This window comes from Sphingomonas aurea (genome assembly GCF_030678875.1).
Lineage (GTDB): Bacteria > Pseudomonadota > Alphaproteobacteria > Sphingomonadales > Sphingomonadaceae > Sphingomonas > Sphingomonas aurea.
In genome coordinates this window covers 1-110328 of sequence record NZ_JAUUDS010000007.1, presented here as the reverse complement: position 1 = coordinate 110328, position 110328 = coordinate 1, and the positions used below count along the sequence as shown (strand labels likewise).

Below are 110328 nucleotides of genomic sequence, written 5' to 3'. Positions count from 1 at the left end.
GGTCGAGCTGTCGGACGGCCGCATCGTCGCCGACAGTAGCCCGGCATGAGCGGCTGGTCGCTCGCCTGGCGGCTGGCCCGGCGCGAGCTGGACGGGCGATTCCGCGGCCTGCGCCTGCTGCTCGCCTGCCTGATCCTCGGCGTCGGTGCGCTCGCCGCGATCGGCAGCCTGACCGACGCGATCGGGCGCGAGCTGGCGTCGCGCGGTGCGGTGATCCTGGGCGGCGACGTCGAGTTCGGTGCCTCGCAGCGCAGCGCCACGCTGGCCGAGCGCGCCGCTCTTGCCCGGCTCGGTACCGTGTCCGCGACGGTCCGGATGCAGTCGAGCGCGATCGGCGGCACCGCCGCTCAGCCGATCGTCGTGCCGATCGAACTGAAGGGCGTCGACGCCACCTACCCGCTCTATGGCCAGCTGCGCCTCGCCGACGGGCGATCCGCCCGCGCGCCCGATCCGGACGGCGTGTTCATCGTTCCCGCGCTCGCCGACCGGCTCGGCGTTCGCCCCGGCGGCACGCTCCGCCTTGGCGGCGCACGCTTCACCGTGCGCGGCATCATTGCCGACGAGCCGGACCGGCTGGGCGAGGGCTTCACCCTCGGCCCCGTTGCGATCGTCTCCATGGCGGGAATCGACCGCACCGGTCTGGTCCAGCCCGGCAGCCTCTACGAGAGCAAGTACCGCGTCCGCCTGTCGCCGCGCGCCAGTCCCGACACCGCCGTCAACCGCTTCCGCACCGCCTTCCCGACCGCCGGGTGGGAGACGCGCACCCGTGATCGCGCCGCGCCCGGGGCCGCGCGGCTGGTCGACCGGATGGGGGAGTTCCTGCTGCTGATCGGCCTGTCGGCGCTGGTCATCGCCGGCATCGGCGTCGGCGGCGGCGTGTCGTCCTACCTCGCCGCGCGCCGCCGCAGCATCGCCATGCTGAAGGTGATGGGCGCGACCGCCGACCTGATCCGTCGCGTCTACCTCCTTCAGGTCGGTGTGGTCGCCGGCGTCGGCATCGCCGCCGGGCTGGCCGTCGGCATCGCCGCGGTGCCGCTGCTGCTGTGGCTCGCCAGCGACGCGCTGCCGGTCGCGCCCGGCTTCGCGATCGAGCCGGTGCCACTGGCGCTCGCGGCTGCGCATGGCTTGCTGATCGCGCTCGCCTTCGCCCTGCCGCCGCTGATCGCCGCCGGCCATATTCCTGCGGCGGGGCTGCTGCGCGGGACGGTGCAGGCGGTGCCGGTGTCGCGTTGGCGCCTGCTGCCGCCGTCGCTCGCCGCACTCGCCCTGTCGGTGGCGCTGGCGCTCGGCAGCAGCACGCGGCCGGCGCTCGCCGCCGGCTTCCTCGCGGCGGTGGCGGGCGTGCTGGCGCTGCTGACCGGTTTCGGCTGGCTGGTCCGCCGCCTCGCCGCCGCCCTGCCCCGCCCACGCCGGCCGCTGCTGCGCCTCGCCATCGCCGGGCTGCACCGGCCCGGCGCGCAGACCGTTGCGCTCGTCGTCGCACTCGGGCTGGGGCTTACGCTGTTCGTCCTGCTCGCCGCGATCCGCACCGCGATCGACGCCAATATCCAGCGCACCGTTCCCGCCAGGGCGCCCGCGCTCTTCGCACTCGACGTACCCCCGCCCCGCGAGGCCGAGTTCCGCCGCACCGTCGCTGCCGTCGCACCGGCCGCCCGGATCGCCACCGTCCCGGCGATGCGCGGCACCATCACCGGCTATGCCACCATCCGCGTCGCCGACCTGAAGTCCATACCGGAGGGCGCCTGGGCGCTGCGCGGCGAGCGCGGCCTCACCTATTCGGCGACGGTGCCGGAGGGTAGCGAGGTCGTTGCCGGCCGCTGGTGGCCGCGCGACTATAGGGGGCCGCCGCTGGTGTCGGTCGACGAGCGCCTCGCCCGCGTGCTCGACCTGAAGCTGGGCGACCCGCTGACGATCAGCCTGCTGGGCGTCGAGCGCACCGCGCGCATCGCCTCGTTCCGACGGATCAACTGGGACACGCTGGGATTCAACTTCGTCCTCGTCTTCTCCCCCAACGCGATCGAGGACGCACCCCACAACCTCGTCGCGACGATCGACCTGCCGCCCGGCCGCGAGGCGCGCGTCGTCCGCGCGCTGCTCGCCCCCTTCCCCTCGGTATCGGTGATCGAGGTGCGCGGCGTGCTGGCGCAGGTGCGCGGGCTGGTGACGCAGATGGCCGCCGCCATCTCCGCCGCCGCCGCGGTCGCGGTGCTCGCCGGCATCGCCGTGCTGGTCGGCGCGATCGCCGCCGCGCGCGAGGTTCGAACCTATGACGGCGTCATCCTGCGCACCCTCGGCGCGACGCGCGCGCAGGTGCTGGGCAGCCAGGCGATCGAATTCGCGCTCCTCGCGCTCGCCGTCTCGGTGCTGGCGCTCGGCGTCGGACTGGGCGGGGCGTGGTACGTCGTGACGCAGGTTTTCAGCTTCCAGTGGCTGCCCGACTGGACCGCGGTCGGCCTGACGCTGGCGGTCGGCGCAGCGATCACGATGATCCTCGGTCTCGCCGGCGCGTGGCCCGTCCTGGGAGCCCGCCCGGCGGCGGCACTACGGACCGTCTGACGAACAATTCACTTGATACAATATAACATGATCGATAGGCGCACTCCGTTCAGGGTTCAGGAGTATCGACATGATCCGGTTTTCGATGGGCGTCGCGCTGGTCGCGCTCGCCACCGCGACGGCGGCACAGGCGCAGGATCGGGCGGCTCCCGCTCCCGCGGCTCAGCCGCCCGAGATCATCGTCACCGGCATCATCGACCAGACCGAGCAGGACGTGCTGCAGGGCACATCCGTCCTGTCCGGCGAGCAGCTGGCGCGTGACCTGCGCCCGACCATCGGCGAGACGCTGGCCCGCCTGCCCGGCGTGTCGGCCACCTCGTTCGGACCCAGCGCCTCGCGCCCGATCCTGCGCGGCTTCCAGGGCGAGCGCATCCGCGTCCTGACCGACGGCATCGGCTCGATCGACGTATCGAACACCAGCGTCGACCACGCGGTCATCATCGACCCGCTGCTCGCCGAGCGGGTCGAGGTGCTGCGCGGCCCCTCCGCCCTCCTGTTCGGCTCGTCGGCGGTCGGCGGCGTGGTCAATGTCATTGACACCCGCATCCCCCGCCGCATGCCCGCCAACGGCTATCGCTTCGACGCCATCGCCAATTACGGCTCGGCCGCCAACGAGCGGTCTGGCTCGGCGGCGGGCGATGTCGCGGTCGGCCAGCACCTGGTCCTCCACGCCGACGGGTCGTACCTGAAGACCGACGACCTGAAGATCGGCGGCTATGCCCTGTCGCCGGCGCAGCGCGCCGCCGCGCTCAGCCAGGTCGGCCTGCCGCAGAATACCGACGAGCCGATCGACTTCGCCGCCTCCGCCGCGATCCGCGATCGCCTGCCCAATAGCGCGAGCGAAACCTGGACCGCGGGCGTCGGTGCGACGATCATCACCGAGGGCGGCCAGCTCGGCATCTCCTATGGCCATTATGACAGCCTCTACGGCGTCCCCGTCCGCTACGCGACCGAGGTCGGGCAGGAGCAGGAGGCGCCGCGGCTCAGCGTGGTGCAGAACCGCTACGACCTGCGCGGCGAGGTGGACGTCGGCGGCCCGGTGATCGACAGCATCCGCATCCGCCTGGGCCATGCGGACTATCGCCATTTCGAGCTGGAGGAGGACGGCTCGGTCGGCACCGCCTTCTACAATAACGGCACCGAGGGCCGGTTCGAGATCCTCCAGGCGAACCGCGGCGGCTGGAAGGGCGCGAGCGGCGTCCAGTACCTCAACCGCCAGTTCGACGTGGTCGGGGACGAGGCATTCCTGCCCGCCAACGAGACCAACCAGACCGGCCTCTTCACCCTGCAGCAATATGACGCCGGCGCGTTCAAGCTGGCGGGCGGTGCCCGCTACGAGTGGAGCAGCCTCGCCGCCCGCCCCCTGCCCGGCCAGTCGCAGTTCTTCGCCGGCCAGCGCGATTTCGGCGCCTTCTCCGCCTCGCTCGGCGCCTCCTACGCGCTCACCGATGCGATCCGCATCGGCCTGAACGGCTCGCGGACCGAGCGCGCGCCGTCCGGCGAGGAACTGTTCGCCAACGGCCCGCACGCCGGCACCCAGGCCTATGAGCTGGGCAACGCGAACTTCGGGCTGGAGAAGAGCTGGGGGCTGGAGGCGACCTTCCACGCGCACAGCGACCGGTTCGACTTCGACGCCTCGGCCTATTACAACTGGTTCTCCAACTATATCTCGGAAAACCAGGTCGCGTCCTCGGTGTGCGAGGCACGCGCGGCGGGTGCGGTCGAACTGCCCTGCTTCCAGTACCAGCAAGCGGATGCGCGCTATTATGGCGTCGAGGCGGACCTGACCGCGCATCTGTTCACGCTCGGCACGACGCGGCTGAACGCCGACCTGCTCGGCGACTATGTCCGCGCGACGATCGTCGACCAGGGTCCGGTTCCGCGTATCCCGCCGATGCGCGTGCTCGGCGGGCTGGAAGCGCAGAACGACGCCTTCACCGCCCGCGCCGAGGTCGAGCATTTGTTCGAGCAGGACCGCATCACCGCGTTCGAGACGCCGACCCGCGACTATACGGTCGTCAACGCCAGCGTCTCGCTCAAGCCGTTCGGGCGCGACAGCAAGACGTCGCTGCTGCTGTCGGCCAACAACATCTTCGACGTGAACGTCCGCCGCCATGCCAGCTTCCTCAAAGACTTCGCCCCGCTGGCCGGCCGCGATCTCCGTGCGACCCTGCGGGTGGGCTTGTAAATCCTCCCCTGCAAGGGGAGGGGGACCGCCGCAAAGCGGTGGTGGAGGGGTGTCCCCGGCGGTGAGGACATGCACCGTCGCCAGCGGCGACACCCCTCCGTCATGGCTGTGCCATGCCACCTCCCCTTGCAGGGGAGGATTCGGACAGCCCCGCTCACTCCCGCCGGTGTGTTACAACATGACTTTACGCGCAGGCGCGCTACGATGACGCGGGTCTCGGCAGGCGGGGATTGATGGACGAGGCTTGGTTACCCCTGGGGTTCGGCGTGGCGGCGAGTGCGGCGACGCTACTCGGCGGCGCGATCGCGTTGCGCTTCCACCAGCGTATCTCGCTGGTGCTGGGGCTGGCGGCGGGGATCGTGCTGGGCGTGGCGCTGATCGACCTCATTCCGGAGGCGCTGTCGCTCGCCGCCGGCCTCTATCCGCCACGCATCATCCTGGCCTGCGTCGCGACGGGGTTCGCCGCCTATATGCTGCTCGACCGCGGCCTGGCCGCCTTCGGCCGAACCGCCGCGCCGTGGCGCGACCATCTGGGCCCGGCCAGCCTGACGCTGCACAGCTTCCTCGACGGCATGGGCATCGGCCTCGCCTTCCAGATGTCGCCGGAGATCGGCTGGGTCTTGGCGCTCGCCGTGCTGACCCATGACCTTGCCGACGGCATCAACACCGTCAGCCTGTCGCTGACCGGCAGCCGACCCGGCCTCGCCCGCCGCTGGCTGGTGGTGAACGGGCTGGCACCGCTCGCCGGCGTCATCGTCGGACTGGTGGTGCAGGTGCCCGACGCGATGCTGGCGCCGCTGCTCGGTGGCTTCGCCGGCGTGTTCCTGTTCATCGGCGGCTGCGAGCTGGTGCCGCGCAGCCGGGTGCGCGATCCCCGCCTGCGGGCGACGGTGGCGACGGTTGGGGGAATGGTGCTGATGCTGATCGTGACGCAGTGGGCGCACTAGACACCGCCCGGCACAGGCGCACCCCGAGTGCCGCGTGATCCCGCTCGCCGCGTTCGCCGCGTTCGCCCATCCCGTTGCTGATGGCCAATACATGCTGTGCCGCCAAGGCATTGTCGATCGGCAGAGGCGGGACCTGTGAACAGCGCGTCGACGGGCAGGGTCCCGGCGAAGAAGTTCCCCAAAGATCCCGCAACTGCCCAAGAGGCCCTGCAGCCTCGCCGGACCAAACTCGATATGTTGCGGTCCGCGCGAACGGCAGGTGGTGCGCCCTATCTCCTCACGCCACCGCGTGCATCGGCGTCGCCAGCATCGTCGTTGCCGCACCGGCATCGACCGGGCGGCTGAACAGATAGCCCTGGATCGTCCCACACCCCTGCGCGCGCAATGCCGCCAGCTGCTCCTCGGTTTCCACGCCCTCGGCAGTGGTGTCGGTCTTCAGCGCGGCGGCCAGGTCGATGATCGCCTGGACGATGGCGGCGGCGCTCTTGTCCTCGGCGACGGGGATCACGAACGAGCGGTCGATCTTGATCTTGTCGAACGGGAAGCTCCGCAGATAGCTGAGCGAGGAATAGCCGGTGCCGAAATCGTCCAGCGCGATCCGCACGCCCATCGCGCGCAGCCGATGGAGCAGCGCCACCACCGGCCCCTCGCCGTCCAGGAACACGCTCTCGGTGATCTCCACCTCCAGCCGGCGCGGCTCCAGCCCGCTTGCCGCCAGCGCCTGCAGCACGACCGACTGGAAGCCGGGGCTGCGGAACTGGAGGGCCGACACGTTCACCGCGATGCGGACATGCTCTGGCCAGCGGATCGCGGTGCGGCACGCCTCGCGCATCACCCACTCGCCGATCGGCACGATCAGGCCGGTTTCCTCGGCGACCGGGATGAACTCGGTCGGCGACAGCCAGCCGCGGGTCGGGTGCTGCCAGCGGAGCAGCGCCTCGAAACCGCCGATCCGGTCCGCCTTCAGGTCGAAGATCGGCTGGAAGGCGAGCGTGAACTGGCCCTGTGCCACCGCTTCGCGCAGGTCCAGCTCCAGCTCGCGCCGCTGGCGCGCCGCCTCGTCCAGCGCCTGCTCGAAGAAGCGCAGCACGCCGCGTCCGTCGGTCTTGGCACGGTACAGCGCCAATCCGGCACTCTTCAGCAGCATGTCGGCGCTCGCCCCATCACCCGGGCCGACCGCGATGCCGATGCTGACCCCGATCGTGATGGGATGCTCCTCCACCACCAGCGGCATCGCCAGCCGGTCGAGGATCGCCTGCGCCAGCGCGCGCGGCCGGTCGGGTGCGGGCTCGGCCAGCACGATTGCGAACTCGTCCGCGCTCAGCCGGGCGATATAGCCGTCAGGCGCCATCGCCGGCAGCAGGTTGCCGACCTGACGCAGCAGCCCGTCGCCGATGTCATGGCCCAGCGTGTCGTTCACCGCCTTGAACCGGTCGAGGTCCAGGCACAGCACGACGACGCCGCCGTTCCGCCCCGCGGTGCGGGCAGAGCGCGCGATCAGCTGGTCCAGCGTCTCGCGCAGCGACACACGGTTGGGCAGGCCGGTCAGCGTGTCGTTGAACGCCAGGTCGGCGATGCGGTGCTCGCGCTCCGCGATGCCGGTCGCCATGCGGTTGAAGCTGGCCGCCAGCCGACCGATCTCGTCGCGGCCGACTACCTCGACCTCGGCATGCGCGCCCTCTTCCAGCAGCCGCGCCGCCTTGTCGAGCGCGGCGATCGGCCGGGCGATGCTGCGCGCCAGCCGGCCGCTGCCGACCATGACCAGCATCAGGCCGATCAGGCCGGCACCGCCGATGCCCAGCTCCAGCGGCCGGTACGGCGCGAGCGCCGCGGCATAGGGATAACGGATCAGCAGCGCCGCCTGCGCGCGCGCGCCGATCCCGGCCAGCGGCTTGGCCAGCGCCAGCGCGTCGCCGCTCGGCAGTTCCAGCGGTGCCGGACGACGGGCGACGGGCGCCTCGTCGACCAACCGGTCCAGCGCGGGATCGGGCGGCACGCTGCCGTCGAGCGAGGTCCAGCGGCCGTCGTCGGTCCGTCGCAGCATCGTCGCGATTAGCGGGATCGCCGACAGCCGTTCCAGGTTGCGCATCTCCGCCCCGTCCAGCGGCACCGCCAGGACGATCCAGCCGATCTCGGTCGGAGCCAGGATCGGCGACAGCACCAGCCGATGGACATGCCCCGCCACCACCACCACCGCGTCGCTGCGGCCGGCCGGCATCGCGAAGGGCGCGGCGGCGGCGGCCTTGGCCAGCGGTCCGGTCGCGCCGACCACCTTGCCATCCAGGTCGACCATCATCGCGGTCGGCACGCCGGCGCGCATGCGCAGGCTGTCGAGCGCGGAGGCGATCGTCGATGCGTCGCCGGACGCCACCGCACTGCGGAACCCGAAGTCGCGCGCGACCACGTCGGCGGCCCCCTTCAACGACGCCTCGCGCAGCGCCCAGAGGCGGTCGTACACCGTCCCGCTCGCCGCCAGTTCGGCGGTCACCGAGGCGCGGGCATTGCCGGCGATCACCAGATGCGCGACGCCGGCGACGCCGATCAGCGCCACCGCGAACAGCGCCGCATACAGCGTCGCCAGCCGGGTGCGCAGCGAATGGAACCGGGGCGAGCCGAAGCGCAGTGGACGCGCGGTCAGGAGGCGCATGTCAGCGGTGCAGCGACAGGGTGGTCGACAGCCCGGTGGCGGCGACCTGGGTCGGCTGCGACAGGCTGTTGCCGGCGGCGCGGATCGACGGATGCCATACGCGCAGCGTGGCGCCTCCCGCGGGCACCCCCGCGAAGGTCACCCGGCCAGCCGCATCGGTCTGCGCGGCAAAGGGCGTCGCGGTGACGAAGACGAACCCGCTCATCGAATCATGGATGTTGCAACCGAGCGCCACCACGCCAGGCTGATCGAAGGTGACGCTGCGCGTATCTTCCCGGCCATAGAGTTTCAGGTCGAACTTCTTGGGCTTGGAAAAGGAGTAGACGTGGTGGCGCACCTTGTCGCGGTTGGGGAAGGCGACGGTGGCGCCGACCGGCACGATCGCGACATGGGGCTGGAACTGGATGTCACGCTGCTCGACCGTGTAGGTGCCGTTCGGGTTCGGCGCGGCGGCGCCCGGCACCTCCAGCGTCACTACCGCACCCGGCAGCGGCGCACCGTCGACCCCGCGGACGGTAACGGACACGGGGGCCGCCGCCGCCATGGCGGGCAGACATGCGGCGAACAGGACAGCAGGACGGATCATGGCGCCAGCGATAGCCGCTGCGGCTTGCCGCACCGTAAACGCTTGTTTCACACAGTATAAACCATTGTCTCCATATCGGAGATACCATGCATTCGCTTGTACTTAGGATCGTCGCCGGCAGTGCTTTGGCCAGCCTGTGCGCTGCCGCACCGACCCTCGCCGCAGAGGGTCGTGCGGGCGGCAAGCTGCTGCTGACCGATGGCATCACCACGGTCGAGGGCTCGGCGGGTGGCGGCATCGCCAGCTGGGCGGTCATCGCCGGGCAGGAAACCAATGCCGGCGTCGGTGGCGCCGCCAGCGCCACGCTGATCGCGCTGCCCGACTTCACCCTGACCAGCCTGGGCGGCGCGATCGGTATTCGCGACCGGATCGAGCTGTCCTATGCCCGCCAGCGGTTCGACACGCGCGATGCCGGCGCGGCGCTGGGGCTTGGGAAGGGGTTTACCTTCGGCCAGCAGGTGTTCGGTGCGAAGTTGCGGCTGGTCGGCGACGCGGTGTGGGACCAGGACCGCTGGCTGCCGCAGATCAGCGTCGGCGTGCAGCACCGCCGCACGACGCAGGGCGCGGTGATCGCCGCGGTCGGCGGCCGTCACGATCGCGGCACCGACGTCTATGCCAGCGCGACCAAGCTGATCCTGTCGCGCGGACTGCTGCTGAACGGCACCGTCCGCCTGACCAAGGCCAACCAGTGGGGGCTGCTCGGCTTCGGCGGCGACCGCCGGGATCGCCACACCGCGCAGTTCGAAGGCTCGGCGGCGCTGCTGCTCAGCCCGCGACTGGCGATCGGCGGCGAGTATCGGACCAAGCCCGACAATCTCGGCTTCGCGGCAGAGAATGACGCGGTCGACCTGTTCGCCGCCTGGGCGCTGCACCGCCACCTCACCCTGACCGCCGCCTATGCCGATCTCGGCGCCATCGCCACCGTCCGCGGCCAGCGCGGGTTGTTCGTCCAACTGCGCTCCGCCTTCTAGCTTCTAGGGTCTGCCCATGCTCCTCCTCGCCCTCGCGCTCGCCCTTCAGACCCCGCCCGGCGAGGAGCCGGTCGATCCCTATCCGCAGTCCAACGCCAATGCCGGCGCGACGCCGGTCGCCGGCGATCGGTTGTGGCAGGCGTTCGGAGAAGCTCCGGGGGTCGCGCGCATCGTCGATCGGCTCGTCGCACTCAACGTCGCCGACCCGCGGATCAGCGACATCTTCAAGGGGCAGGACCTCGTCCGCCTGCGCCGCACGCTGAAGGAGCAGTTCTGCTACATCCTGGGCGGCGGCTGCACCTACACCGGCCGCGACATGAAGGCCGCGCACAAGGACATGGGCCTGCAGGCCGCCGACATGGGCGCGCTGGTCGAGAACCTCCAGGCGGCGATGCGCGCCGAGCACGTCCCCTTTGCCGCGCAGAACCGCCTGCTCGCCAAGCTCGCTCCGATGAAGCGGGAGGTGGTCACCCGGTAAGCCCGGCCCGGCCTAGCTGACAAAAAGTTCACGAACCATCGCTAATGCTAGTGACTCGCAGGAACGAGATCGCTAGGGAGCCCCCGACAACGAGTTTCGGGGGACGAAGAGTGCGCGTGTTTTCTATCTTGCTGGGCGGTGTCGCGATGCTGGGATACCCGGCGCTCGCCGCTGCCGAAGCGCCGGCCGATGGCGCGACGGATCAGGAGATCGTCGTCGTCGGCAAAAGCTATGGGCGAGAGGTCGGCAAGACGGTCACGCCGCTGAAGGACGTGCCCAACACCGTCACGGTCATCGATCGCGAGCAGATCGAGGCGCAGAACCTCTTCACCCTGGAAGACGCGCTGACCGCGACCAACGGCGTCACCGTCAACGGCGTCGGCAGCGAGGATCCGTCGTTCCTGTCGCGCGGCTTCGCGATCAACAACTACCTGATCGACGGGGTGCCGACCCTATCGCTCGGCTTTCCGTCCAACGTCCCGGACCTGTTCTTCTACGAGCGGCTGGAGGTGCTGCGCGGCCCGGCCGGGCTGTTCAGCGGCACCGGCAACCCGGCGGGCAGCATCAACCTGGTCCGCAAGCGCCCGCTTGATGCGGCTAAGATGCAGGCGAGTGCCGGTTACGGCAGCTACGACAATATCCGGCTGGAGCTGGACGTCTCGACGCCCCTGGGCACCGCCGGGGGCCTGCGCGCCGGCGTGATGGCGCAGGATCAGGACCAGTTCTTCGATGTCGGCCATCGCAACCGGCTGGATGCCTTCGTCGTCGGCTCGCTGCGGATCGGCGAGCGCACCACGCTGACCGCAGGGGTCAATTACGACCGGTTCCGCCCGGCCATCCAGTCGGGCCTGCCGGGTCTGCGCGGCGGCGCGGACGGTAGCGACGGGCAGCTGCTCGACGTCCGCCGCTCGACCTATCTCGGCGCCGACTGGAACCGCTTCGATGCGGAGACCTGGTCGGGCTTCGTCGAGCTGGCACACCGCGTGTCGGACCGCTGGACGCTGCGCGCGACCGGCCTCTACACCGATGTGAACCGGATCGACGTCTACTCCTATATCGGCGCGCAGCCGGTCACCCCGGCGAGCGGCGTCACCAACCACATCGCCTATCGCGGCGACAGCAAGCAGCAGAGCCGCTCGTTCGACATGAACGCGATCGGCAGCTTCCCGCTGTTCGGCCGCGACCAGACGCTGATCCTGGGTGCGGACTATCAGGCGACGTCGGGCAGTTCATACTTCACCCGCCTGTCCAACTATGCGCGGATCGACGTCTATAACCCCGTGTCGCCGGCCGAGCCGCCGCTGGACCCGTACGGCCCGCTGCCCTTCTACCCGGTGCAGGGCTCGGGCGCCGACTGTTCGCGCGCGACTGTCACCACCGCCACCTGCGTGCGCCAGGTCTATGGCGCCTCGTCCACCGATGTCGAGCAGTACGGCATCTACGGCCAGATGCGGCTCAGCCCGATCGCCGGGCTGACCCTGATCGGCGGCGGGCGGCTGACCTGGTACGATACCGACACGCAGACGCTGCTGCCGGTCCGCGGCATCCGCACCGGCTACACGATCGAGAACCGCTTCACCCCCTATGCCGGCATCGTCTGGGACGTGACACCGGCCCTCAACCTCTATGCCAGCTACGCCGACAGCTTCACGCCCCAGGCACAGCCGGTCGGCCGCCAGCGCGCCGATGGCGACGGCATCGATCCGATGGTCGGCGACCAGTACGAAGCCGGCAGCAAGCTGTCGCTGATGAACGACCGGCTGCTGCTGGCGCTCGCCGCATACCAGATCACCCAGAAGAACCGGCTGTTCAACGACCCCGTCGACACCACCCTCTACTACCAGCTCGGCAAGGTCCGCGCCCGCGGTATCGAAGCGGAGGTGACCGGCGAGATCCTGCCCGGCTGGCGGGTCAACGGCGGCTATACCTATACCAAGACCAAGCTACTCGAGGACATCAACCCTGCGGTCGAGGGGCGCTCGCTCGTCCCCGTCACGCCGGAACACATGGCCAAGGCCTTCACCAACTACGCCCCTGCCGGCGGGGTGCTGGCGGGCGCGAGCATCGGCGGCGGGCTGACCTGGTTCGGCCCGACCTTTGGCGGCACCCCGTCATCCGTCAATGCGGCGGGCGTGCGGACGCTGTCGACGATCGTGCGCCAGGGCAGCTATGCGGTGCTCGACATGCGTGCGGGCTACAAGTTCAACGACCGGCTGGGCGTGTCGGTCAACGTCAACAACGTGCTCGACCGCACCTATTACGCGCGCATCTTCTCGACCGCGCGCGGCAATTACTATGGCAGCCCGCGGACGGTGTTCGCGACGCTGCGGTACAGCTTCCAGTGACCGGCACCCGGGCAGAGCGCGCGGCGAACGCCGCGTGGCGGCGGCGCACCGACATGGTGCTGCGCGTCGTCGCGGCGGTGCCGCTCGGCTATGCCGTCGGCTCGGCCTGGGCGATGGCGCTCGCCCGGCTGCTGCCCGGTGACCGGGCCGAGGCGACGGTGGCGGCGACGCTCGTCGCCTTCGTCATCTGCGCGGTGGCCGCCATGTGGTCGTTCTTCGCGCGCAGCGGCTGGCGTGCGGTCTGGACGCTCGCCCTGATCGGCGGGGTCGCGGCGGCGATCACCTGGGCCTCGATCCTGAGTGGAGGGCGCCTGTCATGAGCAAGAGCCTGCGCCAGTCCCAGTCGTTCCTCCACACCTGGTCGGGGATGCTGCTGGGCTGGATCCTGTTCCTAGTCTTCGTCACCGGCACCATCGCCTTCTGGCGCGAGGGGATGAACCGCTGGATGCGCCCGGAACTGGCGCGGGTCGAGCAGCCGATGCAGGTGCTGGCGGCCACCCAGCGCTTCCTGGCGCGCAAGGCGCCCGACGCGCAGAGCTGGTTCATCACCATGCCCAGCGAACGGTCGCCCGGCGCGCAGACCTTCTGGATCCCGGCCGAAAAGAAGGGTGAGGCGCCGCGCGGTCGACGCGGCCGGCGCGGGCGCGGCGACACTCAGGCGCTGATCGGCGCCGACGGGCAGGTTTCGACCGCGCGCGAGACTCGCGGCGGCGACTTCTTCTACCGCTTCCACTTCGACCTCCACTACATGCCGGTGATCTGGGCGCGCTGGCTGGTCGGTGTCGCCGCGATGATGATGCTGGTCGCGATCCTGTCGGGCATCGTCACCCACAAGAAGATCTTCCGCGATTTCTTCACGCTGCGCCGGCACAAGGGGCAGCGTTCGTGGCTCGACGGGCACAACGCCAGCGCGGTGCTGGCGCTGCCCTTCCACTTGATGATGACCTATACCGGCCTCGTCACGCTGATGGCGCTGCTGATGCCCTGGGCGGTCGTCGCCAACTATACCGACCAGACGAAGGTCGCCGCGCACCTGTTCCCCACCGCGGGCGAGGTGACCCGCGCGAACCGCCCTGCCCCGCTGGTCCCCCTCACCCGCGTCGTCGCCGATGCGGAAGGCCGGCTGGGCGGACCGATCGGCTATATCGAGGTCAGCGATCCTGGCGACGCCGCCGCGCGCATCACGCTGGGCCAGAGCCCCGCCTCGACCCTGTCGGCCCGCTCGCCGCGCCTCGCCTATGACGGTGTCTCGGGCCGGCTGATCTGGCGTGCGCCCGATCCCGGCGCCGCCAGTGCCACTGCGGGCGTCATGGTCGGCCTTCACGCCGGGCGCTTCGCCGATACCGGGCTGCGCTGGATCTATTTCCTCTGCGGCGTCGCCGGCACGCTGATGGTCGCGAGCGGACTGGTGCTGTGGACGGTCAAGCGGCGCGAGAAACTGCCCGATCCCGCCCGCCCGCATCTCGGCTTCCGCATCGTCGACGGGCTGAACGTCGCGGTGATCGGCGGCTTCCCGTTTGGCATCGCCGCCTTTCTCTGGGCGAACCGGCTGCTGCCGGTCGGCTTGAAAGGTCGGGCGGAGTGGGAGGTGCACTGCCTCTTCATCGTCTGGGCGCTCGCCTTTGCGGTAACGCTGCTCGCGTCGCGCCGGGTGGCGTGGACCACGCTGCTCGCCGGCACCGGCGCGCTGCTGATCGGCCTGCCGGTCTATAACGCGCTGGCGACCCGGCACGGCCTCCTCACCTCGCTCGTCACCGGCGATTTCATGCTGGCCGGGATCGACACCGGGCTGCTCGTCTTCGGCCTCGGCTTCCTCTTGGTCGCGCGCCGCACCGCGCGCCACCGCGCCGCCATCCGCCCGGCCCGCCGGACCCGGGTCGCGAGCGCCGTCGCCGAGCCTGTGCTGGAGCCTGCAGAGTGACCCTCCTCGCCCTGCTGCTGGCGGTCGCCGCCCTCGCACTCCTCGCGCTCGCCACCGACGAGCATCACCGCCACCGCTTCGGCCACCGCCCTGCCCCGCGCACGGTTCGGCGGCTGCGCGGCATCGCCTGGGTGCTGCTCGCCGCCAGTTTCCCGGCCGCGATCGCTGCGCGCGGCTGGGTGTTCGGGCCGGTGGTCTGGACCGGTCTGGTCATGCTTGCCGCCGGGCTCGTCTTCCTCGCCCTCCACCTGATCCCCGCCCGCCACGCGAGCGGCAAAGGAGCCACCCGATGACCAAGCCCTTTCTGACCGCGCTGCTCCTCGTCCTGCCCGTCGCCGCACAGGCGCACGAGGTCTGGATCGAGCGCGACGGCAACGGCCCCGCACGCATCTATCTGGGCGAGCCGGCCGAGGTACCACCGCCCGGCGGCGATCCGGAGTTCGCCAAGCTGAAGGCGCCGATCATCCTCGGTCGCAGCGGCAAGGCGCCCGCCCGCCCCGTCCTGATCCGCCGGGCCGGCTATCTCGAAGCCGCCGTCCCCGTCGGCGACGTCCACGCCTGGGACGACCGCGTCTTCGCGCCCTGGGGCCCGGCCGGCAAGCAGGAGACGGTCGTCTACTACGCCCGCGCCGGCCGCACGACCGCAGCCACCCGCCTGCCGTTCGAGATCGCGCCCGAGGCGCCCGACGCCAGCCGCTTCGTCCTTCGGCGCGACGGCCGCCCCGTGCCGAACGCCGCCGTCACCCTCGTCACCCCCGCCCGCCGCGAGGTGAAGCTGACGACGGACGACCGGGGCGCGTTCGACGTGCCGACGCCGGACAAGGGCCGCTATCTCCTCACCGCCGCCCGGCAGGACGGCCCCGCGACCATCGCCGGCAATCCCGTCGCGGTGGTCCACCGGATCACCACTACGACGTTCGTGGCCCCGTAAACGTCCCGGCATGACCTGACGGCCACCAACTGGCCGTCGGTCTCACCGCCGTGTACGCCCCGTCCGATGACCGAACCGCACCGCCGCCGCCTGCCCCGCGAGCTTGCCGGCCTCGCCACGCTCGCGCTGGCGGCGATCGTCGTCCTCTGCCTCGGCGCCCTCGTCGACCGCATGCCCTTCGCCGCCGACCGGGCGATCATGACCGGGCTGCGCGCCTGGGGTGGTCCGCCGTGGCTGCCGCAGGTCGCGGTGAACCTGACCGCACTCGGCGGCGGCACGGTACTCACGCTGGTGGTCGCGCTGGTCGCCGGCTTCCTGCTGGTCCAGCGGCTGTGGCTGACCGCGACCATGCTGCTGCTGGCGACCGCATCGGGCGGCTATGCGGTGGACCTCGTCAAACAGTTCGTCGGGCGGGCCCGGCCGACACTGGTCGACCATCTGGTGCCGGTGTCGAGCGCCAGCTTCCCGTCCGGCCACGCCGCCTCCAGCGCGGTCGTCTACCTGACGCTCGCCGCGCTCGCCGCGCAGGTGGTGCGGCAGCGGCGGGCCCGCCGCTACCTGTTCGCCGCCGCCGTGTTCCTGACCGGCGCGGTCGGGTCGAGCCGCGTCTATCTCGGCGTCCACTGGCCGTCCGACGTGCTCGCCGGCTGGAGCTTCGGCACGCTCTGGGCGCTCGGCTGGTGGTGGGCCACCGCCTTTACCCGCGCCGCGATCGGTGGCGAGCGGGGTTAGCCCCGCTCGGCCAGCGTCCGCTCCCACGCCAGCGCGTCGCGCACGATCGTCTCCAGGTCGTCGCGTGCCGGCCGCCACGGCAGCGCCGCCAGGATCGCGCCGTTGTCGGCGATCAGCTCGGCCGGATCGCCCGCGCGCCGCCCCTCCAGCCGCCGCTCGATCGTCATGTTGGTCACGCGGTCGACCGCGTCGAGCACCTCGCTGACCGAGAATCCGCGCCCATAACCGGCGTTCAGCGTGTGGCTCCGCCCCGGCTCGGCGCGCAGCAGGTCGAGCGCCGCGACATGCGCCGCTGCCAGGTCCGAGACGTGGATATAGTCGCGCACCCCCGTCCCGTCGCGCGTCGGGAAGTCGGTGCCGAACACCGAGACATGGCTCCGCCGCCCGGTCGCCGCCTCGACCGCCACCTTGATGAGGTGCGTCGCCCCCGCGGTCGACTGGCCCGACCGACCCTGCGGATCGGCCCCCGCGACGTTGAAATAGCGCAGCGCCGCATAGTTGATCGGGTGCGCCGCCGCGACGTCGCGCAGCATCGCCTCGGTCATCAGCTTCGACATGCCGTACGGATTGATCGGCACGGTCGGGTCGCCCTCCGCCACCGGCACCCGCTCGGGCGTGCCATAGGTCGCGGCGGTCGAGGAGAAGATGAAGTGCGTCACCCCCTCCACCACCGCACTCTCGATCAGCGATCGCGAAGCTGCGGTGTTGTTGCGGTAATATTTGAGCGGAACGCTGACCGACTCCGGCACCACCACCGATCCGGCGAAGTGCATGATCGCGTCGACATGATGCCCCCGAATCGCCGCACGCACCCGCCCCTCGTCGGCCACATCGCATTCGACCAACGTCGCGCGCCCGTCGACCGCCCAGTCGAACCCGGTGACGAGATTGTCGACCACGACGACCTCGTGCCCCGCGTCGAGCAGCGCCAGCACCGCGTGGCTGCCGATATAGCCCGCCCCGCCCGTCACCATCACCGCCATGTCGCCGCCTCCGTTTGCAGCCGCCCTAGCCGCTTCCTACATCTGGGCAAAGGAGATCGACTTCATGACCGACTATTTAACCCTGGCCGGTGGCTGTTTCTGGTGCACCGAGGCGGTGTTCAAGGACGTGATCGGCGTCGAGAGCGTCGAGAGCGGCTATATCGGCGGCCACACCGAGGATCCCACCTATCGCGAGGTATGCAGCGGCGGCACCGGCCATGCCGAGGCGATCCGCGTCGGCTTCGATCCCGAACAGGTTTCGCTCGGCGACATCCTCGACATCTTCTTCGCGACCCATGATCCGACCCAGCTGAACCGCCAGGGCAATGACGTCGGCACCCAGTACCGCTCGGCGATCTTCCCGGCGACGGTGATGCAGGAGGAACAGGCCAATCAGGCGATCGCCCGCGCCCAGGCCGACCTCGACCAGCCGATCGTCACCACGATAGAGCAGGCCGACAACTGGTATCCGGCCGAGGATTACCACCAGGATTACTGGGAAACCTCGGGCCGCTCGAACCCCTATTGCATGGCGGTGATCCCGCCCAAGCTCCAGAAGCTGCGCAAGAGCTTCGCTGCCCGCGCGAAGTCGGTCGCCGCCTGATCCAAGCTCCTCCCCGCCGTGCGGGGAGGAACCCTTGGCCGCCGGGCCGGAGCGAGAGGCGCGTCGGCAGGCGAGGCGATGATGGTGGCAGTACCGGCCGCCGAATGGCTCGTCGACGCCACGCGCACGGGCCTGACACGATCGACCTGGATGATCTTCGGCCACCGCGCGATGCTGCGCGTGGGTCTAGATCAAGGGGCGCGTCACCGGAGCCGCAAGCACGACCATCGTCGACGTTTCGCCTACGCCCGGAATGCCCTGCAACACCTTCGATACGAAGTCGGCGAGCGCGGCGACGTCGGACAGCCAGATGCGCAGCAGGTAATCGTAGCTGCCGGTAACCAGCAGGCATTCGGTGATCTCCGGACGCTGCCGCACCGCATCGACAAATTGCGCATGGCCGTCCGGATGGTGCCGGTCGAGCCTGACCGAGACCATCACGCAGACCGTCAGTCCCAGAGCGGCTGAATCGAGGCGGGCAGCATAGCCCTCGATCACGCCCGCCTTTTCCAGCTCGCGGATTCGCCGACCACAGGGAGTCGGTGAAAGCCCGACGCGCTCGGCGACGTCCACCGTGGACAGGCGTCCCTCCACCGAGAGCACGCCAAGGATCCGCCGGTCGATCGCGTCGAGTCTGGGCATCGCAGAAAACTCCAAGAAACGATGATCGTGTGGCCGATTACGCTACCGTTAGTGCATTTCCTGCCGGAGAAAGATCGGAAATCGCGCATTGATGGGGGTATATGATGCCCCAGACGATGGGGATACTCGTGATGCAGGCCAGTAAGCTACCAGTCGCAGCGGCGGTCGCCTCGCTCGTCTCGCTTCAGATCGGCGCCGCGGTCGCCAAAACGATCTTCCCCTTGGTGGGGCCGGAGGGCGTGGCCGCGCTGCGCATTGGTATCGCGGCGATGCTGCTGACGGCGATGTTCCAGCCATGGACCCTGCGCTTGACCGCCTCGGACTGGCCCGGCCTGCTGCTCTACGGAGTCATGATCGGCGCGATGAACCTGCTGATCTATCGGGCCTTCGCGTACATTCCCGTCGGCATAGCGATATCGATCGAGGTGCTGGGCCCGCTCGCGGTCGCCATGATTACATCGCGCCGTGTCTTGGATCTGCTCTGGATCGGCTTTGCGGCGCTGGGGCTGGCATTGCTGCCGCTCGGCTCGGCGGCGGACGGGCTCGATCCACGCGGCGTCGCCTTCGCGCTTGCCGCCGCCCTGTGCTGGGGCCTCTACGTCGCTGTCGGGAGCAGGGTGGCCGGGCACGGTAATCGGGGTGTCGCGGTCGGCATGGTGATCGCGTCACTCGTCGTCCTGCCGTTCGGTATCGGTCATGCGGGGGCGGCGCTGCTCGAACCGCGTGTGCTGGCGTTCGGCCTGGTAGTGGCGGCGCTGTCGAGCGCGATGCCGTTCCTGCTCGACCTGTTCGCACTCCGGCATCTGCCACGCAGCGTCTTCGGTGTGCTGATGAGCGCGTCGCCAGCCGTCAGCGCGGTAGCCGGCATCATCATTCTTCACGAGCGGCTGAGCGTCACCCAATGGAGCGGCATTGCGGCAATCACCCTTGCCTGCGTCGGCACGACGACGCGCTCCGCGCGTGAGGCGCGACGTGCTGCGCTGGACGCCATTTAGTCCTGATAACGAGAACCCGGTGGCATTGGCTGAAGCACCGGAGGTCTGTGAATTGGCCCTTCCCGGAACATGCGCCCGACTGCATTTTCCAAACCGCGTGTCGGGCGCGGGGAGCCGAACGCCGCTTTCCTCTCCTCCGCGTGACGGCTCAGGCATCAGGCCAGCCAGCACCCCGTTTCGACCTAACGCGCTGCCGCCCGTTGCAACCGGTCGTTGATCGCGGCACCGACTCCCTCGTTCGGCACTGGAGCTACCGCAATTCCTGCTGCGCCGGAGGCATCCGCTCGGTGGAGCGCATCGAACAGCCGCGCCGCCGCTTCGTTCAGGTCGCCCGCCGCCGACAATGTATCATCGCCCGCGACCGCTCCGAAACCGATCAGCCACTCGTAACCGGCCCGCGCCGTCGCCTCCAGCCGCAGCGGCTTGGCCGGCGCGTAGTGGAGCGCCAGCTGCCCCGGCGCGACGATGCGGCCGTCCGCATCGACCGGCCCGGCCGCGCCGACCACCGCCGCCACCGCCTCCGCCGTCACCGGCCCCGGCCGCAGCACCTGCCGCCCCCGCACGATCGTCGATTCCACCCCCGCAGCACAGGGACCGTCGTCGATCACCAGCCCCGCCGCCGCGTCCAGGCTGGCGACGACATGCTCCGCCCGCGTCGGGCTCAATCCATTGCTGCGGTTGGCCGACGGCGCCGCCAGCGCCTGCCCGCTCGCGGCGATCAGCGCGCGCATCGCTCGCCCCGCCGGCACCCGGATCGCGATCGTATCGAGCCCCGCCGTCACCAGCGACGCCACGGGTGCTTCCGCGCGCAGCGGCAGCACCAGCGTCAGCGGCCCCGGCCAGAACGCCGTCGCCAGTGCGCGCGCCTCTGCGTCGAACACCGCCAGCGCCTCGGCCGCCGCCAGATCGCCGACATGGACGATCAGCGGGTTGAAGCCAGGCCGCCCCTTGGCCGCATAGATCCGCGCCACCGCCGCCGCATCGGCCGCGTCCGCGGCGAGGCCGTATACCGTCTCGGTCGGCACCGCGACGATACCGCCGGCACGAATCACCGCCGCTGCCTCTTCGATGGCGGCCGTGCCGTAGGGTCGAACGATAGGATTTGGCGCGCTCATGCGCTTGTGCCTATACCAGCCAAAATCCCGGAGAGAACCGTGCCTTTCACGCCCCCCGTCGCCGAGCAGCGCTTCGTCCTTGACCATGTTGTGCGCCTGGCCGATCTCGCCGCCACCGAGCGCTTCGCCGCCGCGAGCGAGGATGTCGTCGACGCGGTGCTGGAGGGCGTCGGCCAGTTTGCCGCCGGCGAATGGGCACCTCTGGCGCGGATCGGCGACACGGTCGGCGCGAAGTGGAGCCCGGACGGCGTCCATATGCCGGACGGCTACCGCCAGGCCTATCACGCCTATGTCGAGGGAGGCTGGGGCACGATCGGCGCGCCGGAGGACTGGGGTGGGCAGGGCCTGCCCTTCGCGCTCCAGACCGCGGTGCTCGACACGCTCGGCACCGCCAACATGGGCTTTGCGCTCTGCCCGACGCTGACGGTCGGCGCGATCGAGGCGCTCCAGCATCACGGCTCGCCGGAACAGCAGGCCGCATACCTGCCCCGTCTCGCCACCGGCGAATGGACCGGCACGATGAACCTGACCGAGCCGCAGGCGGGCAGCGACGTCGGCGCGCTGCGCGCCACCGCCACCCCGCTTGGTGACGGGAAATGGTCGATCAGGGGCACCAAGATCTTCATCTCGTTCGGCGACCACGACATGGCGCCCAACATCGTCCACCTCGTCCTCGCCCGCACGCCCGACGCGCCGGCCGGCACGCGCGGCATCTCGTTGTTCCTCGTACCCAAATATCGCCTGACCGATGCCGGCGAGCCCGGCATCTTCAACGATGTCCGCGTCGTGTCGATCGAACACAAGATGGGCCTCCACGCCTCCCCCACCTGCGTCCTGTCGTTCGGCGACCATGGCGATTGCGTCGGCGAGCTGATCGGGCCGGAGCATGGCGGCATACGCGCGATGTTCACGATGATGAACAACGCCCGCCTCAATGTCGGCCTGCAGGGCGTGCAGGTTGCGGAGGGCGCGACGCAAGGCGCGATCGCCTATGCGCTCGACCGCGTCCAGTCCGCCCGCGCCGGTGCCGCATCGCGTGACTCGGTGGCGATCGCCGAACATCCCGACGTCCGCCGCATGCTGATCCGGATGAAGGCGCAGACCCAGGCCGCCCGCGCGCTGGTCTACTACGCCGCCGGGCAGGTCGACCGCGCCGCGCTGGGCGACGCCGCCGCGCGCGACCGGCTGGAACTGGTCACTCCGCTCGCCAAGGCACACGGCACCGATCTGGGCAACGAGGTCGCCAGCCTCGGCATCCAGGTCCATGGCGGCATGGGCTATGTCGAGGAGACCGGCGCCGCCCAGTATTTCCGCGATGCCCGCATCACCCCGATCTACGAAGGCACCAACGGTATTCAGGCCGCCGATCTGGTCGGCCGCAAGCTGGGCCTGTCGGGCGGTACTGCTTTCGCGAGCCTTATTGCCGACCTGCGCGCCGAGGCCCAGCACCCCGCCCTGATCCGCCTGATCGGGGCGTGCGAAGCGGTCGGCACCCATCTGGCGAGCGCGAGCCACGACGATCGGCTGGCGGGCAGCTATCCCTTCCTGACGATGCTCTCGGTCGCGACCTGCGGCTGGCTGATGGAACGCCAGTCCCGCGCCGCCGCCGGCGAGGACGACTTCGCGCAGATGAAGCGCACGACGACCCGCTTCTACCTCGACCAGATCGTCCCCGAGGCGCTGGGGCTGGAGGCGGCGGCGATGGCCCCCGCGGACGTGCTGTACCAGGTGCCCGCCGCGGTGCTGGCGGCGTAGGTCACTTCCTCCCCTTCCCGCAAGGAAGGGGAGACGGCTCGCCACCCCGCGCCCGGCCCGCTAGTAACCTGCCATGTTCGACCTCGACGCCTACCTCGCCCGCATCGACCTGCCCGCCCGTCCGACGCTCGACGCGGCCGGGCTGGCCCGCCTGCAGCGCGCCCACCGTCTTGCCATTCCGTTCGAGAATCTCGACGTCATGCTCGGTCGCGCCATCGCGATCGACAGCGCGTCGGTCTTCGCCAAGCTCGTCACCGCACGGCGCGGCGGCTATTGTTTCGAGCAGAACCGGCTGTTCGGCGACGCGCTCGCCACCCTCGGCTTCGTCGCCCGGCCGATCCTCGCCCGTGTCTGGCTGGGTATCGACCGCGAGGCGGGGCCGGTACCGCCACTCACCCACACGTTCAGCCTGGTGGCGGTCGCTGGGCGCGAGTGGGTCGCCGACGCGGGCTTCGGCGGCACCTATGCCCCCGTCCTGCCGCTGGAGGACGGTGCCGAGGCGGAGGCGCCCGACGGCGCGCGGTTCCGCCTGACCCGCCATGATCGCGATGGCTGGCTGCTCGAACGCCACGGCGCGGCTGCCAGCACCGATGGCCGCGGTGCCGGTCCTGGCTGGCAGGCGCAGTTCAGTTTCACGCTGGACCGGGTGGCCGACGCAGACCTTGCGCTGGGCAACCACTGGTCGTCGACCGCCCCCGGCACCCGCTTCACCACGCTGCGGATCGTCAGTATCGTCCTGCCGCACGGTTTCGCCGCGCTCACCGACACGCAGTATCGCCGCATCGCCGCCGATCAGGAGACGGCGGGTACGATCACCGACCCGCGCGTCTACCGCATGCGATTGAGCCTGATGTTCGGGATCACCCTGTCGACCGAAGAGGTCGCGGCGCTGGAATTGTTCTGAGAGTTGCCTCCGTCATGCCGGGCTCATCCCGGCATGACGAAAGTTCTATACCCGCTCACGGTCCAGCAGCTCGTCCCACTCCAGCCCGAGCAGGTCGACCGCCTCGACGATCCGCGGCCAGTGCACCGTGCGAAACGTCTCGCGCTCTGCCGCGCGCAGCCGCTCGGCAGCGCCGGGCAGCACGAACATGCCGATTCCGCGCCGCACCTCGACATGGCCATCGTCCTGGAAACCCTGATAGGCCTTGGCCACCGTCAGCGGATTGGCGCCGTGTTCGGCGGCAAAGGCGCGAACCGAGGGCAGCTGGTCGCCCGGACGATAGTCACCGCGCAGGATGCCCGCGGTGATCGCGCGGCGCAGGCGCAGATATACGGGGCTATCCTCGTTGCTCAGGGCTGTCATGGTGCCTTAATACAGCAGTCGCGACGGAAGTCGACTCACCAGTGACAAACGATTTTGGCCATATCGGGACGCGGCCGTTCCTCCAGCGGTCGCCCCGGCGTACCGATGAAGACGAACCCGACGATGCGCTCGCCAGGCCGCCCCAATCCGTCGCGCACCGCGTCGCTGAACGCCGGCCAGCCGGTCAGCCAGCCGCCTGCGAACCCCAGCGCGCCTGCCGCATGGAGCAGGTTCATGCACGCTGCGCCCGCAGACATCTCCTGCTCGAACAGCGGGATATGGCTGTCGGGGCGTGGGCTCGACAGCACCACGACCAGCGTGGGCGCCTGTCGCGCGAATTGGTCGAGCGACGCGATCTCGGTCGCCGACGCGCCCGGCCGCTCGGCGCGATAGGCATCCAGGATCAGCGCCGACAGCCGGTCGCGGTCGTCGACCACCACGAACCGCCACGGCGCCAGCTTGCCGTGATCCGGCGTCCGCGCCGCCAGCTCCAGCATCTGCGCCAGTGTCGCCGCGTCAGGGCCGGGTGCGACCAGATCGCGCGGCTTGCCCGAGCGGCGGGTGGCGAGAAAGGCGGCGGGGCTGGACAGGTCGTTGAACATGCAGCGCCCTTACCGTCATGACCGAAACTTTACACCCGCCCCGTTGCCGCTACGGTCGCGCGCAACGATATTTCGGAGAGTGGCGTAACGATGGCGACAGTGAGTGAGGGCGGGGCCGCCCCGATCCGCGGCGGCGTGCCCGCACATGCGAAGATGTTTCTCGGCCATCCCCGCGGCCTGTTCATGCTGTTCTTCGTGGAGATGTGGGAGCGCTTCTCGTTCTACGGCATGCGCGCCATCCTGGTGCTCTATCTGACCAAGCATTTCCTGCTGGGCGAGCAGCCCGCCTATGCCACCTACGGCGCCTACACCTCGCTGGTCTACATCACCCCGATCATCGGCGGCTATCTGGCCGACAAATATCTCGGCGCACGCAAGGCGGTGTTCGCGGGCGCGATCTTCATCACCCTCGGCCACCTGCTGCTGGCGCTGGTCGAAGGGCCGCAAGGCGTGCAGGGCGCGACGCTCAGCGGCTTCCACGCCGGGCTCGGCCTCATCATCATCGGCACCGGATTTCTGAAGGGCAATATATCGGTGCTGGTCGGCGGACTCTACCCGCGCGACGACCTGCGCCGCGACGGTGCGTTCTCGATCTTCTACATGGGGATCAACACCGGCGCGTTCGTCGGCCCGCTGATCGTCGGCGCGCTGGGCGAGACGGTCGGCTGGGCCTGGGGCTTCGGCGCGGCCGGCATCGGCATGGCGCTGGGGCTGGTCGTCTTCACCCTGTTCCAACGCGAGCTGCACGGCGTTGGCGAGCCTCCGGCGCCCGCTCGCCTCACTGCGCGCACGAACCTGGGCGTATCGACCGAGTGGCTGATCTACCTGGGCGCAACCGCCGCAGTGCTGGTGTCGTGGTGGCTGGTCGGCAACCAGGGGGTGGTCGGCACCATGCTGATCGTCGCGTCGGTGGTAACGATCGGCTATATCCTGATGACCAGCTTTCGTGACCTGGGGCGTGAGGATCGCCACCGTATCTTCGCTGCCCTGTTCCTTATCGCGCTGTGCCCGCTGTTCTGGGCACTGTTCGAACAGACCGGGTCGTCGCTGAACATCTATACCGACCAGCGGGTCGATCGCTCGCTGTTCGGCCTGGCAATTCCGGCATCGGTCTTCCAGTCGGTCAATCCGTTCTTCATCATCACGCTGGCGCCGATTTTCGGTGCGCTGTGGATCAAGCTGGCCCGCCGCGGGCTGGAGCCGAGTGCGCCGTTCAAATTCGGCATCGGCCTGATCCTGATCGGCGCAGGCTTCTTCGTGCTGACCTGGGGGGCACCGACTGAGGGGCTGACCCCGGCGATCATCATCATCCTGCTCTATGCCTGTCACTCAATGGCAGAACTGTGCTTCTCGCCAGTCGGCCTATCGTCAATGACGCGGCTGTCGGTCGGCAGCATGACCGGGCTGATGATGGGCACCTGGTTCCTGTCGACTGCGGCGGGCAATTTCATCGCCGGCCTGATCGCGCAGGCGACCGGGGGCGAGGGTGCAGGGCCGGAACAGGTGCTGGAGGTCTATGGCCGGATCGGCTGGTTCGCGATCGGCGTCGGCGTCGTCGTGCTGGTGATCGCCCCCTTCGTCGCGAAGCTGATGCACCTCGGCACGCTGGGCGATACCGACGACCACGTCCTCGCCGGCGAACGCGAACTGGCCGAACCCGCCGCTCCGGGTCCGCATCCCGAGCTGACGCGGAAGGGCTGACCCCCTCTCTCCGTCACCCCAGCGCAGGCTGGGGTGACGTGCGGTGAGAAAGCAGCTGTTTTCGCGCGAAGACGCGAAGACGCGGAGGGTTCCGCGCGCGGTAGCGCGCTACTAATACCCCGGCCGGCGATGAAGAGCTGCCGCGCGGCTGGATGCGGCATCTCCGCGCCTCCGCGCCTCCGCGTGAACCCAATTTCCTCTCTTCGCGTCTTAGCGTCTTGGCGCGAACAACCCTCTTCCCCGCATCTTTGCGCGACCTATCCCCGCTCCACCCGCGCCACATAACCCGTGACGGCCACGTCCATCGTCACATTGCCGACCGTGCGGAACAGATCCGGGATCGTCTCCACCGCGACCAGCAGCGCCAGCGCTTCCAGCGGCACGCCCATCGCCAGCGCCACCGGTGCGACGCTGGCGAAGAAGCTGATCGTGCCCGGCAGCGATACCGACCCCATCGTCGTGATCGCCGCCGTCGCCACGCCTGCGGCCATGGCGCCCGCGCCGATCGGCGTGCCCGTCAGCGCCGCGACATAGAGGGCGACGGACAGGTTCATCGCCGGACTGGTCGCGCGGAACACCGCCACCGCCATCGGCAGCACGATGCCCGCGGTCGCCGGCGGCGCGCCCAGCCGCTCCGTGGCATTCAGCATCGCTGGCAGGCTTGCCAGCGACGACTGGGTCGACAGCGCCACCGCCTGCGCCGGCGCCACCGTCCGGGCGAAGCGCGCCACGCTGACCCGCGCCCCGATCGCGGCGACGGGATAGGCAAGCACCAGCACCACCAGCCCGATCGACGACACCATCGCGATATAGTGTGCCAGCGCTCCCACCGCGGCCGCGCCGGTCCGTGCGCCGACGCCGTACGCCAGCATGAACACGCCGATCGGCGCCAGCTTCAGCACCCAGCCGACGATCACCAGCATCGCCTCGACCAGCGCCTGGAACAGCCCGGTCAGCCGCTCGCGCGATACCGGCGCCAGCTGTGCCGTCGCAAAGCCCAGCACCAGTGCGAACACCGTCAGCGGCAGGAACGCGTCCGCCGCCGCTGCCGCGACGACGTTGCTCGGCACCACCGTGTCGAAAAATGCGGCGAGCCCCGGCACCTCGCCGCTCGGCCCCGCGCCGCTCAGGCTGCGCCGCAGCGCCGCCGCCCATGGTGGCGGCAGCGGAAAGGCGCGCAGCAGCATCGGCATCAGCACCGCCGCGATCAGCGTCGTGGTCCACAGCACCGCGACGAAGCTCGCCAGCGCCCGTGCCGCGATGCGCCCGGCGCGCGCTGCCTCGGCAGCGGCGGCGATGCCGGTGACGATCAGGCCCGTTACCAGCGGCACGATCACCATCTGCAAGCCGTGCAGCCAGGCCGAACCGATCGGCTGCGTCACCGCCGTCGCCGCGATCGCCCAGCCGGCGTGCCATTCCGCCGCGGCCATGCCGATCGCCAGCCCGGCGACCAGCGCGGTCAATATCCTCGTCGCCTGCGACATGCTCGCGCTCCCCGCCTCCTTGCGCTATCGCGCGCTCCAACGAGCAGCGGACGGGAAGCGGCAGGTGATGGCAAGGAAATATTTCGGCACCGACGGCATTCGCGGCGCCACCAACGCCGGCGCGATGACCGCGGCGATGGCGATGAAGGTCGGCATGGCGGCCGGTGCCTATTTCCTGCGGGGCGGGCACAAGCACCGCGTCGTCATCGGCAAGGACACGCGACTGTCGGGTTATATGCTGGAATCGGCGCTGGTCGCGGGCTTCACCTCGGTCGGCATGGACGTGGTGATGACCGGGCCGCTGCCCACCCCCGCCATCGCGATGCTGACCCAGTCGATGCGCGCCGATATCGGCGTGATGATCTCGGCCAGCCACAATCCCTTCGCCGACAACGGTATCAAGCTGTTCGGCCCCGACGGCTACAAGCTGTCCGACGAGGCGGAGGAGGCGATCGAGGCGCTGATTGACGGCGACGTTCCCCTCGCCCCGTCCGCCCAGATCGGCCGCGCCAAGCGGATCGACGATGCGCAGGGGCGCTACATCCACTTCGCCAAGTCCACCTTTCCGCCCAACCTCCGCCTCGACGGGATGCGCGTCGTGATCGACTGCGCGCATGGCGCCGCCTACAAGGTCGCACCTGCCGCCCTGTGGGAACTGGGTGCCGACATCATCGCGATCGGGGTCACGCCCGACGGCACCAACATCAACGACGGCGTCGGCTCCACCGCGCCGCAGGCACTGGGCGAGACGGTGGTAGCATCGGGCGCCGATATCGGCATCGCGCTCGACGGTGACGCCGACCGCCTGATCGTCGTCGACGAGCGCGGCCGGGTGGTCGACGGCGACCAGCTGATGGCGACGATCGCCGCCGCCTGGGCGCGCGCCGGTCGGCTGGCGGGCGGCGGGCTGGTCGCGACGGTCATGTCCAACCTCGGCCTGGAACGCCACCTCGCGACGCAGGGCCTGGACCTGATCCGCACCAAGGTCGGCGACCGCCATGTGCTGGAAGCGATGCGCGCGAAAGGCTATAATGTCGGCGGCGAGCAGTCGGGCCACATCATCCTGTCCGACTATGCGACCACCGGCGACGGGCTGGTCGCCGCGCTCCAGATCCTGGCCGAGGTGAAGCGTGCCGGCGCGCCCGCCAGCGAGGTGCTGCACCGCTTCGATCCGCTGCCCCAGCTGCTCCGCAACGTCCGCTTCGCCGGCGGCAAGCCGCTCGACGCCGCCCCGGTCAAGGCCAGCATCGCCGCCGCCGAGGCGCAGCTGGAGGGCCGTGGCCGCGTCCTGATCCGTCCCTCCGGCACCGAACCGGTGATCCGCGTCATGGCGGAGGGCGAGGACGCCGCCGAGGTCGAGCAGGTCGTGGCAAACATCTGCGACGCGATCCAGGCCGCCGCCTGATGCTGGCGATGCACCCGGAGTGCCAGCGCTGCGGCACCGACCTCCCCGCCGACGCGGGCGGCGCCTTCATCTGCTCGTTCGAGTGCACCTTCTGCGCCGACTGCGCCGACGAACTGGACGAGCGCTGCCCGAACTGCGGCGGCGAGCTGCTCGATCGTCCCACTCGCACCGCCGCCGCGCAGAAGCGCGCCGCCATCCGGTGACGCCACCTCGCATCCTCATCGTCGCCGGCTCCGATTCCGGCGGCGGCGCCGGCATCCAGGCCGATATCAAGACGGTGACGATGCTCGGCGGCTTCGCCATGACCGCAATCACCGCGATCACCGCGCAGAACACGCTCGGCGTCCAGGCGGTGCACCCGATCCCGCCCGAGATGGTCGTCGCGCAGATGCGCAGCGTCATCGACGATCTGGGCGTGGACGCGGTCAAGATCGGCATGATCGGCTCCGCCGAAACGGCCCACGCGGTCGCCGATGTGCTGGAGGGCCTGCCAGTCCCTCATCCCATCGTCTTCGATCCCGTCATGATCGCGACCAGCGGCGCCGTGCTGGCCGACGAGGCGACCGTCGCCGCCTTCACCCGCCTGATGAAGCTTGCCACGATCGTCACCCCCAACCTGCCCGAACTGGCCGCGCTCGGCGGCGAGGCGGCGATCCGCGCCCACGGCCCCGCGCTGCTGGTGAAGGGTGGCCACGGCGAGGGTCATCGCATCGAGGACCGCCTCGTCACTGCCGACGAGGAAACGCTCTGGTGGCATGACCGCATCGACACACCGCACAGCCACGGCACGGGCTGTACGCTGGCGAGTGCCATCGCCACCGGGCTTGGGCAGGGGCTGAACCTCACCGAGACCTGCGCGCGCGCCATCGGATATGTTCAGGCCACGCTCGCCGCCGCTCCCGGTTTCGGCCACGGCCACGGACCGATGGGGCACGCGCTTGGCGCCACCCCTTATGCCGTAATCGCGGCCGCCTGATGCCTCACCTCCGCCACGAGAAGCTCCACCCTACCCCCGTCGTCGGCGTCGACGAGGCCGGTCGCGGCCCGCTCGCCGGCCCGGTGGTTGCCGCCGCCGTCGTCCTCCCCGCCCGCGGCGTCCCGCGCGGCATCGACGATTCGAAGAAACTCTCCACCGCCGAGCGCGAGCGCCTGTTCGGCCGCCTCTCCGACTGCGCGCAGATCGGCATCGGCATCGTCGAACCTGACGAGATCGACCGCCTCAACATCTACTGGGCGACGATGAAGGCGATGACGCTGGCGGTCGACCGGCTGTGCGAAGGACTGGGCTGCCCGCCCGGCCATGTCCTGGTCGACGGCAACCGCCTGCCACGCTGGAGCTACACCGCCACCGCCATTGTCTCGGGCGACGCGCACAGCCTGTCGATCGCCGCCGCCTCGATCGTCGCCAAGCACACCCGCGACCGCATCATGCTCGCCCATGCCGAGGCGTATCCGCTCTACAACTGGCACTCGAACAAGGGCTATGGCTGCCGCCATCACCTCGCCGCCCTGCGTGAACACGGCCCCACACCGCTCCACCGGCGCAGCTTCGCGCCCGTCGCGGCGGCTTTCGCCGCGATGAGTCCTGCATGACACAGTCGCAACATCTTGCGTGCTCCCGCCCCATCGGGCCGCTACCCATACCGCTCCACCGCGCCCGCTCGTGGCGTTCATGGTTTCGCAAGGCTTGTCGTTAACCATTGTCCGCTTGACGGATTCCGCGTGCGCGGCACTGTAGGCGACCAGAAGGGGACGGGACTTGGGGGCAGTTCAGACGATCGCGCGGCCACGCGCAGCCGCGGACGACTCCGCCACGCTGCCGCTCGACACCATCCTGACCGCCGACTGCATCGCCGCGATGAAGGCGCTGCCCGCCGCGTCGGTCGACATGATCTTCGCCGACCCGCCCTATAACCTCCAGCTCGGCGGCGAGCTGTTTCGGCCCGACGGCACCCATGTCGACGCGGTGACCGACGACTGGGACAAGTTCGACAGCCTGAAGCATTACGACGCCTTCACCCGCGCCTGGCTGGCAGAGGCGCACCGCACCCTGAAGCCGAACGGCACGATCTGGGTGATCGGCAGCTATCACAACATCTTCCGCGTCGGCGCGACGGTGCAGGATCTTGGCTTCTGGATCCTCAACGACATCGTCTGGCGCAAATCGAACCCGATGCCCAATTTCCGCGGCACACGCTTCACCAACGCGCACGAGACGCTGATCTGGGCGTCGAAAGGCGAGAAGGCGAAATACACCTTCAACTACCGCGCGATGAAGACCCTGAACGACGAGTTGCAGATGCGCTCCGACTGGGAATTCCCGATCTGCGGGGGGCAGGAGCGGCTGAAGAAGGATGGCCACAAAGTCCACCCGACCCAGAAACCGGAGGCGCTGCTCTATCGCATCCTGCTCGCCTGCACGAAGCCGGGCGACGTGGTGCTCGACCCGTTCTTCGGCACCGGCACCACCGGCGCGGTCGCCAAGCGGCTTGGTCGCCACTGGATCGGGATCGAGCGCGAACGCGGCTACGTCGCTGCCGCGACGCAGCGGATCGAGGCGGCGCTGCCGCTCGACGAATCCGCCGTCGCCACGATGCAGAGCCCGCGCCAGCAGCCCAAGGTCGCCTTCGGCACTTTGGTCGAGAACGACTATCTGACCCCCGGTGCAATCCTGACCGACGCGAAGCGCCGCTACCGCGTCACCGTGCGGGCCGACGGATCCCTGGTCAGCGAGTGCGGTGCGGTCGGCTCGATCCACAAGCTCGGCGCGGCGCTTCAGGGCGCGCCCGCCTGCAACGGCTGGACCTTCTGGCACTACGAAGCCGACGGCGCCGGCCTCCGCCCGATCGATGCGCTGCGCCAGACATGGCTGCTCGCGACCCAGCCCTGACGGCCGCCACTTGGTCGACTATCTCCGCCCTGTCCGCTTCGTCGATACGCCCGTCGGCCTGCCGGACGGTGAGGTCGCGCGACTGGCCGGCGGGATGCTGTGGTTCTCCGCCTATGAGGTGACCGCCGGAGCCGATCGCATCACCGTGCCGGTCGCCGAGATCGACCGCCACGGCGTCCGCGCCGCCGCGCTCCACGCGCGCATCGTCGCGCCGCGTGCGCCGCTGGTGCTGGGCGACCGTACGTTGCGCTTCGACCAGCCCCAGGTCGCCGGCATCCTGAACGTCACGCCCGACAGCTTCTCGGACGGCGGTCGCCACGTGGACGATCCCGCCGCCGCCGCCGCGACCGGCACCGACATGCTCGCCGCGGGTGCCGCGCTGGTCGACCTGGGTGGTGAATCGACCCGCCCCGGCGCCACCACGGTCTGGGAGGGTGACGAGATCGCCCGCACCGTGCCGGTGATCGAGCGGCTGGCAGCCGGCGGCGCGCTGGTGTCGATCGACACGCGCAAGGCCGCGGTGATGGAGGCCGCGCTGGCGGCCGGCGCGCGCATCGTCAACGACGTCTCGGCGCTGTTGTGGGATGCGGGCGCGTTGGCGGTCGTGGCCCGCGCCGGCTGCCCGGTCGTGCTGATGCACTCGCCCGATCCAGACAAGGGCGGCCATGGCCGCGTCACCTACCGGGACGTGGTCGGCGACGTCTTCGCCTGGCTGGAAACGCGGATCGACGCCGTCGTAGCCGGCGGCGTCGCGCGCGAGCGGATCATGGTCGATCCCGGCATCGGCTTCGGCAAGTCGCTGGCCGACAATCTCGCACTGGTGAACGGCCTCGCAACGTTCCACGGACTCGGCTGCCCCGTGATGCTGGGGGCCAGCCGCAAGCGGATGATCGGCGCCCTGTCGAATGAAGCCCCGGTCGCCGAGCGCCTGGGCGGCAGCATCGCCCTTGCGCTCAGGGGCGCCGACGCCGGCGCCCAGTTGCTGCGCGTCCATGACGCGCCCGAGACGGTGCAGGCCCTGCGCATCTGGCGCGGCCTGCGAGATCGCGCGCTGGTTGGGCGGTAATTCCTACGACCTGTCGTCACGCCTCGGACATCTTCCCCTGATTGTCATTGGGGAATGGCCTGGTCCTCTTCTCCCGTCATCCCGCAGGCGGGGATGACGGACATGGGTGAAGCCGATGACGGCACACCACTCAACGATTGATCTGTATAAATCCCCGCCCCCTCGCTTAAAGAGCATCCATCGCACGCGCCGCGCGTTCGCCCGACTTGCCCCGATGGAGACAGCTGAATGATCGTCGACGCCGCACCGCGCATGAGCCAGATCGTGCGCGAGGTGTGGAAACCGCTGCTGGTGCTCGCGGTGTGGGACGTGATCGTCACGGTCACCTATTTCGTCCTACCGTTCAAGGCACCGTCGCTGCCGCTCACCCTGTTCGGCTCGGCCCTGGCGCTGTTCCTCGGCTTCCGCGACAATTCCGCCTATCAGCGCTGGTGGGAGGGCCGGGTCCTGTGGGGCGCGATGATCAACGCGTCGCGCAACATCGCCCGTGCTGCCCGCAACTTCCTGCCCGATCCCGACGCGCAGGACCTGAAGCGTTCGATCGTGCTGCGCCAGATCGCCTATGTGAACGCGCTGCGCTGCCAGTTGCGTCGGCAGGAGCGCGACGGCGAAGTGCTGCGCTTCCTGTCGCGGGGCGAGGCGGAGCCGGCGCTGGCCCGCGTCAACACCGCCAACGGGCTGCTCGACGGCACCGGCCGCCGCATCGACGATGCCCGGCGGAAAGGCTGGATCGACACCATCCAGCAGACCCAGATGGAGGCGGTACTGGTCGACATCGCCAATGCGCAGGGCGGGATGGAACGGCTGAAGAACACGCCGCTGCCCAACCAGTATCGCTTCTTCCCGACCTTCTTCACTCATTTGTTCTGCGTGCTGCTGCCGATCGGGCTGGTCGAATCGCTCGGTTTCGCGACGCCGCTCGGTTCGACCATCGCGGGGCTGATGTTCCTGGCAGTGCTCCAGATCGGCGACGACCTGGTTGATCCCTTTGCCGACACGGTGCACGACGTGCCGCTGTCGGCGATGTGCCGGACGATCGAGATCGATCTGCTCCAGGCGATCGGCGATGCCCCGCCCGAACCGCTGAAGCCGGTCGATGGGGTGCTGTGGTGAGATTGACCGCGGCCTTCCCCCACGACAGGACGATGGCATGAGCCAGCCACCCCTTCGTGCCGCGATCGTGCCCGTCACCCCGCTCCAGCAGAATTGCACGCTGATCTGGTGTACCGAGACGATGAAGGCGGCGGTGGTCGATCCGGGCGGCGACCTGCCCCGGATCAAGGCGGCGATCGCGAAAGAGGGGCTGACGGTCGAGAAGATCCTGCTGACCCACGGCCATATCGACCATGCCGGCGAGGCGAAGCCGCTGTCCGACGATCTGGGCGTGCCGATCGAGGGTCCGCACGAGGCCGATCGGTTCTGGCTGTCGCGGCTGGACGAGGATGGCCGCAACTACGGCATCCGCGGCGTGGTATTCGAGCCGGATCGCTGGCTGGACGATGGCGACACGGTAACAGTCGGCAACCTGACGCTTGATGTGTACCTGACGCCGGGGCACACGCCCGGCCACGTAATATTCCATCATGCGCCGTCGAACTTCGCGCAGGTCGGCGACGTGCTGTTCCAGGGCTCGATCGGCCGCACCGATTTTCCGCTCGGCAGCTTCGACGACCTCGTCCGCTCGGTCCGCGAAAAGCTGTGGCCGCTCGGTGACGTGGCCTTCGTGCCGGGTCATGGCCCCGCCAGCACCTTCGCGCACGAGCGCCGCACCAACCCGTTCGTGGGCGATGCGGTGCTCGGCAAGTAGCGGGATCAGCGGCTCTTTTCGCGGATCGCCCGAAATTCCGAACCGGGCCGCCACGTCGGCCACTCACTGCCGCTCGCCAGCCCGAAGCCGATCCGGCGGATGAGGTCGACGTCCGCAGCGGCCCCGGTCAGGTCCCAGTCCGCCGACCAGCTGTCGCAGGTCTGGTGATAGCAGCGCATGTAGTTGTCCAGCCACGCCTGCCCGGCCGTGCGCCCGCCCTTGACCAGGTCGGGCGCGCCGCTGATCGCCATCAGCAGCAGCGTTGGAACACCTTGACGCGCAAGTGAGAAATGGTCGGCGCGGTAGAACAGCCCGCGCTCCGGCAGCGCCTCGGGCGTCACCACCCGTCCCTGCGCCCGCGCGGCATCGGCGAGCAGATCCTCAAGCGAATTCTGCCCGTCGCCGACCAGCATTACATCGCGCGACGCACCGGCGGTCTGGAGGATGTCGAGCGTCAGGTTGGCGACCGTCTTCGCTGCCGGATAGACCGGATTGGCCGCGTACGTGGCCGATCCCAGAAGCCCCCGTTCCTCACCGGTCCACAGCGCGAACAGCTGCGTCCGCGCCGTCCGGGGCGCCTTGGCGGCCGCCCGCGCGATCGCGAGTACCCCCGCCACGCCCAGCGCATCGTCATTGGCGCCCGGCCGGATACGCCGCCCATCGGCATCGGGCGCGCCCTCGCCATAAGCGTCCCAGTGCGCGCCATACATGACGACCTCGTCCGGCCGGGCCCGGCCGGGCAGTTTGGCCAGCACGTTGCGGCTCTCCGCACGCGTCACCGCGACGGGCAGGTCGGCGGAAAAGCCGCTGCCTTTCAGCGCGACCGGCCTGAAGTCGGACCGCCGCGCCGCCGCTCGCAGCTGCGCCAGGTCCAGTCCGGCGGCAGCGAACAGCCGGGTCGCGGCCGCGCCTTCGATCCAGCCCTGCAGCAGCACGCGCGGCGCGGGCGGTGTGGCTACGTCGTAATTCTCGCCAGCCGGCGCCGTCACCGTCGCCCAGCCATAGCCCGCGCCGGCCGTGTCGTGGACGATCAGCGCGGCGATGGCGCCGCGCCGCGCCGCCTCTTCATATTTGTAGGTCCAGCGCCCGTAATAGGTCATGCGCCGGCCGCCGAACTTGCCGGTCGCGTCGTCACCCGCCGCCGCCTCGAAGTCGGGATCGTTGACCAGGAAGACCGCGACCTTGCCCTTTAAATCGACGCCCTTGAAGTCGTCCCAGCCACGTTCCGGCGCGGTCACGCCATAGCCGACGAACACCATCGGCGCCCCCGCCACCGTCGCGCGATCGACCGGGCGGACGGTGGAGAGATACACGTCGCGCCCGCTTGCCCAGCTAGTACCGTTGGCGGTGACATTGCCCTCGCCGAGCTGGGTACGAATCAGCGGCACCGCCTGCGTCCAGCTGCCGCCTGGCCCGCCGGGCTGGAGCCCCGCCGCCTTGAACTGCGCGACCAGCCAGTCGACCGTCTTCGCCTCTCCCGGCGTTCCCGGCGCCCGCCCGCCGAACGCATCCGACGCCAGCACCTTCACGTCCGCCGACAGCGCCGCGGGCGAAACGGGATCGGCGGCCGGCGCAGCGGCGATCAGCGGCAGGGCGGCAAGGGCGAGAAGGCGTTGCATCGGCGGCATTTCTCCGGAGGGCGGGCTCATATTAGTGATCAGTGACTGCGATGGCGAGATGCGCACTACAGCGGTGTCAGGGCCTGTCCTGCCGCATCGAAATTCGCGTCATTCAGCCAGGCTTCGAAGCGGTCACGCTGGGCTGGCCACTCGCTTTCCAAGATGGAATGCCAAGCCGTGTCGCGCCGTCTTCCCTTGACGATGCCATCCCCGCGCCACGTTCCTTCATAGGTGAACCCGAACCGCCGCGCAGCCCGCATGGACGCCGCATTCAACGCGTTGCAGCGCCAGACGACGTGATGATAGCCGAGCGCAAAGGCATGTTGGATCAAGAGGAATATCGCCTCAGTCGCGGGCGTGTGCCTGCGTGGCGCGGTGAAAACCAGATGCTGCCGATCTCGATCGCGGCGTCCGCCGGCGCGATGTCGCAAAAGGATGCCCATCCCTCGGCCTTGCCGCTCGATCTAGGGACGACCGCGAAAAATGGCTGCTGCTCCAGATCCTTGATGCGCTCGACGTGCGCTGCCATTGCCGCTTCGGTCGGGAACGGTCCGTACCGGAGGTAGGTCCAAGACGTATCTGCAGACCGCGCCGCGTCCCACAGATCGCCGACATGCGAGGAGGCGAGCGGCGCCAGAGCCACCGCTCTCCCGCTATGTAGCGCGAGTCCGGGCAGGGGCCGTGTGGCTTCGTGCACGATCGGGCCGAGGGGAACATCGCTCATCCTCACGCTATGCCGCGAAGAGGTTTGGGGGGCCAGCGGCTTCAGGGCAGCCCCTCTGCCAACCACCATCACGCGCCAATCGCTTGCGCATTTGCGCCGATCCGCTATAGGCCCGCGCTTCGCGATAGGTTCCGGATCGCTGGCGTGGCCGTCATGGCCCGGCGGCGGCCGTGCCTGTTTCCACCGGTTCACACGTACAAGGTGCCGCAATGGCCGTCCCCAAGAGAAAGACTTCGCCCTCCAAGCGTGGCATGCGCCGCGGTCACGACTCGCTGACCGTTGCTGCCTTCCAGGAGTGCCCGAACTGTGGTGAGCTGAAGCGTCCGCATGTCCTGTGCGGCGCCTGCGGCCATTACAACGGCCGTGAGGTCGTGTCGGTCGAGGCCTGAGCCCAGCACGAGATCGATCGACGATGACCGACCAGCCCTGCATCGCCGTCGACGCCATGGGCGGCGACGAAGGGCTGGCGGTGATGCTCGCCGGGGTCGCCAGCGCGCGACGCCGGATCGATGGCCTGCGCTTCCTGCTGGTCGGGGACGAGACGGCGATTCGCGCCGGGCTCGAATCGCACCCGAACCTCAGCCAGCATTCCGAGATCGTCCACGCGCCCGAGATCACGGGATCGAGCGAGAAGCCGAGCCAGGCGATCCGCCGCGCCAAGCGCACCTCGATGGGGATTGCCATCGATCTGGTGAAGCAGGGTCGCGCTCATGCCGCGGTGTCGGCGGGTAATACCGGCGCGCTGATGGCGATGGCGAAGCTGTCGCTGCGCATGCTGCCGGGGATCGACCGCCCTGCCCTCGCCGCCCCGCTGCCAACGCTGGGCGACAATGACGTGGTGATGCTCGACCTGGGTGCGAATACCGAGTGCGACGCGCGCAACCTGGTGCAGTTCGCGGTGATGGGCGCGGCCTATGCCCGCATCATCTTCGAGCTGGAGCGGCCGCGCGTGGCGCTGCTCAACATCGGGTCGGAAGACCAGAAGGGCACCGACGAGATCCGCGACGCGGCGGCGGTGCTGAAGGGGCAGACGCACCTGCCGCTCGCCTTCACCGGCTTCGTCGAGGGCAACCAGCTGGCCCGCGGACACCATGACGTGATCGTCTGCGACGGCTTTGCCGGCAACATCGCGCTGAAGACCGCCGAGGGCACCGCCCGCTTCGTCGCCGACCTGCTGAAGCGCGCCTTCACCAGCTCGGTCCGGTCCAAGGTCGGGTTCCTGATCTCCAAGCCGGCGACCCAGCTGCTGCGCGATCACCTCGATCCCAACAACCACAATGGCGCGATCTTCCTCGGCCTGAACGGCGTGGTGGTGAAGAGCCATGGCAGCGCCAACGAGACGGGCGTAGCGACCGCGATCGGCAACGCGGCCAAGCTGGTCCGCGCCGACCTGACCCGGCGCATCGCCGAGGACCTGAACGAGTTCGAGGCGGCGGCATGAAGCGCTCGGTGGTGATCGGCACCGGTTCGGCACTGCCGGTGCGGCGCGTGTCGAACGCCGAGCTGGCGAGGCAAGTCGACACCAGCGACGAGTGGATCGTCGAGCGCACCGGCATCCGCTTCCGCCACATCGCCGGGCCGGACGAGACGACGGCGACGCTGGCCCGCGATGCGGCGAGCGCGGCGATCGCCGCGGCGGGCCTGTCGGCGCAGGACATCGACCTGATCGTGCTGGCGACCGCGACGCCGGACCAGACCTTTCCCTCCACCGCGACCAAGGTTCAGGCGATGCTGGGCATCGACGACTGCGTCGCGTTCGACGTGGCGGCGGTATGCTCTGGCTTCCTCTATGCGGTGCAGGTCGCCGACGCGATGCTGCGCACCGGTGTCCAGACGCGCGCGCTGGTGATCGGCGCGGAGACGTTCAGCCGCATCCTCGACTGGCAGGATCGCACCACCTGCGTCCTGTTCGGCGACGGCGCCGGCGCGATCGTGCTGGAGGCGCAGGAGAGCGACGACGCCACCGGACGCGGCATCCTGGCGACGCGGCTGCACGCCGACGGGCGGCACAACGAGCTGCTCTACGTCGATGGCGGCCCCTCGACCACCGGCACGGTCGGCAAGCTCAGGATGAAGGGGCGCGAGGTGTTCCGCCACGCCGTCGTCAACCTGGCATCGGTGATGACCGAGTCGCTGGGGCTCGCCGGCCTCTCCGCCGAGCAGGTCGACTGGGTGGTGCCGCACCAGGCGAATGCCCGCATCCTCGATGCGACCGCGAGGAAGCTGGGGCTGGCACCGGAGAAGGTGGTCGTCACGGTCGACCAGCACGCCAATACCTCGGCCGCGTCGGTGCCGCTCGCGCTCGACACGGCGGTACGCGACGGGCGCGTAAAGAAGAACGACATCGTCGTGCTGGAGGCGATGGGTGGCGGGTTCACCTGGGGCGCCGCGGTCGTGCGATTCTGAGGCGCCTGGTATAACGATCGGGGCTTTTCAGCAGGCCATTCGATTGTATACCGAAGGGCGGGTGTAGGGGATGATGATGACGGACGTGGGTACGTTGACGCGGGCGGATCTGGCCGAGGCTTTGCACCGCGAGGTTGGGCTGAGCCGCGCCGATTCCGCGACGATCGTCGAGCAGATCCTGACCGAGATGTGCGAGTCGCTGTCGCGCGGCGAGAACGTCAAGATTTCCGGCTTCGGCACCTTCGTGCTACGCGACAAGGGCGAGCGGGTCGGCCGCAATCCCAAGACCGGGGTCGAGGTGCCGATCGCGCCGCGCCGCGTCCTGACCTTCCGCGCCAGCCAGATGATGCGCGACCGCATCGTCGCGGCCCCCGTCGCCTGACCGCGATGGCGCCCCCCACGCCGAAGGCGAGCGGGGCGCTCCGGACGATCGGTGAACTCTCGGCCGAAACCGGGCTGCCGCATCATGTGCTCCGCTACTGGGAGACGCGCTTCCCGGCGCTGAAGCCGCTGACACGCGCGGGCAATCGCCGCTACTACCGGCCAGAGGATGCCGCGCTGGTCCGTCGCATCGACGCGCTGCTGAACCGCGAGGGCTACACGATCCGTGGCGTGCAGCAGCTGCTGGCGGCGGAGAAGAAGGCAGTGCCCGCAGATGGGCCTGCCGCGGCCCTTCATGCGATCCGCGAGATGCTGGCCGCGGCATTGGCAGCGGACGAGCAGGGGTAGCCATCAACCGCCGTCATGCCGGGCTCGTCCCGGCATCCAGAGTATCGAACGCCTAGAGCCATTTGCGATCACGACTGCGCACCCCTCCCCTTCAGGGGAGGGGCCGGGGGTGGGGCATATCCGCAGGCGCGCCACCCAGGGAAGCGCCCCACCCCAACCCCTCCCCTGAAGGGGAGGGGCTCGATGCGTGCAGTCCTGATCGCATTCGCCTCTAGAGTGTGATCCGCCCGGATCGAACCAGCCACTTTGCCTACCCGGCGAAAGCCGGGGCCCAGTCGGGAAGGCCGTCGTGACGAGGTGCAACGCACTTCATCGACATCCTCCCAACTAGACCCCGGCTTTTGCCGGGTAGGTGCTTCAGTTTCGGTGGATCACGCTCCACGCCCGCGGCCCTGGATGCCGGGACAAGCCCGGCATGACGGGAAAAGAGGCGTCTTACACCCTCTACGGTCACCGCTCGCGCGTCGCGGCGAACTTCACCTTGGGATAGCGGTCGGCGACATAGCCGACTTCCCAGCTGCTCTTGGCGAGGAACACCGGATTGCCGTCGCGGTCCTTGGCCATGGCGGCACGGTTCAGGTCGGTGAAGGCCTTCAGGTCGGCGGGATCGGCGGCACTGATCCAGCGGGCGGTATCGAACGGCGCGGGCTCCAGTCCGGCGGCAACCTTGTATTCAGCGTCCAGTCGCGACAGCAGCACGTCGAGCTGGAGCTGGCCGACGACCCCGATGATCCAGTTCGATCCGATCTCCGGATAGAAGACCTGGGTCACCCCCTCCTCGGCCATGTCGTCCAGCGCCTTGCGCAACTGCTTGGTCTTGGTCGGGTCCTTCAACTGGACGCGGCGCAGGATCTCGGGCGCGAAGTTGGGCAGGCCGGTGAAGCGCACCGCGGCGCGTTCCGACAGCGTGTCGCCGACGCGCAGCGTGCCGTGGTTGGGGATGCCGATGATATCGCCCGGGAACGCCTCGTCGGCGATCTCGCGATCCTGCGCGAAGAACAGGATCGGCGAGTGGACCGCGATCGGCTTGCCATGCCCGGTCGGGGTCAGCTTCATGCCCCGTTTGAAGGTACCCGAGCATAGCCGCATGAAGGCGATGCGGTCGCGATGCTGCGGGTCCATGTTTGCCTGCACCTTGAAGATGAAGCCGGTCACCTCGCTGGTGTCGGGCGCGACCGGCGCCGGCTCGGCCGGCTGCGGGCGCGGCGGCGGCGCATAGGCGGCGAGCGCGGCGATCAGCTCGGCCGGGCCGAAGTCCTTCAGGGCGGAACCGAAATAGACCGGGGTCAGGTCGCCGTTGCGGTACGCCGTCTCGTCGAACGCGGCATAGCCACCCTGCGCCAGCTCCACTTCCTCGGCGAACCGGTCGGACAGCGGGTCGACGTCGCTCGTCCCCTGGAAGGTGCGGCTGTCACCTTCCGGCCGGCTGATCCGGCCGCTCGACAGGTCCATGATCCCCTCGAACTCGCCGCCCATGCCGATCGGCCAGTTCATCGGCGCGACGTCGAGCGCGAGGATATCGGCGATCTCGTCGAGCAGCTCGAACGGCGCGCGCCCCTCGCGATCGACCTTGTTGACGAAGGTGATGATCGGCACCGAGCGCAGGCGACACACCTCGAACAGCTTGCGCGTCTGCGCCTCGATCCCGCGCGCCGCGTCGATCACCATCACCGCCGAATCGACCGCGGTCAGCGTGCGATAGGTATCCTCGGAGAAATCCTCGTGCCCCGGCGTGTCGAGCAGGTTGAAGGTGACGCCGTCCTTCTCGAACGTCATCACCGAGGAGGTGACCGAGATGCCGCGCTGCTGCTCGATCTTCATCCAGTCCGACTTGGCGCGCCGGTTCGCCCCGCGCGCCTTCACCTCGCCGGCGAGGTGGATCGCTCCGCCGACATAGAGGAGCTTTTCGGTCAGCGTCGTCTTGCCCGCGTCGGGGTGGGAGATGATCGCGAAGGTACGGCGGGGAGAGGTCAAGGTCGGTCTCGATCGGGAAAGGCTGCGCCCTGCCAGAAGCGGGCGCGATAGGACAGAGGGATCGGTGGCGTCAGGCGGGGCTGGACAGCTTCATCAGCACCAGCCCGCCGACGATCAGCAGCGCGGCGAGGATGCGCAGCGGGGTCAGCGCCTCACCCAGCACCGCCGCCCCGACCAGGAACGCGCCGACCGCGCCGATCCCGGTCCAGACGGTATAGGCGGTGCCCAGCGGCAGGCTGCGCATCGATACCGACAACAGCCCGAAACTGACCAGCATCGCCGCGATCGTCAGCACCGACGGCCACAGCCGCGTAAAACCGGCCGACTGCTTCATCGCATAGGCCCAGACGACCTCGAACAGGCCGGCGACAAGGAGGATCAGCCAGGGCATCGGGGTCCTTTCTGTTGAGTCCCTTCCCTGACGGGGAAGGGCGCCGATCCTCAATCCCCCGTCACCTTCGCCGGGCCCAGGTCGCCCTGCCCCACCGTACCGCTCGCCATCGCCAGCATCGCATCGAGGCTCTTCTTGGCGCGGACGCGCAGCCCCTCGTCCATCTCGATGCGCGGCTCCAAGTCGCGGAGCGCCACGTAGAGCTTCTCCATCGTGTTGAGCGCCATGTACGGGCAGATGTTGCAGTTGCAGTTCCCGTCCGCCCCGGGCGCGCCGATGAAGCGCTTCCCCGGCATCGCCTTTTCCATCTGGTGGATGATGTGCGGCTCGGTCGCGACGATCAGCGTATCGCCGGCCATAGCGCCGGCATATTCGAGGATGCCGCGCGTCGAGCCGACATAATCGGCATGGTCGAGGATCACCGCCGGGCATTCGGGATGCGCGGCGATCGGTGCATCGGGATGCTGCGCGCGCAGCTTGAGCAGCTCGGTTTCCGAGAACGCCTCGTGGACGATGCACACCCCCGGCCACAGCAGCAGGTCGCGCCCCGTCTTGCGCGCCAGATAGCCACCCAGATTGCGGTCGGGGCCGAAGATGATCTTCTGCTCGGGCGGGATCTTGGCCAGGATCGTTTCCGCCGAGGACGAGGTGACGATGACGTCGGACAGCGCCTTCACCTCGGCCGAGCAGTTGATGTAGGTCAGTGCGATGTGATCGGGATGCGCCGCGCGAAAGGCGGCGAACTGGTCCGGCGGGCAGCTGTCCTCCAGCGAACAGCCGGCATCCATATCGGGCAACACGACGATCTTCTGCGGAGACAGGATCTTGGCCGTCTCCGCCATGAAACGCACGCCGCAGAAGGCGATCACGTCGGCATCGGTCGCCTGCGCCTTGCGGCTGAGGTCCAGGCTGTCGCCGACGAAATCGGCGAGATCCTGCAGCTCGGGCTTCTGATAATAGTGCGCCAGGATGACCGCGTTGCGCTCCTTGCGGAGGCGATCGATCTCGGCGCGCAGGTCGACACCGGCGAGGTTCATGGGCTGTTCCATGCCCGCGGAGATGGACCGCGCGGGCGCGGCGATCAAGGGTCCGTCTTCAGCGCCGGTTCGCCAGCACGTCCTCGACCGAGCGCGACACGTCCCACCGCTCGTCGCTGGCGACCGGTTCGTCGGCGAAGGCCACCTGCACCTTCGCCTCCACCCCCGCGGCGCGGAGCGGCAGGGCGAAGTTGTTCTCGACGGCGCGGCGCGTCGCGTCGCGGGCCAGGCGGATCATCGCCGGCTGGCTCGCCTGGCGCAGCAATTCGGTTTGGCCGGCGCGGCGATTGGCCTCGTCCAGCTGCTTCTCGGCATCGGTGAAGGTCGCCAGCACCCCGCCCGAGCCATATTCGCGGATCGCCGCCAGATCGACCTGCGGTCCGTCCAGCTCGACCGGGGGCAGCCGCACCGACAGGGTGTTGCTGGCCGCATCCCAGCGCACGTCGCGCGCGCCCAGCTTGGCCAGATCGACCTCGTAGCGGACCGAGCCGGGCATGATGAGCGTCTTCTGCGCCGAGAAACCGAGCTGCGACTGGCGCGAGGTGACGACCGCGACATAGCGCGCGGCAAAGGCCGACATGCGGTTCTGCTCGCGCAGGCCCGCCAGGCTGGCGGCGGCGATCGAGGTCGGGTCGGGCGCCAGCCGCTTGGTAACATAGCGCTGCACGCCCCAGAGCCCCAGCAGTAACGCCAGCAGCAGCAGGACGATCACCCCGCCCGCCTTGGCCAGGAAGGTGCCGATATTGCCGCGTGGCGCGGGCGCCGGCGCGGGCTGGTCCGGGGTCACGCCGCGATCCGCCATGTCTCTTCCTTGCCCCGTGGGTGATCGATGACGAGGCCGCGGCCCCGGAGATCGTAGAGGTGCGCCAGCACGGATCGCTCCGCGGCCCCGCGCAGCCGCGGGTCGATGCCGGCGTACATGCGCCCGACCATCGCCGGCACCGCCTGCTCCGCCTCGCGCAGCAGGCGCAGGATCTGGCCCTCGCGCTGCTTGCGATGACCCAGCATGCCGCGCACCAGCCGCTGCGGCGTGTCGACCGCGTCGCCGTGGCCTGGATAATAGACGCGGTCGTCGCGGCCGAGCAGCTTTTCCAGACTGGCCATATAGGCGCCCATGTCCCCGTCCGGCGGCGAGACGACGCTGGTCGCCCAGCCCATGACATGGTCGCCGGAAAAGAGCGCCCCGGTAGGCTCCAGCGCGAAACAGAGGTGGTTGGAGGTGTGGCCGGGGGTGGCGATCGCGGTTAGCGTCCAGCCGGCGCCGGCGACCTGCTCGCCCTCCGCCATTACGCGATCGGGGCGGTAGTCGGGATCGAAGGCGGCATCGGCGCGGGCGCCGCCGTCCTCGGGTTCGAAGGCCGCGGCCCCCATGATCGGCGCGCCGGTCGCGACGGCGAGTGGGCGGCTGGCCGGGCTGTGGTCGCGGTGATGATGGGTGACCAGGATCGCGCGTACAGCCCGCCCGGCGATCGCCGCCCGGAGCGCGGCGAGGTGCGCGGGATCGTCCGGTCCCGGATCGATCACCGCGACGTCGGTGTCGCCGACCAGATAGGACTGGGTGCCGGTGTAGGTATAGGCAGAGGCGTTCGGTGCCAGGATGCGGGTGACCAGTGGCTCCAGCCGCATCGGCACGCCGGTGGGAAGATCGGCCATTATCGGCAGATGGCGGCTGCGGGCGGCGCTGGCAAGGGCGGTCATATGCCGCCCCTGCCCTGCCCCATCAGTCCTGCCCGATCAGTCTTGCATCGCGTCGCGCACCTCGGCCATCGCATCGTCGAGGCCGGCGAGCGCGTCGCGGCGCTGGTCTGCGGTCAGGTTGCGGTTCGCCTCGATCGAGCGGCGGGCGAGCTGGATGCTGGCGGTGGCCTGCGCCAGACCGGCGCGGTTGGACATCCGGGCCTGACGCTCGGCATAATCTGCCTGCCGCTCCGCATAGGCCGCCTGACGCTCGGCCACGGCGACGCTCGCGTCGGCATCGACGACGACGCGGGCGGCAGTGTCCGCCATAGCGCGAACGCGGTTGCGGCACACGATCATGGCCCGCTTGCCGTCACGGTCCTGGCTGACGACCGACGGGCCCTGGTCGGGATGGCAGTCGCCGTTCGACACGATCAGCTGGCCGCTCTCGCCGGTCACCACGACGCCGGGTGGCGGCGGCGGAGCGGCGGGTGCGATGGCAGCGGCGGCGGGCAGCGGCGGTACGGGCGGCACCGGTGCGAGCGGTACGGGATGCGCGGCGATGTAGCGCGCGGCGGCGTCGCCGTCATAGGTTACTGTCTTGCCGTCCTTGACGATCACGACGTGCTGCGGGGTCCGTACGGTGCGGGTGACAGGCGCGGGCGGGGCAGGTGGCGCGACGAGGCGGACGCCGGTCGCGTTCTCCACCTGCGCGGTGATCGCGGCGGCAGCCTGGGTACCGGAGGCGGTGACGAGCAGGCCGGTGCCGACCAGGGTGACGACCGCGGTCGCGCCGGCGGCAAGGCGGGTGCGCGAGACGCGCGCGATGGTGAGCATCCTCAATCTCCCCTTCAGGTCGGTGATGGTGTGGAGGTGACAGGTCGCGGCGATCGCGCCGCCATGTGCGGCCTTGACGATGGCGCAGGCATAGATGTGGCGGTCCGCCCGGCTGCGGCCGGCGAGGACGCGGGCATCGTTGGCCAGCTCCTGATCGGCGCGGAAGGCCCGAAAGGCGCGCCACGCCAGCGGGTTGAACCAGTGGAGCGCGAGCACCGCGAGCGCCGCCCAGTTGGCGAACAGGTCGCCGCGGGCGTGGTGGCCCAGCTCGTGCGCCAGCGCCAGCTCGCGCTCGTCGGCGTCGTAGCGGTCGGCGAAGTCGTCCGGGAAGGCGACGAAGCGGCGGCCCAGCCCCGCCAGCCGCAACCCGAAGGCGAGCGGCCCCGCGGCGGCCGGCGTCTCAACGACGCGGACGCCGTCGATCTCGTCGACCAGCCGCGCCTGGGCGAGCAGGTTGCGACAGAAATGGCGGTGGCGCAGGAAGTGCCAGACGAAGAAGGCGCTCGCCCCCAATGCCCAGGCGATCGCGACGATCATGCCCCAGGGCAGCGCCGCGGCAACGGGTGCCGCCTCCACCGCTGCGACGGCGACGGGCGCAGGCGCCGTGGCGGGCAGGACCAGCACCGTCACCGCCTCGCTGGCGCGGCTGATCGGCATCGCCGCCTGCTCGCGCCAGTCGGCGGGCAGCGGCGGCAGGAGCAGGCGCAGCGCCGGCAGCGACCACAGCGCATAGGCGATCTGCGGCCCGACCAGCCGGCGCACCGGCGCACGGACCAGCAGGACGACCAGCATCAGCAGCGATGAGGCGATCAGCGCCTCGGTGGCCCAGGCGATCATGCCTTCAGCTCCTTCAGCAGCGCCTCGATCTCGGCGATGTCGTGCGCGGTGAGTTCGTCGCGCTCCGCGAGGTGCGCGACCAGCGGGGTCAGCCGCCCGCCGAACAGCCGGTCGATCAGCCGACGGCTCTCGCCCGAGACATAGTCCTCCCGCGCGACGAGCGGGCGATAGAGGTAGCGGCGGCCATCCTCCTGGTGCGCAATGGCGGATTTGGCGAGCAGCCGGCCGAGCAGCGTCTTAACGGTATTGGCGCTCCAGCCGCGATCGGGATCGACCCGCTCGGCCACGTCCTGCGCGGTGAGCGGGGCTTCGTCCCACAGCACCTCCATTACGACATGCTCGGCATCGCTGATGCGTTCGGCCACGACTCGGCTCCTCTCTCGACTACGCCTGTAATTGCAGCGATTACGTTCGTAGTCAACAGGTGTCGTGGCGAGGCGGTCCGCCCTGCCCGGCCGGCGATTGCGCGCGAGGCAAAGCAGCGAAGGCGCGATCGGCGTCGGTGGACTTTACAGGTGCTGGATGGTGCCGAGGGGCGTTAACCAGCGTAGTGCGCGGAAATGCGTCGCGCTCGTCGGACTGGCACGCACCCTGCTAAGTTCCGGACAGCCGAAGCCTCAGCGCTTTCAGCAGGGTGGGCCGTGTGCTCGAACTGGTCTCGCGCCGGTCCACCCGCACCCGGCCTTTCGATCGAAATACGCGCAGAGCAGCATGGTCATGCCGGGACGAGCCCGGCATGACGTGGAGAGTTCAGGCCGCCGGTCGCTCGGCGCCGAACAGCTCGGCCAGTTCGCCGCTCTCGTACATCTCCATCATGATGTCCGATCCACCGACGAACTCGCCGTCGACGTAGAGCTGCGGGATGGTCGGCCAGTCCGAATACGCCTTGATCCCCTGGCGGATGCCCTGGTCCTGCAGCACGTCGACGCTCTCGAACTCGGCGCCGAGATGGTTGAGGATCGCGACGGCGCGGCTGGAGAAGCCGCACTGCGGAAAGAGCGGGCTGCCCTTCATGAACAGCACCGCCTTGTTGCTCTTGACCAGCGTGTCGATGCGGGCGGTGGCGTCGGTGTCGATCTGGTCAGTCATGCTATTCAATCCTTCAAGGGTGCGGCGGTGGTCAGCTGGAGCGCGTGGAGCACGCCCCCCATCCGGCCGCCCAGAGCCGCGTACACGGCCTGATGCTGCTTCACCCGCGACAGCCCGGCGAAACCGGGCGCGACGACGCGGGCGGCATAATGGTCGCCGTCGCCCGCCAGGTCGGTGATCTCGACCTCGGCGTCGGGAATGGCGGCGCGGATCATCGCGGCGATATCGTCGGCGGCCATCGGCATGGCGTCAGCGCGCCGCCATCAGCTGGCGCCGCGCTTCGACCGCCAGATCGTCGAGCGCGCGGCGGACGGTGGCATCGTCGGTGTCGATGCCCGCCGCGGTCAGGTCGCCGACCACCTTGCGGATCACGTCCTCGTCGCCGGCCTCTTCGAAATCGGCCTGGACCACCGCCTTGGCATAGGCGTCGGTTTCCTCCGGGGTCAGCCGCATCTGCTCCGCCGCCCACTGTCCGAGCAGGCGGTTACGGCGGGCGGTGACGCGAAACGCCATTTCGTCGTCGCGGGCGAACTTCGCCTCGAAGGCCCGCTCGCGATCGTCGAAGGTGGTCATGTGGAGGTTCCCCGCTGGTTCTTGCCCGAGATAGGCGCGGGGGGCCGGGGGCGCAACATGGGTGCGCCCTTTCCCACGGCCGTCATCCCGGCGTTCGCCGGGATGACGTGCGGAGCGCTTAACCCACCTCCACCACCAGCTTGCCGATTGCCCCGCGTCCGGCCATTTTGGCGATCGCGTCGCCGCCCCGCTCCAGCGAGAACGTCTCGGTCACGCGTGGGCCGATCCGCCCCTCCTCCCACAGGCGGAAGAGCCGGTCGACATGCGCGGCATTCGCCTGCGGATCGCGCGCGGCGAAGGCGCCCCAGAACACGCCGCACACGTCGCAGCTCTTCAGCAGCGTCAGGTTCAGCGGCAACCGGGGAATACCCGCGGGGAAGCCGACCACGAGGTAGCGCCCTTCCCACGCGATCGAGCGCAGCGCCGGCTCGGCATAGTCGCCGCCGACCGGATCGTAGATGACATCGAACCCGGCCCTGCCCCCCGCCGCCTTGAAGCGGTCGGCCAGCGCCTTGGACTGGTCCTTGTCGAAGGGCGCGCGAGGATAGACGATCGTCTCGTCGGCGCCGGCAGCCGTCGCCGCCGCCGCCTTCTCGTCCGACGATACCGCTGCGACGACATGCGCGCCGAATGCCTTGCCCAGCTCGATCGCGGCAAGGCCGACGCCGCCCGCCGCGCCCAGCACCAGCAGCCGCTGCCCGGCCTGCAACCGGCCCCGGTCGAGCAGCGCGTGAATGGTGGTGGCATAGGTCAGGATCAGCGACGCCCCCTCGGCGAAGCTGCGCCCCTCGGGCAGGCGATAGAGGCTGGCGGCGGGGACGAGCACCTGCTCGGCCAGGCCGCCATGCCCAACCATGCCGATCACCCGGTCGCCGACCTGCCAGCCGGTCACCCCCTCGCCCAGCGCAGCGACGGTGCCGGCGATCTCACCGCCCGGCGCGAAGGGACGTTCGGGCCGGAACTGGTACTTGTCCTCGATGATGAGGACATCCGGGTAGTTCATCGCGCAGGCACGCACGGCGACCGCGACCTGGCCGGCAGCGGGTGCCGGATCGGGCACCTCGGCCAGTTCCAGAGTTTCAGGTCCGCCCGGCGCCCTCGACAGCAATGCCCGCATAGCCGCGTCTCTCCTCGATCCAGGGGCGATCAGCGTTCATGCCGCCCTCAAATTTCGAAATCGCGGTATCCCGGGCCAATGTCAAACCGATCTCGTCCAGCCCCTCCATCAGGCACTGGCGGCGAAAGGGATCGAGGTCGAAGGGGAAGCGGTCCTGATAGGGGGTGGTGACCGTCATCGTCTCGAGATCGACGGTAACCGGCTGGTCTACCGCGGCGGCGAGCAGCCGGTCGACCGCCTCCTGCGGCAGCACGACCGGGACGATGCCATTCTTGAACGCATTGCCCGAGAAAATGTCGGAGAAGCTGGGCGCGATCACCGCGCGGATGCCCATGTCGGCGAGCGCCCAGGCGGCGTGCTCGCGGCTCGACCCGCAGCCGAAATTGTCGCCGGCGATCAGGATCGGCGCGCCGGCGTAGCGCGGGTCGTCGAAGATGTTGTCCGGTTGCGCGCGCACCGTCTCGAACGCGCCCTTGCCCAGGCCGGAGCGCTGGATGGTCTTCAGCCAGTGCGCCGGGATGATGACGTCGGTGTCGATGTTCTTGGCGCCCCAGGGATAGGCGGTGCCGGTAACGGTGGTGACGGGGTGCATGGCATTCCTGTGGATGATCGTCATCCCCGCGCAGGCGGGGATCCATAAACGCCGACGCTGCGGCTCCATCGCGACGTCCGCGCGTCTGGATCCCCGCCTGCGCGGGGATGACGAAGAATGGGTATCAGCGCTTCTCGATCGCCGCCGCGCTGCGCGCCACTCCCGCGGAATAAGCGGCGAAACCGCTGATGAGCGCGCCCGCCACCAACATGACCAATACCTTCTTCATCGTCCTGCTCCCATCAGATCACGGACATCCGCCAACCGCCCTGTCACCGCCGCCGCCGCCGCCATCGCCGGCGAGACGAGGTGCGTGCGCGCGCCCGGACCCTGCCGGCCGACGAAGTTGCGGTTGCTGGTCGACGCGCAGCGCTCGCCCGGCGGCACCTTGTCGGGGTTCATCGCCAGGCACATTGAGCAGCCGGGCTCGCGCCACTCGAAGCCGGCGGCGGTGAAGACGCGGTCGAGCCCCTCGGCCTCGGCCTGCCGCTTGACCAGCCCCGATCCGGGCACGACCAGCGCGCGCACACCGTCGGCGACGCGACGGCCGTCGGCGACCGCGGCGGCGGCGCGCAGGTCCTCGATCCGGCTGTTGGTGCAGCTGCCGATGAAGACGTGCTGGACGGGTACGTCCTGCATTGCGGTGCCCGGTGCCAGCCCCATGTAATCGAGCGACTTCTGCGCGGCGACGCGCTTGGCCGGGTCGGCGAAGCTGTCGGGATCGGGCACCGCACCGGTGATCGGCACCACGTCCTCGGGGCTGGTGCCCCAGGTCAGCGAGGGCGCGATGTCGGTGGCGTGGAGCGTCACGCTGCGGTCGTACACCGCGCCGGCATCGGTCGGCAGCGTTCGCCACCAGTCGACCGCCTTGTCCCAGGCAGCACCCTGCGGCGCCATCGGCCGGCCCTTGATATAGGCGAAGGTCGTCTCGTCCGGCGCGATCAGGCCGGCGCGCGCACCGCCCTCGATCGACATGTTGGCGACGGTCAGCCGCCCCTCGACCGACAGGGCGCGGATCACCTCGCCGGTATATTCGACGACATAGCCGGTGCCGCCGGCCGCGCCGATCCGGCCGATGATCGCCAGGATCACGTCCTTGGCCGACACACCGTAGCCGAGCGAGCCGTCGACGCGGATCTCCATCGTCTTCGACGGGGCGAGCAGCAGCGTCTGGGTGGCGAGCACATGCTCGACCTCCGACGTGCCGATCCCGAATGCCAGCGCGCCGAGCGCGCCGTGTGCGGAGGTGTGGCTGTCGCCGCAGACCAGCGTCGTGCCCGGCAGGGTGAAGCCCAGTTCCGGGCCGACGACATGGACGATGCCCTGCTCGGCGGCGGTCGCGTCGATATAGTCGATGCCGAACTCGGTCGTGTTCCGCCGCAGCGCCTCCAGCTGCGCCGCACTCTCGCGGTCGGCGATCGGCAACAGGCGGCCCGCTGCGTCGACACGCTGGGTCGTCGGCAGGTTGTGGTCGGGCACCGCCAGCGTCAGCTCGGGCCGGCGGACCCGACGACCGGCGGCGCGCAGCCCCTCGAACGCCTGCGGGCTGGTGACCTCGTGCAGGAGGTGGCGGTCGATATAGATCAGGCAGGTGCCGTCATCGCGCCGTTCGACGACGTGCGACGCCCAGATCTTCTCGTACAATGTCTGTGGACGGGTGGCCATGATCCGCGCGCGTTAACCGAAATGGCTCCTGATCGAAAGGGTGGGCGACATATTCTTGCCGAGCAGGGCCAATGAGGGAGCGGAGCGGACGGATGATCGTTCCGGAGCGGACCTTATCTGCATCAAGGACCGCCATGCCGCATCATCCCCCACGTTCGGGCGCACGGGCACTGGACGCGATGAACTTCTTCCTCGCCGACGTGCGTGACGGACTGGGGCCGTATCTGGCGATCTATCTGGTCAGCGTGCGCGGGCCGACGCATGGCTGGAACGAGGCGAGCGCGGGTCTGGTGATGACGATCGCCGGCATTGCCGGGCTGCTCGCCAACGCGCCTGCCGGCGCGCTGGTCGATCGTACCCATGCCAAACGCGCGGTGCTGGTCGCGGCGGCGGCAGCGGTGACGCTGGCGAGCGTGATCCTGCCGCTCACCCACGGCTTTGCCGCGGTGGTCGCGGGACAGTCGCTGGCGGCAGTGGCAGCGGCGGTGTTCGCGCCGGGCATCGCGGCGATCTCGCTCGGCATCGTCGGGCCCAGGGCATTCACCGCACGGGTCGGCCGCAACGAGGCGTTCAACCATGCCGGCAACGCGGTCGCCGCCGCGCTCGCCGGGCTGCTCGCCTGGCGGTTCGGGCCGGTGGTGGTGTTCTGGCTAATGGGCGGGTTGGCGGCGCTCAGCATCGCGGCGATCCTGCGGGTCGATCCGGCCACGATCGACCATGGCGTCGCGCGCGGCTGCCCCGATGCGGAGACCGCGCGCGACGACGATCCGCCAGAGACGCTGCGTCAGGTCCTGACGGGAACGCCGGCGCTGGGCGTGTTCGCGATCGCCTGTTTCCTGTTCCACCTCGCCAATGCGGCGATGCTGCCTGCGGTCGGGCAATTGCTCGCCCGCGAGGTCGGCGGCGGGCAGGCGACCTCGCTGACCGCCGCGTGCATCGTCGGCGCGCAGCTAGTGATGGTGCCGGTCGCGATCGTCGTCGGGCGATATGCCGACCGCTGGGGACACCGGCCGATCCTGCTCGCCGGGCTGGCGGTGCTGGTGCTGCGCGGGTTGCTCTATCCCCTGTCGGACGCGTCGGCATGGCTGCTGTTCGTTCAGCTGCTCGACGGGATCGGCGCCGGCATCTTCGGTGCGCTGTTTCCGGTGGTGATCGCCGCGATCATGCGGGGGACGGGACGGTTCAACGTGGCGCAGGGCGCGGTGGCGACGGTGCAGGGGCTTGGCGCGGCGCTCAGCACGACGCTGGCCGGAGCGGTGATCGTGGGGGCCGGCTATACGCCCGCCTTCCTGACACTGGCGGCGGTGGCAGCGGTCGGACTGGCGCTGGTCGCGTGGCGCATGCCGGAGACGGCGGGTGCGTGACCGTCAGGCGCGATAGTCGACGATCAGCGTGCCGCACGTGGCAAGTTCCTCCTCGTGCGATGCCTCCCGGAACGTCTCCGCCAGCGCCGCCGCCTCCCACTCGCGGATCGCAGGATGGGCGAGCAGCCGCTCGACCCATCCCGCACCGGCCGCACCGACGTCGATGCCATAGGTGCGGACGCGGAACGCGACCGGTGCGAAGAAGGCGTCGGCCGCGGTGAAGTCCGCACCCGCCAGCCACGGGCCGCCGAACCGCGCCAGCCCCTCACCCCAAAGCTCCGTCAGCCGCGCGACATCACGCTCGAGCGCCGGCGAACCCGGATGCGGATCGACGCGGGCGCCAACGTTCATCGTCCGCTCGCCGCGCAGCGCCGCGAAGCCGCCATGCATCTCCGCCACCGCGCACATCGCCCAGGCGCGGGCCGCCTCCTCCGCCGGCCAGATGCCGGGAAACCGCTCGGCGAGGTACAGGACGATACCGAGCGAGTCCCACACCGTCCGCTCGCCATCGATCAGTACTGGCACCTGCCCGGTCGGCGAGAAAGCGCGAAACGCCACCCAGTTGTTCATCGACTCGAACGGCTCGACCCGGTCGACGAAGGGAACGCCAAGCGCCCGCATCAGCACCCAGGGCCGCAGCGACCAGCTGGAATAGTTGCGGTTGGCGGTGACGAGGGTCAGTGTCATTCCAAATAGGTCGCCGTCGTCTTCGCCCGCACTTCCTCGGCGGTGACGCCGGGCGCGATTTCGGTCAGGCGGAAGGGGCTCGAATGTTCCGGCCGCTGGAAGACGCCCAGATCGGTGACGATCATGTCGACGACATTCTTGCCGGTCAGCGGCAGGGTGCAGGCGGGGATGAACTTCGGGCTGCCGTCCTTGGCATTGTGGTCCATCACCACGATGATCTTCTTCACCCCGGCGACCAGGTCCATCGCGCCGCCCATCCCCTTTATCATCTTGCCGGGGATCATCCAGTTGGCGATGTCGCCGCTCTCCGACACCTCCATCGCGCCGAGCACGGTCAGGTCGATATGACCGCCGCGGATCATCGCGAAGCTCTGCTCGCTGCCGAAATAGGCGCTCTGCGGCAGTTCGCTGATCGTCTGCTTACCGGCGTTGATGAGGTCAGGGTCGACCTGATCCTCATAGGGGAACGGCCCGATGCCGAGCATCCCGTTCTCCGACTGGAGCGTCACCGTCATCCCGGCGGGAATGTTGTTGGCGACCAGCGTCGGGATGCCGATACCGAGATTGACGTAATAGCCGTCCTGCAACTCCTGCGCGGCGCGCGCCGCCATCTGGTTGCGGTTCCAGCCTTTGGTTTCAGGGGCCATCATGCCGTCTCCCTCTGGCGGGTGGTGCGGAACTCGATCTTCTTGTCGTAGGGCGCGCCGACGATCATCCGCTTCACATAGATGCCGGGCAGGTGGATATGATCGGGGTCGAGGCTGCCGACCGGTACCACCTCCTCCACCTCCGCCACGCAGACGCGGCCGGCGGTCGCCATCGGCTGGTTGAAGTTGCGCGCGGTCTTGCGGAAGATCAGGTTGCCGCTCTCGTCCGCCTTCCACCCCTTAATGATCGACAGGTCGGCGCGAATGCCGCGTTCCAGGATGTAATCCTGCCCGTCGAACGTCTTGACCTCCTTGCCTTCGGCCACCTGGGTGCCGACGCCGGTCTTGGTATAGAAGCCGGGGATACCCGCGCCCCCTGCCCGGCAACGCTCGGCGAGCGTTCCCTGCGGGCAGAACTCCACCTCCAGCTCGCCCGACAGATACTGGCGCTCGAACTCCTTGTTCTCGCCGACATAGCTCGAGATCATCTTCCTGACCTGGCGCGAGCGGAGCAGCTTGCCGAGTCCCTCGCCGTCGATGCCGGCATTGTTGCTGGCGATCGTCAGCCCGGTCGTGCCGGCATCGCGGATCGCGTCGATCAGCCGCTCGGGGATGCCGCACAGGCCGAAGCCGCCCGCGCAGATAATCATCCCGTCATGGAGCAGCCCGTCCAGGGCGGCGGCGGCGTTCGGGTAAAGCTTCTGCATCGCATCCCTCCGTTTGACGGCGAGATAGGCGGCGCGGCGACCGAGGGTCAACGGTCACGCGAAGATTGACTTTCGCGCAGACGGCTTTAGTGGCGCGGGCCAAGTCAGGCAGGCTTTGCCCGCCCGACTCCGTCCTAGACAGTAGGTGCCGGGGATCTGCCCCGGCTTAATTTCCTGCCGAGACGGGGATAGAGATCCCATCTGCCGCATCTCCATGCGGCCGGTCCCCCTTTCCCCATCGCTGGACAAGCCGGATGGCGTCGCCGTCCGGTCGTAACCGGGCATGCCTTTCGGGGCATGTCCAGAATGTGGAGAATGGCATGGATCGTGCTCAAAAGGCCGCGGCCGTCGCCGAACTGAACCGCACCTTCTCCGAGGTCGGCGTGGTGGTCGTCACCCGCAACCTCGGCATGACCGTTGCACAGTCGACTGTGCTGCGGAACCGGATGCGGGACGCCGGCGCGACCTACAAGGTCTCGAAGAACAAGCTTGCCAGGATCGCCCTCGACGGGACCGACTACGGCTCGATCAGCGACATGCTGACCGGCCCGGTCGGCCTCGCCACCTCGACCGACCCGGTCGCCGCGGCCAAGATCGCGGTCGACTTCGCGAAGACGAACGACAAGTTCGAAATCGTGGGCGGCGCGATGGGCTCGACGCCCCTCGACGTCGCGGGCGTGCAGGCCCTCGCCACGCTGCCGTCGCTCGACGAGCTGCGGGCGAAGATCGTCGGCCTCATCGTGGCACCCGCCACGAAGCTCGCCACGATCACGCAGGCCCCGGCCGCGCAGATCGCGCGCGTGCTGTCGGCCTATGCGGAGAAGGAGGCGGCGTAAGCTGCCTTGGCATCCTGGATTTGAACTGAACCTTTGGGGCCATGGCGCCCCGCATGGAGAATACACATGGCAGACCTGAACGCGCTGGTTGACCAGCTGAGCGAACTGACCGTCCTCGAGGCCGCCGAGCTCTCGAAGCTGCTCGAAGAGAAGTGGGGCGTCTCGGCCGCCGCTGCGGTTGCGGCTCCTGCCGCCGGCGGCGCCGGCGCAGCGGCTCCGGCCGCCGAGGAGAAGACCGAGTTCGACGTGATCCTGACCGGCGACGGCGGCAAGAAGATCAACGTCATCAAGGAAGTCCGCGCCATCACCGGCCTGGGCCTGACCGAGGCGAAGGCTCTCGTCGAGGGCGCGCCGAAGGCCGTCAAGGAAGGCGTGAACAAGGACGAGGCCGAGAAGGTCAAGAAGCAGCTGGAAGAAGCCGGCGCGACCGTCGAGCTGAAGTAAGCCGCGGCGAGGGAGCAGGCTGGCAAGCCAGCCGCCCCCTCGCAAGGCCGGCCGGGCTCGGCCAAAGGCCGAGCTTCGACGTCATGGGATTTACTCCCATGACGGCCAGCGAGAGATTGGGCGGCCCTTCCACATGGAGGGGTCGCCCTTTTTCCTTATCGGCGGCGAGCGTTTATAGAGCCGCAGCTGAAGCGCTTGCAGCCCGGCCTGCCCCGCCGTCCACGGTCTCGCGCACGCAAGTTCCCACGGTGTTCGCGGAAGGGACGCCGGACGGGTCCGGATGACGGTTCAGTGCATCGTGCCACCCAGCCCCGCCACGTGATCCGCGCCCGCACACCGACCATCATCGCCGCGCCGACCAGCGCGGCGAGCAGGCCGACCGACAACGCATCGAACGTCATCAGCCCCCAAACTATCGGGGCCGGCCGGCCCAGCGCGAGCCAATGGTTCGCCATGTGGAGAAGCTGCGCGGGCGCGAAGGCGACGAGCAGGTAGAGGGTCAACAGGGCTGCCGAAGGCAGGTGCGTGGTGAACGCCGCCCGCCAGTCCAACGTCCGGTCCTCGATCAGCGTCGCGACGATCAGCAGCATCAGCCCGGACTGGAGCACGAGCGACACCGCACCCGTAACGCCGTTGAGGACCGCCGATCCGGTCATGGTTCCGACCCGGGCCAGACCCGCGCTGACGGCGGCGGTCAGCCCGACCAGCGCCATGGTCTTCAGCAGCGGCAAAGGCCGGATCATCAGCGCCGCCCTCACCGAACCCAACGCATGAAAACGAGCATAGGCCAGCATCGCGATCACGAAGCCGGCGATCTTCGCATAACCAAAGGCCCAGCGGCTCGGATCGTTCGACAGGGCGCGGAACACCTCACGCGACTGGAACATGCCCAGCTTGATCTCGACGACATGCTGCGCCGCCTCCGGCAGGATGGCGATGGCGGCGATCAGCGGCGCGGCCAGCACGCCCTTGCCGCCCCGGCGGTATACCTCCGCGACATCGCTCCCGATCCGGCGCGCGGCGCGGCGCAGCCAGCCCTCGCGCAGCCGCGGCGCGGCGCCTTCAGCCTCGTTCATGGTCACATCCGTCATTCCTCGTCCCCTTCCTCCGCAGGTCCCTCAACCCAGGTCAGTATGTCTCCCGGCTGGCAGTCGAGCGCGCGGCAGATCGCCTCCAGCGTCGAGAAGCGAACGGCTTTCGCCTTTCCCGTCTTCAGAATCGACAGATTGGCCAGCGTGATGCCCACCGCCTCGCTGAGGTCGGTCAGCGTCATGCGGCGGCGATAGAGCATCTCGTCTAGATGGACGCGAACCGGCATCAAACCGTGCCCTCGAGGTCGTCGCGCATCCGCGCGCCCGCCGCGAAGACGCGGGCAAGGACGAAGGCGACCGGCACGCAGATCCAGCCGGCCAGCGAGGGCTGCCAGCCAGCTACGTCCGCGCCGCTATGGGCGATCAGCCCGGTCAGCAGGCCCAGCGCCAGATCGAGCAGCTGCACGCCCAGCAGCCCCCAGCCGATCGTCATGACGCGGACGGCATTGGCCGGATCGAACGGCTCGCCCCGCCGCACGCTGCGCGCGACGTCGGCCAGCGGGCGCAGGCATCGATCGATCGGCCATACCGCGACCGCACCGAGCAGCAGCATCGCGCGCAACTCCCAGACGAGCGTCATCACCGGTGCCCCTGCCCCGTATTTGCGAACCAGCTGCGCAGCCAGCATCGCTTCGCCGGGAAAGGATGCCGCCAGACACAGGACCGCGATGACTCCGAAGGCGAAGTTTGCGATCACCAGCCATCGCAGCACCCGCTCCCCCCACCTCACCAGCCGCGATCCGTCCCGCATAGTCCTGCCCGCTCCTTATTGATAATCATGTGAGTGCATATTGCTTTTCGATATGTCAACACGCCTTAAGCTTGGACGCTTGTTCTCACCGGTTTGACACACCTGACCCGCTTCCCTATATCGCGGCCCTCACCACAGCCTCCGGGAAACGACGCGCCGTCGCGCAGCGCGTCGATCGAATGGGGGGCTGGCGGTTCCTGACGCTGAAAGCCGACGCACATGGCTGCGATCGGCTTTTTTGCGTCGGACTCTTGCGCTCGTAATTCTGGCTGACGAGGCAACATACTCCATGGCAACCAAGGCGATCGACGCGGGCAGGACCCGGCGGGCGGAGAGCGGCACCGCGAAGCGGCGCATCCGCAAGGTGTTCGGCAACATCCACGAAGTCGTGCAGATGCCGAACCTGATCGAGGTCCAGCGCGAGAGCTACGAGCAGTTCCTGCGCTCCGACAAGTCGACCGGCCATGTCTCCGGCCTGGAAAAGACGCTGCGCAGCGTCTTCCCGATTCAGGATTTCGCCGGCACGGCCTATCTCGACTTCGACGATTATGTCCTTGAGCCGCCGAAGTTCGACGTCGAGGAGTGCCGCCAGCGCGGGATCACCTATGCCGCGCCGATGCGCGTCACGCTGCGCCTGACCGCGTTCGAGGTCGATCCGGATACCGAGGCCAAGTCGGTCATCGATATCAAGGAGCAGGACGTCTACATGGGCGACATGCCGCTCATGACCGAGAACGGCACCTTCTTCATCAACGGCACCGAGCGCGTCATCGTGTCGCAGATGCACCGTTCGCCGGGCGTGCTGTTCGACCATGACCGCGGCAAGACGCACGCCTCGGGCAAGTATCTGTTCGCGGCGCGCGTGATCCCGTACCGCGGCTCGTGGCTCGACTTCGAGTTCGACGCCAAGGACATCGTCAACGTCCGTATCGACCGCAAGCGCAAGCTGCCGGTCACCGCCCTCCTCTACGCGCTCGGCATGAGCGGCGAGGAGATCCTGAATTATTTCTACAACCGCGTGACCTATGTTCGCGGTCAGGGCGGCTGGCAGATCCCGTTCGCGCCCGAGAACTGGCGCGGCGTGAAGCCGCTGTTCGACATCGTCGATGCCAAGTCGGGCGAGGTGGTGTTCGCCGCCGGCCAGAAGATTTCGCCGCGCGCTGCCAACAAGGCCGGCAAGGACGGCCTGACCGACCTGCTGATCCCGACCGAGGAAATCTACGGCCGCTACTCGGCCTACGACCTCATCAATGAGGCGACGGGCGAGATCTATGTCGAGGCGGGCGACGAGATCGGCCCGGACAACCTGGAGAAGCTCGACGCCGCCGGCATCTCGACCGTCGAGCTGCTCGACATCGACCATGTCTCGACCGGTCCGTGGATCCGCAACACGCTGAAGGCCGACAAGGCCGAGGAGCGCGAGCAGGCGCTGTCGGACATCTACCGCGTCATGCGCCCCGGCGAGCCGCCGACGCTGGAGACGGCCGAGGCGCTGTTCGCCGGCCTGTTCTTCGATCCCGACCGGTACGACCTGTCGGCGGTCGGCCGCGTCAAGCTGAACATGCGCCTGGACCTGGACGTCGAGGACACGGTCACGACGCTGCGTACCGAGGACATTCTCGAGGTCGTGAAGACCCTCGTGAATCTGAAGGACGGCAAGGGCGAGATCGACGACATCGACAATCTCGGCAACCGTCGCGTGCGTTCGGTCGGCGAGCTGCTGGAGAACCAGTACCGCGTCGGCCTGCTGCGTATGGAGCGCGCGGTGAAGGAGCGCATGTCGTCGGTCGATGTGTCCACCGTCATGCCGAACGACCTCATCAACGCCAAGCCGGCGGTGGCCGCGGTGCGCGAATTCTTCGGCTCGTCGCAGCTGTCGCAGTTCATGGACCAGACCAACCCGCTGTCCGAAGTGACGCACAAGCGTCGCGTCTCGGCGCTCGGGCCGGGCGGCCTGACGCGTGAACGTGCGGGCTTCGAGGTTCGCGACGTTCACCCGACCCACTATGGCCGCATCTGCCCGATCGAGACGCCGGAAGGTCCGAACATCGGCCTCATCAACTCGCTGGCGTCGTTCAGCCGGGTCAACAAGTACGGCTTCATCGAGACGCCGTACCGCAAGATCATCGACGGCAAGGTGACCAACGAGGTCGTCTATCTGTCGGCGATGGAAGAGGCCAAGCACACCATCGCGCAGGCGTCGGCCGAGCTGAAGGACGATGGCAGCTTCTCGGAAGAGCTGGTGTCAGCGCGTCAGGCGGGCGAGTTCCTGATGGCGCTGCCCGAGACGATCACGCTGATGGACGTGTCGCCCAAGCAGCTGGTGTCGGTCGCGGCCTCGCTGATCCCGTTCCTGGAGAACGACGACGCCAACCGCGCGCTGATGGGCTCGAACATGCAGCGCCAGGCGGTGCCGCTGGTCCGTGCCGAAGCGCCGTTCGTCGGCACCGGCATGGAAGAGACGGTGGCACGTGATTCGGGCGCCGCGATCTCGGCCAAGCGGGCGGGCGTAGTCGATCAGGTCGACGCCGCGCGCATCGTCGTGCGCGCGACCGGCGAGATCGACTCGGCCAAATCCGGCGTCGACATCTACACGCTGATGAAGTTCCAGCGTTCGAACCAGTCGACCTGCATCAACCAGCGTCCGCTGGTGAAAGTGGGCGATGTCGTGCGCGAGGGCGACGTGATCGCCGACGGCCCGTCGACCGAGTTCGGCGAGCTGGCGCTCGGCCGCAATGCGCTCGTCGCGTTCATGCCGTGGAACGGGTACAACTACGAGGACTCGATCCTCATCTCCGAGCGGATCGTGAAGGACGACGTGTTCACGTCGATCCATATCGACGAGTTCGAGGTGATGGCCCGCGACACCAAGCTGGGGCCGGAGGACATCACCCGCGACATCCCGAACGTGGGTGAAGAGGCGCTGCGCAACCTCGACGAGGCGGGCATCGTCTATATCGGCGCCGAAGTGGAGCCGGGCGACATCCTGGTCGGCAAGATCACGCCGAAGGGCGAGTCGCCGATGACGCCGGAGGAGAAGCTGCTCCGCGCGATCTTCGGCGAGAAGGCGTCGGACGTGCGCGACACTTCGCTGCGCCTGCCGCCGGGCGTGTCGGGCACGATCGTCGACGTCCGCGTCTTCAATCGCCACGGCATCGACAAGGACGAGCGCGCGATGGCGATCGAGCGCGAGGAGATCGAGCGCCTGAAGAAGGACTCGGACGACGAGCGCACGATCCTGAACCGCGCCACCTGGAGCCGCCTGCGCGAGATGCTGCTCGATCAGGTCGCGACGGCGGTGCCGAAGGGTCTGAAGAAGGGCGCGACGATCGACATGGAGCTGCTCGACAGCGTCGACCGTCACGAATGGTGGAAGTTCGCCGTGCAGGACGATGCGCGCCAGAGCGATCTGGAAGCGGTCAAGACCCAGTATGACGAGGCGGCCAAGCGGATCACGGACAAGTTCCACGACCGTCGCGAGAAGCTGGAGCGGGGCGACGAGCTGCCGCCCGGCGTGCTCAAGATGGTCAAGGTCTTCGTCGCGGTGAAGCGCAAGCTGCAGCCGGGCGACAAGATGGCCGGCCGTCACGGCAACAAGGGCGTCATCAGCCCCATCCTGCCGCAGGAGGACATGCCGTTCCTCGCCGACGGGACGCCGGTCGACCTGGTGCTCAACCCGCTGGGCGTGCCGAGCCGCATGAACGTCGGCCAGATCTTCGAGACGCATCTGGGCTGGGCTGCACGCGGCCTGGGCCAGCAGATCGCGGGGCAGCTGGAAGACTGGCGCGAGGCCAATCCCGACGCCAAGGCGGGCGCGATGCCCGACGCGGTCAAGACCCGGCTGATCGAGGTATACGGCGAGCATTATGCGGCCGATATCGAGGCCCGCGACGGGCAGGAGATCGTCGAGCTGGCGCAGAACCTGCGTGGCGGCGTGCCGATGGGCACCCCGGTGTTCGACGGCGCGGTGGAAGCCGACGTCGCCGCGATGCTGGAGCTGGCCGGACTCGATCCGTCGGGCCAGTCGGAGCTGTTCGACGGACGCACCGGCGACAAGTTCGACCGCAAGGTGACGGTGGGCATCATCTATATGCTGAAGCTGCACCATCTGGTGGACGACAAGATCCACGCCCGGTCGATCGGCCCCTACTCGCTCGTCACCCAGCAGCCGCTGGGCGGCAAGGCGCAGTTCGGCGGCCAGCGCTTCGGTGAGATGGAGGTCTGGGCGCTCCAGGCCTACGGCGCCGCGTACACGCTGCAGGAAATGCTGACGGTGAAGTCCGACGACGTGGTCGGCCGCACCAAGGTCTATGAGGCGATCGTCAAGGGCGACGACACGTTCGAGGCCGGCATTCCCGAAAGCTTCAACGTGCTGGTCAAGGAAATGCGCTCGCTGGGTCTGAACGTGGACCTGAAGAGCCAGGAACTGGACGAGGACGGCGTCGCGATCGCCGCGGAGTAACGGCCTTTGCTCCCTCTCCCGGCGGGAGAGGGAGGGAGCCGTCCGCAAGGACGGCGGAAGGGTGAGGACAGTCTACTGCCCTGCCCTCACCTTCCCACCGGCCGACGCCGGCGGGCCCCTTCCTCTCCCGATGGGAGAGGAGAGAGATTTGAAAGAGGTTCATACCCATGAACGAACTGACCAACTTCGCCAATCCGGTCGCCAAGCCGGAGACCTTCGACCAGATCCAGATCGGCATCGCCTCCCCGGACAAGATCCGCTCATGGTCGTTCGGCGAGATCAAGAAGCCCGAGACGATCAACTATCGCACGTTCAAGCCCGAGCGTGACGGCCTGTTCTGCGCGCGCATCTTCGGTCCGATCAAGGATTACGAGTGCCTGTGCGGCAAGTACAAGCGCATGAAGTACAAGGGCATCGTCTGCGAGAAGTGCGGCGTCGAGGTGACCGTGTCGAAGGTCCGCCGCGAGCGGATGGGCCATATCGAGCTGGCCGCACCGGTCGCCCACATCTGGTTCCTGAAGTCGCTGCCGAGCCGCATCGGCCTGCTCCTCGACATGCAGCTGAAGCAGCTGGAGCGCGTGCTGTACTTCGAGGCGTATATCGTCATCGAGCCGGGCCTGACCCCGCTCGAGAAGTATCAGCTGATGACCGAGGACGAACTCCTCGACGCGCAGGACCAGTATGGCGAGGACGCGTTCTCGGCCGGGATCGGCGCCGAGGCGGTCCGCATCATGCTCGAATCGCTCGACCTCGAGGGTGAGCGCAAGGAGCTGCTGGAAGAGCTGGCGACGACCAAGTCGGAGCTGAAGCCCAAGAAGATCATCAAGCGGCTGAAGGTCGTCGAGAGCTTCATCGACTCGGGCAATCGCCCCGAGTGGATGATCCTCGAGGTCGTGCCGGTCATCCCGCCCGAGCTGCGCCCGCTGGTGCCGCTGGACGGCGGCCGCTTCGCGACGTCGGACCTCAACGACCTGTATCGCCGCGTCATCAACCGCAACAACCGCCTGAAGCGGCTGATGGAGCTGCGCGCGCCGGACATCATCGTCCGCAACGAGAAGCGCATGTTGCAGGAGGCGGTCGACGCCCTGTTCGACAACGGCCGTCGCGGCCGCACGATCACGGGCGCCAACAAGCGTCCGCTGAAGTCGCTGTCCGACATGCTGAAGGGCAAGCAGGGCCGCTTCCGCCAGAACCTGCTCGGCAAGCGCGTCGACTATTCGGGCCGCTCGGTCATCGTGACGGGTCCGGAGCTGAAGCTGCACCAGTGCGGCCTGCCGAAGAAGATGGCGCTCGAGCTGTTCAAGCCGTTCATCTATGCGCGCCTCGACGCCAAGGGCCTCAGCATGACGCTGAAGCAGGCGAAGAAGTGGGTCGAGAAGGAGCGCAAGGAAGTCTGGGACATCCTCGACGAAGTCATTCGCGAGCACCCGGTCATGCTGAACCGCGCGCCGACGCTCCACCGTTTGGGCATCCAGGCGTTCGAGCCGGTGCTGATCGAGGGCAAGGCGATCCAGCTTCACCCGCTGGTCTGCTCCGCGTTCAACGCCGACTTCGACGGCGACCAGATGGCCGTGCACGTGCCCCTGTCGCTCGAAGCGCAGCTGGAAGCGCGCGTCCTGATGATGTCGACCAACAACATCCTGTCGCCCGCCAACGGCAAGCCGATCATCGTGCCGTCGCAGGACATGGTGCTGGGGCTCTACTACCTCTCGATGATGAAGGAGGGTGAGCCCGGCGAAGGCATGATGCTGGCCGACATGGAGGAGGTGCACCAGGCGCTGTTCGCCGGCGCGGTGACGCTGCACACCAAGATCGTCAGCCGCGTTCCGCAGACCGACGAGAGTGGTGCCCAGTATCTCAAGCGCTACGAGACGACGCCGGGCCGCATGCTGCTCGGCGAGACGCTGCCCAAGTCGCACAAGGTGCCGTTCGAAACCGTCAACCGCCTCCTCACCAAGAAGGACGTGGGCGACGTGATCGACGAGGTCTATCGCCACACCGGCCAGAAGGAGACGGTGCTGTTCGCCGATGCGATCATGGCACTCGGCTTCCGCCACGCGTTCCGCGCCGGCATCTCGTTCGGCAAGGACGACATGATCATCGCGCCGGACAAGGAGAAGCTGGTCGACGAGACGCGCGACCAGGTGAAGGACTTCGAGCAGCAGTATCAGGACGGCCTGATTACCCAGCAGGAGAAGTACAACAAGGTGGTCGACGCCTGGAGCCGCTGCGGCGACCAGGTCGCGAACTCGATGATGAACGAGATCAAGGCTGTCCGTCGCTACGACGACGGTCCCAACAAGGGCCGCGAGAAGGACATCAACTCGATCTACATGATGGCGCACTCGGGAGCCCGCGGCTCGCAGGCGCAGATCAAGCAGCTCGCCGGCATGCGCGGCCTGATGGCCAAGCCGTCGGGCGAGATCATCGAGACGCCGATCATCTCGAACTTCAAGGAAGGTCTGACCGTCCTCGAATACTTCAACTCCACCCACGGCGCCCGCAAGGGCCTGGCGGATACGGCATTGAAGACCGCAAACTCGGGTTACCTGACCCGCCGCCTGGTCGACGTGTCGCAGGACTGCGTCATCATCGAGGACGACTGCGGCACCGAGCGGGCGCTCGAGATGAAGGCGATCATGCAGGGCGGCTCGACCATCGCGTCGCTCGGCGAGCGCATCCTCGGCCGCACCACGGCCGAAGACGTGGTCGACGCCAAGACCGGCGAGGTCGTCATCCCGACGGGCACGCTGCTCGACGAGCCGATGGTCGCGCAGATCGAGGCACTTGGTGTCCAGGGCATGAAGATCCGCTCGCCGCTGGTCTGCGAATCGAAGATCGGCGTCTGCGGCACCTGCTACGGGCGCGACCTTGCCCGCGGTACGCCGGTGAACATCGGCGAGGCGGTCGGCGTCATCGCGGCGCAGTCGATCGGTGAGCCGGGCACGCAGCTGACGATGCGGACCTTCCACATCGGCGGTGCGGCGCAGCTGAACGAGCAGTCCAACCTGGAATCGCCGGTCGACGGCACTGCCCGGTACAAGGACCTGCGCATCATCGTCGACCAGCGTGGTCGCCGCGTGGTGCTCAGCCGCTCGGGCGAGATCGAGATCGTCGACATGGACGGTCGCGAGCTGTCGACCCACCGCATCCCGTACGGCGCCTATGTCCTGTTCGACGATGGCCATGTGCTGTCGAAGGGCGATCGCATGGCGGAGTGGGATCCGTTCACCATGCCGGTCATCACCGAGAACCCGGGCACGGTGAAGTTCGTCGACCTGATCGAGGGCAAGACCCTGACCGAGGTCACCGACGAAGCCACCGGTATCGCGCAGCGCGTCGTCACCGAGTACCGCACCTCGACCAAGTCGAAGGAGGATCTGCGTCCGCGCCTGACGCTCCTCGACGAGAATTCGGGTGAGGCCGGTCGCTACATGCTCGCGGTGGGCGCGACCCTGTCGGTCGAGGACGGTGCGCAGGTCCAGGGCGGCGACGTGATCGCGCGTGTCAGCCGCGAGTCGGCCAAGACCCGCGACATCACCGGCGGTCTGCCGCGCGTGGCGGAGCTGTTCGAGGCGCGCATCCCCAAGGAGGCGGCGATCATCGCCAAGGTCTCCGGCCGGGTCGTGTTCGGCAAGGACTATAAGGCGAAGCGCAAGATCGGCATCCAGCCCGAGGACGGCGGCGACGTCGTCGAGTATCTGGTGCCGAAGTCGAAGGTGATCGACGTTCAGGAGGGCGACTACGTCAAGCGTGGCGACAACCTGATCGGCGGTTCGCCGAACCCGCACGACATCCTGGAGACGATGGGGATCGAGCCGCTGGCCGAGTATCTCGTATCGGAAATCCAGGAAGTCTATCGACTGCAGGGCGTGAAGATCAACGACAAGCACATCGAGACGATCGTCCGTCAGATGCTGCAGAAGGTCGAGATCACCGACGGCGGCGACACCACGCTGCTGAAGGGCGAGCAGGTCGATCGCGAGGAAATGGACGCCACCAACGACAAGCTGGCGCCCAACGAGACGCGTGCGCAGGGCAAGCCCGTCCTGCTCGGCATCACCAAGGCGTCGCTGCAGACCCGCAGCTTCATCTCGGCGGCGTCGTTCCAGGAAACCACCCGCGTCCTCACCGAGGCGGCGGTCCAGGGCAAGCAGGACACGCTGATGGGCCTGAAGGAGAACGTGATCGTCGGGCGCCTGATCCCGGCCGGCACGGGTGCGGGCATGAACCGCCTCCGCGTCGCCGCGACCAGCCGCGACGCCGCGCTCCGGGCGCAGCAGCGCGCGCTGTCGGCGGCCTTGGTCGCGCCGGACTCGGCCGCGGAACTCCGCGCCGCCGAGGAACAGCGCAGCCGCCGCGACGACACCGGTACCGGTGACGATGCGCTGGCCGCGGTGGTCCCGTCGGGCACCGGTACCGACGCGGATGCGGGCGAGTATCTGAACGACTGATCGAACCCGATCGGGTTCGGTAAGGGGCCGTCGCCTGCATCCCGCAGGCGGCGGCCTTTTTTTGAGGCTGCGCCCTGCGGGCCTCCCGTATTGCCGTGCAGGTCTCCGCTATGCAGACGGGCGCTCGGGAGGCGAGCGACGTGCCGGATGTCCGGATCAGGAAGGGATGGGGCTGGCTGTTGCTGGCAGCCCTGACCGTGTCGACAATCGGGGACGAGATATCGCTCATCACCCTGATGTTCCGGACCGCCGGAGATCGGACGCCGCTGGCCGTACCTATGCTGCTGATCGCCGAGTTGCTGCCGGGACTGCTCGTGACGCCGCTGGCAGGCAGACTGGTCGACCGTCGCGACGCGGGCAAGATGCTCGTCGTCACCGCGATCGTCAACGCACAGTCATCGCGTGGATCGCATGGCGTCCGGATCTTGCGTCCACCCTGATCGGCGCCGGTCTTCTCAGCCTGTCGTTCGCGATCGGCGGCACGGCCAGTTTCGCGCTCATCCCTGTCCTGGCGGTCGGATTGGGCATGACACTGACCCGCGCAAATGCAGTGCTCGAATTCGTCCGCAGCGTGGGCATGCTCATCGGGCCGATCGCCGGCGGTATGCTGGTGGCATGGGGCGGCACGTCCAACGCGCTACTGCTCGACGCGGCAAGTTTCGTTGTTCTTGCCGTCATCGTGCTGGGCAGCGGATTGCGTCGTCCGGCTATGACGCCGGCAGAATCCGAGCGTGCGACCCTGTGGCGCGAATATCTCCCCTTCCTGCGCGACACCCGGATCACCGCGATGATCGGATCGCTCACACTGGCGGTCTATGGAACGGCGATCGCGGACGTCGCCTTCGTCTTCCTTGTCACCGTGTCGCTGGCAGCGGGACCCACCGCCTTCGGCGTCCTGACCGCCTGCTGGGCGGGCGGGATGATGGCCGGAGCTGCGGCTGCCGGCACGCTGAGGATGCCGCACTCCGTGCCGGTCGCCTTTGCCGCCGCGGTGGTGATGGGCGCCGCGACGCTTGCGATTGGTATCGTGGGCACGACGATGGCGCTGGGCATTGCGGTCATCGGCATCGCCTTCCTGTTCGGCGGTGCGGCCAACAGCGTCTACAACGTCGCCGTGCGGACGACGCTGCAACGCGAAGCGTCGGCCGGCGCGCATGGAAAGGTCGCTGCCCTCTACAGCGCGGCAACGAACGGCGCCGGCGTTTTCGGCTTCCTGACCGGCGGACTGTTCACGCCGGACCATGCCACCAGTGCCTATGTACTCGGCGGGAGCATCTGCATCATCGCCGGGCTGGGCGGATGGCTGATCTTCCCGCTGTCACGCGCCGGCTGGCGCTGACGCATGCCGACGGTCAGCCCTCGGCGGACGCGCCCTCGTCACCCTCGGCCGGGCGCTGGAACCACGCCTCGACCGGGCCGGAGAGCTTGATCGTCAGCGGGCGGCCGCGGCGGTCGACCTTCTTGCCCAGGGCGACGCGGACCCAGTTCTCGGATATCGAATATTCCTCCACGTCCTTGCGCTCGACACCCTTGAAACGGATGCCGATGCCACGCTCGAGCAGCGGCTGGTCGAAATACGGGCTGTCGGGATCGATCGAGAGGCGGTCGGGGGGCGTGTCGGTCATGTCCGCCGCTTAGCCGTCCGCTCGCACAGCGGCCACAAAAAACGGCGCGGACCGTGAAGCCCGCGCCGTCCCCCGTTGGCCGTTGCCGTTCTCGCGTCAGTTGCAGACGCGGACGGGAACCGGATAGCCGTCATAGTCGCGCCGATACTCGGTCCAGCAGCGCGGGCGATAGTCGTCGTAATAATAGCCGCGATCGCGATAGACCGGCGGTGGCGGTGGCGGCGCGTCGTAATAATAGCCGCGATCATAGTAGCGCGACCGGTTGTTCGACGCGATCGCCGCGCCGATCCCCAGCCCGACGATACCGCCCAGCACCGCACCTGCCGCCGCGTTGCCGCCACGATCATAGTGGCGGTAACGCCCCCAGCGCTGCGCATCGGCCGGCGCCGCTGCGGTGAGCGCGGTGGCCGCCAGTGCGATGCCCAGCCCTGCCTTTCTCATCAACCCGTTCATCTCGAACCTCCTACATGATACGCCCGGTCCGCCCGAATGAAACGCATGAAGGTGCGACCGTGTTGCGGCCCTATCAGGGCGCCGCTGAACGGCCGCGGAATGCGGTATTTAGAGGAGGTTCAGCCATGGCCCGCTGGCTGGTGAAGACAGAGCCCGACAGCTACGCCTTTGCCGACCTGTGCCGCGACGGCGGCACTGAGTGGGACGGCGTGCGCAACCATGCGGCCGCCCGCCACCTCCGCGCGATGGCGGTCGGCGATCCGGTACTGGTCTATCACAGCGGTGCGGCCAAGGCGGCGGTAGGCGTCGCGCGGGTCTGCCGCGTGGCACAGCCGGACGGCGACGAAGGCTGGGTGTCGGTAGCGCTGAAGCCCGATGGGCCGCTGCCGGCGCCGGTGACGCTGGCTATGATGAAGGCGGACCCGCGGCTGGCCGGGATGGCGATGCTGCGCCAGTCGCGGCTGTCGGTGTCGCCGGTCACGGATGCGGAGTGGGCGGTGATCGTGGAGTTGGCAGGGTAGCGGCTGAGTTCCCGCGGAGGCTGGCCGCCCCGTTGGTCATGCCGGGACAAGCCCGGCATGATGGGTAGTCTTTTCCCATAACTCCGCGGCGAAGCCGCGTCGTCGGTCCGCGCTTTCGGCGCGGCCGGCCGGACGAGCCTTGAGCCGCGGCGGAGCTTCGCTCCGCCTGGGCCGGCCCGCCTTACGCCGCGATCTTGGCGCGGCTGGCCTTCTTGCGCTCGTGCGGGTCGAGGTGGCGCTTGCGCAGGCGGATCGACTTGGGCGTCACCTCGACCATCTCGTCGTCGTCGATATAGGCGATCGCCTGCTCCAGCGTCATCTTCTTGGGCGGGGTCAGGCGAATGGCATCGTCCTTGCCGCCCGACGCGCGGAAGTTGGTCAGCTGCTTCGCCTTCATCGGATTGACCTCGAGGTCATCCGTCTTGGCGTTCTCGCCGATAATCATGCCCTCATAGAGCGCCTCGCCATGCCCGACGAACAGGATACCGCGATCCTCGAGCGGCCCGAGCGCATAGCCCTGCGCCTCGCCGGCGCCATTCGAGATCAGGACGCCGTTCTTGCGGCCCTCGATATTGCCCTTGTGCGGGCCGTACTTCTCGAACAGCCGGTTCATGATGCCGGTGCCGCGCGTATCCGACAGGAACTCGCCGTGGTAGCCGATCATGCCGCGGCTGGGCGCGGAGAAGGTGATGCGCGTCTTGCCGCCGGTCGACGGGCGCATGTCGGTCATCTCCGCCTTGCGCAGGTTCATCTTCTCGACGACCGTGCCCGAATATTCGTCGTCGACGTCGATGATGACCGTCTCGTACGGCTCGGTCTTCTTGCCGGTCTCGTCCTCGCCGAACAGCACGCGCGGGCGGCTGATGCCCAGCTCGAAGCCCTCGCGGCGCATCGTCTCGATCAGCACGCCGAGCTGAAGCTCGCCGCGGCCTGCCACCTCATAGCTGTCGCGGTCGGCCGCCTCGGTCACCTTGACGGCAACGTTCGACTCGGCCTCACGGAACAGGCGGTCGCGGATCATGCGGCTGGTCACCTTGGTGCCCTCGCGCCCCGCCATCGGCGAGTCGTTCACCGCGAAGCGCATCGACAGCGTCGGCGGATCGATCGGCTGGGCGTGCAGCGCCTCCGACACGGTGATGTCGGCAATGGTGTTGGCGACGGTCGCGGTGGTCAGGCCGGCCAGGCTGATGATGTCGCCTGCCTTCGCCTCGTCCACCGGCACGCGGTCGAGGCCGCGGAACGACAGGATCTTCGACGCGCGGCCGACCTCGACGACGTTACCGTCATTGTCGAGCGCGTGGATCTGCTGGTTGGTCTTGACCGTGCCCGAATTGACCCGGCCGGTCAGGATGCGACCGAGGAAATTGTCGCGGTCGAGCAGCGTGACGAGGAAGGTGAACGGCGCGTCGACATCGACCTTGGGCGCCGGGACGTGGCTGACGATCGTCTCGAACATCGGGATCAGCGTGCCCTCGCGCGCGTCCATGTCGGTCGAGGCATAGCCGTTCCGGCCCGACGCGTAGAGCACCGGGAAGTCGAGCTGCTCGTCATTCGCATCGAGCGACACGAACAGGTCGAACACCTCGTCGAGCACCTCCTGGATGCGCGCGTCGGGACGGTCGACCTTGTTGACGACGACGATCGGCTTCAGGCCCAGCGCCAGCGCCTTGCCGGTCACGAACTTGGTCTGCGGCATCGCGCCTTCCGACGAATCGACCAGCAGGACGACGCCGTCGACCATCGACAGGATTCGCTCCACCTCGCCGCCGAAATCGGCGTGGCCCGGCGTGTCGACGATGTTGATCCGCACGCTTTCGCTGGCGCCCGGCGGGGTCCAGTCGACCGAAGTCGGCTTGGCGAGAATGGTGATCCCGCGCTCCTTTTCCAGGTCGTTCGAGTCCATCGCCCGCTCTTCGACGCGCTGGTTGTCGCGGAAGGTGCCGGACTGGCGAAAGAGCTGATCGACCAGCGTCGTCTTGCCGTGATCGACGTGCGCGATGATCGCCACGTTGCGGAGGCTCATGGGGAATCCTGAATGTCTGGAGCTGTGGTTGCCGCGCCCCATAGCCGAAATGGTGCGCCGCGGGAAGGGCCGGCGCTTATGGCCCTCCATGAGGGGCGCGGCTGCGACCTGTCGAGGCGTATTATTAACATGATACACTTGATCGCCGGCACGACTACCGTCACATTGCCGCGGCCTGTTGGAGGACGATGATGGCGACGACGACCGAGACGATCACGGCGGATGGCACGGCCGACCGGGGGCTGGTGCTGACCCCGCCCGATCCGGTGCCGACCGTGCAGGCTGAGAAGGCCGCGGGCCTGGTGCCGGTCGACGACACCAAGAAGTCCGAGCTGGACACCCGCGTCGACAGTTTCGTCGCCGAACTCGTCGCGCAGGACGTGAACTCGCCCGAATTCGGCCGCCGGGTCGATGCGATCACCGCGATGGGCGCCAAGGAGATCCGCGAGGCTGCCGGCCAGTCGAACCGCTTCCTCGACCGGCCGGTCAAGGCGATGGATCAGGAGACGGGTGTCGGCAAGGACCTGGCCGAGCTGCGCCGCGTCGTCGAGGATCTCGACCCCGGCAAGAAGGGCAACCTGACCGCGCCACAGAAGCTGTTCGGGATCATCCCGTTCGGCAACAAGATGCGCAATTACTTCGACAGCTATAAATCGTCGCAGACGCACATCAGCTCGATCCTGAAGAGCCTGTCCTCGGGCAAGGACGAACTGCTGATGGACAATGCGGCGATCGATACCGAGCGGGCGAACCTGTGGACCGCGATGGGGCGGCTGGAGCAGATGATCCACCTGTCGCGCAGCATGGACGCCAAGCTGGAAGACAAGGCCAACGAACTCGACCACACCGACCCTGCCAAGGCGAAGGCGATCCGCGAGACGGCGCTGTTCTACACCCGCCAGCGCACGCAGGACCTGCTGACCCAGATGGCGGTCACGGTGCAGGGCTATCTGGCGCTCGACCTGGTCAAGAAGAACAATGTCGAGCTGGTGAAGGGCGTCGACCGGGCCTCCACCACCACCGTCGCCGCGCTGCGTACTGCGGTGACGGTTGCGCAGGCACTGACCAATCAGAAGCTGGTGCTGGAACAGATCACCCAGCTCAACACCACGACCGCCAACATCATCGATTCGACCGGCAAGCTGCTCGCCAGCAACACCGCGCGCATCCATGAACAGGCCGCCGCCTCGACGATCCCGCTGGAGACGCTGCAGCGCGCGTTCCAGAACATCTACGACACGATGGACGCGATCGACACGTTCAAGCTGAAGGCGCTCGATTCGATGAAGACGACGGTCAACACGCTGGGCAACGAGGTGGAGAAGTCGCGCGGCTATATCGCGCGGGCCGAGGGCGCGTCGCAGGGGGCGCTGAAGGGCCCGGGCACCGACCAGTTCCGGCTGGAGGCGCTGTAGCCGCATGAGCGAAGTCGACGACGCGATCGCCGCCGCGCGCGCCAGCTGGGCGCGGATCAGTGAGCCGGGCGCTGCCCCCCTGCCCCGCTCATCGGTCCGCAGCCGCGCCGCGGCCGGACGTCGGCTGAAGCGCATCGGCATGGCCGCCGTCGCCATTCTGATCGCCGGCTTGGTGGCCGGACTGGTCTTGCCCAGTGGAATCGGGATCATGGGGTTCTTCCTGATCCTGTGCGCAATGGTCGCGGCAACGGTCCTCTTGTCGGTCTGGCCCGCTACGACCGAGCGTGCCCCCCCGCCCCCCGACAAGCTGAGGACCGTCGATATCAAGGCGCTGCCCGCGCAGACCGAGCGCTGGCTGAACGCGCAGCGGATGATGCTGCCGGCACCGGCCCAGCATCTGGTCGACCGCATCGGCGACCGGCTCGGCACGCTGTCGCCGCAGCTCGCCCGCGTCGAGCCGGAGGGAGAGGCGGCGCAGGACATCCGCCGGCTGGTCGGCGAGCAGCTGCCCGCCTTCGTCGGCGACTATGCCCGCGTCCCCGAACCGCTGCGCCGCACCGAGCGCAACGGCCGCACGCCGGATGCGGCGCTGGTCGACGGCCTGGCCCTGATCGAACGGGAGATCGCCGGCATGACCGAGCGGCTGGCGCAGGGCGATCTCGACAGCCTGCAGACGCGCAGCCGCTATCTGGAGCTGAAATACAAGGGCGACAGCGAGGGCTGAACCGGTTTCGGTTCACGGAGATAAGATTGATTTTCGCACGAAGACGCTAAGACGCGAAGATGTTGCGTCCGGGTGCGCAGCAGCTCTCAATCTTCAGACGTGATGATGAAGGTGCGTCGCCACGCACAAGACATCTTAGCGTCTTCGCGCGAACCCAATCTTCTGCATTATTCGCACGCTCCGCGCGAACAACCTCTTAGCTAAACCAGCAAAGCTCCCCCCACGATCAGCTGCGACCGGCCGCCGACCCATGCCTGCCCATCGGCATCATAGTCGACATACACCCGCCCACGCCGGCCGAGTGCGGTGCCCTGCGCCGCGACATAGCCGGTATCGGCCCGGCCCGAAGCACGCAGCCACTGCGCAATCGAGGCGTTGAAGCTGCCGGTCACCGGGTCCTCGGTCAGTGCATGCTGCGCGTCGGTGAAGAAGGTCCGCACCTCCCACGCCGTATCCGACCCGGCCGGCTGCGGACCGATCAGCCCGATCTCGACCCGGCCCGGATGGTGGCGCATCGGCTGGACGTGGAGCACGTCATAGGCCGAGGCGAGCAGCACGCCAATCCAGCCGGGGCCGTTGTCGACCCACTCGCACGCCAGGATCGCCGCCGGATCGAGGTGGAGGACCCGCGCCACCGCAGCGCGGTGCGCGCGCTCGACAGGGCCGGAGCGGATCAGCGGCGGCGCGGCAAAGGCCAGCCGGTCGCCGTCGCGGCGGATCGACACCAAGCCGGCGCCGCACTGCTGGACGATGCGGTCTGGATCGCGCGGCGTGCCACCGGCTTCCAGCCACGCGTGGCAGCTGCCGAGCGTCGGGTGGCCGGCAAAGGGCAGCTCGCGCTCCAGCGTGAAGATGCGGACGCGATAGTCGGCGGCCGGGTCGGTCGGCGGCAGCAGGAAGGCGGTTTCCGACAGGTTGAACCAGCGCGTCATGCGCTGCATCGTGGCGGCGTCCAGCTCGGTATCGCTGGCGATCACCGCCAGCGGATTGCCGCTGAAGGCGCCGTCGTGGAACACATCGACCAGCCAGGTGCCGCGGTCCGCCATGCCCGATCCTCTTCCAGTTCGTTGTCGGGGAGCAGCGTGACGGGTCGTGCGGCTTACCGCAAGGCCCAGCGCATCAGATGGCCGACGCCGAGCGCGCCGAGCCGGATCGCCGGGCGTCCGGCGGCGGGCAGGTCGAGCCCGTGCAACCGCGCCGCCCAGCGTGGCATCAGCTCGATCCCCGCCTGCATCATCACTGCGTTTATCGGAGCATTGAGCCGGCTGGGCGAGGGTTGATCGATCAGCCGCCGTGCCACCTCGCGCGTGCGGTGATCGACGCGCAGCGCCGGCCGCATGGCGAGCAGATAGGCCGACAGCGCGGCGCGGCTGCGCGGCACGTCGCCCGCGCCCAGCCGCTCGGCAATCACCGCCATCTCGTCGACATAGGCGTCCTGCCGCACCATCGGCATCGCCGGGTCGCGATAGCGGAGATGCGCGCGCAGGAAGCTGTCGACCTCGACGCCGTGGACCCAGGCGAGCAGCGCGGGGTCGTTGGCGCTGTAGGGGGTGCCATCGGGCAGCGTCCCCCTCACCCGGTCGTGCACGCCGCGTACCCGCGCGATCATCCGCTCCGCCGCCTCGGTCGAGCCATAGCTGGTGACCGAGATGAACTGCGCCGTCCGCCGCAGGCGCCCGGTCATGTCGCGGCGAAAGTCGCTATGGTCCCACACGCCGGCGAGCGCGCCGGGATGGAGCATCTGCACCAGCAGCGAGGCGATGCCGCCGATCATCATGCTGGTGAAGTCGCCATGCACCGCCCAGGTCGCGGAGCCCGGACCGAACAGCCCGGCATCGCCCGCCGGGCGGCTCAGGTCCAACTCGCCCGAGCCCACCAGCCCGCGCACCCGGTCGCCGATCGCCTGCCGCATGTCCATGGCCGGCGATATGGGGATGGCGCCGTGTCAGCGAAAGGCGGCGGCGCGCGCCCTCACCGCGTCCCAGGCGGCGATTTCCGTTGGATAGCGATGGGTTACGACCCGATCGCTCGCGGTCCCGGCGGCGGGGTCGACGGTCACCTCCCCCTCCCACTCGAAAGTCGCGTTGCCGGCGATCGTCACCATCGCGTCCTCGGTCGCCATCGCGCGGACCAGCCCGCCGCGGTTCAGCACCGTCACCTCCGCGCCGAAGCGCCAGCGCCCAGTCAGGCAGGCGGCATAGGTGGAGGCGGCCATCGCGCTGCCGCAACTGTCGGTCAGGCCGACCCCCCGCTCGAAGGTGCGGACGAACAGGCTGTCCTCACCCACGACGACGAAGCTGACATTGGCGCGGCGCGGCAGCCAGTCGGGTGCCGACTCGCAGATCGTGCCCAGCCGCACCAGCTCCGCCTCGTCGACTGCCTCGACGAAGGTGACGAGGTGCGGGTTGGGGATCGCCACCGCGGTGAAGCGCCGGTCGCCGAGCGGCGGGACGGACGCGTCGACCACTCGGTCGACGCCGATCGCCATCGGCCAGGCGGCGACGTCGAGCGAGGCCGGGCCGGCGACCTCGCGCACGGTGTAGACGCCGGGCGCCAGGTCCGGATCGTGCGCCGCCTGCGCGACCGATCCTACCAGCCGTACCCCCGCCGCCTCGACCCCCAGTGCCGCGAAGCCCGCCCGCGCGACGCAGCGCACGCCGTTCAGGCAGGTCTCCGCCTCCGACCCATCGCTGTTGAACATGCGGAAGCCGATCGGGTGGGTCGCATCCCCCGTCAGCAACAGCAGCAGACCGTCGCCGCCGACCGGCCCCGCCCGATCCGCCAGCGCCCGCGCCACACCCGCCCATGCCATATCGTCCAGCGACAGGGTTCGCGCGTCGATCAGCGGGAAGTCGTTGCCCGATCCATGGCATTTGACGAACGACAGGCGCATCGCGGATTTCCTCTGTGACGGGGGTGCGGCTGCCACTCCGGCGGCGGGCATGTCAATGCAGCCCGTAATGCGCCGCCAGCCGGTCGAGCGCGAGCGTCAGCACCAGCCGGCCCGAGCGGCCGGGCCAGCCCAGCGCTTTCTCCGCCGCCGGCACTGCTTCGCCCGCGCAGGCGACGCGCCAGAGTATGTCGGTCAGGCCGGGGCCGACCGCGGCGATCGCCGCGTCGAAGCGGCGCTTGGCCGACAGCTGCGCCGCCGCCGGATCGACCGGCGCGCCACCGCCGTCGACGCGCGGCGCCCAGCGCATCGTCACCGACGCCGCCAGCTGCGCGCGCTCGTAATCCATCCGCAGCCGCTCTCCCGCCTCGCACTGGCGCGGCGTCAGCATGCCGCGGGAGGCCAGCCAGCCGAGCGGCGACTCGGCCGGATTGACCGTCACCCGCCGCCCGTGCGGCGCCGGGCGGCCCTGTTCGTCGATCATCCGTTCCACCAGTCCGCGCATGCGCCACTCCTTCGTTGCGGCCGGTCGCCTGCCACGAAGCGGGGCGTGTAGGACAGCCGTCTCGCCGCCACTGGCGTTCGGGCGACAACGGTGACACCGTATCCCCGGCATGAAACGAAGCGCAGGGATGGTGACATGATCGACCGTCGGACCCTCTTCGGCGTCGCCACGCTGGCCGGATTGACCGGCTTCGCCCGCGCGCAGGCTGCGCCGGACGCGGCGGCGAAGCGCCGGCCCGAGGACTGGGCGTGGACCGATCGCTACGCCGAGGACAATCGCCGCCGCATCGCCGCGGGTGAGCGCGCCGGCATCGTTTTCCTGGGCGACTCGATCACCGAAGGCTGGAGCGTTCGCCGCCCCGCCTTCTTCACCGCCGGCCGGGTGAACCGCGGCATCGGTGGACAGACGACGCCGCAGATGTTGGTGCGAACCATGCCCGACGTCGTCGCGCTGCGCCCGCGCGTGCTGCACCTGATGGGCGGCACCAACGACGTCGCCGGCAATACCGGGCCGATGACCGGGCTGGACACCGCGGGCAACCTGACCGCGATCTGCCAGGTCGCGCGCGCCAACGGCATCGCGGTGCTGCTCGCCTCCGTGCCGCCGGCGAGCGGCTTTCCATGGCGGCCGGGGCTCGACCCCGTCGCGCCGATCCGCGCGATCAACGCCTGGGCACGCGAGCATGCCAGGGCGCTCGGCGTGCGCTTCGTCGACTATACGCCGGTGCTGGCCACACCGGATGGCGCGATGAAGCCGGGCCTAGCCTATGACGGCGTCCATCCGACCGAGGGAGGATATGACGCGATGGCGAGCGTGCTGGAGCCGATCCTGCGCGCGATGAGGGTTTGACGGGATGGTGGGCGCTGACGGGCTCGAACCGCCGACCCTCTCGGTGTAAACGAGATGCTCTACCAACTGAGCTAAGCGCCCGCGCGATCGCCCTTAGCGAGGAAGCACCACGCGGCGCAAGCGATCACGCGAAGGGCAGCCCGGCCCGACGCAGCGCCGCGGCATAGCCGTCCATTCCGGTCAACGCCCGAAGCGACAGCGAGATGAAGGCACGGCGCCCGTCGGTGGGATCGCGGTGCCGCTCCAGCAGGCCGATATCGGTCAGCCGCCCCATCCAGCGTAGCGCCGTGGTCGGCGCGACCGCGGCGGCGATGCACAGGCTCGACACCGACACCCGCGCCCGCTCCAGATGCGCGGCGTAGAGGTCGAGCAGCATGTCCCAGGCCGGATCCTCGAACAGGCCGGACTGGAAGAAGGAGTCGCGCAGGCGGCGCGCGCGCAGCGCCTGCCGCACGGTCTGCGGATCGACCGCCGCCGGGGCGGGCGCGAAGCCGAAGCTCATGTGCCGGTCGCCGACCCCGCCCGGCCGACCCTCCGGATCGCCGCGCTCGCGATCGGCGAAATCGACGATGATCGCGGCGAGGCGCGCGATCTCCTCGTTCATCTGTCGCTCGCGGTCATCCTCGCGGACCCGGTCGGACAGGCCGCGACCGCCAGCAAGCTGGCCGGCGACGGCGATCGCCGCGATCTGCCGCGCCACGCTGGGCCGGCACAGCAGCTGCACGCCCGGCAGCAACAGCGTGCCCGCGACCAGATCGATCTGCGCATCGTCGAGGGCCACGACCGCGTGCAGGCCATCGGCCTCCACCAGCTTCGCCACCACCGGCAGCGCCGTCTCCAGCGTGGCGAGCGGCGCCCCCTCGGCCTCGATCGCCAGGACCGGGGCACTGCCGACATGGGCCGGCAGGCCGGACAGCTCCGCCCAGTCGAGCGCGGCGACGACGCGGCCACCTGCCTGCACCACCGCGTCGCTCGCCGCGGAATGCCGGACGGCCGCCGCGATCAGGACGACATCGAACCCCGCCATCAGCCGAGCGCCTTGACGATCTCCTCGACCATCTTCTTGGCGTCGGCGAGCAGCATCATGGTATTGTCGCGGTAGAACAGTTCGTTATCGACTCCGGCATAGCCGACGCCACCCATCGATCGCTTGATGAACAGCACCGTCCCCGCCTTCTCGACGTCGAGGACGGGCATGCCGTAGATGGGCGAGGTCTTGTCGGTCTTGGCCGCCGGGTTGGTCACGTCGTTGGCGCCGATAACGAAGGCGACGTCGGTCTGGGCGAAATCGGCGTTGATGTCCTCCAGCTCGAACACCTCGTCATAGGGGACGTTCGCCTCGGCCAGCAGCACGTTCATGTGGCCGGGCATCCGGCCGGCGACGGGATGGATCGCGTATTTCACGCGCACCCCCTCTTCCTTCAGCTTGTCGGCCATTTCGCGCAGTGCGTGCTGCGCCTGCGCCACCGCCATGCCGTAGCCGGGGACGATCACGACCTGGCTCGCCTGGCTCATCAGGAACGCGGCGTCCTCTGCCGAGCCGCGCTTCCACGGGCGATCGGTCGCCGCCGCCTCACCCGCCGGCCCGGCCACCGCGCCGAAGCCGCCGGCGATCACGCTGATGAAGCTGCGGTTCATCGCGCGGCACATGATGTACGACAGGATCGCGCCCGACGAGCCGACTAGCGCGCCGGTGATAATCATCGCCGAATTGCCGAGCGTGAAGCCCATCGCCGCTGCCGCCCAGCCCGAATAGCTGTTCAGCATCGACACCACGACCGGCATGTCGGCGCCGCCGATCGGGATGATGAGCAGGAACCCGATGGCAAAGGCGAGCACGGTCAACACCCAGAACGCCCAGCCGTCCTGCGTGTGCGCGAAATGCGCGACCAGCACCAGGATCGCGACCAGTGTGCCCAGGTTGATCGCGTGGCGGCCAGGCAGCAGGATCGGCTTGCCGCCCATGTTGCCGTTGAGCTTCAGGAAGGCGATGACCGAGCCGGAGAAGGTGATCGCACCGATCGCGACGCCCAGCCCCATCTCGACCTTGCTGGCCGGCTGGATGACGGTGAACGGGTCGCCGATCAGCGGCACGACCAGCTGGCCGATCCCGAATGCCTGCGGGTTCAGGTACGCGGCGAACCCGACCAGCACCGCGGCCAGGCCGACCAGCGAGTGGAAGGCGGCGACCAGCTGCGGCATCGCGGTCATCGCGATGCGCCGCGCGGTGGTGATGCCGATCGCCGCGCCGATGGCGATGGCCGCGAGGATTTCGAGGACGGCAACCGTGTCGATGCGGGCGAACAGCGGTCCGGTTGCCGCGATCGGACCGGCCGGCCCGTCCAGCACCAGCCCCACCGTCTGCACCGGCACATGCGTCACCAGCGTCGTCACGACCGCGATGGCCATGCCGATCATGCCCAGCCGGTTGCCGCGCTGGCTGGTCGACGGGCTCGACAGGCCGCGCAGCGCCAGGATGAAGCACACCCCCGCGACCAGATAGGCGAACGCCACCCAGGGGTTGACCGCTACCTCATGCATCCTGCTTCCCCCGGACCCGTTCGTCGAGCGTGCGCGTCACTTCGCGACCCGCTCCTTCTTCTTGTACATCGCCAGCATCCGCGCGGTGACCGCGAAGCCGCCGAAGATATTGATGCTCGCCAGCACCACCGCCGCCAGCCCCAGCCACTTCGCGGTCGGCGACCCCGCAGCGGCGGCCGCGACCAGCGCGCCGACGATGATGACCGACGAGATCGCGTTGGTGACCGCCATCAGCGGCGTATGCAGCGCCGGCGTCACCGACCAGACGACGTAATAGCCGACGAAGCAGGCGAGGACGAAGATCGACAGGATGGCGATGAAGGTCATTGGCGGCGTTGCTCCGCTGCTTGGGCGATGGCCGATATGGCACCATCGAGATTGGACAGAACATAGGCGGCAGGCAAGCGCAGGACGGTCAGACCCCGCTGTATGAACCAGCGATCCCGAACGTCGTCTCGCAACGGGCGGTCACCGCGGCCATGTACCTCGCCGTCCACCTCGACGATCAACCGTGACTCGTGACAGTAGAAATCGGCGATATACGGGCCGGAGGGATGCTGGCGCCGGAACTTGAAGCCGCCGGGACGCTGCTGCAACGCTCGCCACAGCACGATCTCCGGCAAGCTCATATCCTGCCGAAGCCGACGCGCCTGCCGACCTGTCTCCCCGACACCCTGCAGCATCAACTCCTCCCCTGTAAGGGGAGGTGGCAGGCGTCAGCCTGACGGAGGGGTGTCTCCGTCCACGAGGGCCCGCGACATAAGGACGGGCGACACCCCTCCGTCGCGCTGGCGCGCGCCACCTCCCCTTCCAGGGGAGGAGTTATCATGCGGTCAGCCTCGCGTTCACCACCTTGCCGCCCCTGGTCAGGCGGATCGCGTCGCCGATCTCGGCATCCAGCACGGGGCGGCCGGCGTCCTTGTCCCAGAAGGCGGACAGGAAATTATAGAGGTTGCGCGCGAACAGCGCCGATGCGTCCGCCGCCAGCCGGCTCGGCACGTTGCGGTGGCCGACGATCTTCACGCCGTGGCGCTCGACCACCTCGCCGGCGACCGCGCCCTCGACATTGCCGCCTTGCTCGACCGCCAGGTCGACGACGACGCTACCCGGCCGCATCGTCGCCAGCTGCGCGTCCGACACCAGCCGGGGTGCCGGGCGGCCGGGGATCAGCGCGGTGGTGATGACGATGTCCTGCTTGGCGATGTGCGCCGAAACCAATTCTGCCTGCGCGGCCTGGTATTCGGGGCTCATTTCGCCGGCATAGCCGCCCGTGCCCTCGCCCTCGATCCCCGCGACGTTCTCGACGAAGATCGGCTTGGCGCCCAACGACTGGATCTGCTCGCGCGTTGCCGAGCGGACGTCGGTGGCCGATACCTGCGCACCCAGCCGGCGGGCGGTGGCGATCGCCTGGAGCCCGGCGACGCCCACGCCCATCACGAACACGCGTGCTGCCGCGACGGTGCCGGCGGCGGTCATCATCATCGGAAAGGCGCGGCCATATTCGGCCGCGGCGTCGAGCACCGCCTTGTACCCCGACAGGTTCGACTGCGAGGACAGGATGTCCATCGACTGGGCGCGAGTGATGCGCGGCATCCACTCCATCGCCAGCGCCTCGACGCCTGCGGCGGCATAGGCGTCGATACGGGCGCGATCCCCGACCGGGTTGAGCCCCGCAACCAGCCACGCCCCCGGCACCACGCCGGCCAGTCCGGCCGGATCCGGCCCCTGCACGCCCAGCACGATGTCGGCGCCGGCCAGCACCGCGGCGCGATCGGCAACGGTCGCGCCAGCCTCCGCATAGGCGCTGTCGGCATAGCCCGCCGCCGTGCCCGCACCGCTCTCGACCGCGACGGTCGCGCCCAGTGCGGCGAATTTCTTCGCGGTCTCGGGCGTGGCGGCGACCCGCCGCTCCCCCTCGGCTTGCTCCCTCAGGACGGCGATCCGCATCCCGCCGCTCAGTGCGCGATGAGCCAGATCACCAGCGCGGCGAGCAGGAAGCACGCGACCCCGCCATATTTCATCATCGAGATCATACGGTCATAGGTCTTGACGTCGACCTTGGTGTCGCCGTGTCCGGCCATGGAGCGTCCCCTGAAATTAAACCTTGTTTCGGACCGACCCTAACCGCGCACCGTTCCCGCCTCAAGCCCCCGGCCCTAAACCCCGCCGGCGGCACCGCGTGCGGCGTTCGGGCCAGTCCGGTCACGAACGCGTCACGATCGCCGCATAACCGGCGGGGCGCTTAAGGCTGCCTTTACCTACGCGCCCCTATTGACCGTACCGAACCGGGACGGAAGACGACGAATGACGCGCAATGGACAGCGGCTGCTTCTGCTGATCGACGACGAACCCGCACAGCGCAGGCTGATCGCGGCGCTGGCAGCGCGCGGCGGCTGGCGGGCGATCTTCGCGGGTGACGAGGACACCGCGATCGCGACGCTCGGCACGCAGGACGGGATGCACCTCGACGCGGTGCTGATCGACCATTGGTCGGCCGATGCCGACGCCACCCACCTGATCGCCGAGCTGCGGCGCGAGCGGCCGCAGCTGCCGATCCTGGTGCTGACCGCCAACGGTTCGGCGACGCAGGCGGTGGCGGCGATGCGCAGCGGCGCGACCGACTTCCTGGTCAAGCCGCTCGCCCCCGACCGGCTGCTCGCCGCGCTGGAGGCGGCGGTCGGCGGCACGGTGGCGGGCGAGCTGCGCCCGCTGACCGAGAAGCTGCCCGCGCAGCTGGCGTTCGACGAGATCGTCGGCTCTTCCCCCGATTTCCGGGCCGCGCTGGCGATCGCGGCCAAGGCCGCCCGCTCGCGCGCGCCGGTGCTGATCGAGGGCGAGGGCGGCGTCGGCAAGGAAGTGATCGCCAAGGCGATCCACGCCGCATCGCCTCGCTCGAAGCGCCCGATGCTGACCATCAACTGCGGCGCGATCCCGGCCAATCTGGTCGAGAGCGAGCTGTTCGGGCACGAAATGGGCGCCTTTACCGGCGCGTTCGAGCGCAAGATCGGCAAATTCCAGGAGGTCGATGGCGGCACCATCTTCCTCGACGAGGTCGGCGAGATGCCGCCCGAGGCGCAGGTGAAGCTGCTGCGTATGCTCCAGACCGGCGAGGTCCAGCCGCTCGGCGCGCGCCACCCGCGCGAGGTCGACGTGCGCGTCATCGCCGCCAGCAACCGCCGCCTGAGCGAGGAGGTGGAGGCCGATCGCTTCCGCGAGGACCTGTTCTATCGCCTGAACACCGTGCAGGTCGCGATCCCGCCGCTGAGGGACCGGATCGGCGACGTGCCGGCGCTCGCGCGGCACCTGCTGGCGCGGATCGGGCGGCAGCCGGGCCTGCGCGCGCTGGGCATCACCGACGACGCGCTCGACCTGCTCGCCGGCTATGAGTGGCCGGGCAATGTCCGCCAGTTGCAGAACGCCCTCTTCCGCGCGGCGGTGCTGTGCGAGGGCGACGCGCTGACCCGCAGCGATTTCCCGCAGATCGCCGCGATGGGGCATCGCCGCTCGGCCACCGCGGCGGAAGCGGGCGGGGTCAGCCTGTTCCGCCCCGACGGCCATCTGCGCCCGCTGGAGGATATCGAGGCGGACGTGATCCGGCTGGCGATCGGCCATTATCGTGGTCGCATGACCGAGGTCGCGCGCCGACTGGGGATCGGCCGGTCGACATTGTACCGCAAGCTGGGCGAACTGGGCATCGACAGCGCGGCCTGATCGGCGCCCGCGACTCGGCGACGGAGCGAGCCGGCGGGCGCACACGCCTGCCAAAAAAATCGATCGGGGTCGGGGAGACAAGCCGCGACGGGCAGCGTAATCCGGCGGCATGGTTCCGCCCGATCGCGCCAGCCCTGATCGCGTCATTCTCGTCACCGGTGCCGCGTCCGGTATCGGCCTGGCCACCGCGATGCGGCTGGCGACCGAGGGCGCGGCGCGGCTGGTGCTGGTCGATCGCGACGCCGACGCGCTGGCGCGGATCGACATGCCGTGCAGCATCGACCTGCTGCCCGGCGATGTTGCGGACGAGGCGTTCTGGGACGCCGCCAGCCCCTATCTGGGCGGACTGACCGGCGCGGTCGTCAACGCCGGCGTCGCCGGCGGCGGCATGATCGCCGACCTGTCGCTGGCGGAGTGGCGGCGGGTGCTGTCGGTCAATCTGGACGGCGCGTTCCTGACCCTGCGCGCGGCGCTACGCGCGATGACCGGAGCCGGGGCGATCGTCGCGGTCGCGTCGGCCACTGCGCTGAAGGCCGAGGCGGGAACCGGTGCCTATGCGGCATCCAAGGCCGGGCTGATGCAGCTGGTCCGCGTCGCCGCGAAGGAAGGCGCCGCGCGCGGCCTGCGGGTCAATGCGGTCGCCCCCGGCGGGGTGGCGACACCGATCTGGGACAGCGCACCCTTTTTCGCGGCGCGCGCACGCAAGCTGGGGCGCGATGCCGCGCTGGCCGAGATGGCGGCGGCGTCCACCCCGCTCGGCCGATTCGCGACCGCAGAGGAGGTGGCGGGACAGATCGCCTTCCTGCTCTCCGATGCCGCCGCGTCGATGACCGGCAGCGTGCTGGTCGGCGATGGCGGCTACTCGCTCTGACATGCACGATGACGGCGACAGCGCAGGGCCGTTCGTCCTGCTCGACGATGCCCGCACTGGAGGAGAGGCACGGCTATACCGGGCGCCGGTCGACATCGTCGAGGCGGATCGGATCGAGGCGGTAGCCGCGGCACTCGACCGGCTGCGGGCCGGCACCGCGCGGGGGCTGCACGCGGCGGGGTTCCTGTCCTACGAGGTGGGCGCGGCGTTCGAGCCGGCGCTGCCCGCCCCTGCCCCGTCCGCGACCCCGCTCCTCTGGTTCGGGCTGTTCGACGGGTGGACACCGGTCGAAGCGGCGACGTGGCTGCCCGATCCGGCCGGCGCGTGGATCGGCGCGCCGGCGCCGCTCGTCGACATGGCGATGCATCAGGACCGCATCCGTGCACTGCTGGCGCTGATCGCGGCGGGCGACCTGTACCAGGCGAACCTCAGCGTGCCGGCCGCCGTGCCGTTCCAGGGCGATCCGCTGTCGCTCTACGCGCAGCTGCGCGGGACGGCGGGCGCGGGGTATGGCGCGGTGGCGTCGACCGGACGGCAGACGCTGCTCAGCTTCTCACCCGAATTGTTCTTCCGCCTCGACGGCGACCGGCTGACCTGCCGGCCGATGAAGGGCACCGCGCGGCGTGCCGATACTGCTGCGGACGACGCAGCGCAGGCTGCGACGCTGGCCGCCGATGCCAAGCAGCGCGCCGAGAACCTGATGATCGTCGACCTGATGCGCAACGACCTGTCGCGCGTCGCGGTGCCGGGCAGCGTCGCGGTGCCCGACCTGTTCGCGGTCGAGACCTATCCGACCGTCCACCAGATGACCTCGACCGTCACCGCGACGCTGGCGCCGGGCCACGACGCGGTCGACGTGCTGGCGGCAGCCTTCCCGTGCGGATCGATCACCGGCGCGCCAAAGGTCCGCGCGATGCAGGCGATCGCCGATCTGGAGCAGGCACCGCGCGGCGCCTATACCGGCGCGATCGGGCGGATCGACGCAGGCGGCGATGCGGCGTTCAACGTCGCGATCCGCACGCTGGTGCTGGACGCCGGGGCGTCCGCCGCCATGCTGGCGCTGGGATCGGGGATCGTCGCCGACTCGGACCCCGCCGCCGAGTGGGACGAGTGCCTGGCCAAGGGCGCGTTCGTCGGCGACGGCGTCGCGCGGTTCGACCTGATCGAGACGATGGTTTTCGACCCGGAAGAGGGCATATTGCGCCTCGACCTGCACCTCGCGCGGATGAAGGCGAGCGCGGACGCGCTGGGCTTCGCGTTCGACCGGCACGCCGCGCGCAACGAGTTGCAGGCCGCGACCTTTCGCCTGCGCGAGGGCCGGCGGGTGCGGCTGGTCCTGGCGCCATCGGGCATCGTCGCGATCGAAACGGGGCCGCTGCCCGCTCCCGCGCAGACACCGCTGACCGTCGCGATCGTGCCGCTGCCGGTTCGCCCCGACGACGTGCGGCTGCGGCACAAGACGTCCGCTCGCGGCTTCTATGACGCGGCGCGACGCGCGGCGGGCACCGACGAGGTGGTGTTCGAGCATGAGGGGCGGCTGACCGAGGGTAGCTTCACCTCGCTGTTCGTCGAGCGTGACGGGACATTGGTGACCCCGGCGGCGAGCGATCCGATGCTGCCGGGCGTGCTGCGCGCCGCGCTGATCGCCGAGGGACGGGCGGTCGAGGGCGTCGTCACCCGCGACGATCTGGCGGGGGGATTTTCGCTCGGCAATGCCGTGCGCGGGCTGATCCCGGCGCTTGTTGCAGGAGCGAAATAGGCTATAGCGCCGCCGCCCCCAAGAAGAAGGCCGCCCGATGAAGACCTCCGCCGCGCTCGACCGCATCAGCCCCTCGCCCACGCTGGCCGTCACCGCCCGCGTCGCCGAGCTGAAGCGCAGCGGCGTCGACGTGATCGGCCTGGGCGCCGGCGAGCCCGATTTCGAGACGCCCGACTTCATCAAGGACGCCGCGATCCGGGCGATCCGCGACGGGCAGACCCGCTACACGGTCGTCGACGGCACGCAGGTGCTGAAGGAGGCGATCGTCGCCAAGTTCCAGCGCGACAACGGCCTGGCCTATGCGACCAACCAGATCAGCGTGAACGTCGGCGGCAAGCACACGCTGTTCAACGCGCTGGTCGCGACGATCGACGCGGGCGACGAAGTGGTGATCCCGGCGCCGTACTGGGTCAGCTATCCGGACATCGTCCAGTTCGCCGGCGGTACGCCCGTCATCGCCAAGGCGGGAGCCGAGCAGAACTACAAGCTGTCGCCCGAGGCGCTGGACGCCGCGATCACGCCGCGCACCAAGTGGGTGATCCTGAACTCGCCGTCCAACCCGACCGGCGCGGCGTATAGCGCCGACGAGCTGAAGGCATTGGGCGCGGTGCTGGCACGGCACCCGCACGTCTGGATCCTGGCGGACGATATGTACGAGCATATCGTCTACGACGATTTCCGCTTCGCCACGATCGCCGAGGTGTGCCCGGACCTGTACGATCGCACGCTGACCGTGAATGGCTGTTCCAAGGCGTATTCGATGACCGGCTGGCGGATCGGCTTCGCCGGCGGCGCCCCCTGGCTCATCAAGGCGATGGCAAAGCTCCAGTCGCAGTCGACCAGCAACCCCTGCTCGGTCGCGCAGGCGGCGGCGGTCGCGGCGCTGACCGGCGACCAGTCGTTTCTGGCGGAGCGCAATGCCGCGTTCAAGACGCGCCGCGACCTGGTGGTCGACGCGCTGAACGCCATCCCCGGCATCACCTGCCCCCGGCCCGAGGGCGCCTTCTATGTCTACCCGTCGGTCGCCGGCCTGATCGGCAAGACGACGCTCAAGGGCGTGACGATCGCCGATGACGAGGCGTTCGTGACCTACCTGCTCGACGAGGCGCGCGTCGCCGCGGTTCAGGGCGCGGCGTTCGGCCTCTCGCCAGCGATGCGGATCAGCTACGCAACCTCTGACGCGCTGCTGACCGAGGCGTGCGCGCGCATCGCGGAGGCGTGCGCGGCTCTGCGGTAAGGCTGTTCGATTTCCGGCGTCGCCCCAGCGTAGGCTGGGGCCTTCCGCGTGGCGAGCGGCACGCCGGCCGATCGGAAGACCCCAGCCTGCGATGGGGTGACGATGCTTGCCAGCGACAACCTCCGATGAACGCGTCGCCAAGCGATCGTTCATTCGGCAACGCTATGTTTCAGGACAGTCATCTTGTCGTGACGTGGTGCATCCACGACATGGCGGGCAACGTCTCTCCGTCGTCCCACGGCGGTTCAACAGGTTTCAGGATCATGCTCAACATCATCAAGTCCAGTGTCGTGTGGCAGTTCGCCGGTGGCTTCGTGCTCGGCGCAATCGGGCTCGTGGCGCTCCAGCCGGCCGATGCGACGCGCGAGCTGGTCAGCCGCTTCGTGCCGACGCACGAGGTCCGCTGAGGTGAAGCTGCTTTGGCCATTGGTCGCGACGGCGTCGCTGGCCTCTGCGGTGCTGATCGGCCGAGCGGATGCCGAGCGCGCGGTGCCGATCCCGGCCGCGCGCACCGACGTGCCCGCTGCTCCGGGCCTGCAGACCGCGGTGCTGGCCGGTGGCTGCTTCTGGGGCATGGATGCGGTGTTCTCGCACGTCAAGGGCGTGCGCGCGGTGACGTCCGGCTATGCCGGCGGCCGCGCCGGCACCGCGACCTATGACCAGGTCTCGACCGAGACGACCGGCCATGCCGAGGCGGTGCAGATCCGCTACGACCCGCGTCAGGTGAGCTATGCGACGCTGCTGCGCGTCTATTTCTCGGTCGCGCATGACCCCACCCAGGTCGATCGGCAGGGCCCCGATTCAGGCCCGAGCTATCGCTCGGCGATCTTCCCGCAGACGCCGCAGCAGGCGGCGGTGGCGCGCGCCTATATCGCACAGCTGACCGCGGCCAAGGCATTTCCGCGGCCGATCGCCACCCATGTCGAGCAGGGGCGCTTCTACCCGGCCGAAGCCTATCACCAGGACTTCTTCGCCAAGCACCCGACGCACCCGTATATCGTCGCGTGGGACAAGCCCAAGCTGGCGGCGTTCCGCGCCGGTTTCCCGACGCTAAGCCGCTGAGCCTTCAGGCCTCGGCCACGCGCCCCTGACGACGCCGGCTGCGGCGGACCGCGGCGGCGACGATGCCCATGCCGGTCAGCAGCATCATCCAGGTCGCAGGCTCCGGCACCGCGGTGACCGGCTCATCCGGCGTCGGGGTGACGATCGGCGGGAGCACAGGCGTCGGCTCCGGGATCGGCGTGGCCGTGGGCAGCGGCTCCGGCGTGGCGGTCGGTTCGGGCGCCGGCGTCGCGGTCGGCTGCGGCTCTGGCGTGGTGCCGGGGGTCGGCATCGCCTCGGGAGCCGGTGTGGCGCTCGGAGTCGGGGTCGGCGTCGCGCTGGGTGTCGGAGTCGGAGTTGCTTCCGGCGTCGGCGTCGCGCCGGGCTCCGGCGTGGTTGTGACCGGCGTCTCCGCAACCGGCGTTCCCGCCGTACCGCCGCTATTCAGGCCCGACGCACCCGGCGAGAAGGACGCAAACTGCAGCGCACCGCCGGGGAACACGCCGACCGGCGCCAGCGCGCCGGCATCGGCGACCAGCACCGGCGGACGCGCCTCGTCCGGTGAGGCGAAGAAGGGCTGCGCGTCGGGTGCGACGGCGGGGCTGGTCTCCGGCTGCTCGGTCACGGCATTGGGCGACCGGCGATCGGTGCGGAACGCGCGGGCGAACGGCTGCGGCGCCATATAGCCGAAGCGGCGAAGCACACCGACGGCGGGCGGCGCCTCGGGCACGACCGCGGCGAAGGCGAGCGGCAGGCGCCCGTTCTCGAACAACGCGCGCTCGGTATGCGGCGCCAGCGCCACGATCGCGACCAGCGCGACCAGCCCGCCGACGACGACGAACTGGAACCGACGCTCCTGCGTTGCTAGGGTCCAGGGTGGGGGTGACTTCATGATCCGTATCCTGCGTGCTGCCCATAGACGATCCCGAACGGGAGCGCGACGGCAGATCGATAAGGTGCGCTCGGCGCACATGATGTGTGTGCTGCCGGTACTGCTGGCCGGGTGCGCGACGCCGCCGGTCGGCGACGACGCGGCGATCGTGCGGGCGACGCTGGCACTGCTGGAGAGCGGCCGCTCATCAGGCGCCCCCGCCCTGTGCGTCGATTCCCGCCCGCGCGGCGAGCCGCTGGCGATCTATCGGACGATGCGCGTCAACAGCGAGCCCGACGAGCATCCGTGGCGCACGCCCGAGCCGCTGCGCGCCGAACCCAAGGTCGGTGGCCGCCAGCTGTTCGACGATGCGACCGACCGCCAGACGCTGCGCATTCGCGAGCCCGACGATGCCGCCGACGCGCTGCCGCGCGAGGAGCAGGCCAGGCTGGAGGCGGCGGCAAGGGCGCTGTCGCAGGACGGCCAGTCGACCGGCTTCACCCTCGACGGCAGTCTGGCGCCCGCGACGATGAAGGTGCGCTGGTGGCTGATGAACCGGGTGGCGGGTGGCTGCGGGCGGACGATCGTGCTGTCGCGGCTGGTCCATGACGCGCGCATCGGCTTCGTCACCGTGACCGTCGATCACTGGGGCACGACCTACGCGCTGGAACGGGCCGGCGGCGGCTGGCGCGTGGCGGCGCAGTGGGACAGCTGGCTCTACTGACCGGGCCGCCGATCGCGTCATAGCAGAGCGGCGCAGGCCGCACCGGCGATCACCCACGGCACCAGCAGCCCCGCAACGATGATCGGCCCGCGGAACTGGCGGATGCGCAGCTCGACGGCGTCGAGCGGCACGTCTTCCTGCGTGAAGAACGCGGCAGGCGATCCGCGGCCGAAATCGGCGGCGACGATGTTGCCGGAGGATGGGATCGCGTCGGCGCCGGAAATATCGACCGGAACGACGAACCGGCAGCCATAATAGGGCGCGGCCGAGCGGACGACGCGCGCGGTGTGGCGGCCCAGGCCGGCAATGCCGATCGTGACGGTCGAATCGAGCGTGAGCGGCTCACTGCACGACATCCGGAATCCGGTCGTCGACAGATCCTCGATCATCACGTCGAGCGGACGATGATCGTCCTGCTGACGGAGCGTGCCGTCCAGATTGACCGATTGCCGGTCCGATGCGCGTTCGTCGTCCGCGCGAAATAGCTGTGCAGTCAGCGCCATGACCCGCGTCTCCAACCCATCGTGCCGCGGGTTCTGCACCGGGGATCGTTAGGAGAGCGTAAATGGCGCGGAATTGATGTTGGGCCGCTGTCCCCACAAATGCCGAGAGCCCGCCCTTACGCGAGTTCTCACCGGACGTTCAATCGCCGGCGAATTCCAATGCCGTGCCACGCCGCTCGCGCTCGTTGACCAGTAGCGCGCGGCCGGTCGGCGGGTGGGAGCGCTGCCGGCAATCGGGGCGCAGGCAGGCGCGGCAGCCGAGCCCGATCGGGGTGGCGGGGCCGCCCGGATCGATGCCGCGGGCGGCAGCCAAGGCACCGATATGGCTGGCCTTCACGCCCAGGCCGACGGCGAAATCCGCCGGCACGTCCTCGGCGCGCCAGCCCTGCGGGCGAATGCTGCGGGAAAGGGTGAGCCAGCGTTCGCCGTCCTCCAGCTCGACGAGCTGGACCGCCGTGTCGCCCGGTCGCTCGAACGCATGGTGGAGGCGCCACAGCGGGCAGCGGTACGATGCGGCGATCAGGGGAGCGTCGCTGGCGCCGGCGTGGCGCTTGGAAAGCTGCCCGGCACGGTCGATGCGAACCATGAAGAAGGGAAGGCCGCGGGCACCGACACGGCCCAGCGTGGTCAGGCGGAAGGCAAGTGCCTCGAACCCCACGCCGAATCTGCGCTGAAGCAGGTCGAGGTCATAACCGCTCGCCTCGCACGCGCGCAGGAAGCGGGCATAGGGCATGAGGAGCGCGGCGGCGAAATAGCCGGTCAGGTGGCGGCGGAACAGGCGCTCGGCGACCCGGTCGGTAAAGCCGGCGCCGCGGGCCACGGCCTCGATCTCGCCGCGCGCTTCAAGTTGCGCGAGCTGGAATGCGACGGCGAACAGGCGGTCCTCATGTTTCAGCGTCTCGCTGAGTTGCAGCTGCCGGGCATGGAGATCGAGGCGGCGGAGCGTGTCCGGCAGTACGTCGATCGGCAGGATGCGCAGCGTCAGGTGATGCTTGACCGTCAACCTTTGGCCGATCGCGGCGTAAAGGTCGGTGCCGGTCAGCCGCAGTTCGTCGGCCAGGGTCTCGGCGGCGGCATCGAGGTCGGCGAAATGGCCGCGCCAGCGATCGATCGCGCGACGCACCTCGACGATGGGATCGGCGATATCGGCGATCATGCCCCCGCCCCCGCCCCCGCTGCGGTCGAAGGCGCGGGCGAACGCCTCCGCCCCGCCGGGCGCGGCCGCGAGCCACTCGTCGACCTCGGCGCGGTCGACTTCCAGATCGGCGAACAGCGGATCGGCGAGGCGGCGGCGAATCGCGTCGGCACCGCCGCCCGGCTCCGCGGCGGCAAGGGTTCGCGGATCGAAGTCGAACTGCTCGGCCAGCGCCACCAGCAGCGAGGCGGAAACGGGGCGATGGTTGCGCTCCACCAGGTTGAGATAGCTGGGCGAGATGCCGAGCATTTCGGCCATGGCCGCCTGGCTGAGGCCGTGGCGGCGGCGCAGGCGGCGGATCGGCGGGCCGGCGATGAGCTTGCGATCGGACATGGCCGATCATGTCAATGAATTTACAGGGTGACAAGATAAAGCCGCGCGGAGCACGACCCGATCACCGCGCTCGCTGCGCTTTTCGGTGAGCGCCGGCGCTCGCTGTGCGTAAACAGGCCCAACATTCACGACGGGCACAGAGGAGATTATCATGAGCACCGAGCCGCAGCGCAGCCGCGCCGTCTTCTCCACCGAAGACTTCGGCCTGATGAAGGAAGCAGTTGCGGATTACGTCCGCAAGATCGCCGACGATCCCCGGTCGGTCAAGTTCTCCAACCTCTACCATCGGCTGGGCCGACTGGGGTGACTATTCCTAGACTATCCCATTCCGTCATTCCCGCGCAGGCGGGATTCCATAGACGCTGACGTTCATGACTGAGATCGCGGCATCAGCGTGTCTGGATCCCCGCCTTCGCGGGGATGACGGTGTTGGGCGGGGACAATGGGAATAGCGAGCGCCAGCAATGGGGCAGTCCGCAGCGACCCGACCACGCAATCTGTAAGGATAACGACAATGGCATATCAGGATGGCATCGCGCAGGCGGCGCAGGTGATCGGGGAGCGGGGCGGCTGGGAGGGGATCGACCCCCAGGCGGTGGCGCGGATGCGGGCGCAGAACCGGTTCCGCACCGGGCTGGATATCGCACGCCATACCGCCGCGATCATGCGGCGCGACATGGCCGCCTATGATGCCGATCCGGCCGCCTACACCCAGTCGCTGGGTTGCTGGCACGGCTTTATCGGGCAGCAGAAGATCATCAGCATCAAGAAGCATTTCGGCACCACCAAGGGCCGCTATCTCTATCTGTCCGGCTGGATGATCGCGGCGCTGCGCAGCGAGTTCGGCCCCCTGCCCGACCAGTCGATGCACGAGAAGACCAGCGTGCCGGCGCTGATCGAGGAACTCTACACCTTCCTGCGCCAGGCCGACGCGCGTGAGCTGGGGATGCTGTTCCGCGACCTGGACAAGGCGCGCGAGGTGGGCAACGCGGTCGAGGCGCAGCGGCTGATCCACGCGATCGACGCGCATGAAACCCATGTCGTGCCGATCATCGCCGACATCGACGCCGGTTTCGGCAATGCCGAGGCGACGTACCTGCTGGCGAAGAAGATGATCGAGGCGGGCGCCTGCGCGCTCCAGATCGAGAATCAGGTGTCCGACGAGAAACAGTGCGGGCATCAGGACGGCAAGGTGACGGTGCCGCACGAGGACTTCCTCGCGAAGGTCCGCGCCTGCCGCTACGCCTTTCTGGAGCTGGGGGTCGAGGACGGGATCATCGTGACCCGCACCGATTCGCTCGGCGCCGGGCTGACCAAGCAGATCGCCTATTCCAAGGAGCCGGGCGATCTGGGCGACCAGTACAATGCCTTTCTCGACTGCGAGGAGGTGACCGACCTGGCATCGCTGCGCGGCGACGTGGTGATCGAACGGGACGGCCGGCTGGTGCGGCCCAAGCGGCTGGCGTCGAACCTGTTCCAGTTCCGCGCGGGAACGGGCGAGGATCGCTGCGTGCTCGACTGCATCACCTCGCTGCAGCACGGCGCCGACCTGTTGTGGATCGAGACGGAGAAGCCGCATATCGAGCAGATCGCCGGCATGGTCGACCGCATCCGCGCGGCGGTGCCCAACGCCAAGCTGGTCTACAACAACTCGCCGAGCTTCAACTGGACGCTGAACTTCCGCCAGCAGGTGTACGACGCCTGGGCTGCAGGGGGGCGCGACGTGTCCGCCTATGACCGGGCACGGCTGATGAGCGCGGATTACGACACGACCGCGCTCGGACAGGACGCGGACGAGAAGATCCGCACCTTCCAGCGGGATGCGAGCGCGCGGGCGGGCATCTTCCACCACCTCATCACCCTGCCGACCTACCACACGGCGGCCTTGTCTACCGACAATCTGGCGCGGGAGTATTTCGGCGATGCGGGGATGCTCGGCTATGTCGAGGGCGTGCAGCGCAAGGAGATCCGGCAGGGGATCGCGTGCGTGAAGCACCAGAACATGTCGGGCAGCGACATCGGCGACGACCACAAGGAGTATTTCGCGGGCGAGGCGGCGCTGAAGGCCGGCGGCGCGCACAACACGATGAACCAGTTCGCGGCGTGATTTCGGATCGAGCTACCCCGACGGAGGTCGGGGTGGCTCGCTTGTTTCGCCTGCAAATCGTCATTCCCGCAGAGGCGGGGATGACGGAAGAAGGTGGGTTCGCGCTAAGACGCCAAGAGAAGAAGCGGGTTCACGCGGAGCCGCGGAGACGCGGAGGGGTTTCGTGCGCAACAGCGCGCTTTTGCCATCACTGGAGGTTGGGGAAAGCTGCCGCTCGGCTGGATGCGACAACTCCGCGTCTCCGCGCTTCCGCGCTTCCGCGCGACTATTTCTTCTTCCCTTCGCGTCTTGGCGTCTTCGCGCGAAATCCACCGAATCCCGCCTTCGGGGAAACGGGTCAGCCCCGCGGCGTCAGCAGCTTGAACGTGTCGACCTGGCATTTTGCACCGGAGCGGATGCGGATCGCGTCGCGGTCGGCGCAGAGCTGGCCGTCGGGGCCAGGACGAATGTAGAGGCCCGCATAGAAATCGGCGGAGCGGCAGTCGCCCTCCAGCCGCGCCCGAACCCACCGGCCGTCGACGAGCAGCAGGTCGACCGCTGCCGGCACCGCGATCGCGGCGGCGGCGATGGCGCCCATCGGCAGGCATTTCGGGCCCTTATGCTCCTTCCAGTCGCGGCGCGGCGCGACGACCCGCTGCAGGGGGGCGGGCGACATGCGCGGCACGCGGATCGTGATCCGCTCGTGGATCGTCACCTGCGCGACCTGCGCGCCCGCCGCATCCGGCAGATCAGCCAGCACGGCCGCCGCCGACAGCGCGAGAATCGAGACGGGGATCGCGGGATGGGCCATGACCACGCCCGCGTTTGCCCGGAATCGTTGAACAATCGCTGAACCGGGCGTAGCGCGCCCGCATGACCCCCGCCCAGCAGGCGATGCTCGCCGACCTGTCGCACCGGCTCGACCGCGCCGGAATCGTCACCGATCCCGCCCTGATCGCGCCGTGGGAGCGGGACTGGCGCGGGCGCTGGCATGGCCGCTCGCCCGCGCTGCTGGCACCGGCGTCGACCGGCGATGTCGTCGCGATCGTCCAGGCGGCGGCACGGCACCGGGTGTCGCTGGTGCCGCAGGGGGGCAACAGCTCGATGGTCGCAGGCGCCACCCCGCCCGAGGACGGCAGCGCGCTGATCCTGTCGCTCAGGCGGATGAATCGCATCCGCGCGCTGGGCGAGGCGATGGTGGTGGCAGAGGCGGGGGTGGTGCTCCAGACGCTGCACACGGCGGCGCTGGAGACCGAACGGCGCTTTCCGCTGACGCTGGGTGCACGGGGCAGCGCGACGATCGGTGGGCTGGTGTCGACCAACGCCGGGGGTACGCAGGTGCTGCGCTTCGGCACGATGCGCGGGCTGGTGCTGGGGGTCGAGGCGGTGCTGGCCGACGGGTCGGTGCATGACGGGCTGGCCGCATTGGCCAAGGACAATCGCGGCTACAGCCTGGACCAGTTGCTGATCGGGGCGGAGGGGACGCTGGCCGTGGTCACCGCCGCCGCGCTGAAGCTGGTGCCCGCCGTCGCCGCGCGCGCGGTGGCCTGGGCCGGGGTGGCGGACCCCGAAGCGGCGCTGGCGCTGCTCCGCCGTTTCCAGCGCGCGGGCGACGGGGTGGAGAGCTTCGAGATCTTGCCGGCCGAGACGCTGGCCGCGGCGCTCGCCCATCGGCCGGGCGCGCGGGCGCCGCTGGCCGGCGCGCATCGCTGGCACCTGCTGATCGAGGCGACCGCCGCCAGCGCCGCGGCCGAGCCGCCTGCCGCCTTCGTCGAGCGGGTGCTGGGGCCGGCGCTGGCCGATGGGCTGGTCGAAGACGCGACGATCGCGGCTAGCGAGGCGCAGGCGGAGGCGTTCTGGGCGCTGCGCGATTCGCTGTCGGACGCGGAGCGGGCGACCGGGCCGGCGGCGCAGCACGACATCGCGGTGCCTGTCGACGCGATGCCGCGCTTCATGATCGAGGCAGCGGCGGCGTGCGAGGCGCGCTTTCCGGGAACCCACGCGTCGGGCTTCGGCCATCTGGGCGACGGCAACATCCACTTCCACGTCCGCGCGCCCGCCCATGTCCGGGACGCCGCCGACCGCGACCGCTGGTATGCCGAGGAGGCACCGGCGATCAGCCGCTTCGTCCACGACCTGGTGACGGCGGCGGGCGGCACCATCTCCGCCGAGCACGGCATCGGCCAGATGAAGCGCGCGGAGCTGGCGCGGCTCGCCCCGCCCGGCCGGCTGGCGGCGCTCGCCGCGATCAAGGTCGCGCTCGACCCGCTCGGCATCCTCAACCCCGGCAAGCTGCTTGCGCCCGTACCGCCCGCGCAATAGAGCCGGACGCCATCGCGCCTGGCCGGGGGGCCGCGCGCATTACAGATCTTAGGAAGGTTCCTGCCATGGCCAGCGCGCCGCAACTGCCCCTGTTCTACAACGGTCTCGAGCCGCTCTCCAGCCAGCAGCACGGCGACTGGAAGATCCGCGGGCAGGACACCGCCCCCTTCCTCGTCGGGCAGCACGCGATCCCGGTGACGGTCGAGGAATTCCCGCTGGTGCAGCGCTTCATGCCGATCGTCTTCTCGATGGGTGACGACGCGATCCCGCTGGCGCTGATGGGCCTGAACGAGGGCGTCAACGTGTTCGTCGACGACGCCGGCAAGCTGGGCGAGAACATCTACGTGCCGGCGTATATCCGCCGCTATCCGTTCATGCTCGCGCGGCTGCGGCCCGAGGCGGACGAGCTGTCGCTGTGCTTCGATCCGTCGGCCAACATGCTCGGCGCGTTCGACGAGGGCGAGCCGCTGTTCGCCGGCGACCAGCCGAGCGAGGCGACCAAGCAGATCCTGGGCTTCAACGAGACGTTCGAGCAGGCCGGCCTGCGCACCCAGCAGTTCATGCGCGAGCTGCGCGAGATGGACCTGCTGATGGACGGCGAGGTCACGATCGAGCTGCAGGGCGCGCCGCAGCCCTTCGTCTATCGCGGCTTCCAGATGGTGAATGAAGAGAAGCTGGCGAACCTGCGTGGCGACCAGCTGCGCAAGATCTCGCAGTCGGGGATGCTGCCGCTGATCTACGCGCACCTGTTCTCGCTGGCGCTGATGCGCGACATCTTCGCCCGCCAGGCCGAGCGCAGCGGCACGCCGGCGCCCGTCGAGCTGCCGACGTTCTGATCGTGCAAGGGCTGGCGGCGCACGCCGGCCCTTGCAAACATCCGGGTGGGTCATAGGCTGGAGGCTCCCGACAGGAGACCACCGGCATGACCACCCGCCCAGAACAGACCGCCCGCTACTCGACCGTCGCGATGTGGTTCCACTGGACCATCGCGGTACTGGTGATCGCCAACCTGACGATCGGCATCTTCCACGACGCGATCGGGTTCATGTCCGCGCACAAGGCGATCGGTCTGACCGTGCTGGCGCTGACCGCCGGCCGTGTCGCGTGGCGGATCACGCACCGCCCGCCGCCGCTGCCCGCGCGCACTCCGGGCTGGGAGCGGGGGCTGGCACATGCGACCCACTGGACGCTCTACCTGCTGATGATCGCGATGCCGGTGACCGGCTGGCTGATGGTGTCGGGCACTGCGACGCGGCGCCCGCTGACCTGGTTCGGGCTGTTCGACCTCCCCTATCTGCCGGTCGGCGAGGCGGCGGGCGGGTTCGGGCACGACGCGCACGGGCTGCTCGGCTGGCTGATGCTGGCGCTGGTCGTGCTCCACATCGCGGCGGCGCTGCGCCACCGCCTGATCCTGCGCGACGGCATATTGGGGCGGATGGCGCCGGCGCTCGACCGGTAGCGCAAATCGCGGTTAATTTTCGTCAAGGGGGTTGAACAATCGCGCGGCTCGCCCATTTATGTCCTGTACGGTTCGTGTCCCCCCTTTCGCGACACCGTACGACACGCTTTCAGCGTGTCTCCTCCCTGAACCTTGGCCACCCCGTGCGGATTACCCGCGGGGTGGTTTTTTTATGCGCTATTCGGCGGCGAGGGGAAGGCCGCCGACCTCATCGGCAAGGCCGTCGATGACCGCGCGGACCATCGCCGCCGTCGCGGCCAGCCCCGCCCCCGGCTGGTCGAGCCGCGCGTCGAGATAGAGGCTGCGATCCAGCTCCAGCTGCACCGCGTGGACGCCGCGTGCGGGCCGGCCGTGCCGCTCGACGATATGGCCACCGGCATAGGGGGCATTGACCGCCACCCGCACCCCCTGCCCAGCCGTCTTCAACACCGCCGCCATCCGCGTGACAAGGCGGGGCGCGGCGGCGTGGCCGAAGCGGTCGCCCAGCACGATCTGCGCTTGCCCGGACCCCAGCGACGGCATGGAGTGGAGGTCGAGCAGCACCGCGGTGCCGAAGCGCGCACGGGCGGCGCACAGCAGCGCCTCCAGCGCGGCGTGATAGGGACGATGGTCGGCCGCGATCCGCGCCTCGATATCGGTCGCCGCGAAGCGACGGCGCCACAGCTCGCTCGCCCCCGAAGCGCGGCGAGGGACCAGGCCAAGGCCGCTGCGCACCTTCACGGAGGCATGGGCATGGCCGGCGACGGCGCCGTCGTCGACGCGCGGGTCGCGCTCGTGCTCGCCGCGGTTCAGGTCGATCCAGGCGCGGGCGCGCCGCTGGATCAACATCGTCTCGTCGCGACGGGCAGCGAGCGCGACCGCGTCGACCCAGCGATCCTCCAGCGCGGTCAGCACCCCCGCCGGCACCCGCAACGCCGGCAGGAGCGCCGCCGGATAGTCGCGCCCGGCATGGGGCACCGACACGATCACCGGCGTGTCCGGCACCGAGGCACCCAGCCGCTCGAAACTCCCCATCTGTTCCACGCGTTTCAGCCTAGGACGGCCACGCGCGGTTTTCGACTGGTATTCCGGTCCCTGTGCGACATAAGCGGGAAGAGTAAAGCGAGGCGTTGTCATGATCCGAATATTGCTGGCCGAGGACGACCAGGTCATGCGCGAGTATCTGACCCGCGCGCTGCAGAAATCCGGCTATGCCGTCACCGCCGTGGATCGCGGCACCGCGGCGCTGCCGCTCCTGGAACGCGAGCATTTCGACCTGCTGCTGACCGACATCGTCATGCCCGAGATGGACGGCATCGAGCTGGCGCGCCGCGCCGGCGAGCTGGCCGCGGACATGCGGGTGATGTTCATCACCGGCTTCGCGGCGGTGACGCTGCGCGCCGGCGAGACGATGCCGAATGCGCGCATCCTGTCCAAACCCTTCCACCTGCGCGAGCTGGTGGCGGAGGTGGAACGCCTGTTCGAGACGGATTTGGCCACCGGCCTAAATTGACCGCTTGCACCGCCGCGAGAGCGCGGCTAGAGGCACCCTCCTCGTGGGCGTGTAGCTCAGTGGTAGAGCACTGTGTTGACATCGCAGGGGTCGCAAGTTCAATCCTTGCCACGCCCACCATTTTACAAAAGCCCCGGAAATCGATCGATTTCCGGGGCTTTTTGTCTGTTCGCGGGTTCCCGGCGCCTTGCGGATGCCGAGCAGGTGCGGAACCGCAGCGGGTTCCGGCATCATCTCTGACGACGGCACCATGCTGCCGTACCGTGTTGGCTATGCCGGCGCTCATCTCTGCAGTTGCCGGTAATCTCGACATATTAAGGCCACCGAATACTACCCAAACTTCCTCTTGAACCGCATAGTATACCGGATACGATTTTCCCTGAATCAAAAGGGGGAGGAATTGATGGACCGCGTAATGGCGTTGCTATGCAGCGTCGCTGTCATGCCGCTGATGGCGGGGGCCGCCAGCCGGGCAGAGGCCCAGGTGGCGCCGACACCAGCCGACGCAACAGCTGACCAGAATGTCACGAGCGCCGACGGCGCCGGGACGGATACGACGACCGACAAGAAAGCCGATACGAAGACGAAGCGCCCGGCGACATCGTCCGACGAGATCCTCGTCACGGGCAGCCGCATCCGGCGCACCGATCTGACGACGTCTGCACCGCTCGCCATCATCGACAAGGACATGATCGGCGATCGCGGGCTCGGCCGGCTGAGCGACGTGCTCAGCCTGATGCCGCAAATCGCGCCCATGACGGGCGATCGCGGCAGCAGCACCGACCCGCGCAAGGGCCCCGCGCGCATAAACCTGCGCGGCCTTGGCTCGGGTCGCACGCTCGTGCTGCTCAATGGTGATCGCATGGACAATGACGCCAACGTCATTCCGGCACCGATGCTGGAGCGCATCGACATCCTGACCGGCGGCGCCTCGGCAGTCTATGGATCGGACGCGATCGCGGGTGTCGTCAACTACATCGTCAAGCGCCGCTTCACCGGCGTTCAACTCAATTTCGAGGCGAGCGCACAGCAGAGCACGAACGACAATCAGTTCATGCTCAACCTGCTCGACGACGCCGGTTATCCGCGACCGCCCCGGCATGCCTTCGGCGGCGAAGCGTATTTCGGCAGCATCGCCGCTGGTCAGAATTTCGCAAAGGGTCGCGGCAACATCAGCGTGTTCGCCACCTATAATCGGCTGATGCCGATGAAGATCAGCATGTTCGACCATACCGGCTGCCCGGTATACCAGAATGCCCCGGATAGCGCGTTCCTGGCGAACGACACCTGGGCGTGCGGCTTCAACGAGGCGAACCCCTATAACTGGTTCGGCGCCGGTGGCGGTGACTGGACGAACGCCAAGGACGGGTCGCGCAACTTTCGCCCCTATGACGTCGACGACATCACGCGGACGCCCCAGAACGACTGGCTGCAACGCAGGGTCAACCGGGTCAACACCGGCGGTTTCCTGACCTTCGACATCACATCGTCGATGAAGCTGGATTCAAACTTCCTGTACAGCTCCGACAAGTCCGGCGGCGAGGTTCAGTTCAGCAACTGGTTCTACTCGCCGGGTTTCATGATGCCGTGCGACAACCCGTTCCTCAGCGCACAGCAGGCGCAGATCATCTGCGGTGATAATGCCGGCCAGGCCGGCCAGTCCGAAATGATGTGGATGAACGTGTATCGTCCCGACAATACGGGCCGATATACCTATGCCGTCAGCACGTGGCGGGCCGCTGCGCATTTATCGGGCAAGCTGGTCGATGACATGACCTTCGACCTGGGTTTCCAGCGTTCGAAGCGTGTCGAGAACTATGCCGGTACCAACATCTTCGATCAGGGCAAGGCGCCGCTGTTCATCCGGGCGATGCAGGTCGTCAACTTCAACGGCGTGCCGACCTGTCAATCGGTGGTCGACGGCACGGACCCGAACTGCATCCCGCTTGACGGCTTCACCTCCAACGGCCCCAATCCGGCGGTCTGGTCCTATCTGACCTCCTCGGGCTCGAGCCAGGTCAAGCAGGAGCAGATGGTCATCAACGGCTCCATCGCAGGCCGACTGGACAAGTACGGCATCAAGAGCCCGTTCGCTTCCGACGGCGTCGGCTTCGCCCTGGTTGCCGAGCATCGCTGGAACCGCGTATCCGAGCAGGGCTTCGGCGCGTTCTCCTGGTGGTCGAAATATTCCGGCGTCGACACCGTCGACGAACTTGGCGGCGAATTGTCGTTGCCGATCGTTCAGGCCAAGCCCCTGCTGGAGGACCTGACGATCAGCGGCGCGTATCGCGCGTCGAAGTACAAGTCGCTCGACAATCTGGTGCAGACCTGGAAGGCGGATTTCATCTATCGTCCGTTCGCCGGCCTTGGTTTCCGTGGCAGCATCAATCGGGCGGTACGGCGTGGCTTCCTCGAGCGTTTGCAGGGTTCGGTACCCTATCAGAACTATTTCGAAGATCGCTGCGCAATGCCTGGCAAGCCCCAGAAGGAAGGCGACCCGCAAAAGCAGCGCCTGACGTTCGAGCAATGCGCTCCTTCCGGCATCACGCAGCAGCAATATGATGCGTTGGCGGTGACGAACAATTGCGACCAGAACGGCTTCTGCCTCACCCAGTTCCGGCCCGGCGGCAATCCCAATCTTCGCCCCGAAACCTCGCGGAGCATCACCGCCGGCATCGTGACCCAGCCGCGCTTTCTGCCGGGCTTCTCGGCCTCGCTCGACTATTACTCGATCAAGATCCAGGGTGCGTTCGAGTGGGTGCGGACGGACCTGATCTCGGACCAGTGCTTCAACCAGCATACGGAATTCTTCTGCGGGCTTATCAGCCGGGATCCGAGCGATGGACGCGTGACGGAGATCAACGCGCGGTACAACAATTCCGGTTTCGTGAGGACCGACGGTATTGATTTCGGACTATACTATCCGATCAGACTGTCGAAGGATCGGATCGGCATCAATCTGGGTCAATTGAACCTGAGCCTGAACGGCACGGTCTTTCTGAAGAACGATCGCCAGTTCGCGCCCGGAACGCCCGTCTATTCATGCCTTGGCTATTTCGGCTTCTTCTGCAACGATCTGACCCCCCGGTATCGGCACTATGCCAATATCGGTTGGGACATGCCGTGGAAGGGTAACATCAACCTGACGTGGCGCTATGCCGCACCGACGATCAATGCCAAGCGGTCGTCCGATCCCGTACTGGCATCCAAGCCCACCAACTGGACCACGGACACCTATCCGCTGATCCCGCGCCTGCCGCCGCAGAACCTGTTCGATCTTTCGATCACGTACCCGCTGACCCGGAACGTCCAGGTCTGGTTCAACACCCAGAACCTGTTCGACAAGGATCCGCCGATCATCGGCTATGGAGCGAACGGGACGGGATCGTTCCAGAACACCTATCCCTGGTATTACAACAACTGGGGCCGAACCCTTCGCGTGGGTCTGCGCGCCAAGGTCTGGTGATCGGATCGGCGGCCGTCCCACCGGGATGGCCGCCTTTTCGCTCCGCCACGCTGCAGAGTGGTTGCGGTTGACCGCTTCGGTCGGTTCGCCCAAGCGGCGCCTATGTTCGAGAAGATCATCGCGGCCCTGGCGGGTTTCACCATCTGGGTCATCTCGTCGGGCGGATATGCCGGGATCGCGTTGCTGATGGCGATCGAGAGCGCGTGCGTGCCGCTGCCGTCGGAGATCATCATGCCGTTCGCGGGCTATCTGGTATCGACGGGACGGTTCGACCTGTTCCTGGCGGCGACGGCGGGGGCGCTGGGGTGCAACCTGGGCTCGATCGTCGCCTACGAGGTCGGCAAGCGCGGCGGCCGGCCGCTGGCGGAGCGCTGGGGACGGTATCTGCTGATCGGCGCGGACGAGCTGGACATGGCGGACCGCTTCTTCGCGCGCTGGGGGCCGGCGGCGGTGCTGATCGGGCGGCTGCTGCCGGTGATCCGCACCTTTATCGCCTTTCCGGCCGGCGTCGCGCGGATGAAGCTGGTGCCGTTCCACCTCTATACCTTCATCGGGTCGTGGCCGTTCTGCCTGGGACTGGCATGGATCGGCATGACGCTGGGCGACAAGTGGAACAGCGACCCGCGACTGAAGGCGTTCTTCCACCAGGCGGATCTGGCGATCGGGCTGGTGCTGGTCGCGGCGGTCGGCTTCTATGTCTGGCACCGGGTGCGCGGGATCAGGAAGAACCGCGCCTGACGCTGCGTACCAGCAGCAGCAGCAAAGGCAGCGCGACCGCTAGGTAGAGCTGGAAGCCGTGCCATGGCGTCCAGCCGAGCCACTCGCTGGGCCAGCTGCGCAGGTCGCCGCGGCTGAAGCGCAGCTCGTACACCGCGCTCCACAGTGGCCAGCGATATTCGGGCGGTGCGAAGATCTCGGCGGCGGCGATCATCAGGTTGATCGCCATCGACACGGGCAGCAGCACGGCGATGGCGAGGCGGGTCCAGCCGCCCGCCTGCCACGCCGCCGCCAGCCCGAGCGCGGCGAGGCCGACCAGCGGGACGGCGTGGCGCGGGCCGGTGGAATTGCCGCCGTCCCAGTAGAAATAGGCGGCGTTGACGAGGAGGACGATGGCGATCACCGCCGCGGCCACCGCGGCGAGGCCGCGGGTGCGCGGACGCTCGGCGATCAGGCTGAGGCCCATCGGCGCCAGTAGCAGCACCGGCGCACACCAGAACAGCCCGCGCCGGTCGCCGACAAGGATCTCGAGCAGCACGCGCGGGCGTGGCCAGGTGAGCCCGAACAGGCCCTGCTGCATGCCCTCGAACCCCTGCACCCCCGCATAGGCGATGCGGAACGGCGTACCGAAGGCGAGCTGGTTATAGGCGCCAAGCGGCAGCAGCGCGACCACCCCGCCCGCCGCTGCGAGGGCGAGCAGGCGGCGATGGTCGAGCCGGGTGCGCCACTGCCACGCCGCCCAGAAGGCAATGGCGAGGCCGGCGAGGACCGCCTGATACTCGACGACCACCGCCCAGCCGAGCGCCGCCCCGCCGAGCAGCGCATAACGCCCCCTGCCCTGCCATAGCGCCCACACCGCGATCACATAGAGCGCCGCCACCGCGGCATGGCCAGCGATCGTCGTCGACCAGCCCCAGGCCGGCGTGCCGAGCGCGTAGCCGAGCGCCGCGACCAGTGCCGCCGCCGCGCTGCCGGTGAGCGCGAGGGCAAGGTCGTAGAGCAACACCGCAGCGATCGCGGTGAGCAGCGCCGGGCCGCTCGCGGCGGCAAGGCGCAGGCGGAGCCGGAGGAAGCGACCGAGGGCGGGATCGTCGAAGCGCAGCGGCATCGCGGTCGACCGCTCGCCCGTGACTGCGGTGGCAAGCGCCACGGCGGGCAGGGCCATCAGCGTCATGCCCGGCGCCTTGTCGAGGAAGACGTGGCCGTCGAACTGCGCCTTGTCGATCGTCAGCGGGGCGAATTCGTCGATCCGCGCGTCGCCGTCCTCGACCAGGCTGATCGCGGCGAACAGGCGGGTGGCGTTGTTGGGGTTGAACTCCCACGATCCGAACCATGCGGCGGAGAGCCAGACGAGGAGGAAGAGGAGGATCTTGCGGGGTGCAGGGGTGGTCATGTCACGCCGACCCTATCCGTGTTCCCGCGAAGGCGGGAACCCGGTGTTTCGCTCATGCCCAGAACACTGGGCTCCCGCCTTCGCGGGAGCACGTGCTTGGGTGCGACCAACCGCCGCTCAGTCGGCCGGCGTCTCTTCGGCCTTGCGCGCCTTGTTAATCGCGCGGTTGGCGCGGGCGGCCTGGCCGAAGCAGCCGGTGGCGCCGCCAGGACCGACGGGCGAGCAGCTGCCGATGCCGTTGACGCCGACGCCTGCGCTCAGCGTGTCCTGCGCGCGGACCGCCCAGCTCTGGTTCTCGGGCGTGATCTGGAGGTCGCGCAGCTCCTTGGGGACACGATATTGTTCCTGCGCGCTGCGGTGTTCGCAGATCACGATCTCGTCGCCGTCGCTGTTGGTCGGGCATTTCTCGTTGCCGTAGAGGACGAGGACGCCGTTGACCGGGGCGCCGCGCCCGACGCCGGTCTGCTGCTGGACCGGGCGGGGCCGCTCCGCGCCGGGCAGCGCCGCCTGCTGCGCCACGGCAGGGGTCGCCAATCCCAGCGCCACGGCGAGAATCGCCAGTTTCTTCACACCTGCTCTCCCAACTCAGATACGCTTGGCGGCCGCGATCGCGACCTTACAGCCCAGCCGGATCACGCCCGACAGGATCGGATAGCCGAACGCGTTCTCCGCCCCTGCGGCCAGTGCATGGTCGCGGTGCTCCAGCTCCTCGGCCTGGAAATCGGCGATCGCCTCCGACAGCTCGGGATCGCTGTCGCCCAGTTCGGCGAGCTGTTCGGCATAGTGCTTGTCGATCTCGGTCTCGACCGCGGCGGTGCAGGCCATCGCCGCGTCCGGCCCCAGCGCCGCGGTCGCCGCGCCCAGTGCGAAACCGGCGACGTTCCAGAACGGCTGGAGCAGGGTCGGCCGCACGCCACGCTCGGCGATCATCCGGTCGAAGAAGGCGCGGTGGCGCTCTTCCTGCGCGGCCATGTGGTGGATCGCGCGCGATGCAGGGTGACGGTCGCCCAGCACCGCCAGCTGTCCGGCATAGATGCGGGTCGCGCCATACTCGCCGGCCTGGTCGACGCGGATCATCGCGTCGGTCGCCTCATGCCGGTCACCCGGTTGCCATGCCTTCATCGCGCTCTCCTCAACAGCGCCAAGATGGTGATCGCACCGCCGAGCGAGAAGAGGGCGTTGAACCCGGCCAGCGAGATGCCGAACAGCGTCCAGGCCGGACGGTCGCAGCGGATCAGCGGCGCTTTCATGATCGCGTCGAGCCGCTGGCTGGGCGCGAGGCCGGAAAAGTCGATCGTCGAGGTGCAGGCGGTGAAGCCGTGCCACCAGCCATATTCGACCCCGGCATGGGCGACCCCGATCGCCCCCGACACCGCGATGGCAACGGCAGCGAGCGCGACCAGCGCGCGGCGGGCGCGCGGCTGCGGCACCAGGAAGGCGAGCGCGGCGATGCCAAGTGCGGCATAATGCGGCCAGCGCTGCCAATGGCACATCTCGCACGGGTAGAGCCCGCCGATCAGCTGCGCGCCCCACACTCCGGCGAGAAGAGAGAGCGGCAGGAGGAAGGCGAGCCAGTGCGCCGGGCCGAAACGCCGCGTCATGGGGTCACTTCACCGCCGTGGGGGTGGCGACCGGCCGCGGCTTGGTCGCCGCCGCGACCTGCGCGGCGCCGCCGAGGCGGGCGATGGTCTTCAGCGCGTAGTTGAGCTGGAAGTCGTCGATGCCCTGCTTCTTCAGCTCCTCCGCGGTGGCGGTGAAGCGGGGATCGTCCTTGGTATCCGTCTCCAGCGTCTTGTCGTCGGCCTTGCCCTCGTTGACCAGGTGGCGGCGCAGGTCCGCCTCGCGGATGATCGGGCGATCCTTGTAATCGGGGTCGGACAGCTGGGGCACGCGGATATCGGGCTCGATCCCGCCCTCCTGCACCGAGTGGCCGGAGGGGGTGTAGTAGCGCGCCGTCGTGATCTTCAGCGCGCGGTTCGGCCCCAGCTCGATCACCGACTGGACCGAACCCTTGCCGAAGCTGCGCTCGCCCATCACCAGCGCGCGGTGATGGTCCTGCAGCGCACCGGCGACGATCTCCGAGGCCGAGGCGGTGCCCGCGTCGGTCAGCACCACCACCGGCAGCCCGCCGGTGACGTCACCGGGCACGCGGCTCTCGGCATAATAGCGGTCGATGTCGGTGCCGCGCCCGCGCTGCGACACGATCTCGCCCTTGTCGAGGAAGGTGTCGGCGACCGCGATCGCCTCGTCGAGCAGGCCGCCGCCATTGTTGCGGACATCGACGACATAGCCGAGCGGCTTGTGGCCGAGCGACTGGGTGATCGCCGCCACCGCCGCGCGCGTCTCGGCGCCGGTGTTCTTGGAGAAGGTGTTGATGTTGATATAGCCGACGTCGCCGCGCACCTCCCACTTCACCGGTTTCTGGACGATGCGCTCGCGCACCATCGTCACGTCGATCGGCTTGTCGCGGCCGGCGCGGACCAGCGACAGGGTGATCTTGCTGCCCGAGGGACCGCGCATCTTGCCGACCGCCTGGTCGAGCGTCAGGCCATAGGCCAGCTCGCCGTTGATGCGCAGGATCAGGTCGCCTGCCTTGATCCCGGCGCGGTCGGCCGGCGTATCCTCCTGCGGGGCGATCACCTTCACCGCGCCGTCCTGCATCCCGACCGTCAGGCCGAGGCCGCCATAGGCCCCCTCGGTCATGATGCGGAGATTGTCGTAGTCGACGCCGGTCTCATACACCGAATGCGGGTCGAGCGAGGCGAGCATCCCGTCGATCGCGCCCTTGATAAGGGTCTTGTCGTCGACCTGGTCGACATAGTTCGCCTTGATACGGTTGAAGACGTCGAGAAACTGGTCGAACTCGCGATAGGTGTCGGTATCCGCGGCCGCCATCGCGGCGGTGGCGAGCGGGATCGCGGACATCGCGGCGAGGATCGCGGTGGCAGTCAGGAGCGGACGACGCATGGCAGGCCTTGGGTTCGACATGAGCGACCGATCCTAGCCGCTTGTGCAGGCGGGAGCAAAGCCGGGTTCGGCTGAACGGGGGCTGACCCTGAATCCTTCCCTGCAAGGGGAGGTGGCATGGCATAGCCATGATGGAGGGGTGTCGCCGGCCGTTCTGGCGGGCCTTCACCGCGAGCGGCGACACCCCTCCACCACCGCTTCGCGGCGGTCCCCCTCTCCATGCAGGGAGGATTTGGGTCACCCCACCAGCGCCGCGGCATCGACGGGCCGACCGTTGCGGCGGAGTTCGACGGTGATGCGAGGGTCGTCGCCCACCCCCACCTGCCCCAGCGTGTCGCCGGCATGGACGATCTGGCCGAGCACGACCGTCAGCGGCCCCATGCCGGTGACCAGGCTGGTCCAGCCCTCGCCGTGATCGACGATGACGATCCGGCCATAGCCGCGAAAGGCGCCGGCGTAGCGGATCGTGCCGTCCGCCGGCGCGACGACGGGCGTATCGGCCGGCACGGCGATGGTCAGCCCGCGCGAGCGCACGCCCGCTTCGGATATCTCGCCGAAGCCCGTGACCAGCCGACCCTGCACGGGCAGCCGGTAGATGCCGGCCGGCGGCGGCGGCATCTCCGTACTGCCGGCGCGGGCGAGCGGGCCGGACAGGCGGGCGAGCGTGGCGAGCGTCGCCTGTCCCTTCCCCTCCTCCGCCATCTGGTCGAGCAGGTCGCGCGCCGCCTCGCCCAGCGCCAGCGCACGGTCCGATTCGGACAGGGCCCCGCGGCCCAGTTCTGCGGCGCGGCTGCGGTGCCGCGCCTCCGCGGCGGCGAGCGCCTGCTGTTCGGCGTCCAGCCGCTTGCGCCCCATGCGCAGCGCCTGCCCGGCCGCGTCCGCCCGCTCGCCCAGGACCCGCGTCGCCGCGACCTGCGCGCGGATCGCGCCGGTGCGGTTGCGGATCGCGGGGATCACGGTGGTCAGCACGGCGCGGAGATGGACGAGATCGTCGACCGACCCCGGCTGGGCGAGCGTCACCGCCGCCGGACGCAGGGTGAGCGACTGGAGCGCGGCGAGCAGGCCGGCGACCGGCGCCTGCTCGGCGGCGAGTGCGGCACGGCGCTGGGCAAGCAGGCGGGCGACGATCGCCGCCTGCGTCTCCGCCGCGACCAGTTCCGCCTGGGCGGCGTCGACCCGCGCCGACAGGCCCTGCCGCTCGGCCGCGGCGCGGGTTGCCGCGTCGCTCTCGGCCGCAGCGGCGATCAGCAGCCGCTCGGCCCGCGCAC

At 69.0% G+C, this 110328-nt stretch carries 110 protein-coding genes and 2 tRNA genes (1 of these 112 only partly in view); 57 read left to right on the top strand and 55 right to left on the bottom strand.

Going from position 1 to position 110328, the window contains the following annotated elements:
* From Q5H91_RS13155 to Q5H91_RS13140, 4 genes are all read left to right on the top strand, one after another.
* Window positions 1–49, top strand: the 3' portion of a protein-coding gene (locus Q5H91_RS13155) for an ABC transporter ATP-binding protein (protein ID WP_305173877.1). The gene continues 644 nt to the left of window position 1, outside the view; the window shows 49 of its 693 coding nt (coding positions 645–693); the start codon falls outside the window, past its left edge; it ends in the stop codon at window positions 47–49.
* Window positions 46–2556, top strand: a complete 2511-nt coding sequence (locus tag Q5H91_RS13150) for an ABC transporter permease (protein ID WP_305173876.1) — start codon at window positions 46–48, stop codon at window positions 2554–2556. Before Q5H91_RS13155 ends, Q5H91_RS13150 begins: the two co-directional genes overlap by 4 nt.
* A 70-nt stretch (window positions 2557–2626) precedes the next feature.
* Window positions 2627–4744 (top strand): TonB-dependent receptor, encoded by a 2118-nt coding sequence (locus Q5H91_RS13145; RefSeq protein WP_305173875.1) that lies wholly within the window; start codon window positions 2627–2629, stop codon window positions 4742–4744.
* Between the two features lie 233 nt (window positions 4745–4977).
* Window positions 4978–5691 (top strand): ZIP family metal transporter, encoded by a 714-nt coding sequence (locus Q5H91_RS13140; protein WP_305173874.1) that lies wholly within the window; start codon window positions 4978–4980, stop codon window positions 5689–5691.
* 277 nt (window positions 5692–5968) lie between these two features.
* Here the strand turns inward: Q5H91_RS13140 and Q5H91_RS13135 are convergent, their stop codons facing one another.
* Window positions 5969–8338 (bottom strand): putative bifunctional diguanylate cyclase/phosphodiesterase, encoded by a 2370-nt coding sequence (locus tag Q5H91_RS13135; protein WP_305173873.1) that lies wholly within the window; start codon window positions 8336–8338, stop codon window positions 5969–5971.
* A 1-nt stretch (window position 8339) separates the two neighbouring features.
* Entirely contained in the window at window positions 8340–8924 is a 585-nt protein-coding gene (locus tag Q5H91_RS13130; RefSeq protein WP_305173872.1) for a cupredoxin domain-containing protein, read from the bottom strand.
* Window positions 8925–9010: 86 nt separating this feature from the next.
* Between Q5H91_RS13130 and Q5H91_RS13125 the strand changes: the two genes are divergently transcribed.
* The 8 genes from Q5H91_RS13125 to Q5H91_RS13090 all read left to right on the top strand — a co-directional run bounded on the left by Q5H91_RS13125 (window position 9011) and on the right by Q5H91_RS13090 (window position 16302).
* Entirely contained in the window at window positions 9011–9895 is an 885-nt protein-coding gene (locus Q5H91_RS13125; protein ID WP_305173871.1) for a DUF3034 family protein, read from the top strand.
* A 16-nt stretch (window positions 9896–9911) separates the two neighbouring features.
* Complete coding sequence (locus Q5H91_RS13120) at window positions 9912–10373, top strand: group I truncated hemoglobin (RefSeq protein ID WP_305173870.1); 462 nt, start codon at window positions 9912–9914, stop codon at window positions 10371–10373.
* 116 nt (window positions 10374–10489) lie between these two features.
* Window positions 10490–12718: a TonB-dependent siderophore receptor gene (locus tag Q5H91_RS13115; protein WP_305173869.1), complete on the top strand. Its 2229-nt coding sequence runs from the start codon at window positions 10490–10492 to the stop codon at window positions 12716–12718.
* Entirely contained in the window at window positions 12715–13038 is a 324-nt protein-coding gene (locus tag Q5H91_RS13110) for a hypothetical protein (RefSeq protein WP_305173868.1), read from the top strand. The genes Q5H91_RS13115 and Q5H91_RS13110 overlap by 4 nt, the downstream gene beginning before the upstream one ends.
* Window positions 13035–14639, top strand: a complete 1605-nt coding sequence (locus Q5H91_RS13105) for a PepSY-associated TM helix domain-containing protein (protein WP_305173867.1) — start codon at window positions 13035–13037, stop codon at window positions 14637–14639. Before Q5H91_RS13110 ends, Q5H91_RS13105 begins: the two co-directional genes overlap by 4 nt.
* A complete protein-coding gene (locus Q5H91_RS13100; RefSeq protein ID WP_305173866.1) occupies window positions 14636–14932 on the top strand; it encodes a DUF3325 domain-containing protein in 297 nt (98 codons plus the stop codon). The genes Q5H91_RS13105 and Q5H91_RS13100 overlap by 4 nt, the downstream gene beginning before the upstream one ends.
* Window positions 14929–15570, top strand: a complete 642-nt coding sequence (locus Q5H91_RS13095; RefSeq protein ID WP_305173865.1) for a DUF4198 domain-containing protein — start codon at window positions 14929–14931, stop codon at window positions 15568–15570. Before Q5H91_RS13100 ends, Q5H91_RS13095 begins: the two co-directional genes overlap by 4 nt.
* 66 nt (window positions 15571–15636) lie before the next feature.
* Entirely contained in the window at window positions 15637–16302 is a 666-nt protein-coding gene (locus Q5H91_RS13090; protein WP_305173864.1) for a phosphatase PAP2 family protein, read from the top strand.
* Here Q5H91_RS13090 and galE read toward each other — a convergent pair.
* The gene (galE, locus tag Q5H91_RS13085; protein WP_370655266.1) at window positions 16299–17276 is read right to left on the bottom strand and encodes a UDP-glucose 4-epimerase GalE; all 978 of its coding nucleotides are present in this window, start codon (window positions 17274–17276) and stop codon (window positions 16299–16301) included. The genes Q5H91_RS13090 and galE overlap by 4 nt on opposite strands.
* 73 nt (window positions 17277–17349) lie before the next feature.
* Here galE and msrA (Q5H91_RS13080) point away from each other — a divergent pair, with 73 nt between their 5' ends.
* Complete coding sequence (gene msrA, locus Q5H91_RS13080; RefSeq protein ID WP_305173862.1) at window positions 17350–17889, top strand: peptide-methionine (S)-S-oxide reductase MsrA; 540 nt, start codon at window positions 17350–17352, stop codon at window positions 17887–17889.
* Between the two features lie 186 nt (window positions 17890–18075).
* Here the strand turns inward: msrA (Q5H91_RS13080) and Q5H91_RS13075 are convergent, their stop codons facing one another.
* Complete coding sequence (locus Q5H91_RS13075) at window positions 18076–18531, bottom strand: Lrp/AsnC family transcriptional regulator (protein WP_305173861.1); 456 nt, start codon at window positions 18529–18531, stop codon at window positions 18076–18078.
* A gap of 116 nt (window positions 18532–18647) precedes the next feature.
* Here Q5H91_RS13075 and Q5H91_RS13070 point away from each other — a divergent pair, with 116 nt between their 5' ends.
* Entirely contained in the window at window positions 18648–19526 is an 879-nt protein-coding gene (locus tag Q5H91_RS13070; protein WP_305173860.1) for an EamA family transporter, read from the top strand.
* 182 nt (window positions 19527–19708) lie between these two features.
* Here Q5H91_RS13070 and Q5H91_RS13065 read toward each other — a convergent pair whose 3' ends face one another.
* Entirely contained in the window at window positions 19709–20641 is a 933-nt protein-coding gene (locus Q5H91_RS13065) for an L-threonylcarbamoyladenylate synthase (RefSeq protein ID WP_305173859.1), read from the bottom strand.
* Between the two features lie 39 nt (window positions 20642–20680).
* Here Q5H91_RS13065 and Q5H91_RS13060 point away from each other — a divergent pair, with 39 nt between their 5' ends.
* Together Q5H91_RS13060 and Q5H91_RS13055 are read left to right on the top strand one after the other, a co-directional pair.
* Window positions 20681–22396 carry an acyl-CoA dehydrogenase family protein gene (locus tag Q5H91_RS13060; RefSeq protein ID WP_305173858.1) on the top strand — a complete coding sequence of 572 codons (1716 nt, stop codon included), beginning with the start codon at window positions 20681–20683 and terminating at the stop codon, window positions 22394–22396.
* A gap of 73 nt (window positions 22397–22469) precedes the next feature.
* Entirely contained in the window at window positions 22470–23300 is an 831-nt protein-coding gene (locus Q5H91_RS13055) for an arylamine N-acetyltransferase family protein (protein WP_305173857.1), read from the top strand.
* A gap of 45 nt (window positions 23301–23345) precedes the next feature.
* Here Q5H91_RS13055 and Q5H91_RS13050 read toward each other — a convergent pair whose 3' ends face one another.
* Both Q5H91_RS13050 and Q5H91_RS13045 read right to left on the bottom strand, forming a co-directional pair.
* A complete protein-coding gene (locus tag Q5H91_RS13050; protein WP_305173856.1) occupies window positions 23346–23702 on the bottom strand; it encodes a GntR family transcriptional regulator in 357 nt (118 codons plus the stop codon).
* Between the two features lie 35 nt (window positions 23703–23737).
* Window positions 23738–24304 carry a nitroreductase family protein gene (locus Q5H91_RS13045; protein WP_305173855.1) on the bottom strand — a complete coding sequence of 189 codons (567 nt, stop codon included), beginning with the start codon at window positions 24302–24304 and terminating at the stop codon, window positions 23738–23740.
* A gap of 90 nt (window positions 24305–24394) precedes the next feature.
* Between Q5H91_RS13045 and Q5H91_RS13040 the strand changes: the two genes are divergently transcribed.
* Window positions 24395–26005, top strand: a complete 1611-nt coding sequence (locus Q5H91_RS13040; protein WP_305173854.1) for a peptide MFS transporter — start codon at window positions 24395–24397, stop codon at window positions 26003–26005.
* Window positions 26006–26262: 257 nt separating this feature from the next.
* On the opposite strand, the gene Q5H91_RS13035 is transcribed toward Q5H91_RS13040, so the two are convergent.
* On the bottom strand, window positions 26263–27489 hold the full coding sequence (locus Q5H91_RS13035; protein ID WP_305173853.1) for a dicarboxylate/amino acid:cation symporter: 1227 nt from the start codon (window positions 27487–27489) through the stop codon (window positions 26263–26265).
* A 67-nt stretch (window positions 27490–27556) separates the two neighbouring features.
* Here Q5H91_RS13035 and glmM point away from each other — a divergent pair, with 67 nt between their 5' ends.
* The 8 genes from glmM (at window position 27557) to Q5H91_RS12995 (ending at window position 34657) form a co-directional block, all read left to right on the top strand.
* Window positions 27557–28894, top strand: a complete 1338-nt coding sequence (gene glmM / locus Q5H91_RS13030) for a phosphoglucosamine mutase (protein ID WP_305173948.1) — start codon at window positions 27557–27559, stop codon at window positions 28892–28894.
* Window positions 28894–29097 carry a DUF1272 domain-containing protein gene (locus tag Q5H91_RS13025; protein ID WP_305173852.1) on the top strand — a complete coding sequence of 68 codons (204 nt, stop codon included), beginning with the start codon at window positions 28894–28896 and terminating at the stop codon, window positions 29095–29097. Before glmM ends, Q5H91_RS13025 begins: the two co-directional genes overlap by 1 nt.
* Window positions 29094–29870, top strand: coding sequence for a bifunctional hydroxymethylpyrimidine kinase/phosphomethylpyrimidine kinase (gene thiD, locus Q5H91_RS13020; protein WP_305173851.1), 777 nt, complete (start codon window positions 29094–29096; stop codon window positions 29868–29870). Before Q5H91_RS13025 ends, thiD begins: the two co-directional genes overlap by 4 nt.
* Window positions 29870–30487 carry a ribonuclease HII gene (gene rnhB / locus Q5H91_RS13015; RefSeq protein ID WP_305173850.1) on the top strand — a complete coding sequence of 206 codons (618 nt, stop codon included), beginning with the start codon at window positions 29870–29872 and terminating at the stop codon, window positions 30485–30487. Before thiD ends, rnhB begins: the two co-directional genes overlap by 1 nt.
* Before the next feature lie 166 nt (window positions 30488–30653).
* Window positions 30654–31784, top strand: coding sequence for a site-specific DNA-methyltransferase (locus Q5H91_RS13010; RefSeq protein ID WP_305173849.1), 1131 nt, complete (start codon window positions 30654–30656; stop codon window positions 31782–31784).
* A gap of 10 nt (window positions 31785–31794) precedes the next feature.
* Window positions 31795–32850, top strand: a complete 1056-nt coding sequence (folP, locus tag Q5H91_RS13005) for a dihydropteroate synthase (RefSeq protein WP_305173848.1) — start codon at window positions 31795–31797, stop codon at window positions 32848–32850.
* A gap of 228 nt (window positions 32851–33078) precedes the next feature.
* Window positions 33079–33963 (top strand): bestrophin family protein, encoded by an 885-nt coding sequence (locus Q5H91_RS13000; protein WP_305173847.1) that lies wholly within the window; start codon window positions 33079–33081, stop codon window positions 33961–33963.
* A 37-nt stretch (window positions 33964–34000) separates the two neighbouring features.
* Window positions 34001–34657 carry an MBL fold metallo-hydrolase gene (locus Q5H91_RS12995; protein ID WP_305173846.1) on the top strand — a complete coding sequence of 219 codons (657 nt, stop codon included), beginning with the start codon at window positions 34001–34003 and terminating at the stop codon, window positions 34655–34657.
* A 5-nt stretch (window positions 34658–34662) separates the two neighbouring features.
* Here the strand turns inward: Q5H91_RS12995 and Q5H91_RS12990 are convergent, their stop codons facing one another.
* The 3 genes from Q5H91_RS12990 to Q5H91_RS12980 form a co-directional block, all read right to left on the bottom strand.
* Window positions 34663–36276, bottom strand: a complete 1614-nt coding sequence (locus Q5H91_RS12990) for a M28 family peptidase (RefSeq protein ID WP_305173845.1) — start codon at window positions 36274–36276, stop codon at window positions 34663–34665.
* Window positions 36277–36341: 65 nt separating this feature from the next.
* Window positions 36342–36608, bottom strand: coding sequence for a GNAT family N-acetyltransferase (locus tag Q5H91_RS12985; RefSeq protein ID WP_305173844.1), 267 nt, complete (start codon window positions 36606–36608; stop codon window positions 36342–36344).
* Window positions 36605–37000 (bottom strand): GNAT family N-acetyltransferase, encoded by a 396-nt coding sequence (locus tag Q5H91_RS12980; protein ID WP_305173843.1) that lies wholly within the window; start codon window positions 36998–37000, stop codon window positions 36605–36607. Before Q5H91_RS12980 ends, Q5H91_RS12985 begins: the two co-directional genes overlap by 4 nt.
* 209 nt (window positions 37001–37209) lie before the next feature.
* On the opposite strand from Q5H91_RS12980, the gene rpmF reads away from it, so the two are divergent.
* From rpmF to Q5H91_RS12955, 5 genes are all read left to right on the top strand, one after another.
* On the top strand, window positions 37210–37389 hold the full coding sequence (gene rpmF / locus Q5H91_RS12975; protein ID WP_055841808.1) for a 50S ribosomal protein L32: 180 nt from the start codon (window positions 37210–37212) through the stop codon (window positions 37387–37389).
* 23 nt (window positions 37390–37412) lie between these two features.
* Window positions 37413–38441, top strand: coding sequence for a phosphate acyltransferase PlsX (gene plsX, locus Q5H91_RS12970; protein WP_305173842.1), 1029 nt, complete (start codon window positions 37413–37415; stop codon window positions 38439–38441).
* Window positions 38438–39406 carry a beta-ketoacyl-ACP synthase III gene (locus tag Q5H91_RS12965; protein ID WP_305173841.1) on the top strand — a complete coding sequence of 323 codons (969 nt, stop codon included), beginning with the start codon at window positions 38438–38440 and terminating at the stop codon, window positions 39404–39406. The genes plsX and Q5H91_RS12965 overlap by 4 nt, the downstream gene beginning before the upstream one ends.
* 76 nt (window positions 39407–39482) lie before the next feature.
* On the top strand, window positions 39483–39788 hold the full coding sequence (locus Q5H91_RS12960) for an integration host factor subunit alpha (RefSeq protein ID WP_305173947.1): 306 nt from the start codon (window positions 39483–39485) through the stop codon (window positions 39786–39788).
* Between the two features lie 5 nt (window positions 39789–39793).
* Window positions 39794–40135: a MerR family transcriptional regulator gene (locus tag Q5H91_RS12955; protein WP_305173839.1), complete on the top strand. Its 342-nt coding sequence runs from the start codon at window positions 39794–39796 to the stop codon at window positions 40133–40135.
* 450 nt (window positions 40136–40585) lie between these two features.
* Here the strand turns inward: Q5H91_RS12955 and Q5H91_RS12950 are convergent, their stop codons facing one another.
* From Q5H91_RS12950 to leuC, 13 genes are all read right to left on the bottom strand, one after another.
* Window positions 40586–42109, bottom strand: coding sequence for a peptide chain release factor 3 (locus tag Q5H91_RS12950; protein WP_305173838.1), 1524 nt, complete (start codon window positions 42107–42109; stop codon window positions 40586–40588).
* 70 nt (window positions 42110–42179) lie between these two features.
* On the bottom strand, window positions 42180–42500 hold the full coding sequence (locus Q5H91_RS12945) for a DMT family transporter (protein WP_305173837.1): 321 nt from the start codon (window positions 42498–42500) through the stop codon (window positions 42180–42182).
* Between the two features lie 50 nt (window positions 42501–42550).
* Window positions 42551–43549, bottom strand: a complete 999-nt coding sequence (gene nadA / locus Q5H91_RS12940) for a quinolinate synthase NadA (RefSeq protein ID WP_305173836.1) — start codon at window positions 43547–43549, stop codon at window positions 42551–42553.
* 46 nt (window positions 43550–43595) lie between these two features.
* On the bottom strand, window positions 43596–44339 hold the full coding sequence (locus Q5H91_RS12935; RefSeq protein ID WP_305173835.1) for a DUF4230 domain-containing protein: 744 nt from the start codon (window positions 44337–44339) through the stop codon (window positions 43596–43598).
* Window positions 44321–45190, bottom strand: a complete 870-nt coding sequence (locus Q5H91_RS12930) for an MBL fold metallo-hydrolase (RefSeq protein WP_305173834.1) — start codon at window positions 45188–45190, stop codon at window positions 44321–44323. Before Q5H91_RS12930 ends, Q5H91_RS12935 begins: the two co-directional genes overlap by 19 nt.
* An 81-nt stretch (window positions 45191–45271) precedes the next feature.
* The gene (locus Q5H91_RS12925; RefSeq protein ID WP_305173833.1) at window positions 45272–46888 is read right to left on the bottom strand and encodes a M56 family metallopeptidase; all 1617 of its coding nucleotides are present in this window, start codon (window positions 46886–46888) and stop codon (window positions 45272–45274) included.
* Window positions 46885–47253, bottom strand: coding sequence for a BlaI/MecI/CopY family transcriptional regulator (locus Q5H91_RS12920; protein ID WP_305173832.1), 369 nt, complete (start codon window positions 47251–47253; stop codon window positions 46885–46887). The genes Q5H91_RS12925 and Q5H91_RS12920 overlap by 4 nt, the downstream gene beginning before the upstream one ends.
* A gap of 385 nt (window positions 47254–47638) precedes the next feature.
* Window positions 47639–47977, bottom strand: coding sequence for a Grx4 family monothiol glutaredoxin (grxD, locus tag Q5H91_RS12915; RefSeq protein WP_305173831.1), 339 nt, complete (start codon window positions 47975–47977; stop codon window positions 47639–47641).
* A gap of 5 nt (window positions 47978–47982) precedes the next feature.
* The gene (locus Q5H91_RS12910; protein ID WP_305173830.1) at window positions 47983–48222 is read right to left on the bottom strand and encodes a BolA family protein; all 240 of its coding nucleotides are present in this window, start codon (window positions 48220–48222) and stop codon (window positions 47983–47985) included.
* Between the two features lie 4 nt (window positions 48223–48226).
* Window positions 48227–48550, bottom strand: coding sequence for a DUF1476 domain-containing protein (locus Q5H91_RS12905; RefSeq protein ID WP_305173828.1), 324 nt, complete (start codon window positions 48548–48550; stop codon window positions 48227–48229).
* Window positions 48551–48668: 118 nt separating this feature from the next.
* The gene (locus tag Q5H91_RS12900; RefSeq protein WP_305173827.1) at window positions 48669–49667 is read right to left on the bottom strand and encodes an NADPH:quinone oxidoreductase family protein; all 999 of its coding nucleotides are present in this window, start codon (window positions 49665–49667) and stop codon (window positions 48669–48671) included.
* Window positions 49630–50259 carry a 3-isopropylmalate dehydratase small subunit gene (leuD, locus tag Q5H91_RS12895; RefSeq protein WP_305173826.1) on the bottom strand — a complete coding sequence of 210 codons (630 nt, stop codon included), beginning with the start codon at window positions 50257–50259 and terminating at the stop codon, window positions 49630–49632. The genes Q5H91_RS12900 and leuD overlap by 38 nt, the downstream gene beginning before the upstream one ends.
* A 225-nt stretch (window positions 50260–50484) precedes the next feature.
* Window positions 50485–51924 carry a 3-isopropylmalate dehydratase large subunit gene (gene leuC / locus Q5H91_RS12890; RefSeq protein ID WP_305173825.1) on the bottom strand — a complete coding sequence of 480 codons (1440 nt, stop codon included), beginning with the start codon at window positions 51922–51924 and terminating at the stop codon, window positions 50485–50487.
* A 134-nt stretch (window positions 51925–52058) separates the two neighbouring features.
* Here leuC and Q5H91_RS12885 point away from each other — a divergent pair, with 134 nt between their 5' ends.
* Window positions 52059–53288 (top strand): MFS transporter, encoded by a 1230-nt coding sequence (locus Q5H91_RS12885; RefSeq protein ID WP_305173824.1) that lies wholly within the window; start codon window positions 52059–52061, stop codon window positions 53286–53288.
* 3 nt (window positions 53289–53291) lie between these two features.
* Here the strand turns inward: Q5H91_RS12885 and Q5H91_RS12880 are convergent, their stop codons facing one another.
* From Q5H91_RS12880 to Q5H91_RS12870, 3 genes are read right to left on the bottom strand one after another with little or no spacing between them, the layout of a single operon-like run.
* Entirely contained in the window at window positions 53292–53975 is a 684-nt protein-coding gene (locus tag Q5H91_RS12880) for a glutathione S-transferase family protein (RefSeq protein ID WP_305173823.1), read from the bottom strand.
* Entirely contained in the window at window positions 53972–54622 is a 651-nt protein-coding gene (locus Q5H91_RS12875) for a CoA transferase subunit B (RefSeq protein ID WP_305173946.1), read from the bottom strand. Before Q5H91_RS12875 ends, Q5H91_RS12880 begins: the two co-directional genes overlap by 4 nt.
* Entirely contained in the window at window positions 54622–55329 is a 708-nt protein-coding gene (locus Q5H91_RS12870) for a CoA transferase subunit A (RefSeq protein ID WP_305173822.1), read from the bottom strand. Before Q5H91_RS12870 ends, Q5H91_RS12875 begins: the two co-directional genes overlap by 1 nt.
* A 320-nt stretch (window positions 55330–55649) precedes the next feature.
* Here Q5H91_RS12870 and rplJ point away from each other — a divergent pair, with 320 nt between their 5' ends.
* Together rplJ and rplL are read left to right on the top strand one after the other, a co-directional pair.
* The gene (gene rplJ, locus Q5H91_RS12865) at window positions 55650–56165 is read left to right on the top strand and encodes a 50S ribosomal protein L10 (protein WP_305173945.1); all 516 of its coding nucleotides are present in this window, start codon (window positions 55650–55652) and stop codon (window positions 56163–56165) included.
* A 66-nt stretch (window positions 56166–56231) separates the two neighbouring features.
* Window positions 56232–56609: a 50S ribosomal protein L7/L12 gene (gene rplL, locus Q5H91_RS12860; RefSeq protein ID WP_305173821.1), complete on the top strand. Its 378-nt coding sequence runs from the start codon at window positions 56232–56234 to the stop codon at window positions 56607–56609.
* A gap of 155 nt (window positions 56610–56764) precedes the next feature.
* On the opposite strand, the gene Q5H91_RS12855 is transcribed toward rplL, so the two are convergent.
* From Q5H91_RS12855 to Q5H91_RS12845, 3 genes are read right to left on the bottom strand one after another with little or no spacing between them, the layout of a single operon-like run.
* Window positions 56765–57685 carry a hypothetical protein gene (locus tag Q5H91_RS12855; RefSeq protein WP_305173820.1) on the bottom strand — a complete coding sequence of 307 codons (921 nt, stop codon included), beginning with the start codon at window positions 57683–57685 and terminating at the stop codon, window positions 56765–56767.
* Between the two features lie 11 nt (window positions 57686–57696).
* Window positions 57697–57927 (bottom strand): helix-turn-helix domain-containing protein, encoded by a 231-nt coding sequence (locus Q5H91_RS12850; protein WP_305173819.1) that lies wholly within the window; start codon window positions 57925–57927, stop codon window positions 57697–57699.
* Window positions 57927–58430 (bottom strand): DUF2975 domain-containing protein, encoded by a 504-nt coding sequence (locus tag Q5H91_RS12845; RefSeq protein WP_305173818.1) that lies wholly within the window; start codon window positions 58428–58430, stop codon window positions 57927–57929. Before Q5H91_RS12845 ends, Q5H91_RS12850 begins: the two co-directional genes overlap by 1 nt.
* A 310-nt stretch (window positions 58431–58740) precedes the next feature.
* On the opposite strand from Q5H91_RS12845, the gene rpoB reads away from it, so the two are divergent.
* The 4 genes from rpoB (at window position 58741) to Q5H91_RS12825 (ending at window position 68706) form a co-directional block, all read left to right on the top strand.
* Window positions 58741–62913 carry a DNA-directed RNA polymerase subunit beta gene (gene rpoB, locus Q5H91_RS12840; RefSeq protein ID WP_305173817.1) on the top strand — a complete coding sequence of 1391 codons (4173 nt, stop codon included), beginning with the start codon at window positions 58741–58743 and terminating at the stop codon, window positions 62911–62913.
* A gap of 167 nt (window positions 62914–63080) precedes the next feature.
* Window positions 63081–67367 carry a DNA-directed RNA polymerase subunit beta' gene (gene rpoC / locus Q5H91_RS12835; protein ID WP_305173816.1) on the top strand — a complete coding sequence of 1429 codons (4287 nt, stop codon included), beginning with the start codon at window positions 63081–63083 and terminating at the stop codon, window positions 67365–67367.
* Window positions 67368–67546: 179 nt separating this feature from the next.
* Complete coding sequence (locus Q5H91_RS12830; RefSeq protein ID WP_305173815.1) at window positions 67547–67807, top strand: hypothetical protein; 261 nt, start codon at window positions 67547–67549, stop codon at window positions 67805–67807.
* 86 nt (window positions 67808–67893) lie between these two features.
* On the top strand, window positions 67894–68706 hold the full coding sequence (locus tag Q5H91_RS12825) for an MFS transporter (protein WP_305173814.1): 813 nt from the start codon (window positions 67894–67896) through the stop codon (window positions 68704–68706).
* A gap of 13 nt (window positions 68707–68719) precedes the next feature.
* Here the strand turns inward: Q5H91_RS12825 and Q5H91_RS12820 are convergent, their stop codons facing one another.
* Window positions 68720–68992: a DUF3297 family protein gene (locus Q5H91_RS12820; protein ID WP_305173813.1), complete on the bottom strand. Its 273-nt coding sequence runs from the start codon at window positions 68990–68992 to the stop codon at window positions 68720–68722.
* A gap of 96 nt (window positions 68993–69088) precedes the next feature.
* The gene (locus Q5H91_RS12815) at window positions 69089–69445 is read right to left on the bottom strand and encodes a hypothetical protein (protein ID WP_305173812.1); all 357 of its coding nucleotides are present in this window, start codon (window positions 69443–69445) and stop codon (window positions 69089–69091) included.
* 125 nt (window positions 69446–69570) lie between these two features.
* Here Q5H91_RS12815 and Q5H91_RS12810 point away from each other — a divergent pair, with 125 nt between their 5' ends.
* Window positions 69571–69966, top strand: coding sequence for an EVE domain-containing protein (locus Q5H91_RS12810; protein WP_305173811.1), 396 nt, complete (start codon window positions 69571–69573; stop codon window positions 69964–69966).
* A gap of 181 nt (window positions 69967–70147) precedes the next feature.
* On the opposite strand, the gene typA is transcribed toward Q5H91_RS12810, so the two are convergent.
* Entirely contained in the window at window positions 70148–71989 is a 1842-nt protein-coding gene (gene typA / locus Q5H91_RS12805; RefSeq protein ID WP_305173810.1) for a translational GTPase TypA, read from the bottom strand.
* Window positions 71990–72180: 191 nt separating this feature from the next.
* On the opposite strand from typA, the gene Q5H91_RS12800 reads away from it, so the two are divergent.
* Window positions 72181–73404, top strand: coding sequence for a toxic anion resistance protein (locus Q5H91_RS12800; RefSeq protein WP_305173809.1), 1224 nt, complete (start codon window positions 72181–72183; stop codon window positions 73402–73404).
* 4 nt (window positions 73405–73408) lie between these two features.
* Window positions 73409–74128, top strand: coding sequence for a hypothetical protein (locus tag Q5H91_RS12795; protein WP_305173808.1), 720 nt, complete (start codon window positions 73409–73411; stop codon window positions 74126–74128).
* Between the two features lie 200 nt (window positions 74129–74328).
* Here Q5H91_RS12795 and Q5H91_RS12790 read toward each other — a convergent pair whose 3' ends face one another.
* From Q5H91_RS12790 to Q5H91_RS12775, 4 genes are read right to left on the bottom strand one after another with little or no spacing between them, the layout of a single operon-like run.
* The gene (locus tag Q5H91_RS12790; protein ID WP_305173807.1) at window positions 74329–75174 is read right to left on the bottom strand and encodes a PhzF family phenazine biosynthesis protein; all 846 of its coding nucleotides are present in this window, start codon (window positions 75172–75174) and stop codon (window positions 74329–74331) included.
* A gap of 53 nt (window positions 75175–75227) precedes the next feature.
* A complete protein-coding gene (locus Q5H91_RS12785; protein ID WP_305173806.1) occupies window positions 75228–76046 on the bottom strand; it encodes an oxygenase MpaB family protein in 819 nt (272 codons plus the stop codon).
* 27 nt (window positions 76047–76073) lie between these two features.
* On the bottom strand, window positions 76074–77021 hold the full coding sequence (gene dapF, locus Q5H91_RS12780) for a diaminopimelate epimerase (RefSeq protein WP_305173805.1): 948 nt from the start codon (window positions 77019–77021) through the stop codon (window positions 76074–76076).
* A gap of 52 nt (window positions 77022–77073) precedes the next feature.
* Entirely contained in the window at window positions 77074–77523 is a 450-nt protein-coding gene (locus Q5H91_RS12775; protein WP_305173803.1) for a DUF6456 domain-containing protein, read from the bottom strand.
* Between the two features lie 135 nt (window positions 77524–77658).
* Between Q5H91_RS12775 and Q5H91_RS12770 the strand changes: the two genes are divergently transcribed.
* A complete protein-coding gene (locus Q5H91_RS12770; protein WP_305173802.1) occupies window positions 77659–78372 on the top strand; it encodes a GDSL-type esterase/lipase family protein in 714 nt (237 codons plus the stop codon).
* 5 nt (window positions 78373–78377) lie between these two features.
* Here the strand turns inward: Q5H91_RS12770 and Q5H91_RS12765 are convergent.
* The 7 genes from Q5H91_RS12765 to Q5H91_RS12735 all read right to left on the bottom strand — a co-directional run bounded on the left by Q5H91_RS12765 (window position 78378) and on the right by Q5H91_RS12735 (window position 82994).
* Window positions 78378–78453, bottom strand: a tRNA-Val gene (locus Q5H91_RS12765).
* A gap of 43 nt (window positions 78454–78496) precedes the next feature.
* The gene (locus Q5H91_RS12760) at window positions 78497–79399 is read right to left on the bottom strand and encodes a helix-turn-helix domain-containing protein (protein ID WP_305173801.1); all 903 of its coding nucleotides are present in this window, start codon (window positions 79397–79399) and stop codon (window positions 78497–78499) included.
* Window positions 79399–80913, bottom strand: a complete 1515-nt coding sequence (locus Q5H91_RS12755) for an NAD(P)(+) transhydrogenase (Re/Si-specific) subunit beta (protein WP_305173800.1) — start codon at window positions 80911–80913, stop codon at window positions 79399–79401. Before Q5H91_RS12755 ends, Q5H91_RS12760 begins: the two co-directional genes overlap by 1 nt.
* A 36-nt stretch (window positions 80914–80949) precedes the next feature.
* Window positions 80950–81240, bottom strand: coding sequence for an NAD(P) transhydrogenase subunit alpha part 2 (locus tag Q5H91_RS12750; RefSeq protein ID WP_305173799.1), 291 nt, complete (start codon window positions 81238–81240; stop codon window positions 80950–80952).
* Complete coding sequence (locus tag Q5H91_RS12745; protein WP_305173798.1) at window positions 81237–81596, bottom strand: endonuclease domain-containing protein; 360 nt, start codon at window positions 81594–81596, stop codon at window positions 81237–81239. Before Q5H91_RS12745 ends, Q5H91_RS12750 begins: the two co-directional genes overlap by 4 nt.
* A gap of 142 nt (window positions 81597–81738) precedes the next feature.
* A complete protein-coding gene (locus tag Q5H91_RS12740; protein ID WP_305173797.1) occupies window positions 81739–82860 on the bottom strand; it encodes an NAD(P) transhydrogenase subunit alpha in 1122 nt (373 codons plus the stop codon).
* Between the two features lie 8 nt (window positions 82861–82868).
* Window positions 82869–82994, bottom strand: a complete 126-nt coding sequence (locus Q5H91_RS12735) for an aa3-type cytochrome c oxidase subunit IV (RefSeq protein WP_305173796.1) — start codon at window positions 82992–82994, stop codon at window positions 82869–82871.
* A gap of 223 nt (window positions 82995–83217) precedes the next feature.
* Here Q5H91_RS12735 and Q5H91_RS12730 point away from each other — a divergent pair, with 223 nt between their 5' ends.
* The 6 genes from Q5H91_RS12730 to msrA (Q5H91_RS12705) all read left to right on the top strand — a co-directional run bounded on the left by Q5H91_RS12730 (window position 83218) and on the right by msrA (Q5H91_RS12705) (window position 89553).
* A complete protein-coding gene (locus tag Q5H91_RS12730; RefSeq protein WP_305173795.1) occupies window positions 83218–84624 on the top strand; it encodes a sigma-54-dependent transcriptional regulator in 1407 nt (468 codons plus the stop codon).
* 109 nt (window positions 84625–84733) lie between these two features.
* Window positions 84734–85495 carry an SDR family NAD(P)-dependent oxidoreductase gene (locus Q5H91_RS12725; RefSeq protein ID WP_305173794.1) on the top strand — a complete coding sequence of 254 codons (762 nt, stop codon included), beginning with the start codon at window positions 84734–84736 and terminating at the stop codon, window positions 85493–85495.
* A gap of 1 nt (window position 85496) precedes the next feature.
* Window positions 85497–87254: an aminodeoxychorismate synthase component I gene (gene pabB / locus Q5H91_RS12720; RefSeq protein WP_305173793.1), complete on the top strand. Its 1758-nt coding sequence runs from the start codon at window positions 85497–85499 to the stop codon at window positions 87252–87254.
* A 37-nt stretch (window positions 87255–87291) separates the two neighbouring features.
* On the top strand, window positions 87292–88491 hold the full coding sequence (locus Q5H91_RS12715; RefSeq protein WP_305173791.1) for a pyridoxal phosphate-dependent aminotransferase: 1200 nt from the start codon (window positions 87292–87294) through the stop codon (window positions 88489–88491).
* Window positions 88492–88754: 263 nt separating this feature from the next.
* On the top strand, window positions 88755–88898 hold the full coding sequence (locus tag Q5H91_RS12710; protein ID WP_305173790.1) for a hypothetical protein: 144 nt from the start codon (window positions 88755–88757) through the stop codon (window positions 88896–88898).
* 7 nt (window positions 88899–88905) lie between these two features.
* A complete protein-coding gene (msrA, locus tag Q5H91_RS12705) occupies window positions 88906–89553 on the top strand; it encodes a peptide-methionine (S)-S-oxide reductase MsrA (protein WP_305173944.1) in 648 nt (215 codons plus the stop codon).
* Window positions 89554–89557: 4 nt separating this feature from the next.
* Here the strand turns inward: msrA (Q5H91_RS12705) and Q5H91_RS12700 are convergent, their stop codons facing one another.
* Window positions 89558–90424, bottom strand: coding sequence for a PEPxxWA-CTERM sorting domain-containing protein (locus Q5H91_RS12700; protein ID WP_305173789.1), 867 nt, complete (start codon window positions 90422–90424; stop codon window positions 89558–89560).
* 79 nt (window positions 90425–90503) lie between these two features.
* On the opposite strand from Q5H91_RS12700, the gene Q5H91_RS12695 reads away from it, so the two are divergent.
* The gene (locus tag Q5H91_RS12695) at window positions 90504–91127 is read left to right on the top strand and encodes a hypothetical protein (RefSeq protein WP_305173788.1); all 624 of its coding nucleotides are present in this window, start codon (window positions 90504–90506) and stop codon (window positions 91125–91127) included.
* Between the two features lie 17 nt (window positions 91128–91144).
* On the opposite strand, the gene Q5H91_RS12690 is transcribed toward Q5H91_RS12695, so the two are convergent.
* Together Q5H91_RS12690 and Q5H91_RS12685 are read right to left on the bottom strand one after the other, a co-directional pair.
* The gene (locus Q5H91_RS12690; RefSeq protein ID WP_305173787.1) at window positions 91145–91630 is read right to left on the bottom strand and encodes a PilZ domain-containing protein; all 486 of its coding nucleotides are present in this window, start codon (window positions 91628–91630) and stop codon (window positions 91145–91147) included.
* A gap of 139 nt (window positions 91631–91769) precedes the next feature.
* On the bottom strand, window positions 91770–93158 hold the full coding sequence (locus tag Q5H91_RS12685) for a helix-turn-helix domain-containing protein (RefSeq protein WP_305173786.1): 1389 nt from the start codon (window positions 93156–93158) through the stop codon (window positions 91770–91772).
* A 151-nt stretch (window positions 93159–93309) separates the two neighbouring features.
* Between Q5H91_RS12685 and Q5H91_RS12680 the strand changes: the two genes are divergently transcribed.
* Window positions 93310–93465: a hypothetical protein gene (locus Q5H91_RS12680; protein ID WP_305173785.1), complete on the top strand. Its 156-nt coding sequence runs from the start codon at window positions 93310–93312 to the stop codon at window positions 93463–93465.
* Window positions 93466–93672: 207 nt separating this feature from the next.
* On the top strand, window positions 93673–95265 hold the full coding sequence (locus Q5H91_RS12675) for an isocitrate lyase (RefSeq protein ID WP_305173784.1): 1593 nt from the start codon (window positions 93673–93675) through the stop codon (window positions 95263–95265).
* 337 nt (window positions 95266–95602) lie between these two features.
* Here the strand turns inward: Q5H91_RS12675 and Q5H91_RS12670 are convergent, their stop codons facing one another.
* Entirely contained in the window at window positions 95603–96055 is a 453-nt protein-coding gene (locus Q5H91_RS12670) for a hypothetical protein (protein WP_305173783.1), read from the bottom strand.
* A gap of 62 nt (window positions 96056–96117) precedes the next feature.
* Between Q5H91_RS12670 and Q5H91_RS12665 the strand changes: the two genes are divergently transcribed.
* The 3 genes from Q5H91_RS12665 to Q5H91_RS12655 all read left to right on the top strand — a co-directional run bounded on the left by Q5H91_RS12665 (window position 96118) and on the right by Q5H91_RS12655 (window position 99025).
* The gene (locus tag Q5H91_RS12665; protein ID WP_305173782.1) at window positions 96118–97566 is read left to right on the top strand and encodes an FAD-binding oxidoreductase; all 1449 of its coding nucleotides are present in this window, start codon (window positions 96118–96120) and stop codon (window positions 97564–97566) included.
* A 65-nt stretch (window positions 97567–97631) separates the two neighbouring features.
* Window positions 97632–98402, top strand: coding sequence for a SapC family protein (locus Q5H91_RS12660; protein WP_305173781.1), 771 nt, complete (start codon window positions 97632–97634; stop codon window positions 98400–98402).
* 86 nt (window positions 98403–98488) lie between these two features.
* Window positions 98489–99025 (top strand): cytochrome b, encoded by a 537-nt coding sequence (locus tag Q5H91_RS12655; RefSeq protein ID WP_305173780.1) that lies wholly within the window; start codon window positions 98489–98491, stop codon window positions 99023–99025.
* A gap of 177 nt (window positions 99026–99202) precedes the next feature.
* Here Q5H91_RS12655 and Q5H91_RS12650 read toward each other — a convergent pair whose 3' ends face one another.
* Window positions 99203–100039 carry an N-formylglutamate amidohydrolase gene (locus tag Q5H91_RS12650; RefSeq protein WP_305173942.1) on the bottom strand — a complete coding sequence of 279 codons (837 nt, stop codon included), beginning with the start codon at window positions 100037–100039 and terminating at the stop codon, window positions 99203–99205.
* 100 nt (window positions 100040–100139) lie between these two features.
* On the opposite strand from Q5H91_RS12650, the gene cpdR reads away from it, so the two are divergent.
* The 4 genes from cpdR (at window position 100140) to Q5H91_RS12630 (ending at window position 104721) form a co-directional block, all read left to right on the top strand.
* The gene (cpdR, locus tag Q5H91_RS12645; protein ID WP_305173779.1) at window positions 100140–100517 is read left to right on the top strand and encodes a cell cycle two-component system response regulator CpdR; all 378 of its coding nucleotides are present in this window, start codon (window positions 100140–100142) and stop codon (window positions 100515–100517) included.
* A 45-nt stretch (window positions 100518–100562) separates the two neighbouring features.
* Window positions 100563–100637: transfer RNA gene (locus Q5H91_RS12640), tRNA-Val, on the top strand.
* A 283-nt stretch (window positions 100638–100920) separates the two neighbouring features.
* Entirely contained in the window at window positions 100921–103983 is a 3063-nt protein-coding gene (locus Q5H91_RS12635) for a TonB-dependent receptor domain-containing protein (RefSeq protein WP_305173778.1), read from the top strand.
* 102 nt (window positions 103984–104085) lie between these two features.
* Window positions 104086–104721, top strand: coding sequence for a DedA family protein (locus Q5H91_RS12630; RefSeq protein WP_305173777.1), 636 nt, complete (start codon window positions 104086–104088; stop codon window positions 104719–104721).
* Here the strand turns inward: Q5H91_RS12630 and Q5H91_RS12625 are convergent.
* The 6 genes from Q5H91_RS12625 to Q5H91_RS12600 form a co-directional block, all read right to left on the bottom strand.
* Window positions 104702–106093 (bottom strand): hypothetical protein, encoded by a 1392-nt coding sequence (locus Q5H91_RS12625; RefSeq protein ID WP_305173776.1) that lies wholly within the window; start codon window positions 106091–106093, stop codon window positions 104702–104704. The genes Q5H91_RS12630 and Q5H91_RS12625 overlap by 20 nt on opposite strands.
* A gap of 117 nt (window positions 106094–106210) precedes the next feature.
* Complete coding sequence (locus Q5H91_RS12620; RefSeq protein ID WP_305173775.1) at window positions 106211–106663, bottom strand: hypothetical protein; 453 nt, start codon at window positions 106661–106663, stop codon at window positions 106211–106213.
* Between the two features lie 15 nt (window positions 106664–106678).
* Window positions 106679–107215, bottom strand: coding sequence for a demethoxyubiquinone hydroxylase family protein (locus Q5H91_RS12615; RefSeq protein WP_305173774.1), 537 nt, complete (start codon window positions 107213–107215; stop codon window positions 106679–106681).
* Window positions 107212–107694, bottom strand: a complete 483-nt coding sequence (locus Q5H91_RS12610; RefSeq protein WP_305173773.1) for a disulfide bond formation protein B — start codon at window positions 107692–107694, stop codon at window positions 107212–107214. The genes Q5H91_RS12615 and Q5H91_RS12610 overlap by 4 nt, the downstream gene beginning before the upstream one ends.
* A 4-nt stretch (window positions 107695–107698) precedes the next feature.
* The gene (locus tag Q5H91_RS12605; RefSeq protein WP_305173772.1) at window positions 107699–109060 is read right to left on the bottom strand and encodes a S41 family peptidase; all 1362 of its coding nucleotides are present in this window, start codon (window positions 109058–109060) and stop codon (window positions 107699–107701) included.
* 237 nt (window positions 109061–109297) lie between these two features.
* The coding region (locus Q5H91_RS12600; protein ID WP_305173771.1) for a murein hydrolase activator EnvC family protein at window positions 109298–110328 on the bottom strand (1031 nt) is incomplete at its 5' end.

Excerpts from the sequence above, each read along its gene's own strand:
- Q5H91_RS13150 (WP_305173876.1), top strand. The coding sequence starts at position 46 with ATGAGCGGCTGGTCGCTCGCCTGGCGGCTGGCCCGGCGCGAGCTGGAC.
- Q5H91_RS13145 (WP_305173875.1), top strand. The coding sequence starts at position 2,627 with ATGATCCGGTTTTCGATGGGCGTCGCGCTGGTCGCGCTCGCCACCGCG.
- Q5H91_RS13140 (WP_305173874.1), top strand. The coding sequence starts at position 4,978 with ATGGACGAGGCTTGGTTACCCCTGGGGTTCGGCGTGGCGGCGAGTGCG.
- Q5H91_RS13135 (WP_305173873.1), bottom strand. The coding sequence starts at position 8,338 with ATGCGCCTCCTGACCGCGCGTCCACTGCGCTTCGGCTCGCCCCGGTTC.
- Q5H91_RS13130 (WP_305173872.1), bottom strand. The coding sequence starts at position 8,924 with ATGATCCGTCCTGCTGTCCTGTTCGCCGCATGTCTGCCCGCCATGGCG.
- Q5H91_RS13125 (WP_305173871.1), top strand. The coding sequence starts at position 9,011 with ATGCATTCGCTTGTACTTAGGATCGTCGCCGGCAGTGCTTTGGCCAGC.
- Q5H91_RS13120 (WP_305173870.1), top strand. The coding sequence starts at position 9,912 with ATGCTCCTCCTCGCCCTCGCGCTCGCCCTTCAGACCCCGCCCGGCGAG.
- Q5H91_RS13105 (WP_305173867.1), top strand. The coding sequence starts at position 13,035 with ATGAGCAAGAGCCTGCGCCAGTCCCAGTCGTTCCTCCACACCTGGTCG.
- Q5H91_RS13095 (WP_305173865.1), top strand. The coding sequence starts at position 14,929 with ATGACCAAGCCCTTTCTGACCGCGCTGCTCCTCGTCCTGCCCGTCGCC.
- Q5H91_RS13090 (WP_305173864.1), top strand. The coding sequence starts at position 15,637 with ATGACCGAACCGCACCGCCGCCGCCTGCCCCGCGAGCTTGCCGGCCTC.
- galE (WP_370655266.1), bottom strand. The coding sequence starts at position 17,276 with ATGGTGACGGGCGGGGCGGGCTATATCGGCAGCCACGCGGTGCTGGCG.
- msrA (WP_305173862.1), top strand. The coding sequence starts at position 17,350 with ATGACCGACTATTTAACCCTGGCCGGTGGCTGTTTCTGGTGCACCGAG.
- Q5H91_RS13075 (WP_305173861.1), bottom strand. The coding sequence starts at position 18,531 with ATGCCCAGACTCGACGCGATCGACCGGCGGATCCTTGGCGTGCTCTCG.
- Q5H91_RS13070 (WP_305173860.1), top strand. The coding sequence starts at position 18,648 with ATGGGGATACTCGTGATGCAGGCCAGTAAGCTACCAGTCGCAGCGGCG.
- Q5H91_RS13065 (WP_305173859.1), bottom strand. The coding sequence starts at position 20,641 with ATGAGCGCGCCAAATCCTATCGTTCGACCCTACGGCACGGCCGCCATC.
- Q5H91_RS13055 (WP_305173857.1), top strand. The coding sequence starts at position 22,470 with ATGTTCGACCTCGACGCCTACCTCGCCCGCATCGACCTGCCCGCCCGT.
- Q5H91_RS13050 (WP_305173856.1), bottom strand. The coding sequence starts at position 23,702 with ATGACAGCCCTGAGCAACGAGGATAGCCCCGTATATCTGCGCCTGCGC.
- Q5H91_RS13045 (WP_305173855.1), bottom strand. The coding sequence starts at position 24,304 with ATGTTCAACGACCTGTCCAGCCCCGCCGCCTTTCTCGCCACCCGCCGC.
- Q5H91_RS13040 (WP_305173854.1), top strand. The coding sequence starts at position 24,395 with ATGGCGACAGTGAGTGAGGGCGGGGCCGCCCCGATCCGCGGCGGCGTG.
- Q5H91_RS13035 (WP_305173853.1), bottom strand. The coding sequence starts at position 27,489 with ATGTCGCAGGCGACGAGGATATTGACCGCGCTGGTCGCCGGGCTGGCG.
- glmM (WP_305173948.1), top strand. The coding sequence starts at position 27,557 with ATGGCAAGGAAATATTTCGGCACCGACGGCATTCGCGGCGCCACCAAC.
- Q5H91_RS13025 (WP_305173852.1), top strand. The coding sequence starts at position 28,894 with ATGCTGGCGATGCACCCGGAGTGCCAGCGCTGCGGCACCGACCTCCCC.
- rnhB (WP_305173850.1), top strand. The coding sequence starts at position 29,870 with ATGCCTCACCTCCGCCACGAGAAGCTCCACCCTACCCCCGTCGTCGGC.
- Q5H91_RS13000 (WP_305173847.1), top strand. The coding sequence starts at position 33,079 with ATGATCGTCGACGCCGCACCGCGCATGAGCCAGATCGTGCGCGAGGTG.
- Q5H91_RS12995 (WP_305173846.1), top strand. The coding sequence starts at position 34,001 with ATGAGCCAGCCACCCCTTCGTGCCGCGATCGTGCCCGTCACCCCGCTC.
- Q5H91_RS12990 (WP_305173845.1), bottom strand. The coding sequence starts at position 36,276 with ATGCAACGCCTTCTCGCCCTTGCCGCCCTGCCGCTGATCGCCGCTGCG.
- Q5H91_RS12980 (WP_305173843.1), bottom strand. The coding sequence starts at position 37,000 with ATGAGCGATGTTCCCCTCGGCCCGATCGTGCACGAAGCCACACGGCCC.
- rpmF (WP_055841808.1), top strand. The coding sequence starts at position 37,210 with ATGGCCGTCCCCAAGAGAAAGACTTCGCCCTCCAAGCGTGGCATGCGC.
- plsX (WP_305173842.1), top strand. The coding sequence starts at position 37,413 with ATGACCGACCAGCCCTGCATCGCCGTCGACGCCATGGGCGGCGACGAA.
- Q5H91_RS12965 (WP_305173841.1), top strand. The coding sequence starts at position 38,438 with ATGAAGCGCTCGGTGGTGATCGGCACCGGTTCGGCACTGCCGGTGCGG.
- Q5H91_RS12960 (WP_305173947.1), top strand. The coding sequence starts at position 39,483 with ATGACGGACGTGGGTACGTTGACGCGGGCGGATCTGGCCGAGGCTTTG.
- Q5H91_RS12955 (WP_305173839.1), top strand. The coding sequence starts at position 39,794 with ATGGCGCCCCCCACGCCGAAGGCGAGCGGGGCGCTCCGGACGATCGGT.
- Q5H91_RS12945 (WP_305173837.1), bottom strand. The coding sequence starts at position 42,500 with ATGCCCTGGCTGATCCTCCTTGTCGCCGGCCTGTTCGAGGTCGTCTGG.
- nadA (WP_305173836.1), bottom strand. The coding sequence starts at position 43,549 with ATGGAACAGCCCATGAACCTCGCCGGTGTCGACCTGCGCGCCGAGATC.
- Q5H91_RS12935 (WP_305173835.1), bottom strand. The coding sequence starts at position 44,339 with ATGGCGGATCGCGGCGTGACCCCGGACCAGCCCGCGCCGGCGCCCGCG.
- Q5H91_RS12930 (WP_305173834.1), bottom strand. The coding sequence starts at position 45,190 with ATGGCCGATCTTCCCACCGGCGTGCCGATGCGGCTGGAGCCACTGGTC.
- Q5H91_RS12925 (WP_305173833.1), bottom strand. The coding sequence starts at position 46,888 with ATGATCGCCTGGGCCACCGAGGCGCTGATCGCCTCATCGCTGCTGATG.
- grxD (WP_305173831.1), bottom strand. The coding sequence starts at position 47,977 with ATGACTGACCAGATCGACACCGACGCCACCGCCCGCATCGACACGCTG.
- Q5H91_RS12910 (WP_305173830.1), bottom strand. The coding sequence starts at position 48,222 with ATGCCGATGGCCGCCGACGATATCGCCGCGATGATCCGCGCCGCCATT.
- Q5H91_RS12905 (WP_305173828.1), bottom strand. The coding sequence starts at position 48,550 with ATGACCACCTTCGACGATCGCGAGCGGGCCTTCGAGGCGAAGTTCGCC.
- Q5H91_RS12900 (WP_305173827.1), bottom strand. The coding sequence starts at position 49,667 with ATGCGGGCATTGCTGTCGAGGGCGCCGGGCGGACCTGAAACTCTGGAA.
- leuD (WP_305173826.1), bottom strand. The coding sequence starts at position 50,259 with ATGCACCCCGTCACCACCGTTACCGGCACCGCCTATCCCTGGGGCGCC.
- leuC (WP_305173825.1), bottom strand. The coding sequence starts at position 51,924 with ATGGCCACCCGTCCACAGACATTGTACGAGAAGATCTGGGCGTCGCAC.
- Q5H91_RS12885 (WP_305173824.1), top strand. The coding sequence starts at position 52,059 with ATGCCGCATCATCCCCCACGTTCGGGCGCACGGGCACTGGACGCGATG.
- Q5H91_RS12880 (WP_305173823.1), bottom strand. The coding sequence starts at position 53,975 with ATGACACTGACCCTCGTCACCGCCAACCGCAACTATTCCAGCTGGTCG.
- Q5H91_RS12875 (WP_305173946.1), bottom strand. The coding sequence starts at position 54,622 with ATGGCCCCTGAAACCAAAGGCTGGAACCGCAACCAGATGGCGGCGCGC.
- Q5H91_RS12870 (WP_305173822.1), bottom strand. The coding sequence starts at position 55,329 with ATGCAGAAGCTTTACCCGAACGCCGCCGCCGCCCTGGACGGGCTGCTC.
- rplJ (WP_305173945.1), top strand. The coding sequence starts at position 55,650 with ATGGATCGTGCTCAAAAGGCCGCGGCCGTCGCCGAACTGAACCGCACC.
- rplL (WP_305173821.1), top strand. The coding sequence starts at position 56,232 with ATGGCAGACCTGAACGCGCTGGTTGACCAGCTGAGCGAACTGACCGTC.
- Q5H91_RS12855 (WP_305173820.1), bottom strand. The coding sequence starts at position 57,685 with ATGAACGAGGCTGAAGGCGCCGCGCCGCGGCTGCGCGAGGGCTGGCTG.
- Q5H91_RS12850 (WP_305173819.1), bottom strand. The coding sequence starts at position 57,927 with ATGCCGGTTCGCGTCCATCTAGACGAGATGCTCTATCGCCGCCGCATG.
- rpoB (WP_305173817.1), top strand. The coding sequence starts at position 58,741 with ATGGCAACCAAGGCGATCGACGCGGGCAGGACCCGGCGGGCGGAGAGC.
- rpoC (WP_305173816.1), top strand. The coding sequence starts at position 63,081 with ATGAACGAACTGACCAACTTCGCCAATCCGGTCGCCAAGCCGGAGACC.
- Q5H91_RS12825 (WP_305173814.1), top strand. The coding sequence starts at position 67,894 with ATGACACTGACCCGCGCAAATGCAGTGCTCGAATTCGTCCGCAGCGTG.
- Q5H91_RS12820 (WP_305173813.1), bottom strand. The coding sequence starts at position 68,992 with ATGACCGACACGCCCCCCGACCGCCTCTCGATCGATCCCGACAGCCCG.
- Q5H91_RS12815 (WP_305173812.1), bottom strand. The coding sequence starts at position 69,445 with ATGAACGGGTTGATGAGAAAGGCAGGGCTGGGCATCGCACTGGCGGCC.
- Q5H91_RS12810 (WP_305173811.1), top strand. The coding sequence starts at position 69,571 with ATGGCCCGCTGGCTGGTGAAGACAGAGCCCGACAGCTACGCCTTTGCC.
- typA (WP_305173810.1), bottom strand. The coding sequence starts at position 71,989 with ATGAGCCTCCGCAACGTGGCGATCATCGCGCACGTCGATCACGGCAAG.
- Q5H91_RS12800 (WP_305173809.1), top strand. The coding sequence starts at position 72,181 with ATGGCGACGACGACCGAGACGATCACGGCGGATGGCACGGCCGACCGG.
- Q5H91_RS12795 (WP_305173808.1), top strand. The coding sequence starts at position 73,409 with ATGAGCGAAGTCGACGACGCGATCGCCGCCGCGCGCGCCAGCTGGGCG.
- Q5H91_RS12790 (WP_305173807.1), bottom strand. The coding sequence starts at position 75,174 with ATGGCGGACCGCGGCACCTGGCTGGTCGATGTGTTCCACGACGGCGCC.
- Q5H91_RS12785 (WP_305173806.1), bottom strand. The coding sequence starts at position 76,046 with ATGGACATGCGGCAGGCGATCGGCGACCGGGTGCGCGGGCTGGTGGGC.
- dapF (WP_305173805.1), bottom strand. The coding sequence starts at position 77,021 with ATGCGCCTGTCGTTCGTCAAATGCCATGGATCGGGCAACGACTTCCCG.
- Q5H91_RS12775 (WP_305173803.1), bottom strand. The coding sequence starts at position 77,523 with ATGCGCGGACTGGTGGAACGGATGATCGACGAACAGGGCCGCCCGGCG.
- Q5H91_RS12770 (WP_305173802.1), top strand. The coding sequence starts at position 77,659 with ATGATCGACCGTCGGACCCTCTTCGGCGTCGCCACGCTGGCCGGATTG.
- Q5H91_RS12760 (WP_305173801.1), bottom strand. The coding sequence starts at position 79,399 with ATGGCGGGGTTCGATGTCGTCCTGATCGCGGCGGCCGTCCGGCATTCC.
- Q5H91_RS12755 (WP_305173800.1), bottom strand. The coding sequence starts at position 80,913 with ATGCATGAGGTAGCGGTCAACCCCTGGGTGGCGTTCGCCTATCTGGTC.
- Q5H91_RS12750 (WP_305173799.1), bottom strand. The coding sequence starts at position 81,240 with ATGACCTTCATCGCCATCCTGTCGATCTTCGTCCTCGCCTGCTTCGTC.
- Q5H91_RS12745 (WP_305173798.1), bottom strand. The coding sequence starts at position 81,596 with ATGCTGCAGGGTGTCGGGGAGACAGGTCGGCAGGCGCGTCGGCTTCGG.
- Q5H91_RS12740 (WP_305173797.1), bottom strand. The coding sequence starts at position 82,860 with ATGCGGATCGCCGTCCTGAGGGAGCAAGCCGAGGGGGAGCGGCGGGTC.
- Q5H91_RS12735 (WP_305173796.1), bottom strand. The coding sequence starts at position 82,994 with ATGGCCGGACACGGCGACACCAAGGTCGACGTCAAGACCTATGACCGT.
- Q5H91_RS12730 (WP_305173795.1), top strand. The coding sequence starts at position 83,218 with ATGACGCGCAATGGACAGCGGCTGCTTCTGCTGATCGACGACGAACCC.
- Q5H91_RS12725 (WP_305173794.1), top strand. The coding sequence starts at position 84,734 with ATGGTTCCGCCCGATCGCGCCAGCCCTGATCGCGTCATTCTCGTCACC.
- pabB (WP_305173793.1), top strand. The coding sequence starts at position 85,497 with ATGCACGATGACGGCGACAGCGCAGGGCCGTTCGTCCTGCTCGACGAT.
- Q5H91_RS12715 (WP_305173791.1), top strand. The coding sequence starts at position 87,292 with ATGAAGACCTCCGCCGCGCTCGACCGCATCAGCCCCTCGCCCACGCTG.
- Q5H91_RS12710 (WP_305173790.1), top strand. The coding sequence starts at position 88,755 with ATGCTCAACATCATCAAGTCCAGTGTCGTGTGGCAGTTCGCCGGTGGC.
- Q5H91_RS12700 (WP_305173789.1), bottom strand. The coding sequence starts at position 90,424 with ATGAAGTCACCCCCACCCTGGACCCTAGCAACGCAGGAGCGTCGGTTC.
- Q5H91_RS12695 (WP_305173788.1), top strand. The coding sequence starts at position 90,504 with ATGATGTGTGTGCTGCCGGTACTGCTGGCCGGGTGCGCGACGCCGCCG.
- Q5H91_RS12690 (WP_305173787.1), bottom strand. The coding sequence starts at position 91,630 with ATGGCGCTGACTGCACAGCTATTTCGCGCGGACGACGAACGCGCATCG.
- Q5H91_RS12685 (WP_305173786.1), bottom strand. The coding sequence starts at position 93,158 with ATGTCCGATCGCAAGCTCATCGCCGGCCCGCCGATCCGCCGCCTGCGC.
- Q5H91_RS12680 (WP_305173785.1), top strand. The coding sequence starts at position 93,310 with ATGAGCACCGAGCCGCAGCGCAGCCGCGCCGTCTTCTCCACCGAAGAC.
- Q5H91_RS12675 (WP_305173784.1), top strand. The coding sequence starts at position 93,673 with ATGGCATATCAGGATGGCATCGCGCAGGCGGCGCAGGTGATCGGGGAG.
- Q5H91_RS12670 (WP_305173783.1), bottom strand. The coding sequence starts at position 96,055 with ATGGCCCATCCCGCGATCCCCGTCTCGATTCTCGCGCTGTCGGCGGCG.
- Q5H91_RS12665 (WP_305173782.1), top strand. The coding sequence starts at position 96,118 with ATGACCCCCGCCCAGCAGGCGATGCTCGCCGACCTGTCGCACCGGCTC.
- Q5H91_RS12660 (WP_305173781.1), top strand. The coding sequence starts at position 97,632 with ATGGCCAGCGCGCCGCAACTGCCCCTGTTCTACAACGGTCTCGAGCCG.
- Q5H91_RS12655 (WP_305173780.1), top strand. The coding sequence starts at position 98,489 with ATGACCACCCGCCCAGAACAGACCGCCCGCTACTCGACCGTCGCGATG.
- Q5H91_RS12650 (WP_305173942.1), bottom strand. The coding sequence starts at position 100,039 with ATGGGGAGTTTCGAGCGGCTGGGTGCCTCGGTGCCGGACACGCCGGTG.
- cpdR (WP_305173779.1), top strand. The coding sequence starts at position 100,140 with ATGATCCGAATATTGCTGGCCGAGGACGACCAGGTCATGCGCGAGTAT.
- Q5H91_RS12635 (WP_305173778.1), top strand. The coding sequence starts at position 100,921 with ATGGACCGCGTAATGGCGTTGCTATGCAGCGTCGCTGTCATGCCGCTG.
- Q5H91_RS12630 (WP_305173777.1), top strand. The coding sequence starts at position 104,086 with ATGTTCGAGAAGATCATCGCGGCCCTGGCGGGTTTCACCATCTGGGTC.
- Q5H91_RS12625 (WP_305173776.1), bottom strand. The coding sequence starts at position 106,093 with ATGACCACCCCTGCACCCCGCAAGATCCTCCTCTTCCTCCTCGTCTGG.
- Q5H91_RS12615 (WP_305173774.1), bottom strand. The coding sequence starts at position 107,215 with ATGAAGGCATGGCAACCGGGTGACCGGCATGAGGCGACCGACGCGATG.
- Q5H91_RS12610 (WP_305173773.1), bottom strand. The coding sequence starts at position 107,694 with ATGACGCGGCGTTTCGGCCCGGCGCACTGGCTCGCCTTCCTCCTGCCG.
- Q5H91_RS12605 (WP_305173772.1), bottom strand. The coding sequence starts at position 109,060 with ATGCGTCGTCCGCTCCTGACTGCCACCGCGATCCTCGCCGCGATGTCC.